This window comes from Streptomyces sp. NPDC001502, assembly GCF_042894785.1.
Lineage (GTDB): Bacteria > Actinomycetota > Actinomycetes > Streptomycetales > Streptomycetaceae > Streptomyces > Streptomyces kutzneri.
Window position 1 is genome coordinate 147,182 of the sequence record NZ_JBIAVW010000011.1, and the last position, 112,660, is coordinate 259,841.

Below are 112,660 nucleotides of genomic sequence, written 5' to 3' on the forward strand. Positions count from 1 at the left end.
GGGGCTGGCCATCTTCCCGATCTCGCTGATCGGCAACGCGGTGCTCGGGCCGTACCTGGTGGATCTGCACTTCGTGCTGCGCACGGCCGCCTTCGCCGTCGTGTTCAGCACCCTGATGACCTACGTGGCCATGCCCGCGGTCAGCAGACTGCTGCGGCCGTGGCTCACCCGGGGTTAGACCCCCGGTCGTCAGTCGAGCCTGGTGACGGCCAGCGCTCCGTCCGCGTACTGCTTGCGGATCACCTTCTTGTCGAACTTGCCGACACTGGTCTTCGGCACCGCGTCGATGAACGTCCAGCGCTCCGGCAGCTGCCACTTGGCGACGGTCTGGGCGAGGAACTCGCGCAGACCCGTGTAGTTCACGCTCGCGCCCTCCTTCAGGACGACCGTGGCCAGCGGGCGCTCGCCCCACTTCTCGTCGGGGACGGCGACGACCGCGGCCTCGGCGACTTCGGGATGCGCCATCAGCGCGTTCTCCAGGTCCACGCTGGAGATCCACTCGCCGCCGGACTTGATGACGTCCTTGGCGCGGTCGGTGAGGGTGAGGAAGCCGTCGGCGCTGATCACGCCGACATCGCCGGTCTTGAGCCAGCCGTCGGCGCTGAACTTGTCCTCGGGCCGGAAGGGTTCGCCGGACGCACCGCCGTAGTAGGAGCCTGCGATCCAGTTGCCGCGTACCTCCAGCTCGCCCGCCGACTGTCCGTCCCAGGGCAGGAGGTCGCCGGCGGGGCCGATCAGGCGGGCCTCGACGCCCGCCGGGAAGCGGCCCTGGGTGATCCGGTAGGGCCACTCCTCTTCGGCGCTCAAGCCGGCCGGCGGGTGCGCCATCGTGCCCAGCGGCGAGGTCTCGGTCATGCCCCAGGCGTGGCAGACGCGGACGCCGAGCTTGTCGTACGCCTCCATCAGGGAGGGCGGACAGGCCGCGCCGCCGATGGTGACCTGCTTCATCGAGGTCAGGTCGCGCGGATTGGCGGTGACCTCGGCCAGCAGTCCCTGCCAGATGGTGGGGACCGCCGCGGCGTGCGTGGGCTTCTCCCGCTCGATCATCTCGGCGAGCGGGGCGGGCTGCAGGAACCGGTCCGGCATCAGCATGTTGATACCGGTCATGAAGGTGGCGTGCGGCAGCCCCCAGGCGTTCACGTGGAACTGCGGGACCACGACGAGGGTGGTGTCCCTGTCGGTCAGCCCCATCGACTCGGTCATGTTGACCTGCATCGAGTGCAGGTAGAGCGAGCGGTGGGAGTAGACGACGCCCTTGGGGTCCCCGGTGGTGCCGGAGGTGTAGCACATCGCGGCCGCCTGGCGCTCGTCCAGCTCGGGCCATGCGTAGCTGTCGGAACTGCCCGCGAGGAGCTCCTCGTACTCGTGCACCCGCACGTTCAGGCCTTCGAGCACGGAACGGTCGCCGATGCCGCTGACCACCACGTGTTCGATGGTCGGCAGGTGCGGCAGCAGCGGCGCGAGGAGGGGCAGCAGCGTGCCGTTGACCAGCACCACCCGGTCGGCGGCGTGGTTGACGATGAAGACCAGCTGCTCAGGGGGGAGCCGCAGGTTGAGGGTGTGCAGGACCGCGCCCATGGAGGGAATCGCGAAGTACGCCTCGACGTGCTCGGCGTTGTTCCACATGAGGGTGGCGACCCGCTCGTCCTGCTGCACCCCGAGCTCGTCGCGCAGGGCGCCGGCGAGACGAGTGGCGCGGTTGCCGATCTCGGCGAAGCTGCGGCGGTGCGGCTCGGCCTCCCCGGTCCAGGTCGTGACCTGGGACTTCCCGTGGATCGTCATCCCGTGTCGGAGTATGCGGGTGACGAGGAGCGGTACGTCCTGCATGGTGCTGAGCAAAGCGTCCTCCCGGTGAGCGCTGCGGCGCTGCGGCGGCTACGGATGCTGCCGATTCTGCGCACGTACCGGTCGGCATGTCACTACCCGGGGGTAGAAACCAGGCCCTGTTTCACGTGAAACATCCCCGGACGTCCTCACGTTTCACGTGAAACACCCTCCGTCTCAGCGGGCCGGCAGGAGCTCCGGGTCCTCGCGGAGCTTGCCCAGCGCGCGGGAGACCGCGCTCTTGACCGTGCCGACCGAGACCCCTAGCAGCTCCGCCGTCTGCGCCTCGCTCAGATCCTCGTAGTACCGCAGGACGACCATGGCCCGCTGCCGGTCGGGCAGCCGGGTCACGGCGCGCCACATCGCATCGCGCAGCGCCTGGGCCTCGGCGGGGTCGCAGGCCGAAACCGCCTCGGTCTCCGGAAGCTCGTCGCACGCGAACTCGTCGACCTTGCGCTTGCGCCACTGGGAGGTACGGGTGTTGACGAGGGTCCGACGGACGTAGCCGTCCAGGGCGCGGTGGTCCTCGATCCGGTCCCAGGCCACGTACGTCTTCGCGAGGGCCGTCTGGAGCAGGTCCTCAGCATCGCACGGGTTGGCGGTGAGGGAGCGCGCGGTGCGCATCAGGACCGTGCCGCGGGTCCGGACGTACGCCGAGAACGACGGGTACGGCGTCGGATTCGAGGCGAGCGTGCACACAGGCGTGGTCATGTCTCCACGCTAGGAGCGCTCACCCTCCCTGGGATCGGCCGCAGGTGCCGATGGTGGATCCACCTCAGGTTGTAGGAACAGGGCGGTCCCTACCCCCTGAAGGTGGAGGGGGCGGGGGCCGCGGGTCCCGGATCTCAGCCGTCGGCGCCGAGGATCAGACCGGAGGTCGGGACCCCGGTACCGGCCGTGACGAGAGCGTGCGCCGCCCCCGTGACCTGGTTGACGGAGGTGCCGCGCAGCTGGCGGACGGCCTCGGCTATGCCGTTCATCCCGTGCAGGTACGCCTCGCCGAGCTGGCCGCCGTGGGTGTTGAGCGGCAGCGCGTCCGCGGCTACGAAATCCGCCGCCTCCCCCGGCGCGCAGAAGCCGAACTCCTCCAGCTGCATCAGGACGAAGGGGGTGAAGTGGTCGTAGAGGATGCCGACGTCGATGTCCGAGGGCCGCAGCCCACTGGTCCGCCACAGCTGGCGGGCGACCACGTCCATCTCCGGCAGCCCGGTGAGGTCGTCACGGTAGAAGGAGGTCATGCCCTCCTGGCGGCGCCCTGCGCCCTGCGCGGCCGCGGTGATCACGGCGGGCGCCTGTCTCAGGTCCCGGGCGCGCTCGGTCGTGGTGACGACGACGGCCTGGCCGCCGTCCGTCTCCTGGCAGCAGTCCAGCAGCCGCAGCGGCTCCACGATCCAGCGCGAGGCGGCGTGGTCGGCGAGGGTGATGGGCTTGCCGTGGAAGTAGGCGGCGGGGTTGTTCGCGGCGTGCCGGCGGCCGGTGACCGCGACGTGCCCGAATGCCTCGGGGGTGAGGTGGTAGGTGTGCAGGTAGCGCTGGGCGGTCATGGCGACCCAGGAGGCGGGGGTCAGCAGCCCCCAGGGCAGCGACCAGCCGAGCGCCGCCCCCTCCGCCGAGGGCTCCCGCTGCTGGACGCCGGACCCGAAGCGGCGCCCGGAGCGCTCGTTGAAGGCGCGGTAGCAGACGACGACCTCCGCGACCCCGGTGGCGACGGCGAGGGCGGCCTGCTGGACGGTGGCGCAGGCGGCGCCGCCGCCGTAGTGGATACGGGAGAAGAAGGACAGGTCCCCGATGCCGGCCGCCTGGGCGACGGTGATCTCGGGACTGGTGTCCATGGTGAAGGTGACCATGCCGTCGACATCGGCGGGGGTGAGTCCGGCGTCGTCGAGGGCGGCGTGGACGGCCTCGACGGCGAGCTTGAGCTCGCTGCGGCCGGAGTCCTTGGAGAACTCGGTCGCCCCGATGCCGACGATGGCGGCGCGGCCGCCGAGCTCGTCGCGTGTGCGGACGCTCATGCCGGCACCTCCGCGGTGACCGTTCCCGTGACGTGGTGGCCGATGCCGTTGGCGCCGACGACCCGGATCTCGATGGTGGTCCCGGAGACGGCGGTGACGGAGATGGCGGTGACGGTGCCGGTGAGGGTCATCGTGTCGCCCGGGTAGTTGGGGGCGCCGAGTCGGATGGCCACCTTGCGCAGGACGGCGCGCGGGCCGAGATGGTCGGTGATGTACCTGCCGACCAGGCCGTTCGTGGTCAGGATGTTCATGAAGATGTCCGGGGAGCCCTTCTCCTGCGCGAGCGCCGCGTCATGATGCACGTCCTGGTAGTCGCGGGAGGCGATGGCGCCCGCGACGATCAGCGTGCGGGTGACCGGTACCTCCAGCGGCGGCAGCGTGTCGCCGACGTTCATGCCTGCTCTCCCTCGGCGCTCGAAGCGAATGCGTGGGACGCCGCGATCGAGGCCCCCAGCTCGGCCAGCAGCTCGCTGCCGCAGCCCAGGTAGGCGTCCAGTTGGCGTCCCCACAGGAAGTGCCGGTGGACGGGGTGGTCCAGGTCGGCGCCCATGCCGCCGTGCAGGTGCTGGCCCGCGTGCACGACCCGCTTGCCCGCCTCCGAGGCCCACCAGGCGGCCGTCAGCGCGTGCTCGTGTGCCGCAAGACCCTGGTCGATGCGCCAGGCCGCCTCGTACGTGGTGACCCGGATCGCCTCGGTGTCCATGTACGCGTCGGCCGCGCGCAGCATGACTCCCTGGTTGGTGGAGAGCGGCCTGCCGAACTGCTCCCGGGTGGAGGTGTATTCCACCGCGCGGGCGAGAGAGCCCGCGCAGACGCCCGCCTGGAGCCCGGCGAAGGCGGTGCGGGCGGCGGCGAGTGTGTCCTCGTACGCGCCTTCGGAGCCAAGGCGTTCGCCCTCGGCCGCGGTCAGCGTCAGCCGGCCCGCCGACCAGGGGGCGGTGGTCTCCACCGGGGAGGTCCGCACACCGGGCGCGTCGGTCCGTACGAGCCACAGCGCCCGGTCCGCGTCCGGGACCAGTACGTGCGTGGCATCGCGCAGCCACGGCACGACGGGGGCGGTCCCGGTGAGCCGGCCGCCCTCGGCGGTGATCCGGCCGCGCGCCGGGAACGCCCCGGTGGCCACCGCCTCGCCCGTGCCGAGGGCGGGCAGCAGGCGGGCGCGCTGCTCGGGGCTGCCGTGGGCGGCCACGGGGAGGATCCCGTACACGCAGGTGGCGGCGTACGGGACCTGCGCGGTGGTGCGGCCCTGTTCCTCCAGCAGCAGGACCAGCCCGAGCAGGCCGACCTCCTCGACCGCGGCGGTCAGTCCGGCCGTCGTGAGGGCCTTCCACAGCTCGGCGTCGCTGCCGCTGCCGGCTTCGGCGAGCCGCTCGTGGGTGGCGAGATCGGAGAGGATCCGGGAGGCGAGTCCGGCCGCGGCGGCCTGCTCCTCGGTGGGGTGGAAGTCCATCAGCCCTCGCTCCCGCGGAAGACGGGGAGTTCGAGGCCGGCGTCGACGCGCAGGAACTCCAGCTGGACGGGGAGGCCGATGCGCACCTTGTCGTAGGGCACGCCGGTGATGTTGCTGATCATCCGGACTCCTTCGGCGAGCTCGACGAGTGCGACGGCGTAGGGCGGGTCGAAGGCCGGGAAGGGTGGGTGGTGCATGACGACGTAGCTGAACACCGTGCCGGCGCCGGAGGCCTCGACCGTGTCCCAGTCGGGGCTCGCGCAGGCGTTGCAGCCGGGGAGCCACGGGAAGCGGAGGGCAGTGCAGGAGGTGCAGCGCTGGATCAGCAGCTTGTGGTCGCGCACCCCGTCCCAGAATCCCTGGTTGTCGCGGTTGATCACCGGGCGGGGGCGCTGCGACGGGGGCCGCTGTGCCGGGGGCCGCTTCACCGGAGCGGCGGCGGGAGCGTACTTGAGGATGCGGAAGCGGTGGGTGCCGGCGAGCTCCCCGTCCGCCTGGACGTCCATGCGGGTGGTCACGAAGTGGCCGGTGCCCAGCTTGGTCGTCTTGCGGGGCGACACGGTCTCGATCACGGCGTCGAAGGTGATCGCGGCACCGGGGCGCAGGGGGCGGTGGTACTCCTGCTCGCAGTCGGTGGCGACCACGGAGGTGAAGCCGGCGCCGTCGAGGAGCGTGAGGAGCTCGTCGTAGGCGGAGGAGCGGTCCGCGTGGCCGGAGAGGCCGCCCATGGTCCAGGCCTGGAGCATGGTGGGCGGCGCGATGGCGTCCGGGCCGGTGTAGCCGGGGTTGGCGTCGCCCATCGCCTCGCACCAGTGGCGGATCATCGGCTCGTTGACCACGTCCTTGCCCCGGCCCGCGGTGGCGGCGGGCTGTCCCTCGAAGGCCGCCAGCAGCGTGTGGAACCGGGCTGCCTCCTCGGCCTGGGTCTCGGCCGCGACCCCGGCCGCATCCACGTCCACGTCGTCCACGTCCGCGTCGGCGTCCGCCGTCATCGCTTCCTCCCCTTCATGCCGAGCCGCATCATGGCGACGATCTCCCGCTGGACCTCGCTGACCCCGCCGCCGAACGTGTTGATCTGGGCGGCCCGGTTCATCCGTTCGAGCTCGCCGCCCGCGAAGGCCGCGGGCCCGCGGATCAGGGCCTCCTCGCCCACCACTTCCTGGCACATCCGGTACACCTCGACGGTGGACTCGGTGCCGAGGAACTTCACCCCGCTGGCGTCACCGGGGGCCAGGGCGCCGCTGCCCACGTCCTGGACGAGACGCCAGTTGAGGAGGCGTACGGCGGCCAGGCGTGCGTGCGCCTCGGCGAGCCGGGACTGCACCCAGGGGAGGTCGGCGGGCCGATCGCCGGTGACCGGGTCGGGGGCGCGGGCGTGGTCGAGCGCGTACGTGTAGAAGTCCTCGGCCTGCATGCCGATGGCTGCGAGGGCGACGCGCTCGTGGTTGAGCTGGTTGGTGATCAGACCCCAGCCACCGTGCTCGGGGCCGACGAGATGGCCGGCGGGAACGCGGACGCGATCGTAGTACGTGGCCGTGGTCGTGAGACCGCCGACGGTGTCGATCGGGGTCCAGGAGAAGCCCGGGGTGTCGGTGGGCACCAGGATGATCGAGATGCCCTTGTGCTTGGGGGCCGCGGGGTCCGTGCGGCAGGCGAGCCAGATCCAGTCCGCGTTCTGGGCGTTGGAGGTGAAGATCTTCTGGCCGTCGATCAGCCAGTCGGATCCGTCGCGGACCGCACGCGTGCGCAGGGCGGCGAGGTCGGTGCCGGCCTCGGGTTCGGAGTAGCCGATGGCGAAGACGATGTCGCCCGCGAGGATCCGGGGGAGGAAATAGTCCTTCTGCTCGTCGGTCCCGTACTTCATCAGGGTCGGTCCCACGGTGTTCAGCGTGACCATGGAGACAGGGGCACCAGCCCGGTAGGCCTCGTCGAAGAAGACGAACTGCTCGTCGGCGCCGCGGCCCTGGCCGCCGTACTCGACGGGCCAGCCGAGGCCGAGGAGCCCGTCGGCGCCTATGCGGCGCAGGAGTTCGCGCTGGCGGGCCGGGTCATCGGGGAGGCCGTCCGGCAGCAGGTCCTTGAAGTACGCGCGCAGTTCGGCGCGGAGCCGCAACTGGCCTTCGGTCGGAGCGAGGTGCACGGCGCTGGCCTCCCGGCATCACATCATCGAGGGAACCTGACTGTCCGTCAGATTCACCCGCGATGTCAAGGTCGGGGGACATGCGCGAGGGCGCCCGCGCTACCGGACCCCAGCCGGTCCGGTCGCACGGGCGCCCTCAAGAATCGGAGCGGCTCAGGCCGCGGCTACCACCAGGGGTAGAAGTTGACCGCGACGGTCGAATTGGACTGGTCGATCGCGGTGAAGGCCGAGCCGTTCACCTGAGCGGTGTTGTTCTGGTTGGACGCGCCGGAACCGGTGGCCACCTGCTGCGACGTGGACGAGTTGCCGTTGTTGTCGCCGCCCACGCCGCTGCCGATGATGCTGGCGACGCTCGCATTCGATCCGTCGTTCGCGAAAGAGCCGTTGTCGGCCGACGCAACCCCGCCGAAGAGAGCGACGGCGAGGGGGAGCGCGGCGACGGCGGCGATGACGCGGGCGGTACGGATGCTTGCCATGTCTTTATCCTCCAGAAACCGAAGTGGGACTTGCTCCAAGGCAGTTGGCCGACCGCCTCGGTCGTTCGTTCCGTGTGGTGACGACGTCGCGAGACCAGAGTTGCCCACCGAATCCCCGGCGAACCACCCCGGAGTCCCCGATTCCCCCGCAAGTATGACCAACATCGGATAAACCTCATTCACGCCCCCGAAGCCCCAGGTCAGCACGCTGGGCGCAGCGGAACCCCACGCCACACAAGGGACGAAGCGTTCCGCCAAACCGCCTGTCCCGGACATGCCGAAAAGGGCCGCGCCGTCCGGGAACCCCACCGTCTCCCGGGCCTGCGGCCCTGCAATGCCAAGCTTCACGCCCCCTGCGCGCCCCGGCGCAAGCCGGGGTGATCCATCCGTACCCCGCCCTGGGGGCACCCTCGTAGCGCGATCCACGGTCACGACCGACCGGGCTCCAGCGCCTGTTACCGGGCCTGCTACTGCGCTCGTTCCTGCTGGTCCTCGTACTGCCGCTCTTACGACTGTCCTGACGACTGCCCTGACGACTGCTTTCGCCGCTGCTCTCGTCCTTGCTCCTGCCCGACGGCGGCGTGTACGCCTGCGAGCCGGACCCTGCGGCTGCCCTGCGCTCTCGTGGACTGCATGTACGGGACTTACGGTCTGCGGCTTACGGGGCTACGCGGCGAGCGCGAGAGCGTCCCGGGCGGCACCGGTGGCGACCGCGGGTACTGCGGATCCCGCGGCGGGCGCCGCGACGGCGGCGGCAGGTACCGCGGTGTGTGCTGCGGCGGGTGCTGCGGCCGAGGTCAGCGTCCGGGGGGCGGTTCCGGCACCGGCACCCATGGCCGCGGCGGTGGTGGAACGTCGTACGGAAGGGGTCTTGCCGTGCGCCTCGGCGTGGATCCGCTGCTTGATGGTCGGCGGCAGCGAACCTCCCCGCATCATCGCCCGCCAGGTCCGCCGGGCCGCGACGGCCGGCCGGCGCACGGCGGTGGCCGCGGTGGCCGCAGCGGCGGGGGCGGGGACGGAGGCGACGGCCGAGGCCGACTTCGCCGCGAGGCCGAAGCCGGAGAGGATGGCCACCAGGGCGGCGAGGACGGAGGTCCAGATCGACGTGATGATGCTGCGGTGAGTCATGACGGGGTGCCTCGATTCACGATGTTCGGACGGGCGGATCTGAATACATTCGTCATGATGTGGCCGCAACCGCACCGTCCCCACGACCCGCGCCGATCTTCCGACAAACACCACTCGGACGGCCCAAGAAGGTGCCCCAAGCCCCCGGCCGCCCTCCCCGGAGCCACCGGAAAACCTGCATCCAAATCCATCCTGAACTGCATATTTGCTTCAGCACGGCGCCGACCGACCGGCAAGCCGGAAATGCCGTCGCCCGCCATGCCCCGACGGAGAACAATCCCGGTATGGGGACAGACATACACGGCTTCATCGAGTGCCGCTGGGACCGCCGGCCGGACGAGGACGACCGCGGCTGGGATGGTGCCATCGACCTCGGTCACCTCTACAACGGGCGCTCGTACGTCGCCTTCGGGGCCCTGTTCGGCGTCCGCGACACCACGTCCTTCCGCCCGCTCGCCGACTACCGCGGCCTACCCCCTGACGTATCGCCGGAGACCCTGGCCGGTTCCGAGGCCTGGAGCTCGGACGCGACCGGTGCGTCGTGGATCACCTGGGCGGAGCTGGCGGCAACGGACTGGGACGAGACCGCGAACGCGGTCGACGAGTGCGTCCATGAGTACCGCCGCAGCCTGGACGGGACCTGGGTGCTGCACGGCCGGAACACCGGCCTCGACCGCTTTGCCGTGCTCGCCGGCGTCACCGATCCCCACGCTCTCTACCGCGCGGGCCGCGCCTACCCCGAGGGCACCGAGTGGCCCGACGGCGCTCGCCTCTTCCGCATCGGGCGCCTCCGACGCAAGCACGCCGTGCCTGACAGCGACTGGGGTGCTGTGTGGTCGGTCATGAGGACCCTGGCGGGCCTGCACGGCGACGAGGGGGTCCGCCTGGTCGTCTGGTTCGACGGCTGACCCCGCCAGAGCCGGGCCGATGCCCGGCCTCACATGCAGAAAGGGTGCCACCGGATGGTTGGCACCCCTTCTGAGCTGGGCCTCGGCCCGCTTGGCGGTGGGTGTGGGATTTGAACCCACGGTGACTCGCGCCACGACGGTTTTCAAGACCGTTCCCTTAGGCCGCTCGGGCAACCCACCTGGCCGGTACAGAGTACCGGCCAGGTGGGGGTGGCGGGAGCGGCAATGGAGGTCAGGAGGTCTGAGCCTTGTCGTAGGCCGCCTTCGCCTCGTTGCCGAAGTACGGGCCGTACATCCGGTTCGGCAGGAAGGTGTAGCCGAAGCTGTTCACCGAGACCTGGGTGCCCAGGCCCGTGGCCTCGTTGAAGTCCTGGAACCAGGGGCCGCCGCTGGAGCCGCCGGTCATGTTGCAGCCCAGGCCGTGGTCCTTGGTCAGCAGGAAGTCCTTGCCGCTGTTGCCGCTGCAGTAGACCAGCTTGGTGCCGTCGTACGGAGCCGCCGCGGGAAAGCCGAAGGAGTACATCTTCTTGTTGTAGCCGCCGTTGAAGGCGATGCCCTGGGCCCCGACCGTCTGGCTGAGGGTCTGTCCGTTCAGCGGGGCGACGACGGCGAGGCCGACGTCCATGTTCATGTCCTCGCTCGCGGCCCACTGGTCGGTGGCGAAGGTCTTGGTGGCCGACCACTGGCCGTATGGGGCGGAGCCGTTGTTGTAGGCGGGGACGAAGACCCAGTTCGTGTGCCAGGCCCCCTGGTACTTCACGCAGTGGCCGGCCGTGATGACGGTGCTGCCGTTGGCGCTGGTGACCGAGTCGCCGGAGCAGGATGCGGTCCGGTCGCCCATCGTGAAGAAGACGCGCCCCGAGGTCTTCACCACGGCGCCGCCGCCCGTCCAGGCGCCGCCCGCCTGCGGGAACGCCGTGGGGGACGCCGCCGCCGTCGGGGCGATGGTCGTGGGGGCCGACGACGTGGCGACCGGGGTGCGGGCCACGCCGGGCACCGCCGTCACGTCGAGCGGCGTGGCGCCGCGCATCCGCTCGGCGGTCCAGAAGCCGTGGGTGTGCTGTTGCCGGAAGGATGCCGGGGCATCCGCGGCGATCGAGGGGGTGGCCGCCGTCAGGGCGCCCGCGACCAGGGCGCCGGCCGCGAGCAGGACGGACAAGGCCGTGCGATGACGATTCACGCATGACTCCTTCTGCCGTGCCCGGGCCGGTTGGCGAAGCCGGGCAGGGTGGGGGTGAAGAGCGGTCGGTGCGGATCGGCTGTGCGCGGTTCGTGGTGCGTGGTGCGTTCGTGCGTCGTGCGGATTACCGGGCAGAGTGGCACGGGCGCGTCGCAATGTCAGCGGGCAGTCAGAACGTTCGGTCGGTTCCGGCCAGGAAATGGCCAACTCCCCGCCGTTGCGCCGCCATACGGCGCTGAACGGCGTCATACGGTGAGCATCACGCCCGCGTACGAAACTCCCGCCACGACCACCCACGCCCCCAGTCCCAGTGCCGCGGCCCGCCCGCCGGTTCGGGCCAGCGTCGGCAGGTGCACCGCGCTCCCCAGGCCGAACAGGGCAGCCGCCAGCAGGGCCTCCTGGGCGCTGTGCGCCCACTCCAGCGCCACGTCGGGCAGTACCCCGGTGGCGCGCAGCGCGGCCGCGGCCAGGAACCCGAGGACGAACAGCGGCACCGGCGCAGGCCTGCGGCCCGCGGCGGTGCGCACCCCGCGGCGCCGGGCCCGTACCGAGAAGGCCACGGCCGCCACCAGCGGGGCGAGCAGCGCCACGCGCATCAGCTTGACCAGGACCGCCTCGCCCAGGGCAGCGGGGCCCGCGGTCTGGGCGGTGGCCACGACCTGGCCGACGTCGTGGACCCCCGCGCCGACCCACCGCCCGAAGGCGGGGTCAGAGAGCCCCAACGGCCCCTGGAGCAGAGGGAGTATGGCTATGGCGAGTGTCCCGCAGAGGGTGACCAGTGCCACCGAGGCGGCCACGTCCTCCTCGTCACTGCCGGACACCTCGCTCACGGCTCCGATCGCCGAGGCGCCGCAGATCGAGTACCCGGTGGCGATCAACAGAGGCTGATCACCCGGGAGTCCCAGCCGGCGGCCCAGCCAGAGGGTGCCGAGGAAGGTGGCCGCCACCACGCCGACCACCATGGCCACGGTGGCCCATCCCAGCCGCAGCACCTGGTCCAGGCCCAGGCCGAGGCCCAGCAGGACGATGCCCATCCGCATGAGCCGGCGGCCGGCCAGGGAGAGTCCCGGGCGCGCGGCCGCGCGTACGAACGTCCGCAGGCCCGGCAGGTGCGCCACTGCGATGCCCAGCACCACCGATGCGGTCAGCATCGGCACGGCGGGCACGAGACGGTGGACGCACCAGGCCGTCAGCGCACCACCCGCAGCCATCGCCAACCCGGGCCACGGAGTCGGTGTTTCACGTGAAACATGCCTGACCGCCGTGCTCTGGGGACGGTGGAGGAGGGCCATCAGTCGACGGGAAGCGTGTAGACGCGACGGATGCTGGTGCCGAGCCGGGAGACGTCGGCGCCGTACACGTGCACCGATATCGCCTTGGTCGTACAGGAGTTGCGCACCTTGTGGATGTCGCCGGGCGGGGCGAACCCGCAGACGTCGCCCTGGGCGTTGACCACGTCCTCGGTGGCCACCAGCCGGGCGGGACCGGTGCCCGGCGCGAGACGGAAGCGGCGTTCGCTCTCCTCACCCTGGTGCACCCCGGCCACGCACCAGGACACGTGGTCGTGGATGCAGGTCTCCTGCCCGGGCAGCCACACCAGTGCCACCACGGAGAAGCTGCCGTCGGACTCGGCGTGCAGGATGTGCTGCCGGTACCGCTCCGGGTCACCTTCGCGCTGCGCCGGGGTGAGCAGGTCGGGCGCGCCCAGGTGCGGGGCGAGCCGCTCGCCCACCAGGTATGCGGTGAGGTCGGGAGCCAGCCCCCGCTCCACGACCGTACGGATCTCACTGACGAGGGCGGCCATCCTCGTGGTGGTACGGGCCGGCGTGGTGGTGGTCATATCGGCAGCGTGCTGCCGACTCTCCATCACGTCCAACGACAGTTATGACCTGAAATCCCAAGCAACGCTTATGGGTTGGTCAGCAGCCGACCCGGTTCGCCGCCACCTGTTTCAGCGCGTCGAGCACCACAGACGTTGCCGGGATCCGCAGATGGTCGCGGTAGACGTACGCGGCGATGTGCCGGCGCGCGGCGGGCTGGAGGGCCCGCCCGCAGACCCGGCTCAGCGAGAGGGAGGGCAGCACCAGCGCGGGCATCATCGCCACACCCAGCCCCTGTGCGACCAGGCTCTGCACGACCAGGTTGTCGTCGGTGGCGAAGCGGATGTCGGGCACGAAGCCCAGCTCCGCGCACTCGTGCAGCAGGTTCGCCCGGCAGCGCGGGCAGCCCGCGATCCACCGTTCCTCGGCGAGGTCGGCCAGGTGCACGGCACGGCGGCGGGCCAGCGGATGCCCGGTCGGGAGCAGCACCGTCAGCTGGTCCTCCAGCAGCCTGACCTCGGCGACCTCCTCCGGGATCTCCTCGTGCAGGCCGGGATAGGTGAAGGCCAGGGTGATGTCGCACTCCCCGCGCTCCAGCCGGCGCAGCGACTCGGGGGGCTCGCCTTCCAGCAGTTCCACCTGTATGCCTGGATGGTCCTTGGCCAGGCCGCTCAGGGCCTCGGGGACCAGGGTGACATTGGCGCTGGGGAAGCCGCACAGCCTGACCCGGCCGGTGCGCAGCCGGGCGTACGCCCTCAGCTGGGCCTCGGCGGCGGAGAGGTTGCCGAGGATGGTCTCGGCGTGCCGTGACAGGGACTCCCCGGCCTCGGTGAGCTGCATCTTGCGGCCCACGCGGGTGAACAGCGGGGTCCCGACGGCGCGTTCGAGCGCCTTCATCTGCTGGGTGATGGCGGGCTGGGTGTACCCCAGCACGCGGGCGGCGGCCGAGTACGACCCGGAGGCGACCACCGCGTGAAAGGTCCGTATGTGCCGAGAATCGAACACCACCGAAGCATAAGCGGACGTTGGAGGGGCCGTAGGCGGAATCCCGCCTACGGCCCCTCCTCTTCGGGCCGCCGCCGCGACCGGTGGTGCTCGGGTACTGCTACTTGTCGCCGACCCGCGAGCCGAGCGTGATGTCGACCGTGGTCGGCTTGCCGCCGCGCAGGTAGGTCAGCTTCACGGTGTCGCCGGGCTTGTACGTCCAGATCATGCTGATCAGGGTCGGGCCGCTGTCGACCGGCTTGCCACCGAACTCGGTGATGACGTCACCGGGCTTGAGGCCCGCCTTGCCGGCCGGACCGTTCGGGTCGACCAGTTCGTTGGCGGCCCCGCCCTGCTCGGAGATCTTGGCGCCCTCGGACTTGGCCTGGAGGTCGACCGAGACCGAGATCACCGGGTAGACCGGCTTGCCCGTCTTGATCAGCGATTCGGCGACGTTCTTCGCCTGGTTGACCGGGATGGCGAAGCCGAGGCCGATGGAGCCGGCCTGGCCGCCGCCGAAGCCGCCGTTGCCCGCCGACTGGATCGCGGAGTTGATGCCGATGACCGCGCCGCGTCCGTCGAGCAGCGGACCGCCCGAGTTGCCCGGGTTGATCGAGGCGTCCGTCTGGAGGGCGCTCATGTACGAGTTCTTGCTGCCGCTGCCGTCTCCGGAGGCGACCGGGCGGTTCTTGGCGCTCACGATGCCGGTGGTGACCGTGTTGGACAGGCCGAAGGGGGCGCCGATCGCGATGGTCGAGTCGCCGACCGCGACCTTGTCGGAGTCACCGAGGGGCAGCGGCTTGAGGCCGGCCGGCGGGCTCTTCAGCTTGAGGACGGCGACGTCGTAGCCCTGGGCACGGCCCACGACCTCGGCGTCGTACCGCTTGCCGTCGGAGAACGTCGCGAAGAGCTTGCCGCCGTTCGCGGCGGAGGCCACGACGTGGTTGTTGGTGAGGATGTGGCCCTGCTGGTCGTAGACGAACCCGGTGCCGGTGCCGCCCTCGCCGTCGCCGGCCGAGGCCTCGATGGTGACCACGCTGGGCAGGGCGCCCGCAGCCAGACCGGCGATGGAGCCGGCCTCGCGCTTGAGGTCCTTGGGGGTGTTCGCGGCGCTGATCGTGGTGGAGCCGGTGCCGTCGTTGCTGCGCTGGGCGGCCCAGTAGCCGACGCCGCCGCCGATGCCGCCCGCGAGGAGGGCCGCCACGAGCACGCCCGCGATCAGGCCGCCCCTGCCCTTCGGCTTGGGCGCGGGGGCACCGTCGGTGGTCAGGGGAGCGCCCCAGGCTCCGCCGCCGTGGCCGCCCGCTCCGTACGTCGGCACCGTGGGCGGCGGGGGCGGCCAGCCCTCGGCTCCGTGCGCGGCCGGGGCGGGAGGCTGGCCGTAGGCGGGGGGCGTCTGTGCGGGAGCCTGACCGTAGGCCGGGGGCGCCTGTGCGGGCGGGATCTGCTGGGTGGGCTCGGTGCCGGGCGCCGGGGTCGGCGGCAGCTGCTGGGTCGCCTGCTCGCCGACGGCGGGCGCGGGGGCCGCATCCTGCGTCTCGGAGGCCGGAGCAGGGGGTACGGACGGGGCCGCGGGGGGTGTCGGGGCCGCGGTGCCCTCGTTCTCGGTGCTCACAGCGCTCTCTCCTCGTCACACACGGCTTCGGAAAATTCTCTGGCGATATCGGTCCGACTGAACGTTCGACGTGCCGCACAAGTTCCTGGGCAAAGCCTTTCCCATGACCCGTCAGAGCACTGTAAGCCGGACCTGTGCATCTCTCCCCATTCTTTATATCCGACATTTCGGATGCACTCTCGGGGCCGACCCCGACGCCCGGGCACCTCTCGGTGGCACCATGACCCGGTGACCCACGCAATGCCGCGCACCATCCAGGTCGTCGCCCACCGCGGCGCCTCGGAGGATGCCCCCGAGCACACCCTGGCCGCCTACCGCAAGGCCATCGAGGACGGCGCCGACGGCCTCGAATGCGATGTCCGGCTGACCGCGGACGGCCATCTGGTCCTGGTCCACGACCGCCGCGTGAACCGCACCTCGAACGGCCGCGGGGCCGTCTCCGCCCTGGAACTGGCCGATCTCGCCGCCCTCGACTTCGGTTCCTGGAAGGACCGCGAGGAGTCCCCGGACTGGGACGCGGACCCCGAGCGCACCTCCGTCCTCACCCTGGAGCGCCTGCTGGAGCTGGTCTCCGACGCCGGACGGCCCGTGCAGCTCGCGATCGAGACGAAGCATCCGACCCGCTGGGCCGGACAGGTGGAGGAGCGCCTCCTCGTCCTCCTCAAGCGCTTCGGCCTGGACGCCCCGCCCGCCGAGGGTCCGCACCCGGTGCGGGTCATGAGCTTCTCCGCGCGCTCCCTGCACCGGATCCGGGCATCCGCGCCGACGATCCCGACCGTGTACCTGATGCAGTTCATCTCACCCCGGATGCGGGACGGGCGGCTGCCGGCCGGCGTGACGATCGCCGGCCCCGGGATGCGGATCGTGCGCAACCACCCCGGCTTCATCCAGAAGCTCCAGGGCGCGGGCCACTCCGTGCACGTATGGACAGTGAACGAACCGGAAGACGTTCAGCTCTGCGCTGATCTGGGCGTGGAAGCAATCATCACGAACAGACCCCGCCAAGTTCTGTCCCAACTCGGGCGCTGAAGTCCCTTTTTGCACACCCGCCACCCCCAACTCGTTCGTTACAGGGTGTGCTCCGGCGCATTCGCTCCGCATTCGTCCGGCATGAATGCGTCAGAGGGGCCCGCTTCGGGCTCCTTCGGCGGTTTCCGGTCCAGGCCATTGGGGCATCCAGACCATGCGTGGGGCTAAGGAGGTTCCGGGGGTGGCGTTGGTGGTGGCACAAGAAGTGCCCACGTCGTCGTGCATGGACGTACGCCATGGTCCTGCGGGCGTGGGCGAGGCGCGACACCGGATGCGCGAGCAACTGCGTATCAGCGGGGTGCCCGAATCGGTCGTGGACGATGCCGTACTGATCCTTTCCGAACTGCTCAGCAACGCCTGCCGACATGGCAGGCCGCTCGGCGCTCGGGAAGTCGGGGACGGGGAGATACGCGCCGCATGGCGCGTCGACAGAGCGGGACGGCTGACGGTCGAGGTCACGGACGGAGGCGGGCCCACCCGCCCGGTTCCTGCCACACCCTCGGTCACCGCACGGGGCGGCCGGGGGCTGAACATCATCAGCGCCCTGGCCCAGGACTGGGGTGTCCGGGACGGAGCGGCGGGTGAGGTCACCGTGTGGGTGATCGTTGCCTGTGGGCCCCGGCACGAGGATTTCGCTACGCGCGTTGCGCCCCCGGCGATCGACTTCAGTACGGCATTCGACGACCTCGATCCCTGAACCCGGGATCCCGACCGCACGACAGCACGACAGCAGTACCGGTCATCCGCACAGGCGGCCGTCCGGGAGCGCACGCCGACCGTGCTCCCGGCCGCACCCAACCGGTTCCGGCGGTACGAACGGCTAGGCTCGCGCCCAGACACGACGCCGTACCGCCGCAACCGGGAGACACGCACGATGGCCAAGAAGCGCCCCGCAGCCAAGACTGCAAAGCCGCAGCTCAACAACGGTGAGATCCCCGTCGTGGGCGCCCGCGAGCCCTGTCCCTGCGGATCCGGCCGCCGCTACAAGGCCTGCCACGGCGCAGCCGCCGCGCACGCCGTCACCGAGCACGTGCGGCGCCCGTTCGAGGGACTGCCGGGCGAGTGCGACTGGGTCGCGCTGCGCGAACTGGTGCCCGCCGCCACCGTCCCGCTGTCCCTCAAGGGCGGCCTGCCCGAGGGCGTTCCCTCCGTCACGCTGGTGACCGTACTGCCCATGGCGTGGCCGGCGCTGCGCCGTGAGGACGGGTCCGTCCTCCTCGGCCTGCAGAACGACTCGTCCTCCGGAGACCTCGGCCGCGACATGGCCGACACCCTGGAACGCGCCCTCGTGGCGGAGCCCGGTACGCCGGTCGCCGCCCGCCGGGTTCCCGCCGAGGGTCCCCGACTTCAGGATCTCCTGGACGCCGACGGCGGTTTCGAGCCGGTTGTGCACACCGGGTTCGAATTCTGGATTCCGGAATCCGAGAGCGCCCAGAACGCCTCGCCGGAGATCGCCGCCTCGCTGGAGCGCGCCAACGCGGCCGCCATTCCCACCGTCAAGCTGACCGGCGTGGACGCCGCCTACTGGTGCGAGACGCCGGACAAGAACCACCTGCGCTGGGTCATGCCGCACCCCGAGGAGAAGCTGCTCGACGCCCTCGCGCGGCTGCACGCGGCCGGCACGTCCTCGCTCGGCGAGGGCACGAAGCTCGTCGGCTCCTTCCGCGCCCACGGCCTGATGGTCCCCGTCTGGGACCTGCCCACCGGGGTCACGGCCGACGACGTGGAGAAGCCCGCGGCGGAGTTCGCGGAGCGGCTGGCCGGGGCTCTGGCCACGGACGCCCCGCTGACCACGGAGGAGCGCCGGGCACGCGGCGGACTCACCAACCGCCAGGTGACGCTCAGCTGACGGAGCGCCCGCGCGGAGACGGTGACCGGAGTCACAACTCCCGCTAATCGTCTGCAAATCGGTGTCTGAATATCGGAGATCGAATTTGCGAACAGGCGATCTCTTGTTACCGTTCTTGTAGCCCGGTCGCTGGTGCATCCCCCGTCGCCAGCGACCGGGCCCTTGATTTCCAGGGTGCGATCAACCGTCACCCGGTGCCGGTGAGTTGCTCCCGGACCTCAAGAGCAGTTCCCCTTCATCATCCGGAACTGCAAACTCCGCTACGGCCGAGTAACTCTCCGGATCGCCTGCCGAGGCCTCCTTCGGCGTCTCGCACAGGCCAGGTTCGTCGCCCGCGCCCACCGCACACCGGATCTGGACCGTGCGCCCGGCCGGACCCATCACCGTCAGCACGGCATCCAGTGCGCGACCACTTGTGTTCCGGTAGTAACTCCGGCCCCACGTCTGGCCCTCACCGACCAGCACGCAGGTCTGTGCCTCCACCCCGTGCGGCGAGGACAGTTCGGGCCCGCAGCGGGAATCCGTACGGGGCTGCTCGGCCGGGCCGGGCTGCTGCGGGCCGGCCGTCGGCGCCGAGCGCGCGGGCGCTGCGGGGGATGTGCGGGAGGAGTCCGAAAGCCCGAGCGCCGAGAACAGGCCGCCGCCCTTTCCGTCGTCCTGACCGGCAAAATCCGGCCCGGCGATCGCCCCGGCGAGCGGGAGCGACAAGATGATCAGCACACCGGCGCCGATACCGATCAGGCGGAGATTCATTCGCCGAAGATAGCGAGGAGGGAATGGGGCACGGAGATCCCCGCGCCCAATTCCCTTGGAAACTCGTCCTGCCGACACCCGTACGAGTGATCCCGGCATGCCCGGCAGGTCAGTACGCGAGCCTGCTGCCACCGCCGGGCGCACCGCTGCTGGCCTCGACCAGCGCGTCCACGACCGCCTCGATCTCGGGCAGCCAGAGGTTTCCCGCCTGCGCCTGCGCCTGCGCCGACCGTGCCTGCGGGGGCCGCGCCTGCGCAGACCGTGCCCGCGGCCGCTGCGCCGCCGACTGCGCCCGCGGCTCCCGTTCCCAGCGCACCTGGCCACCGCTGGATGCGGCGGAGGGCGGCAGCAACAGGTAGCCGCCCTCCCCGTGGAAGCGCAGGGAGGAGGGCACGTGGTCCTTCGCGTACAGGAGTTCGCCGAGCCGCTCCAGCGAGTAGGGCGCCACCAGCAACGCCCAACGGGTGGGCGTTGCCACGACCGGACCGAGCCGCATGCCTTGCGCGTCCAGTCGTACGAGGGCGCGCGCGGCCGCGCCGGCCGGCAGGCTCACCGCGCACGGGGCGGTCCCGCCGGTGGCCATCAGAACCGGGGCGGCGGGCCGGTTGGTCCACCACCAGGCCACCATCCGGGGGTCGGTGGTGGCGGCGAGCAGTCCGGGGTCGAAGGGATGCGCGCCGGGGACGGCGCAGTCGGGGTCGGGGCAGGCGCATCGCTTGCCGTCGGTGCCGGACCGGCCGGCGCCGGGCAGGACGGGCCACTGCCAGGTAGTGGCGCAGACGAGCGCCGCGTCGAGGAGAGCGGACGTGCTGCCGCTCTGTCCCGGGTCGGGGCGCAGGGATTGAAAGCGATCGCGGAGCCGCTGGAGACGCCTTCCGAGGATCTCGCGCATGTGCGCTCGTTCCTTTCCGTTGAACGCCGAGGGCCACATCACACCATGTAACCGGTGTCTCACCACACGTACAGGTTTCGCGTCACTGTCCGCCAGAAGCAGGTTCACACGGTTCGTGCAGTTTTCTTACAGGTCCATCAAACGTCCCGCGGGGGTGGAGCGCGACCCGCGCCGGCCACCGAGACCGGCGGCCGCCGCTAAGGACGACGGCCCGTGCCGGGTGGTTCCCGGCAGCGCCAACTGGCCGCGCACATCACCGAGTACGTACCCGAGGCCCCTGCGGAGCCCGCTCAGTCGATCGCAAAAACCGACTGCTTCCAGCTTTTTCCGGCCAAGTTCTAGCCTTGGCTCGACAGTGAGTTGCCGTCCCACGGACACCAGGATTCCCACCTGGGCAATGCTGGACATGCATCCACGTGTGCGTGTAGATGTGGATTCCTTGATGGCGGCGCAGCACGATCTGGGGGTTTGCGATGCTATTTGGCGAATCGCACCAGGTGGAAAGGCGGACGCCATGAGCGCCCCGCATCTGCCGAAAGTGGCTGGAATCGATCCAGCAGCAACCGCGTCGCCGCACACTGCGGCGCCCGCGCCCGTCCGAAGCGCCCCCGTACCGGCCCCGCCGCCCGGCGGCCCGGGCAGTGTCATCCAGGACCGGCTGGCGGGCATGGTCTCGGACCTCACCACCCTGCACGAGCTCACCGAGCGCCTCGCCCGCGCCAGTGACCTCGACACCTCGCTGCGCGAATTCCTGCGTGCCGGAGCCGCGCTCGTCGGCGCCCGCCGCGGCCTGATCGTCCTGGAGCCCTCCGACGGACTCGGCCCGACCAGCACGATCGGCCTCGGGCTCGGCCACGCGGAGCTCGGCCACATCGAGACCGTGCCGCGCAGCGCCACCTCCTACGGGCGGATCCTCGAAGGCCTGCCCGACGCCCAGGGCGGCTCCGAGTTCCTCCCCGAACCAGGTGCGCCCCCCGGAGCCGGAGGTTTCGCCGCCCCCGTGGACCCCCGCCACCGTGAGGTCGCCGCCCGTCTCGGCTACGCCGCGAGCTACTCTCTCCCCCTCACCGCCGAGGCCACCGGCCGACTCGGTGCGGCCGTCTGGCTCTACGACGAGCAGGCCGAGCCGAGCGACCGCCAGCGCGACCTCGCCGGGCTGTACGTGCGGCACGCCGCCGAGCACCTGGCCCGGATGCTGGAGGTGGAACGCTCCCGCACGCACCTGGCCACCGTCTCCGAGGAACTGCTGCCGAGCCGGCTCCCCCGGATCCCCGGGGTACAGCTCGCGGCCCGCCACCACACGGGGCCGCTCGGCGGGGGCGACTGGTACGACGCCCTGCCGCTGCCCGAGGGCGCCCTGGGGCTGGCCGTCGGCTCGGTCACCGGATCCGGGCCGAGCGCCGTCGCCGCGATGGGGCGGCTGCGCGCATCGCTGCGCGCCTACGCCGTCATGGAGGGCGAGGACCCCGTAGCGGTCCTGTCCGACCTGGAGCTGCTGCTGCGCCTCACCGAGCCTGCCCGCGCCGCCACCGCGCTCTTCGCCTACTGCGAACCCGCCGGGGGGCCGAATGCGGAGGGCCAGGGCAGCAAGATCATTCTGGCCGGTGCCGGGCACACCCCGCCGCTGCTGATCGGCGAGCACCGCACCGAGTACGTGGAGACCTCGCTCTCCGCGCCCCTGGGCATGCTGTCCTGCTGGGAGGCGCCGAGCGTGGAGATCGAACCCGCACCCGGAGAAACGGTGCTTCTCTACACCGACGGGCTGCTGCACCACACGGGCGACCCGATGGACCGGGCCTACGCCCGGCTGCACGCCGCGGCCGCGGGGGTCCCCCGCAGCGTCCGCGAGGACCCGGCGGCCCTGTGCGAGCACATCCTGCGGACCGTACTACCCGGCGGGAAGCCGACCGACGCCCCCGAGGACATCGTGCTGCTCGCGGCCCGGTTCGAATGACGCCCGGAGCATGTTCCGAATCGTGACGGACGGCACGATTCGGAACACGCTCTCTCCGCACACGCATACGATGGATGCGGTCCACACCCAGGTCCGTACCGTCGTAGCTGAGGAGAAGACGTGGCTGACGAGCTCACCCCGGAGACCCCGGAAGAAGAGCAGCCCAAGAAGACGCACAAGCAGCGCAAGAACGGTCTGTACCCGGGCGTCAGCGACGAACTCGCGGAGAACATGCGCAGCGGCTGGGCCGACACCGAGCTGCACGGACTGGAGCCCATCGCCCAGGCCGCGCACACCCTCGCCCGCCGCGACGCGCTGTCCCGGCGCTTCCCGGGCGAGCGCCTCGTCATCCCCGCCGGCCGCCTGAAGACCCGCTCGAACGACACCGAGTACCCCTTCCGGGCCTCGACCGAGTACGCCTACCTCACCGGCGACCAGACCGAGAACGGCGTCCTGGTCCTGGAGCCCACCGGGCCGACCGGTCACACCGCGACCGTCTACCTGCTGCCGCGCTCCGACCGGGAGAACGGCGAGTTCTGGCTGTCCGGCCAGGGCGAGCTGTGGGTCGGCCGCCGGCACTCCCTCACCGAGGCCGAGCAGCTCCTGGGCATCCCCGCGCAGGACGTCCGCAAGCTCGCCGAGGCCCTCACCGAGGCCGAGGGCCCGGTCCGCGCCGTGCGCGGCCACGACTCGGTGATCGAGTCCGCCCTCACCGACAAGGTGACCAAGGAGCGCGACGAGGAACTGCGCGTCTACCTCTCCGAGGCCCGCGCCGTGAAGGACGCGTTCGAGATCGGCGAGCTGCAGAAGGCCGTCGACTCCACCGTCCGCGGCTTCGAGGACGTCGTGAAGGTCCTGGACAAGGCCGAGGCCACGTCCGAGCGCTACATCGAGGGCACCTTCTTCCTGCGCGCCCGGGTCGAGGGCAACGACGTCGGCTACGGCTCCATCTGCGCCGCCGGCCCGCACGCCTGCACCCTGCACTGGGTCCGCAACGACGGCGACGTCCGCTCCGGTGACCTGCTGCTGCTCGACGCCGGTGTGGAGACCCACTCCCTCTACACCGCCGACGTCACGCGCACGCTGCCGATCAACGGCACGTACACCGACATCCAGCGCAAGATCTACGACGCGGTCTACGAGTCCCAGGAAGCCGGCATCGCCGCGGTGAAGCCGGGCGCGAAGTTCCGCGACTTCCACGACGCCTCGCAGCACGTGCTGGCCGAGAAGCTCGTCGAGTGGGGCCTGTTGGAGGGCCCGGTCGAGCGGGTCCTGGAGCTGGGCCTGCAGCGCCGCTGGACCCTGCACGGCACCGGCCACATGCTCGGCATGGACGTCCACGACTGCGCGGCCGCGCGCACCGAGGCGTACGTCGACGGCACGCTGGAGCCGGGCGTGTGCCTGACCGTGGAGCCGGGTCTCTACTTCCAGGCGGACGACCTGACGGTGCCCGAGGAGTACCGCGGCATCGGCGTCCGGATCGAGGACGACATCCTCGTCACCGAGGACGGCAACCGGAACCTGTCCGCCGGGCTGCCCCGCACCTCGACCGAGGTCGAGGCCTGGATGGCGCGCCTGAAGGGCTGACGCCTGCGCCTTGCGTACCGGTGGGCGGGATTCCCGTAAGGGGTCCCGCCCATCGGCGTTCCCAGGACACCCACGACGCCCACACCTACGACACCTATGAGGCCGACAACGCCTACGACACCTTCAGCAGCGCGTCGTCGCGCCACTTCAGCATCTTGTCGAAGCTCACCACCGCGCCGCGGCCCGGCCGGTTGCGGAAGCGGACGTGGTCGGCGAGTTCGGCGATCAGGTGCAGGCCCCGGCCGTGTTCGGCCAGGGAGGGTCTGCGGCGGGCCACCGTCGCGGGCGGGAACCCCGGACCGGAGTCGGTCACCTCGATACGGCAGCAATCCCCGTCCAGATAGGCCGTGACGTGGTACGCCTCGGTATCGTCCGGGATTTCGCCACCCCCGCCGTGCTCCACGGCGTTCGCACACGCCTCGCTCAGCGCCACCGAGAGATCGAAGGAGATGTCCGGGTCCACCCCCGCGGTCTCCATCGTCCCCAGCAGCAGTCGCCTGGCGAGCGGCACGCTCGCGGCTTCGCGCCTCAAGTGGAGAGACCACCAGATGCTCATACGGTTACGTATTGCCGCCCGCGAGGGGGCGTAAGCGCCCTGCGGCCGTCCGAGACCTCAATACGCCCGTCCGGCCGACGCGGCCCTCCCAAGGAGCGGTGTATGCGGTTGCCCTCGGCGGACTCGGACGGTCCTCGCACAGAGGACTCATGCGGACCTTCCGGACCTGCCGTATGAAGGGCATGAACGCAGTGCGATGATGGCCCGGCCATGTCTGACCCCCACGCGACGCACGCCGGAGCCGGCCTCCGGCTGATCCGGGCCGCGGTGTTCACCGCGGTCTGTGTCGTGCTGTCCGCGACCGGTCACGCCCTGGCGTCCTGCACCACCGTGCCCTGGTGGTCGCTCTGTCTCGGCTTCCTCGCCGTCTTCACGGTTGCCGCTCCGCTCGCGGGCCGTCGGCGGTCGCTGCCCGGCATCGCCGCCGGGCTCGCCGCCGGACAACTCGGCCTGCATGCGATGTTCGGTCTCGGCCAGCACAGCGCCGCGGCCGCGCAGGCACCGGCCGGCTCCGCCGACGCCTCGCTCGCCGAGCTCGCCGCGCGGCTGGTGTGCGGGGGGAACTCCGTACCGCTCAGCCCGGCCGACGCCCGGCAGATCCTGGAGGCCGCCGGCCTGGACCCGGCCGCCCTCGCCGGGCAGACGGCACAGGCCGGGCAGGTCGTGGCGCAGGGGCACGGCGCGCACGTGGCCCGGGCCGTCACCGAGGCGCCCGCGACCGGCCTGTTCAGCCCGGCCATGCTGGCCGGCCACCTGCTGGCGGCACTCGCCGCGGGCTGGCTGCTCGGCCGCGGCGACGCCGCGCTCTTCCGGCTGGTCGAGTTGTCCCGCCGCTCCGCCGAAGCCGCCCCGATGCGCCCGCTGCGCGCCGCACTGGCCTTCGTACGCGCCCTCGGCGCCGGGCTCCCGGGCTCGGCCACCCGTACCCCGCAGGACCCGCGGACCGGGTCCGACCCCGCCCTCTGCACGGGGCGGGAAGCACTCCAGCACACGGTGATCCGGCGCGGCCCACCCGTGGCACTCGCCCTCGCAGCCTGACGCGGCACCCTCCTTCCCGGACACAGAGCGGGATACCGGTGCCGCGAACTCCGCGCGCGCCCGTGCGCGGAGCCATCGCCACCACTGCTTCCGTGGAGTGTTCCTGCCATGAAGACCTCTCGCGTCTCCCTCGCCGCCGCCATCGCCGCCGGTTCCGTCCTCGTCCTCTCCGGCCCTGCCTTCGCGCACGTCGGCGTGCAGCCCGCGGGCGAGGCGGCCAAGGGCGGCTACGCGACGATCAACTTCAAGGTCCCCAACGAGCGGGACAACGCGTCGACCACCCAGCTGGAGGTCAACTTCCCGATCGACCAGCCGCTCAGCTCCGTGATGCCGCAGGACGTTCCCGGCTGGACCGTGAAGGTCGAGACGAGCGACCTCGCCACGCCGCTCACCGTGCACGGCAAGCAGATCACCAAGGCCGTCACCAAGGTGACCTGGTCCGGCGGCAAGATCGAGCCCGGGAAGTTCCAGCAGTTCCCGCTCTCCGTGGGCAAGCTGCCCGAGAGCGCCGACCAGATGGTCTTCAAGTCCATCCAGACGTACGACAACGGCGAGGTCGTCCGCTGGATCGAGGAGGCCAAGGAAGGCGCCGCGGAGCCGCAGAACCCCGCGCCCGTCCTGAAGCTGACCGCCCCCAAGGGCGACGACCACCACGGCAGCGGTGCGAAGGCCGACGAGCCGAAGAACGCCGACAAGGACGCCGAGCACGGCCACGACAAGGCCGCCGCCGATCACGGCTCCGACACCACCGCGCGCGTCCTCGGCATCGCCGGCATCGTCGTCGGACTCGGCGGTGTCGCCTTCGGCATCGCCTCGCGCCGCCGCTCCGCCTGACCTGCCGCGCCCATCGGCGCTGCCGTTCCGAAACGTCCGTAGCATCCCCGATCCCAGGGACATTTCTTCATGCGCACCACACGTGTGACGGTCGCCGCGCTGCTCGCGGCGGCCGCACTCACCCTCACCGCCTGCGGCGGTGAGCCCGCCAAGACCGGCGGAGTCACCCAGATCTCCGGCGGTCAGAGCACCGCCAAGGCCGCGACCCTCCTGGACCGCCCCTTCACCAAGCCGGAGCTCGTCCTCACGGACACCACCGGCAACCCGTGGAACCTGCGCGAGCAGACCAAGGGCAAGCCGACCCTCATCTACTTCGGCTACACCAGCTGCCCCGACGTGTGCCCGCTGACGATGAGCAACATCGCCGTCGCCAGGAAGGCACTCCCCAAGGCCGACCAGGACAACCTCCAGGTCGTCTTCGTCACCACCGACCCCGAGAGGGACACTCCCGAGTCCCTCGGCGCGTGGCTCAAGTCGCAGGACCCGTCCTTCATCGGACTCACCGGGAACTTCGCGACCATCCAGGCCGCCGCACGCACGCTCGGCATCGGCATCGAGGCCGCCACGACGGGGCCCGACGGCAAGCCCGTCTCCATGCACGGCGCCCAGGTCATCGCGTTCTCACCCAAGACCGACGAGGGGTACGTCCTCTACGGCGAGAGCACCACCGTCGACGACTACACCAAGGACCTGCCGAAGCTCATCAAGGGGGAGAACCCGTGAACGCCCGCACCACCCGCACTCTCGCCGCCGCCCTCTCCCTGACGGCAGTGCTCGCCATATCCGGCTGCTCCGGCGAGGCCGAGCCGAAGATGGCCGTCAGCGGTGCCTTCATGCCCCAGCCCGTGAACGACAAGATGGCCGGCGCGTTCATGGTCATCAAGAACGGCTCCGAGACCGCCGACAAGCTCACCGGCGTCACCTCCTCGCTCTCCGACGATCTCCAGATCCACGAGACCAAGGACCAGAAGATGCAGCAGGTCCAGTCGATGGACGTGCCGGCGAACGGCGAGCTCCGGCTGGAGCGCGGCGGCAACCACATCATGTTCATGGGGCTCAAGAGCACTCCCAAGGTCGGCGAGAAGGTCACCGTCGAGCTCCGCTTCGAGAAGGCCGCTCCGGTCAAGGTCGAGCTGGACGTGAAGGACCGGACGTACAACCCGTCCGGCAACGCCCACTGACGCACCGAGGAGCTGACACGCCATGACGGCCACCGCCCCCGCCCCATCCACGGCCCGCGCCCGTGCCACGGCAGTCCTGCCGCGGCTCGCGCTGGTCCTCGCAGCTCTGCTGGCGACCCTGTTCACCGCGGCCTCACCGGCCACGGCGCACGCCGCACTCACCGCGAGCGACCCCAAGGACGGGGCGGTGGTCGCCACGGCGCCCGCCCAGGTCACGCTCTCCTTCTCGGAGCAGGTCGCCCTGGGCGACGACTCCATCCGCGTGCTCGATCCCCAGGGCAAACGCGTGGACACCGGTGAACTGCGCGACATGTGCAGCGGGAACACCGTCCGCTACGGCACCGCGCTGCACACGGGGCTGCCGGACGGCACCTACACCGTCGCCTGGCAGGCCGTCTCGGCCGACAGCCACCCGATCTCCGGCGCCTTCACCTTCTCCATCGGCGCGCCCTCGGCCACCGATGTCACCCTGCCCGCCACGCAGGCGGGCGGCGGGCCCGTCGGGATCGCGTACGGGATCGCCCGCTACGCCGCCTACGCCGGGTTCACCGTCCTCGTGGGCGGCGCCGCCTTCATCCTGTTGTGCTGGCGCAGGGGCGCCGCCGAACGACCGCTCCAGAAGCTCGTCGTGCGCGCCTGGGTCACCCTGACCGCCGCCACCCTCGCCATGCTGGTGCTGCGGACCCCGTACACGGGGTCCGGCAACTTCTCCGATGTCTTCGATCTCGACGGGCTCCGGGCCGTCCTGCAGACCAAGACCGGGGCCTCGCTCGTTTCCAGGCTGCTCCTGCTGGGCGCGGCCGCCCTCTTCGTCGCGGTCCTCTTCGGCGTCTACGCGCGCCGCGTGGCGGGCCTCGGACCCGATGAAGCCGACCGGGCCGAGGGGGAGAACGACGGGTCCGACGAGACCGAGGGGGCCGAGGGGGCCGAGAGGCCGGACGACACCAGCGATCTCACCTTCGGGCTGGCCATAGGCGGCGCCGTCGTGTCCGGCGGTATCGCCGCCACCTGGGCCCTTTCGGAGCACGCCTCCACCGGGATCCAGCCCGGTATCGCCATGCCGGCCGACATCCTGCACCTGATGGCCGTCGCCACGTGGCTCGGTGGTCTCGCCGCGCTGCTCGTCACCCTCCACAAGGTCCCCGGGATCGAGCGCGCGGCCGTCCGGCGCTTCTCACGGGTCGCCTTCGTCAGTGTCCTGGTGCTCGCCGTCACCGGCGTCTACCAGTCCTGGCGCCAGCTCGGCAGCTGGTCCGCCCTCACGGGCACCGAGTACGGGCAGCTGCTGCTCCTGAAGATCGGCCTGGTCGCCGTCCTCCTCGGCATCGCCTTCGTCTCCCGCAGGTGGACAGCGCGGCTCGCCGATGCCCCGGCGGACGCCTCGGACGCCACGACCGCCGCCGCCGGGCGGACCTCGGACGATGTTTCACGTGAAACGGCCTCCGGCGCCGGCTCGGAAGGCTCCGGTGTTTCACGTGAAACAGAGCCCGTGCCCGTGCCCGTCCCTGCGGACCCGGAGCGCGCCGCCCAGCTCGCCCGGCAGCGAGCCGCACGCGAGAGCGCGCTGGAAAAGCGGGTGCGGGACGCCGACCCGGACCGCGCCGGCCTGCGCCGCTCGGTCCTCGCCGAGGCGGCCATCGCCGTGATCCTGCTCGCCGTCACCACCGTGCTCACCAGCACCGAGCCCGGGCGGACCGTGGAACAGGAGACGGGCCGTGGCTCCACCGCCACCGCCGTCCCCGACCGGGCCGTCAAGATCACCCTGCCCTTCGACACCGGCGGTGCGAACGGCAAGGGCTCCGTCCGGCTCGAACTCGACCCGGGACGGGTCGGCGCGAACACCCTGCACCTCTGGTCCGACTCCGCCGACGGCACCCCCTTGGACCTCCCCGAGATCAAGGTCGCCTTCACCCTTCCCGCCAAGGACATCGGCCCCCTGCCGCTCGTCCCCGAGCAGGCGGCCCCCGGGCACTGGACCGCATCCGGTGTCCAGCTGCCGCTCGCCGGTGAGTGGCGTATCGACGTGACCGTCCGTACCTCCGACATCGACCAAACCACCGTCCAGAAGACCGTGAAGATCGGCTGACCAGCGTGACCGAGAGCAACCCCGACATCGAGATCTCCCGGCGCAGGCTGCTGGGTACCGTCGGCGCCGCAGGCGCCGTCGGAATCGCCCTCGGAGCGACGGGCGGCGCCCTGGCGCACTCCGCACTGGAGGACTCCGGGAGCGGCTCCGCCCCCGGCGCGACCGGCAGTCCGGCCTCCCTGGGCGCCACCCAGGTGGCGTTCCACGGAGACCACCAGGCCGGCATCACCACCCCGCTGCAGGCCAAGGGACACCTGGTCGCCTTCGACCTCACCGCCGGGGCGGGCCGTACGGAGGCCGCCGCGCTGCTGCGGCGCTGGTCCGACACCGCCCGGCGGCTGATGGCGGGCGAGCCTGCCTCGACCTCCGACAGCGGGATCGCCCTGGACGCCGGCCCGTCCTCCCTCACCGTCACCTTCGGCTTCGGTCACTCCTTCTTCGAGCGCACCGGCCTCACCGCCCGCCGTCCCGCCGCCCTCGACCCGCTGCCGGACTTCTCCTCGGACCGGCTGGACGCCCAGCGCAGCAACGGCGACCTGTGGGTCCAGATCGGTGCCGACGACGGTCTCGTCGCCTTCCATGCCCTGCGTGCCCTGCAGAAGGACGCCGGGGAGGCCGCCCGCGTCCGCTGGCAGATGAACGGCTTCAACCGGTCTCCCGGCGCCACCGGCACCCCGATGACCGCCCGCAACCTGATGGGCCAGGTCGACGGCACCGGCAACCCGAAGCCCTCGGAGCCCGACTTCGACAAGCGGATCTTCGTTCCCGGCGCGGGCCCCGGGCCGGCCGAACACGCCTGGATGGCCGGGGGCTCGTACGCCGTCGTCCGGCGCATCCGCATGCTCCTCGACGACTGGGACAAGCAGTCCCTCGCCCAGCAGGAGCAGGTCATCGGCCGCACGAAGGCCACCGGCGCCCCCCTGACCGGCGGCGGCGAGACCACCGAGATGGCGCTCGACAAGCTCGGCGCCGACGGGAAGCCCGTCATCCCGTCCAATGCCCATGCCCGGATCTCCGCCCCCGAGCAGAACGGCGGGGCCGCCATGCTGCGGCGGCCCTTCTCCTTCCACGACGGGATCGGCCCGGACGGCGCCCCCGACGCGGGGCTCCTCTTCGTCTGCTGGCAGGCCGATCCGCTGCGCGGATTCGTACCCGTACAGCGCAAGCTCGACCGCGGCGACGCGCTGTCGGCGTTCATCCGGCACGAGTCCAGCGGGCTGTACGCGGTTCCGCCCGGCCCCCGCAGCGGCGAGTACGTGGGGCAGCGGCTGCTCGAAGGATGAACAGCGATCCGGCGGGCGGCACCCCGGCATTAGGCTGATCGCATGTCAGCCACCCGCTTCACGTATCTCGGTCCCGAGGGCACCTTCACCGAGGCCGCCCTGCGCACCCTGCCGGAAGCCGCGACCCGGGAACTGGTCCCGATGGTGTCGGTCCCGGCCGCTCTGGACGCCGTGCGCAACGGCGAGGCGGCCGCTGCCCTCGTCCCGATCGAGAACTCGGTGGAGGGCGGGGTCACCGCCACCCTCGACGAGCTGGCCTCGGGCGAACCGCTGATGATCTACCGCGAGGTGCTGCTGCCCATCACCTTCGCGCTGCTCGTGCGGCCCGGGACCGCCCTGTCGGACGTCAAGACCGTCACCGGGCACCCGGTCGCCCAGCCGCAGGTGCGCAACTGGCTGCGGGCGAACCTGCCCGACGCGGTGTGGGAGTCGGCCGCCTCGAACGCCGACGGCGCCCGGCTGGTCCAGGAGGGACGCTTCGACGCCGCCTTCGCGGGCGAGTTCGCCGCCGCCACCTACGGGCTCGTCCCGCTGGTGACCGAGATCCATGACGCGGAGAACGCCGAGACCCGGTTCGTGCTGGTGGGACGCCCGGCCCGGCCGGCCGCGCCGACCGGTGCGGACAAGACCTCCGTCGTGCTGTGGCTCGGCGACGACCACCCCGGTGCGCTGCTGGAGCTCCTTCAGGAGTTCGCGGTCCGCGGGGTGAACCTGATGCTGATCCAGTCCCGTCCGACCGGGCAGGGCATCGGCAACTACTGCTTCGCCGTCGACGCCGAGGGCCACATCTCCGACCGGCGGGTCAGCGAGGCGCTCATGGGCCTCAAGCGGACCTGCCCCCAGGTCCGCTTCCTCGGGTCCTACCCGCGGGCCGGTGTCGCTCAGAGTGATGTCCGGGCTCCTCGGCCCGGGACCTCCGACGGTGACTTCACGGCCGCCTCCGACTGGCTGGGGCGTTGCCTCGACGGGCGGGCGTAGGACGTCGTCCACTGTCCACAGAGTTATCCACAGGCGGAGATGGGGACCTGGGGACAAGTCGACAGAACGGCACGACAAGGTCGACAAATCGCCCGGGTGGCTCAGGTTTCGCTCTGGGGAGCGGGAGGTGAACGGTGTCACCCCCGTATCGCCGATCAACTCTTTGGGGCGAGTCATTCCCACCCGAATGAGTGTGTGAGGGTGGTTTGAACCCTGATTCGTCCCGGCCATCCACCGATCAGGAATGATCTATTCCTGTGTCCACAGAGACGGCACACAGCCTGTGGATAAGATCCGGCCCGCGGCAATTCCTGTGGACAAGAAGCCCCTCCGGGCCTGCTCAGGGCCCGCTCGACCGCCGGCATTCTGCCCCTTTTCGGGGAATGGGACCGCTTTTATTGACGCTCCGAGAAGGGCCACTTCCGGTCAGCCGTCAAGACTTATCCATTCGTTGCAATTGGGACATAGCGACACGCAGCGTGATATCGGTGTGATCCCAGGAAGCGTAGCCCGGTAGCCTGGAGGGGTGATTGACCTCCGGCTGCTCCGTGAAGACCCTGACCGTGTCCGCGCCTCGCAGCGCGCCCGTGGAGAGGACGTCGAACTCGTCGACGCACTGCTCTCCGCCGACGAGCGCCGCAGGTCCTCCGGCATGCGCTTCGACGAACTGCGCAATGAGCAGAAGTCGCTCGGCAAGCTCATCCCCAAGGCCTCTCCCGAGGAGCGGGCCGAGCTGCTGAAGAAGGCCGAACAGCTCAAGCAGGACGTCAAGGCCGCCGAGGCCGAGCAGAACGAGGCCGACGAAGCCGCCAAGCAGCTTCTCCTCCAGCTCGGCAACATCGTGCACGAGGACGTCCCGGTCGGCGGCGAAGAGGACTTCACCGTCCTGGAGACGCACGGCACCATCCGGGACTTCGCCACCGAGGGCTTCGAGCCCAAGGACCACCTGGAGCTCGGCGAGCTGCTGGGCGCCATCGACGTCGAGCGCGGTGCCAAGGTCTCCGGCTCGCGCTTCTACTACCTGACCGGTGTGGGCGCCCTGCTGGAGCTGGCGCTGGTGAACGCGGCCATCGCCCAGGCCACCGAGGCCGGCTTCATCCCGATGCTGACCCCGGCGCTGGTCCGCCCGCGCGCCATGGAGGGCACCGGCTTCCTCGGCCAGGCCGCCGAGAACGTGTATCACCTGGAGAAGGACGACTTCTACCTGGTCGGCACCTCCGAGGTCCCCCTCGCCGCGTACCACATGGACGAGATCATCGACGCCGAGAAGCTGCCGCTGCGGTACGCGGGCTTCTCCCCGTGCTTCCGCCGCGAAGCCGGTACATACGGCAAGGACACCCGCGGCATCTTCCGCGTCCACCAGTTCGACAAGGTCGAGATGTTCTCGTACGTCGCGCCGGAGGAGGCCGAGGCCGAGCACCAGCGGCTCCTGGAATGGGAGAAGCAGTGGCTGACCAGCCTGGAGCTGCCGTTCCAGGTGATCGACGTCGCCACCGGTGACCTGGGCTCCTCCGCCTCGCGCAAGTTCGACTGCGAGGCGTGGATCCCCACCCAGGGCAAGTACCGCGAGCTGACCTCCGCCTCGAACTGCGACAGCTTCCAGGCCCGCCGCCTGTCGATCCGCTACCGCGACGGCAAGAAGACCCAGCCGCTGTCCACGCTGAACGGCACGCTGTGCGCCGTACCGCGCACGATCGTCGCGATCCTCGAGAACCACCAGCAGGCCGATGGTTCGGTACGGGTGCCCCCGGTGCTCCGTCCCTACCTCGGCGGCCGCGAGGTCCTGGAGCCGATCACCAAGTGAGCCCGGCCCCGTTCCCGTACAAGCTCGTCGCGACCGATCTCGACGGCACGCTGCTGCGCGGCGACGACACCGTCTCGGAACGCACCCGTGAAGCGCTCGTCGCGGCCACCGCGGCGGGCGCGGCGCACATCATCGTCACCGGTCGGGCCGTTCCCTGGACACGGCACGTACTGGACGATCTCAACTACAAGGGGATCGCCGTCTGCGGGCAGGGCGCACAGGTCTACGACGCGGGTGCGCACCGGCTGCTGACCTCGGTGACGCTGGACCGGCAGCTGGCCGGTCTGGCGCTGTCGAAGCTGGAGGCCGAGATCGGTCCGCTGGCCCTGGCGGCCAGCCGGGACGGGGTGGACGGCGAGGTCCTGTTCGGGCCCGGGTACCAGGTGCAGGAAGGCCTTCCGGCCATCTACCTGGACGACACCAAGGCGCTCTGGACGGCTCCGCTGAACAAGCTCTACATCCAGCACCCCGAGCTGGACGACGACGCGCTCGTCAAGGTGGCCCGGGAGACCGTGGGCAGCCTGGTCGACATCGTCATGGCGGGTCCCGGCATAGTCGAGATCCTGCCGCTGGGGCTGACCAAGGCCACGGGCCTGTCGCTGGCCGCGCGCCGGCTGGGAGTGAAGGCGGCGCAGACGATCGCCTTCGGTGACATGCCCAACGACATCCCGATGTTCGGCTGGGCCGCGCACGGGGTGGCGATGGCCAATGCCCATGCCGAGCTCAAGGCCGTGGCCGACGAGGTGACGACCTCCAACGAGGAGGACGGCATCGCGGTGGTGCTGGAGCGTCTGCTGGGCGCCGCGTAGCGCGCACGGCGAAGGAGAGGTCCGGGACAGCCCGCGCCGCGAGGCGCGCTCGAAGTGGCTGCCCCGGACCTTTTGTTGCTCCCCGCACGACTCACTCTGCACCCGGCGCAGGTCCCTTACCAGCGAATTTCCGCGCATCAGCCGTGGACCCGGCGGCGGCGCCAGTAGGCGACGGTGAGGATGCCCAGGAGCGGGCCCCAGAGCAACAGCGGCGCGTAGGACAGGTCGAAGATCCGCAGGGCGAGCCCGGTGGGGGCATCGGGATTCGCGGCGTTGGTCTCGCTCCAGGTCCAGGCGCCCAGGACCGTGATGCCGGTGAGCGCGATTGCGCCCAGCGCCGCGGGAACCACCGCCACCAGGGGGTGGATCCGGCGTCCGCCCAGTACGGGGATCCAGGCGGGCACCTGCTCGCCCCAGCGCTGGACCAGACCGAGGCTCAACAGGCCCAGGCACTCCTGCAGGACGCAGACGAAGATGAGGACCAGGGACCCGGGACCCGGGTAGTACGAGTGGTGCATATCGCTGCCCGGGCCCCAGCCCATGGGAATGCCGACCGCGATCGCGAGCCGCCACACGCAGCTGGGAAGCACGGTCAGCGAGGTGAGCCGGGCGAGCCGGCGAAGCCGCGGGGAGACTCCGGGCACGGCTTGCGAGGCGCGAACGACGGTGTTGGAGGTCATCTGCCAAGTCCTTTGCAGGGGCTGCCGGTTGATGACTCAAGCCTGGTCGGGCGAGGCTTTCGAAACCATCCGCCGATCAGCAGGCCGGCGGGTCCCATGACGTCGGCGCTGCTCTGCCGATCGGCAGATGGCCGGTCTCCGGGGTTCGCTCGTAGGGTCGGGTCATGACCGTCAACCTCCGTGCCGTCTATGCCCCGTTACTGGCCCTTGCCGGCGCCGTCGGCCTCCTCGCGGTGTTCCTGGGTGCACCCCCGGCGTGGTTGCTGATCTGGGTGGGTCTGCTGCTGCCGCTGCTGGCCCTGGTGGCCCGCTGGTCCCCGGTGCGTTCGGGGTCCGTCGCGGCCTCGCTGGGCGTGACGGCCGTCGCGGTGTGGCCGGTACCGCTGATGTGGGGGACGGCGTCGTGGCTGGAGGTCTGCGGGGCGGCGGCGTTCTGGGCGGTGCCCGCGCTCGGGGCCCTGGCGGCCGGGGGATATCTGCGCCGTCAGGCGAGCCGGATGCGCCAGGCCGTCCGGGACGGCCGGCGCGACCAGCAGCTGGAACTGGCCCGGGATCTGCACGACTTCGTGGCGCACGACGTGAGCGCCATCGTGGTGCAGGCCCAGGCGGCCAGGTTCGTGGCGGACAAGGACCCCGAGCAGGCGGTCCGCGCGCTGGAGCGGATCGAGGCGGCGGGGCTCGGGGCGCTCGCCTCGATGGACCGGACGGTGCACGCGCTGCGGGAGGCGGCTGGTGCGCGGTCCGCCTCGGTCCCCGGGACCTCGGAGCTGCCGGAGCTGGTGGAGCGGTTCGAGGGCGGGGTGCTGGAGGCCGATCCGGCGGCGGTCAGGGAGTTGTCACGGGAGGCGGACACCACGGCCTACCGGGTGGCTGTCGAGGCCCTGACGAACGTACGCCGGCACGCGCCCGGGGCGGCGGTCGTACGGGTGCGCCTGCTCCGGGCCGCAGAGGGGATCGAACTGAGCGTGGCCAACTCCGCGCCGGCCCGTGGCGCGGGCGGGCTGAGGGGACTGGGGCTGCGGCGGCGGAGCGGAACCGGGCTGGCCGGGCTGCACGGCAGGGTGGAGGCGGCGGGCGGGACGCTGCAGGCCGGGGCGAGCGCCGACGGCGGGTGGCGGGTTTGCGCCGTCTTCCCGGCGCAGGAGCACACCCTCGGGTGATCATGGCGGCGTGACCACACGCATCCTGATAGCCGACGACCAAGAGGACATTCGCAGCGGTTTCCGGCTGATCCTCGATTCACAGCCGGACATGACCGTGGTGGGGGAGGCCGCGGACGGGGAGAGCGCGGTGGCGCTGGCCCGGGAACTGCGGCCCGATGTGGTGCTGGCGGACATCCGGATGCCGCGGCTCGACGGGCTGGAGGTGACCCGGCTGCTGGCGCCGCAGACGCGGGTGATGGTGGTGACCACCTTCGACCTGGACGAGTACGTGCACACCGCGCTGCGCAACGGCGCCTGCGGCTTTCTGCTGAAGCGGTCCGGGCCTGCGCTGCTCATCGAGGGGGTGCGGGCGGCGATGGCGGGGGACACGCTGATCAGTCCGCAGATCACGGTGCGGCTGCTGAGCCGGCTGACGCAGGCGGGTCCGGTCTCCCGTCCGGTGGCGCATCCGCTGACGGAGCGGGAGGTGGAGATCGTGCGCCTGGTGGCGCGGGGGCTCACCAACGCCGAGATCGGCGCGGAACTGTTCATCAGCGCGGGGACGGCCAAGACCCACATCGCGAACGTCCAGGCCAAGCTGGGGGCCCGCAACCGGGTCGGAATCGCCGCCTGGGCCTGGGAGCACGGTGTCGCCACAGCGGAACCGGAGGCCGAGGCGGGCTAGTGCTGTGACCGGAAAGGTTCACCGGGTCACAGCACTGGACACCCCCTGGATCCTCGTCATGTTTCACGTGAAACAACGTTGCGGGTGAGCGGCCAGGCGAGCAGGCCGACGGAGAGTGCGATGGCGTGGCCGAGGTCCGTGAAGGTGCCGCCGGTGACCAGGGGCATCCCGAAGAAGGCGACCGCTCCGGCCAGGTAGAACCATCTCCAGGGACCGGGGAGCCGGTAGGTGAGGACGCCGATGGAGGCCGCGAGCCCGTAGCTGACACCGATGTCGACGACGTGGGTCATGCTGTGCGGGGCCCGGTGGTCCTGGATGGCCGTCAGGAGGATCTTCTGGCTGACCAGGGTGGCGACGACGTGGGCGGTCGCGACGATCAGGAGCCAGCGCAGGGTGCCGAGCCAGCGTTCGACGGGGGCGTGGAACAGCTCGAAGAGCACGGCGTAGAGGGCGAGAGAGGCCGGGTTCGCGATCCAGAAGGCACTGCTGACGAGTGCCCGGACGGGGTATTTGACGAGCTGGTTGATGTTGCTGCTGTTGCGGTGGAGCAGGACGCTGTCGACCTGGTCGGGTGCGATCGCGACGATGATGCTGGTGACCGCGATGATCAGCAGCCAGATGTGCGTTCCGGGCGAGGAGCGTATCCAGGACCGCAGTGGCCTGGACGGCTCCGGCTCGGTGTGCGCGACCATGCACCGATGATGCCGCGCGAACCTGTGCCCCGCCTGGCCGGTGGGCCGGGCGGGGCACAGGTTCGCGTGTGCTGCGGCGGGACTTACTCCTCGCCCGCCAGGGTGAGGCGGCGGAGCTTCTGGCCCGCGTAGACGGTGGCGCCGACGGTGACCGCGCAGAGCAGGATCACGGCGGCGGGAAGGCCGACGGTGGCGTCGACGTACCCGTTCCCGGCGACCTTCTCTGCGACGGACAGGGCCCACTGCTGGACGCTGAGGGTCTTGGCTCCGGAGACCAGGCTGCCGAAGAGCGACTCCCAGATCAGGGCGTAGACCAGGCCGAAGACGACCGCGTGCCGGCTGACGGTGCCGAGCAGCAGGAACAGCGCGCTGTAGGCGATCGAGGCCACGAGGGCGGCGATCGTGTACGCGACGGCGATCTGCTGGCCGTTGCCGTTGAGGATGAATCCGGCGATCAGGGTGGGAATCGCCGAGAAGACCATCGTGACGGCGATCGCCACGGTCAGCTTGGTCATGATGATCGTCGGACGCTTCACCGGCTTGGCGAGCAGGTAGACGATGGAGCCGTCGTCGATCTCGGGTCCGATGGCTCCGGTGCCGGCGATGACACCGATCAGCGGAACCATGGTGGCGAGGGCGAAGCCCCCGAGGAGGTCGGCCGCCACCTTGTCGTCCACGCCGACGAAGGCACGGACGACGAGGGCGATGACGATCAGCAGGGCGGGCAGCGCGAGGAGGATCAGCGCGCGGCGCCGGCCGAGCAGGGCCCGGTAGGTGAGCCGGGCGACGGTGGGTTCGTACATGGGTGCCAGCTCCTTTCAGGCCGCGACGAGGTAGGAGAAGACCGACTCAAGGGACTCGTCGGAGGGCGAGACCGTCAGCAGCCGGATGCCGTGTTCCCGGGCCACGCGGGGCAGCAGCTCGGTGAAGCGGCCGAAGTCGACGGCCTGGATGCGCAGCGCGCCTTCCTTGAGGTCGACCTCGATGCCGGCGGTGGAGGGGTCGGCGATCAGGGCCGCGGCGAGGGCCCGGTCGTCGGAGGAGCGGATGAGGTAGCGGTGCGGGCGGTCCGTCATCAGTCGGCGGATCTTGCGGAAATCGCCGGAGGCGGCGTGCCGGCCGGCCACGACCACCTCGATGTGCGAGGCGAGCTGCTCGACCTCCTCCAGGATGTGGGAGGAGAACAGGACGGTGCGTCCTTCGTCGCCCATGCGCCGCAGCAGGTCCATGAGCTGCATGCGCTGGCGCGGGTCCATGCCGTTGAACGGCTCGTCGAGGAGCAGTACGGACGGATCGTGGACGAGGGCCGAGGCCATCTTCACGCGCTGGCGCATGCCCTTGGAGTACGTGGAGATCTTGCGGTCCTGGGCGTACTCCATCTCGACGGTGGCGAGCGCCCGGTGGGCGGCCGCGTCGTCGAGGCCGTGGAGTTCGGCGTTGGCGACGACGAACTCCCGGCCCGTGAGGAAGTCGTACATGGCCTCGCGCTCGGGCACGACGCCGATCTGCTTGTAGACCTGCTCGTTCTGCCAGATCGGTGCGCCGTCGAGGGTGACGGTGCCCGTGGAGGGGGCGAGGAAGCCGCCCATCATGTTGATGAGGGTGGACTTCCCGGCGCCGTTGGGACCGAGCAGCCCGGTGACGCCGGGGCCGATGCTCATGGTCACGTCGTTGACGGCGACGACGTTCCCGAACCAGCGGGAGGTGTGGTCGATGTCGATGGTGGTCACAGCCCGGCCTTCCGGTAGCGGGCCATCAGGGCGGCGTAGGAGCCGGCGATGAGGCCGAGGGCGACGAGCAGGTAGACGACGCCGGTGCCGGCCGAGGGGCCCTCACCGCCGGGGAAGGCGGAGGTCGCGCCGAGGAACGCGGTCTGTACGCCGTCGATGAGGGTGATCGGGGAGAACAGGCCCATCCACTCGATGGCTCCGGTGTTCCCGGTGCTGGAGGCGATGCCCTGGATCGCGGTCACCGCGCCGAACGGGATCAGGAGCACCGCGATGATCGCGGCGACGCCGAACCCGCGGCGCGGGGTGAGCGCGGCCATGACCAGGCCGAGGCCCGCGAAGAGCAGCGACAGCAGCAGAACCGACACGAGTCCCTGCCCGAATCCCTTGGTCTGGTCGGCGAAGTCGAACTTCGCGAGGAGCGAGCCGATCCACATGATCAGAAGCGGGGTCGCGGTGAGGATGAACAGGGCCGAGGCCATGGCGGCGTACTTGGCCACGACGTAGTCGACCCGTTCGATGGGCCGCGAGAAATAGAGCGGCACCGTCTTGAAGCGCAGGTCCCGCGAGACCGACTGCGGCGCCTGGGACGCGAGGAAGAGACCGATGATCACCTGCGTGGTCAGGGCGTACGTCGTGTACTTGATCGGCAGGTCGGTGGAGCCGGGCACCGCGATGGCGACCGCGACGATGATCAGTGCGGGTACGCACATCACCGCGAAGAGGATCATCGGGAGGACCTTGGACTTGGCGGAGCGGCCGAGTCCGTAGGTGCCGCGCAGGGACTGCGAGAACAGCGACTTGCGGGCGTAGGCGCGGCCGAGCCGGGGTCCGTCGTAGGACCGGTAGCCGATGTTGTGGATCTGGGTCGAGGTGTCAGGCGCCATCGGAACCGGCTCCCTTCTGCTGGACGGTGGGCGAGGGCTGGTCGTTGTCGCGGAAGACCTCCGCGATGTGGTGACGGCGCTGCTCCATGCGGACCAGGCCGATGCCCAGGTCGGCGACGGTGTCGCGGACGGTGTCGTACGTCTGCTCGCCGGTGGCCTCGACGAGGAGGATGTGACCGGCTCCGGGCAGGCCCTGCTCCTCTCCGACGTGCAGGGTGACGCCGGCCTCGGTGAGCGCCTTGCGCAGGGCGGCGGTGCCGTCCGGGTGGGTGTCGGAGTCGGTGACCTCGACCGCGAGGGTCGTGGTGATCTGGGTGAAGTCGCTGGTGGAGCTGGAGCGCAGCAGCTTGCCGCCGTCGACGACGACCACGTGGTCGCAGGTCCGCTCCAGCTCTCCGAGGAGGTGGGAGGTGACCAGGACGGAGATGCCGAAGTCGGTGTAGATCCGGCGGATCAGGCCGAGCATCTCGTCTCGGCCGACCGGGTCCAGGCCGTTGGTCGGCTCGTCGAGGAGGACCAGCTGGGGGTCGTGGACGAGGGCCTGGGCGAGCTTGACGCGCTGCTTCATGCCGGTGGAGTAGCCGCCGATGGGACGGTAGCGCTCCTCGTACAGTCCGACGTGGCGCAGGGTGTCGGCGGTGCGCTCGCGGGCCGCGGTCGGCGGCAGCCCGGACATGCGCGCCATGTGGACGACGAACTCGGTGGCCGAGACGTCGGGTGGCAGGCAGTCGTGCTCGGGCATGTAGCCGACGCGTTCACGGATGGCGCTGCCATGCGTGTGGACGTCGAGGCCGAGCACGGCGGCGCTGCCCTCGGTGGCGGGGGACAGTCCCAGCAGGATCTTGATCAGCGTGGACTTGCCGGCTCCATTGGCACCAACGAGGCCGGTCACACCAGGCCCGATGTCCAGGGAGAGCCGGTCGAGGGCGGTCACTCGGGGGTACCGCTTGCTCAGGCTTTCGGTCGCGATGACAGTCACGGGTTCGACGTTAGTGGCGCGGCTCCCGTGAAACGTCAGACCTGGAGCTGGATCCCGTCTCAGCCTTCAGGCGTACATGCCCGTACTGGAGGCTGATGTGGACCCGACAACTTTGTCCACAGGTCCGTGCACGACCCTTGACGTGATCTCCGGTCATTGTCACATTCATCAGTGTCAACTTACGTGCGCGTACGGCTACACGGATGGACGGGCTGACATGGCTGGGGACACCAAGCAACGCACCGCGCGACTCTCCGGACGACGCTCCGCCGACCTGAGCGGCTTCAGAGAGGTGCAGCGTCTGTCCTACGAGTGCGCCGAGGCCGTCGCGGCCCAGTTGCGGCCCGGGGTGACCGAGCGCGAGGCCGCGCGGATGCAGCGCGACTGGCTGCGGGAGCGCGGGGTACGGGACTGGTTCCACCTGCCCTTCGCCTGGTTCGGGGACCGCACTGCCTTCGCGAACTTCAGGATCCCGCTGCAGTTCTTCCCGACCAACCGGAAGCTGGAGCCGGGGATGCCGTTCATCCTCGACATGGCACCGGTCTACAAGGGGTACTCGGCGGACATCGGCTATTCGGGCAGCCTCGGGCTCAACCCGGTGCAGGACCGGCTCATGTCCGATCTCCAGGCGCACCGCGTGCTGATCCTGGAGCAGGTGCGCGAGCGCCGCTCCCTGCGCGAGATCTACGAGAACGTCGAACGGCTGATGACCCGGCAGGGGTACGCCAACCGGCACCGGGCCTATCCCTTCGGCGTGATCGCGCACAAGATCGACCGGGTCAAGGAGCGGCGCTGGTCGCCGACCGCCTTCGGCTTCGGCACCCAGTCCCTCAAGGGACTGGCCAGTGATGCCCTGCACGGGCACCGCGAGGGCTGGTCCCCGCTGTGGAGCCCGTACCACTTCTCCGACCATCCGCCGCAGCCCGGCCTGTGGGCGGTGGAACCGCACCTCGGGTTCCGGGGCACCGGCGCGAAGTTCGAGGAGATCCTGGTCGTCACCGACTCCCGGGACCCCGAGGAGAGCGCGTTCTGGCTGGACGACGATCTGCCGCACGTGCGGCGCTGGGCCGAGGAGAAGGCAGCATGAGCGACATGGCGGGAGTGGGAGTGGTGGGTCTGGCGGGTGCGCGCGAGCGCACGGTGAGCACCGGTGGGATCGAGCTGTGCGTCGTCGAGCTCGGTGAGACGGACCGGCCGACCGTGGTGCTGGTGCACGGCTACCCGGACAGCAAGGAGGTCTGGTCGGAGGTCGCCGAGCGGCTCGCGACCCGCTTCCACGTGGTGCTCTACGACGTACGCGGCCACGGGCACTCCACCGCGCCGCAGCCGCTGCGCGGCGGCTTCACCCTGGAGAAGCTGACCGACGACTTCCTGGCGGTGGCGGACGCGGTCAGCCCGGACCGGCCCGTGCACCTGGTCGGCCACGACTGGGGCTCCGTACAGGGCTGGGAGTTCGCCACGGTCGCCCGCACCGAGGGCAGGATCGCCTCCTTCACCTCGATGTCGGGGCCCTCCCTCGACCACTTCGGGCACTGGATCAAGAAGCGGATGACGCGGCCCACCCCGCGGGCGGCGGCGCAGCTCCTCGGCCAGGGCGCCAAGTCCTGGTACGTCTACATGCTGCACACCCCCGTGCTGCCGGAACTCGCCTGGCGCGGGCCGCTCGGCAAGCGGTGGCCCGCGATGCTCCAGCGCATCGAGAAGGTGCCGGCCGGCTCCTATCCGACGGCCTCGCTGCCTTCGGACGCGGCGCACGGAGCCTGGCTCTACCGCGACAACGTGCGGCCGCGGCTGCGCCGGCCGCGCGCCGACGCGTACGCCCACGCGCCGGTGCAGCTGATCACCCCGACCGGGGACGCCTTCCTGTCCGAGCGGCTCTACGACGGTCTGGAGCGGTGGGCCCCGGACCTGCTGCGGCGGACCCTGCCCGCCAAGCACTGGGTGCCCCGGACCCGGCCGGACCAGCTGGCCGCCTGGATCACCGAATTCGTCACCGACCGGGAAGAGCCCGCGACGCGGGCACCGGAGCAGAAGGCCCCGGGCAAGTACGCCGACCGCTTCGCGGGCCAGCTGGTCCTGGTGACCGGCGCGGCCAGCGGCATCGGCCGGGCGACCGCCTTCGCCTTCGCCGAGGCCGGGGCCCGGGTGGTCGCCGTCGACCGCGATGCGGAAGGCGCGGCGCGGACGGCCGACATGGCACGGCTCGTCGGCGCCGCCGAGGCCTGGGCCGAGTGCGTGGACGTCAGCGACGAGCAGGCGATGGAGAAGCTCGCGGCGAAGGTCGCCGCCGAGTACGGAATCGTCGACGTCCTGGTCAACAACGCCGGGATCGGCCTGTCCGGCGCCTTCCTCGACACCACGGCTGAGGACTGGAAGAAGGTCCTGGACGTCAATCTGTGGGGCGTCATCCACGGCTGCCGGATCTTCGGGAAGCAGATGGCTGAGCGCGGCCAGGGCGGGCACATCGTCAACACCGCCTCGGCCGCCGCATACCTGCCGTCCAGGACCCTGCCCGCCTACAGCACCTCGAAGGCCGCGGTGCTGATGCTGTCGGAGTGCCTGCGCGCGGAACTGGCCTCGAAGTCGATCGGCGTCTCCGCGATCTGCCCGGGCATCGTCAACACCAACATCACCGCCACCTCGCGCTTCGCCGGGGTGGACGAGGCCGAGGAAAAGCGCCGCCAGGAGCGCTCCTCGCGGCTGTACGGGCTGCGCAACTTCCCGCCGGAGAAGGTCGCCGACGCGATCCTGCGGGCGGTGGTGCGCAACGAGGCCGTCGTGCCCGTGACTCCGGAGTCCAAGGGCGCCCTGTGGATGTCCCGTTTCGCCCCGCGCACCCTGCGGCGCATCGCGAGGCTGGAGCCAAAGCTGTGAGCGGGGCCGCGGACCGGATCGGCCGGCACCCGATCGGTCCGCGCCGGGTGGCCTTCGAATGGAAGACCACCCCCCTGCACTGGATACCGGACGAGCCCACCGCCACCCACGTCATCAACGTGCTGCACCTGCTGCTGCCCGCCGGGGAGCGGTGGTTCGTCAGGGTCCTCAAGGAGGGCCTGCCCCTGGTCACCGACCCCGAGCTGCGCAGTGACGTCAAGGGGTTCATGGGCCAGGAGGTCACGCACAGCGTGCAGCACTCCTACGTTCTGGACCACCTCGCCGAGCAGCGGCTGCCGACGGAGGCGTACACGCGGCACGTGGACTTCCTCTTCGAGAAACTGCTCGGTGAGACCCCGCCGTACGGGGCGCCGGTCACGGCACGGGAGTGGCTGCGCTTCCGGCTGGCCGTGGTCGCCGCGATCGAGCAGTTCACGGCGGTCCTCGGGGACTGGGTGCTGCGGGCCGACGGGCTCGACCGGGCCGGGGCGGACGAGATCATGCTGGACCTGCTGCGCTGGCACGGGGCGGAGGAGGTGGAGCACCGCTCCGTCGCCTTCGACATGTACCAGCACTGCGGGGGATCCGGTCTGCCCCGCTACGCGCGCCGCGTCGAGGGGATGGTCGTGGTCGCGCCCGTGCTGGCGTGGCTGTGGGTGTGGGGGGCCTCGTACCTCATACGCAACGACCCGGAACTGGGCGGCCGGCTGCGCTACTCGCTCGGCGCGCACAACCGCGCGGTGGCCAAGGGGCTGCTGCCTCCGTGGAGAGAGCTCGGCATGGCCATACCCCGCTACTTCCGGCGGTCGTACCATCCCTCGCAGGAGGGCTCGCTGCGCAGGGCGGTCGAGTACCTTGCGGCTTCACCTGCCGCCCGGGCCGCGGCGGGCGCGGTCGGCCGAGCCGCGATGTCGTAGGGAGCCGGGATTGTCCGATCAGGCGGTAGCCGAGTACCGGATCGAGGATCTGGCGCACCACAGCGGGGCGACGGTGCGCACGATCCGGGCGTACCAGGACCGTGGCCTGCTGCCGAAACCGGAGCGGCGGGGCCGTTCCAACGTCTACCGGGACACGCATCTGGCGCGGCTGCGCCAGATCGCCGACCTGCTGGACCGCGGCTACACCCTGGCCTCCATCAAGGAACTGCTGGAGGCCTGGGACGCGGGGCGCGGTCTGGGCGGCGTACTCGGGCTGGTCGCCGAGGTGCACGGGCCGTGGACCGACGAGGAGGCGGCCCGGATCAGCCGGGAGGAGCTGAACGAGCGGTTCGGCGGCCGTCCGGACGACGACGCCGTGGACGAGGCGTGCGAGCTCGGGGTGCTGGAGCGGATCCCGGGGCGCCCGGACCAGTTCCTGGTGCCCTCCCCGCAGGAGCTGGCGGTGGCCGCCGAGCTGTACGCGGCCGGGGTACCGCTGCCGGCGATCACCGGACACCTGCGGGAACTGCGGGGACAAGTGGAGCACATCGCCTCGCGGTTCCTGGAGTTCACCACCGAGCACGTCTTCGCGCGCTACCTCGGGCAGGTGCCGCCCACGGACGCGGACGCGGCGGAGGCGGCGACGATGGTGCGGCGGCTGCGGCCGCTGGCCCAGCAGACCGTGGACGCGGAGCTGGCGCGGGCGATGCGGCTCTTCGCGACCCGGCACCTCCAGCGGCACCTGGGGTCGGCCGGCGCGCCGGGGCCGACGGGGCCCTCGCCGGTGGCACTGCCGGCCGGAACGGTACGGGCGGTGCAGGAACTGGTGGGTGCCGACCATGTGGCGGAGTTCGTCCGGGCCGCGACGGAGCGGGAGCTCCAGGCCCGGACGATGAACGATCTGGCGCGCCGCGGCGATCGGTGACACCCGGGCGGGTGGTCAGGGCGGAGGGCCGGGCACGCACGGTCGGGTCCGGCCCGGTCCCGGCCCGGTCCCGGTCCGGTCCACAGGTTCCACAGGGCGGATCACGTGTTTGCCGTCAAAACCCACCCAAACGGCTGTGGACAAGTCCCCTTTTCCTGTGGGCAACTGAGCCTCCGTCTCACCCGACGGTCTCGTACGCCGCCTTGGCGGGGCTCGCTCCGTCCACCGGCGCCGGCTTCGCGCCCCGGCCGAACCGGGACCTGGTCCGGGTCCTGCTCCCGGTCCCTGTTCCGGTCCCGTAGAGGAGGGCGGCCAGGGCCAGACCGAGGATCCCGCCGACCAGCTGGGCGCCGACGAATCCGGGCAGCGACTCGGGGGCTATGCCGGTGAAGGAGTCACTGAAGCTGCGCCCGATGGTGCCCGCCGGATTGGCGAAGGAACCGGAGGAGGTGAACCAGATCGCGGCCGCGATGTACGCGGCGACCGCCGCCGGAATGAGCCTGGAGCGTCCGATCCGGCCGAGGCCCTGGATCAGGAGGACGAGGCCGGCGGTGGCGACGACCTCGCCGATGAGCAGGTGACCGCCGTCGCGCACCTGGGTGGCGAAGGTGCCCGGGGTCCGGCCGAACATGACTTCCGCGATGAGGGCGCCGCCGATGGCGCCGGCGCTCTGGGCCACGGTGTAGACGAGCGCCTCGCGGCCGCCCAGGCCCTCGCCGCCGGTCCGTCGGGACCACCAGGAGGTGAGGGTGACCACCGGGTTGAGGTGGGCGCCGGACAGCGGCCCGAAGATCGTGATGATCAGCCCGAGGCCGATGGCCGAGGCGAACGAGTTGGCGATGAGGGCGACACCGGTGTCGCGGCTGAGCTCGGCGGCCTTGAGCCCCGAGCCGATCACGACCACGAGCAGGCCGGCGGTACCGACCAGCTCAGCAGCGGCGCGGCGTGACAGTGAGGGTTGGGCTGTCATGTTTTCTCCCTCTGAACAGAAGTGGCAGCGGAAAATATATTCCGCATCTTGGAAGAGCGATAGGGGGTGTCCACCACCTGTCACCACCGGCCGCCCCCGGAAAATCCGTGCCGCGAGGCCGCCCGACCGGGCACGCTGGAGCCATGGATGAAAGACGCACCGTGAAGGTGTCGAAGTACGTCTCGAAACACCTGCGACACCAGCCGGAACGGATCGGACTGGTGCTCGATCCCCACGGCTGGGTGGAGATCGACGACCTGCTGCGCGCGGCCGCCGCGCACGGCTTCCACTTCAGCCGGGCCGAGCTCGACCACGTCGTCGCCGCCAACGACAAGCAGCGGTTCGCCGTCGACGGCACCCGGATCCGGGCCAGCCAGGGGCACACCGTCGCCGTGGATCTGGGCCTGCCGGAGGCCGAACCGCCCGCGTACCTCTACCACGGCACCGTCGCCGCCGCCCTGGAGCCGATCCGCGTCGAGGGCCTGCGCCCGATGGCCCGCCACCATGTGCACCTGTCCCCCGACCGGGAGACCGCCACCCGGGTCGGCGCGCGCCGCGGCCGACCCGTGGTGCTCAGCGTGGACGCCGGGGCGATGCGAGCGGCCGGACACGTCTTCCGGATCAGCGCCAACGGGGTGTGGCTGGTGGACGCCGTACCGCCGCAGTTCCTGCGCTTCCAGTAGTTCCGGGGCGGCCGTCATGGCCAGGCATCCGGGGCGCCGGAATTCACGCAGAGATTGTCCGACCATCCCCCTAATCTGTGAACCACTCCGGGATCTGTGAGGGGGGGACCTCGCGATCACCGAACCATCCCTGTATGCACGCGAGGTGACGCCCTATGACGTCCACGTCCACATCCCCGTCCACGCCCCCGTCGACGCCCCACAGTTTCCAGGTCGATCTGCGCGGCCTGGTGGACCTCCTCTCCCACCACCTCTACTCCAGCCCGCGCGTCTACGTCCGCGAGCTCCTGCAGAACGCGGTGGACGCGATCACCGCGCGCCACTCCCTCGACCCGGCGGCGGAGGTCCGCATCCGGCTCTCGGCGTCCGGCGGCCGCGTGACCATCGAGGACAGCGGCATCGGCCTGACCGCCGCCGAGGCCCACTCCCTGCTCGCCACCATCGGCCGCAGCTCCAAGCGCGGTGGCGAAGGCACCGATCTCAACGAGCAGGGCCTGGAAGCGACCCGCCAGGAGTTCCTCGGCCAGTTCGGCATCGGCCTGCTCGCGTGCTTCGTCGTGGCCCGTCAGATCCGCGTCGTCACCCGCTCCGCCCGCGACCCCCAGGCCGCGCCCGTCGAATGGCTGGCCACGGACGACGGTTCGTACACCGTCCGCGAACTGCCCCACGAGGCACGGCCGGAGCCCGGCACCACCGTCGTACTGGAGGCCCGCCCGGGCGCCGCGGAATGGGCCGTCGCGGCCAAGGTCGAGGAACTGGCCCGCGACTACGGCTCCCTGCTGCCGTACGACATCACCTTCGACGACGGCGAGGGCGGCGAGCCGCGCCCCGTGACCGACCGGCCCGCCGTATGGGACCGCCCGTTCCCCACCCCGGCCGCCCGTCGCGTCGCGCTCGCCGGGCACTGCGCGCAGCTCTTCGGGTTCACCCCGCTCGACAGCATCGACCTCGACCTGCCGGTCGCCGGCGTACGCGGAGTGGCATACGTCCTGCCCGAACCGACCAGCCCCGCCCACCGGGCCGGACACCGCGTCCACCTCAAGGGCATGCTGCTGACCGACCGGGCCGACAACCTGCTGCCCGACTGGGCGTTCTTCGTCCGCGCCGTCCTCGACACGGACACTCTGCGCCCCACCGCCTCCCGCGAGAACCTGTACGACGACGAGACCCTCGCCGCCGTACGGGAAGCCCTCGGCGCCCGGGTCCGCGGCTGGCTCGCCGAGCTCGCGGCGAGCGATCCGGAGCGCCTGGCCGCCTTCCTGCAGGTCCACCACCTCGGCGTGAAGTCCATGGCCCGGCACGATTCCGAGCTGCTCGGGCTGATGCTGCCGTGGCTGCCGTTCGAGACCAGCGACGGCTCGATGAGCCTCCAGGAGTTCGCGGCCGCCCACACGGACATCCACTTCACCCGCACCGTCGAGGAGTTCCGGCAGATCGCGCCCATCGCCGCGGCCCACGGGCTTGGCGTCATCAACGCCGGATACACCTACGACGCGGACCTGCTGGCCCTGCTGCCCGCCGTACGGCCGGAGCTCAAGGTCACCGAACTCGACGCCGGGGCCGTCACCGAGCGGCTGGACCCGGTGCCGACCGCGGCCGAACTCGCGCTCGCCCCCTTCCTGGCCACTGCGCGCACCCGGCTGGAAGCCCAGGGCTGCGACGTGGTGCTGCGCGCCTTCCAGCCCGTCGCCGTGCCCGCGCTGTACCTCGACGACCGGCAGGCCCGCCAGGAGCGCGACCGCACCGCCGCGCTGGAGAGCGCCGACTCCCTGTGGAGCGGCATCCTCGGCGCGCTGCGCGGCTCCGCGCCGCGCGCCCGGCTGGTCCTCAACCACAACAACCCGCTCATCCGCCGGATCGCCGCGCTGCCCGACGAGGCCCTGACCGGTACCGCCGTCGAATCGCTCTACGGGCAGGCCCTGCTGATGTCCCAGCGGCCGCTGCGCCCCGCCGACTCCACCCTGCTCAACCGGGCCTTCCTCGGACTCCTGGAATGGGCGACCCACTCCACCGATTCCCGCGACGCCCAGGAGGACCAGAAGTGACGACGCTGACGCGCGAGGAGATCGTGCGGGGTCTGGCGGAGAACCGCGAATCGCCGAACGGCGCCGTGCGCAACGCGCACGCCGAGGCCCTGGCCGGCGCGGCGGAGACGAGCGGTGACCGGGCCCTGTTCCGCGAGGCCCTGGACAACCTGATCAACGCCTACCTCTACAGCTCCGAGTCGTCCAGGATGCTGGTCCCCTTCGCCCGGCTGCTCCAGGAGTACGACAAGGACCCGGGCGCCTTCTCGCACTGGGACGCCCATTCGCTGTTCTGGCAGTTCAAGTGGGTGGCCACGGCCATCTCCGACTCTCCCGGGATCCCGCTGGCGTCGGCCACCGGCTGGCTGGACGAGATGGAACGCCGCTACCGGATCGCCGGCTACAGCGAGCGGCCCGTTCGCGAGGCCGAGCTGTGGCTCGCCGACGCGATCGGCGAGGACGAGCGCGCCGAGCGGGCCTTCCGGCGCTGGCTGGCCGCCGAGCGCGACGACATGAGCGACTGCCGGGCCTGCGAACTCAACGGTCAGGGCCAGTACGCCGTCCTGCACGGCGACGACGCCGAGGCCCTGGAGCTGTGGAAGCCGGTCCTCGACGGTGATCTGACCTGCGCCGAGGAGCCCCACCGGCTGCTCGCCACCTCGCTGCTGCCGTTGCTGCGGCTCGGCCGGGCCGACGAAGCGCGCGCTCACCACCTGCGCGGCTACCGCATGGCCCGCGGCAACGAGAGCCTGCTGCCCTCGGTCGGCAAGCACATCGAGTTCTGCGCGCTCACCGGCAACGAATCGCGCGGCCTGGAGATCCTGGCCGAACACGCCGCCCACGTGGCTCCGCTCGCCAACCTCGACGACCGGCTGGCCTTCCACGGCGGCATCCTCGTGTTGCTGCGCCGCCTGCGGGAGCTGGGGCACGGGCGGACCCCGGCCGTGCCCTACGAAGGAAGCCCGCGGTCCGTCGACGAGCTGTACGAGGTGCTGTACGCGGGCTGCCTGGACATCGCCCGGCAGTTCGACGCGCGCAACGGCACGACCCGGGTCTCGGACCGGTTCCTCGCCCAGGTGGGACGGGAACCGCTGCTGGCCGAGCTGCCGCTGGGGGTCCGCAGTGCGGCGCTGCCGCAGACCGCCTCAGCCCCCGTTCCCCTTCCCGCTCCCCCTGGGCCGGCCCTGACGGCCGCCGCCCTCACCGAGCTGGTGGAGCGGGCCCGCCGTGCCCGGGACCTGGGCCATCCGGGCACGGACGCACTGTGGGCGGAGGTGGCGGTACGGCTGGACGCGCTGCCGGAGGCCGATCCGCTGGTCCGCGCCGACCTCGCGGACCAGCAGGCCCTGGCCGCCGCGCGGAGTGGAGCCAAGGAGGCGCCGGAGCTGCTGCGCGCGGTCCGGGACGACTACCGGGCGCTCGGCGTCGCCGAGCGCGCGGTACTCGCGGAGCTGCGGCTGGCCGGTGTGGCAGCGCAGTCCGGAACCGCGCCGGCGGAGGTCCGGGCGCTGCTGCGCGTCGCCCTGCGGTCCGCCGAGGCACTGGACGCCGCGGAGCCGCTGCGAGCCCGGCGCATCGCGCTCGTGGAACTGTCGGCGATCCGGATGGAGTCCTACCTGCGCTCTGTGGAGACGTCCGACGGTGACGACCACCACGACCACCACGGGGAGCTGACCGCCGAGCTGGCCGACTTCGTCGCCGCCCATGAGGGCACCCTGGCGGACCTGGTGTCGGAGGCCGAGGAGATGCTGGGCCGGGTGGCCCTGACCCAGGGCGACCCGGAACGGGCCGTGCCGCTGCTCGCGGCGTCCGCCTCGCGGGCTGCCCTGGCAGGCCGGTCGTGGCAGGCCGTGGACCCGCTGGTGCTGCGGGCCGGGGTGCTGATGACGCTGGAGCGGCCCGAGGAGGCGGAGGCCGCGGCGCGCTCCGCGCTGGAACACGCCGCCGAGGTGACCGACGCCGAGACACAGGGCGTCGTACGGCTGACCCTCGCGGACATCCTGCTGCAGCGGGGTGACGCGGCCGCGGAGAGCGCGGAGCACGCGCTGGCCGCATCCCACTGGTTCGACCAGGCCGGGCTCACGGCCGACGGCGGTGCGCAGGCCCGGCTGCTGCTGGCCCGGGCCTACGCGGGGGACGGCCGGAGCGCCGAGGCGGCGGAGGTTCTGCAGTCCGCGCTGGCGGACCTGCTGGAGCACGGGGACCAGCAGGCGGTTTCCGCACGGGAGTTCCTGGGTGATCTGCTGCGCCGGCTGAACGACCCCCGGCCGGCGGCGGAGCAGTACCTGCTGGCGGCGGAGGTCGCCAAGGGCTGGGAGGATCCGCGTCCGCAGGCGGGCCTCGCGCATTCGGCCGCGGACACCCTGAGCGACGCGGGACTGGCCGTGGAGGCGGCCGCCGCGTACGAGCGGGCCCTGGAACTGCACCGGCTGACCGGCGAGGTCCCGGTCGCCGAGGTGCGGATCCTGCGCTCCCTGGCCTGGCTGGGGCTGCGTGAGGAGATCACCGCCACGGCGGTGTCGGGGGCCCGGAAGCGGATGGAGGAGGCGGCCGAGGTGCTGGAGGCGGCCCTGGCCGCGGATCCCGCGGCTCCTGAGCTGCGGTCCGAACTCGCCCAGACCTGGCACCAGCTGGCGCAGGTGCTCGACCGGCACGTCAACACGAACGAGCAGTCCTACGACGCCGCCGACGAGGACGACGTGGAGCAAGACCTCACCGGTCTTGGCGCGGAGTCGGCGTCCCGGCTGAGCCCTGCGGACGTCGACGGGCTGCGCCTGGAGGAGATCGGGCTTTGGGACCGGGCCGCCCGGGTCTACGCCGAGCTCGGCCCCGACCATCTGCGGGACCGGTTCCAGTGCCTGAACAACGCCGCCTGGACCGAGCAGGAGCGGGGCGACGCGGGCGCGGGGGCCGCGCGGGTCACCGCGCTGATCGACGAGGCCCGGGCGCTGCCCGCGGACGACGTGCCGGACTGGCTCCTGCCGTCCGCGGAGCGCCTGCTCGCGCAGCTGACCGACACGGAGTAGCCGTCGCCGTCCCGGTCGTAGCCGTCGCCGTCCCGGTCGTCGTCGCCGTTCGTGCGAGCGGCGGCGACGACCGGTGGGTCAGCTGTCGAGCTGGGCCAGGGCCTCGGTGGCGATCTTCTCGAACACGGCCTCGTCGGCGGCGAACTCGGAGTCCGGGATCGGGGCGTGGATCACCAGCTCGGTGAACCCCAGATCGCGGTGCCGGCCGGCGAAGTCGACGAACGCGTCCACGGACTGCAGCACGGTGTTGGCCTCCGGCGTGAAGCCGGTCAGGAGGATCTTCTCCACGGGCTCCAGGTCCCGCCCGATCTCCAGGAAGGCCGCGCCGAGCCGTGCGAGCTGCCCGCGCAGGGCCTCCCGCGACTGCTCGGGCGTGCCCTCCTCGAACAGCTTCGGGTCGCCCGTGGTCACCCAGGCCTGGCCGTGCCGGGCGGCGAGCCGCATGCCGCGCGGTCCGTTCGCGGCAACCGCGAACGGCAGCCGGGGCCACTGGACACAGCCGGGGATGTTGCGGGCCTCCTCGGCGGAGTAGAAGGTCCCCTCGTGGCTCACCGAGCCCTCGGTCAGCAACCGGTCCAGCAGCGGCACGAACTCGGCGAGGCGGTCGGCGCGCTCACGCGGGGACCAGGCCTCCTGACCCAGCGCGGTCGCGTCGAAGCCGTTGCCGCCCGCACCGATGCCAAGGGTGATGCGCCCGCCGGAGATGTCGTCCAGGCTCATGAGGTCCTTGGCGAGGGTCACCGGGTGACGGAAGTTCGGCGAGGTGACGAGCGTGCCCAGGCGCAGCCGCTCGGTGGCGGTGGCCGCCGCGGTCAGGGTGGGCACCGCGCCGAACCACGGGCCGTCGCGGAACGTCCGCCAGGACAGGTGGTCGTAGGTGTAGGCGGTGTGGAACCCGAGCTGCTCGGCCCGGAGCCACTGATCGCGTCCTCCCTCGTGCCATCGACGTACCGGAAGGATCACCGTGCTCAGACGCAGACTCATGCTTCGAGCCTACGGCGAGCCGATGTTTCACGTGAAACGCCGCCGTTTCACGTGAAACATCGCCCGAGGTGACAGCCTCCCGCCCGTGGTCAGGACCTCCTCGGCCATGGGCGAAGATGGAGCCGTGACCTCGGCTCCCCAGTGCCCGGACGGGCCAACCCCCACGCCCCGGCTGATCGCCACCGACCTCGACGGCACCCTGCTGCGCGACGACAAGTCCGTCTCGCCGCGCACGGTCGCCGCGCTCGCCGCCGCCGAGGAGGCCGGGATCGAGGTCTTCTTCGTCACCGGCCGCCCGGCCCGCTGGATGGATGTGGTCAGCGACCACGTGCACGGCCACGGCCTGGCGATCTGCGCCAATGGCGCGGCGGTGGTCGACCTGCATGCCGGACGAGAGTTCGTGCAGGTCCGAGCCCTTCCACGGGTGGCCGCGCTCACTGTCGTCGATGCCCTGCGGGCTGCGGCACCCGGCACGTCCTTCGCGGTCGAGCTGACCACCGGCATCAATTACGAGCCGACGTACCCTCCCTTCTTCAAGGACCCGGGTGCCCGGGTCGCCACCGCCGAGAAGCTGCTGCACGAGGAAACGGACGAGAGCTCCGCGCCCGTGCTCAAGCTGCTGGCGCACCACGGCGAACTGGCCCCGGACGAGTTCCTGGCGCTGGCGCGGTCCGCCGCCGGCGAGTACGCGTCGATCACCCGGTCCAGTCCCACCGCGTTGCTGGAGGTCAGCGGGCCGGGCGTGTCCAAGGCGAGCACCCTGGCACTGTGCTGCGCCGAGCGGGGCATTTCCCCCGCCGAGGTCGTTGCCTTCGGGGACATGCCGAACGACGTGGAGATGCTCAGCTGGGCGGGCACCTCGTACGCCATGGGCAACGCCCACCCCGATGTGATCGAGGCCGCGTCCGGCCGTACGGTCGCCAACAACGAGGACGGGGTCGCCCTCGTCATCGAGCGCATCCTTGCCGAACGGACCGCACAGCAGCAGGCCTAGGGCGAGTCGAGCGGGGCCTCCCACACCACGGTGGTCCCGCCGCCGTCCTCGCCGATGCCCGGACCGTACGAGCTCGCGCCGCCCAGTGACTCGGCCCGTCGGCGCAGGTTCCGCAGCCCGCTGCGGCGGCCGCCCTCCGGGATGCCCACCCCGTCGTCGGCGACCTCCAGCCGGACCCCGGGCCGGCCGTCGGCAAGCGTGATGGTGGAGTCGATGACCACGTCGATCCGGGTCGCCTCGGCATGACGGAAGGCGTTCGACAGGGCCTCACGCAGCGCGGCGATCAGGTTCTTGCCCACCAGCTCACCGACGACCGTGTCGACCGGGCCGAGGACACGGTGCGCGGGCTTGAAGCCCAGGGGCACCGCGGCCATGTTGATCTCCCGCAGCACCCGGGTACGCAACCCGGAGGGAGCCTCCGCCGGCCCTTGTTGGAGGGCGAAGATCGCGGTGCGGATCTCCTGGATCGTCACGTCCAGTTCGTCCACGGCCTTGCCCACGCCGTCGCGCACCTCGGGGACGACGGTCCGGCGCTGGGCGCCCTCCAGCATCAGCCCGGTGGCGAAGAGCCGCTGGATGACCAGGTCGTGCAGGTCGCGGGCGATCCGGTCACGGTCCTCGAACACCGCCAGCCGCTCGCGGTCGCGCTGTGCCTCGGCCATCATCAGGGCGAGCGCCGCCTGTGAGGCGAACTGGGTGGCCAGGGTCCGCTCGGCCTCGGTGAAGGGACGCCCGTCGCGGCCCCGGGGGGTCACCAGCGCGCCCAGCACCCGCCCGCCGCTCTGCAGCGGAAGCAGCATGCACGGGCCGTACCTGCTGGTGAGCCGGCTGGTCATGCGGGGGTCGGCCGCGGCGTCGTCCACGAAGACCGGCTCACCCGCCAGCAGCCTGTCCACCACCGGGCTCTCGGCCGGGATCACCACACCGAGCGAGGTGGCCGGGTTCTCGGAGGAGACCGCGACGATCTCCATCCCGCCCTCCTCGGCCGGCAGCATGACGATCCCGGCGGCGGAGTCGGCCAGCCGGCGCGCCTGTTCGGCGACCACCGCGAGCGCGTCGTCCGCGTCCCCGCCGGACAGGAGAGCGGTGGTGACGGCCACCGAGCCGTCGATCCAGCGCTCGCGCTGGGTGGCGGCCTCGTAGAGCCGGGCGTTGCCGATGGCGATGCCCGCCTCGGTGGCCAGGACCCGGACCATGTGGAGGTCGTAGTCGCTGAACTCGCCGCCGCCGTTCTTCTCGGCGAGGTAGAGATTGCCGAAGATCTCCCCCTGCACCCGGATCGGTACTCCGAGGAAGCTCTTCATGGGCGGGTGGTGCGGCGGGAACCCCGCCGAGCGCGGGTCCTTCGTCAGATCGGCGAGCCGCACCGTGTCGGAGTGCGAGATCAGCGCTCCGAGCAAGCCCCGTTTCCCGTCGGGGCGGTGTCCGATCTTCCGGGCCTGTGCGGAGCCGATCCCGTGGGTGACGAAGTCCGAGAGCCCGCGGCCCTCCGTGTCGACGACGCCGATCGCCGCGTAGCGGGCGTCCGCGAGCTCGGCCGCGGTCTCGCAGATGCGGTCCAGCGTGGAGTGCAGTTCGAGCCCGGTCCCGACCGACCTCATGGCCTCCAGCAGTTGCGGTACGCGGGCCGTGAGCTCGGTGGACAGGCCGTGCAGACTCCTGGTGGCCTGGGTGGTGGCCACCAGCGGGTCCGAAGCTCCCGCAGTTCCCGACGCTCCCGGCGCTCCCGGCGCTCCCGGCAACGGATTCGGCAAGGGGTCCGGTGAGGGGTCCGGCGATTCCTGCGACTGCTGCGCTGACATGACCCTGAGCGTAGTTAGTCCCTATTGGCGGGGAAAGTTGGCCAAAGTCCCGTCCGTTGCCCTTTCGTGCTCCAGCAGCCGCCGCAGCGGTCCTTCGACGGCGGCCAGCTCCGTGTACGGGCCCCGCTGCACGACCTCTCCGCGGTCCAGCACGAGCACCTCGTCGACCGCCTCCAGACCGGCCAGCCGGTGTGTGATCAGCACGGTGGTCCGGCCCTCGGTCACGGCCAGCAGATCCGCCGTCAGGGCGTCCGCCGTGGCCAGGTCCAGATGCTCGGCCGGCTCGTCCAGGACCAGTACGGGGAAGTCCGCGAGCAGCGCCCGGGCCAGGGCCAGCCGCTGGCGCTGACCACCAGAGATCCGCTCGCCGTGCTCGCCGACCAGCGTGTCCAGTCCGTCCGGAAGGCCATCGGCCCACTCCAGCAGCCGGGCCGCGGCCAGCGCTTGCCGCAGTTGCTCCTCGCTCGCCCCGGTCCGGGCCAGACGCAGGTTCTCCCGGACCGAGCTGTCGAAGATGTGCGCGTCCTGGGCACACAGGCCCACGAGCGCCCGTACGTCGTCGCCGTCGAGCGTGCGCGCGTCGCTCCCGCCCAGGCTGTACGCGCCTTCGGCCGGGTCCAGGAACCGGAGGAGGACCTGGGCCAGGGTGGTCTTGCCGGACCCCGAGGGGCCGACGACCGCGATACGGCGGCCGGCCTCCAGGGTCAGGTCCACGTCCCTCAGCGCGGCACGCTCCTGGCCGGGGTGGCGGGCGGTGAGCCCCGTCAGCCGCAGCGGGAACGGCGAAGCGGGGGCCGCGGCGGGCTGCTCCGGCTCGGCGACCGGGACCGGCGCGTCGATGACCTCGTAGACCCGCTCGGCGCTACGGCGCACCCGCTGGCGGTACTGGACGGCGAGCGGAAGTCCGTTCACGGCCTCGAAGGCGGCCAGCGGCGTCAGGACCGCGACGGCCATGGCCACCCCGGACAGCCGTCCGTCGTGGACGGCGTTGGCCGCAACGGCCGCGGCGGCCACGACGGTGAGTCCGCAGACCAGGGCCGACAGGCCGCCGCCCAGGCCGGCCGCGGCCGAGCCCCGTGCGGCGATGCCCGTCAGCAGGCCGTCGCTCTCGCGCGCCCGGGCCTTGCGGTCCTCCAGCGCACCGGCCACGGTCAGCTCCGCGGTCCCGGTGAGCAGATCGGCCACCCGGGTGGCGAGTTCGCCCCGGGCGGGCGCGAGCCTGCGCTCCGCACGGCGGGCGCAGGCACCGCTGACCAGCGGTACCACGACACCGGCGGCGAGCAGTCCGACGGCGAGTACGGCTCCGGCCCCGGGCAGCAGCCATGCGGTGAAGGCGACCGAGCCCGTTCCGACGAGCACGGCCGTACCGACAGGCAGCAGCCAGCGCAGCCAGTAGTCCTGCAGTGCGTCGGCGTCGGCCACCAGCCGGGCCAGCAGGTCCCCACGCCGGTGTTCGCGCAGCCCGGCGGGCGCGATGCGCTCCAGTCGGCGGTAGACGGAGACCCGCAGGTCGGCGAGCATCCGCAGCACGGCGTCGTGCGAGACGAGCCGCTCGGCGTAGCGGAAGACGGCGCGGCCCATTCCGAAGGCCCGGGTGGCCGTGACGGCCACCATCAGGTAGAGCACGGGCGGCTGTTCCGAGGCCCGCGAGATCAGCCAGCCCGACACCGCCATCAGGCCGACGCTGCAGCCGACGGCCAGCGCCCCGAGCAACAGCCCGAGCCTGAACCGTCCCTGCCACGCCCTGGCGACCGCCCGCACCCGGCGCAGCGGATCCCGGGCCACGCCCGAACCAGCCACGCCCGAACGGGCCGGGCCCGAACCGGCCGGGCCCGAACCGGCCGGGCCCGAACCGGCCGGGCCCGAGCCTCCGCCGGTTCCCGCCCGCTCGCGGGCCGCACCGAGGATCCACTCCCCGGAATCCGGGACGTGTTCGCCGCGGTCACCGGCCGTGCCGGAGGACAGCAGCCCGGCGCCGACCGGGGAGGCGGCGCGGCGGGGGAGCGTCCCATCGGCGAGAACCCCCTCGGGGCCGTCACCCGCCGCCATGGCCACCACCCGGTCGGCGACGGCGAGCAGTGCCGGCCGGTGCACGACCAGCAGCACGGTCCGCCCCGCGGAGAGCCGCCGGACCGCGTCCACGATCCCCGCCTCGGTCTCGCCGTCCAGCGCCGCCGTGGGCTCGTCCAGCAGCAGCACGGGCCGGTCCGCCAGGAACGCGCGCGCCAGAGCCAGACGCTGCCGCTGACCGGCGGACAGTCCCACACCGCCCTCGCCCAGCAGGGTCTCCACCCCGCGCGGCAGCGCGGTCACGAACTCCCAGGCCCCGGCGTCCTTCAGCGCCTGGGCCACATCGGCGTCGGAGGCCCCCGCGCGGGCCAGCCGCACGTTCTCGGCGATCGTTCCTGCGAACAGGTGCGGCCGCTGCGGCACCCAGGCGATCTGCTGCCGCCACTGCGCCGGCGACAGGTCGGCCAGGTCCACGCCCGCGACCCGGACCCGCCCGGCGGTCGGCGTCACGAATCCCAGCAGCACCTGGAGCAGCGTGGACTTGCCGGCTCCGCTCGGACCGGTGAGGGCCACGCACTCCCCCGGCCCGACCGTGAGCGAGACCGGCCGGGGCGAGTCCTCGCCGCGGCCCTCGTAGCGGACGGCGATCCCCTCGATCTCGATCCGCAGGGGAGCACAGCCCGGCAGCCCGGCCTTCCCGGCCGTACCGGTGGTGGGGGTCTCCAGGACCTCGAAGATCTCCTCGGCGGCCGCCAGCCCTTCGGCGGCCGCGTGGTACTGGGCCCCCACCTGCCGCAGCGGCAGGTACGCCTCGGGCGCCAGGATCAGGATGACCAGCCCGGTGTAGAGGTCCAGTTCGCCGTGGACCAGCCGCATGCCGATGGTCACGGCCACCAGGGCCACCGACAGGGTCGCCAGCAGTTCCAGTGCGAGGGAGGAGAGGAAGGCGATGCGCAGGGTCCGCATCGTCGCGCGCCGGTAGTCATCGGTGATCTTGCGGATCGACTCGGCCTGCGCCTTGGCCCGGCCGAAGACCTTCAGGGTGGGAAGCCCGGCCACCACGTCGAGGAAGTGTCCGGAGAGCCGGGACAGCAGCCGCCACTGGCGGTCCATCCGGGACTGGGTGGCCATGCCGATGAGGATCATGAACACGGGGATCAGGGGCAGCGTCACCACGATGATGGCCGCCGACACCCAGTCTTCGGTGACGATGCGGGCCAGCACGGCCGCCGGCACGACCACCGCGAGCCCCAGCTGGGGCAGGTAGCGGGAGAAGTAGTCGTCGAGCGCGTCCACGCCCCGGGTGGCCAGTGAGACCAGCGATCCGGTCCGCTGCCCGGCCAGCCAGGCGGGCCCGAGCTCCGCGGCCCGGTCCAGCAGCCTGCCCCGCAGCTCCGACTTGACCGCCGCACCCGCACGGTGCGCGGCCAGCTCCGTGAGCCAGGCGGTCAGCCCGCGTCCGAGCGCCACCGCCGCGAGCAGCAGCAGTGGCGTCCGGAGCGCCTGGCCGTCGAGCCCCCGCTCGAATGCTCCGACCACGATCTCGGCGATCAGCATCGCCTGACCGACGACCAGCCCCGCCCCGGCAAGGCCCAGAGCCACCACCGCCCCCAGGAAGAGGCGGGTGGATCGGGCGTACCGGAGCAGGCGCGGGTCGATCGGTTTCACGTGAAACATCCCCTCGGGGAGGTCGTCAGCCGGACGGGCGGGTCATACGTCGCGGGGACTCGGTGCAGGGCTGCAGGGCTCGTAACAGAGCCCCGTGCAGGGCTCAGTGCACATCGACGATGTGCTGCGTCCCGATCCGCTTGCGGAACACCCAGTACGTCCAGCCCTGGTAGAGCAGGACGAGCGGGGTGGCCACGGCCGCACACCAGGTCATGATCTTCAGGGTGTACGCGCTGGAGGAGGAGTTGGTGACCGTGAGGTTCCAGGCCTCGTTCAGCGAGGACGGCATGACGTTCGGGAAGAGCGTGAGGAAGAGCATCGCGACGGCCGCCGCGATGGTGACCCCGGACAGTGCGAACGACCAGCCCTCGCGGCCGGCCAGGTTGAAGCCGAGGGCCCCGACCAGCGCCAGCACCGCGACGATCATCGCGATCAGGCTCGTACCGTCGCCACGCGAGACCTGGGTCCAGATCAGGAAGACCAGGGCCAGCACGGCGGTGACCACGCCCAGCCGGGTCGCCAGTTTCCGTGAGCGGTCCCGGATTTCACCGACGGTCTTGAGCGAGGTGAAGACCGTGCCGTGGAACGTGAACAGGGTGAGGGTCACCAGTCCGCCGAGGATCGAGTAGACGTTCAGCAGGTCCAGGAAGCTGCCGACGTACTCCTTGTTCTCGTCGATCTTGACGCCGCGCACGATGTTGGCGAAGGCGACGCCCCACAGGAACGCGGGGATCAGCGAAGTCCAGAAGATCGCGTGTTCCCAGTTGGTCTGCCACCTGTCCTCAGGGCGCTTGTGCCGGTACTCGAAGGCGACGCCACGGATGATGAGGCAGATCAGGATGAGCAGCAGTGGCAGGTAGAAGCCCGAGAAGAGGGTGGCGTACCAGTCGGGGAAGGCGGCGAAGGTGGCACCGCCGGCGGTGAGCAGCCAGACCTCGTTCCCGTCCCACACGGGCCCGATCGTGTTGATCAGAACCCTCTTCTCCGTGCGGTCACGGGCGAGCAGCTTGGTCAGTACGCCGACTCCGAAGTCGAAGCCCTCCAGGAAGAAGTAGCCGGTCCACAGGACGGCGATGAGTACGAACCAGACATCGTGGAGTTGCATGGTGTGCGCTCCTCGGCCTCAGTACGAGAAGGCCATCGGCCGGTCGGGGTTCTTGTCGTCCCCACCGATCTTGGTGGGTGGGTTGAGGTCTGCCTCGGTGAGTTCCGGGGGGCCGGCCTTGACGTACTTGACGAGGAGCCTGACCTCGATCACGGCCAGCACCGCGTACAGGAGCGTGAACCCGATCATCGAGGTGAGCACCTCGCCCTGGGACACGTTCGGCGAGACCGCGTCCCTGGTGCGCAGGACTCCGTAGACGACCCAGGGCTGGCGGCCCATCTCGGTGAAGATCCAGCCCCAGGAGTTGGCGATGAGCGGGAAGCCCATCGTCCAGAGCGCGACGATCCAGTACAGGTTGGCGAACTTCGGGCTCAGTGGCTTCTTGAAGAGCACCAGGTGGGGGACCTCGTCCTCCCCGGTCCGCAGCTCCGCCGGCAGCATGAACCGCTTGCGGGTCAGCCACAGGCCCAGCACACCGATGCCGAGGGAGGCCATGCCGAAGCCGATCATCCAGCGGAAGCCCCAGTAGGCGACCGGGATGTTGGGCCGGTAGTCGCCGGGGCCGTACTTCTCCTGCTCGGCCTTGTTGACGTCGTTGATGCCCGGGACGAAGGAGGTGAAGTCGTCGTTGGCCAGGAAGGACAGCAGGCCGGGGATCTCTATCGCCACCTTGTTGTGGCCCTTGTCGACGTCTCCGTAGGCGAAGACCGAGAAGGGCGCGGGCGCCTCGCCGTCCCAGAGCGCTTCCGCGGCGGCCATCTTCATGGGCTGCTGCTTGTACATCACCTTGCCGAGCAGGTCACCGCTGATCGCCGTGCCCATACCGGCGATGATCATGACGATCAGGCCGAGGCGCAACGAGCTCCGCATCACGGGGACGTGCCTCTTGCGCGCCAGGTGGAAGGCGGATATTCCGGCCATGAAGGCGCCGCCGACCAGGAAGGCGGCCGTGATGGTGTGGAAGAACTGGGTGAGCGCGGTGTTCTGGGTCAGCACGAGCCAGAAGTCGGTGAGCTCGGCCCGGCCCCGCTCCTCGTTGATGCGGTACCCGACCGGGTGCTGCATCCAGGAATTCGCCGCCAGGATGAAATAGGCGGACAGGACGGTGCCCATGGACACCATCCAGATGCACGCCAAGTGGATCTTCTTCGGCAGCTTGTCCCAGCCGAAGATCCACAGACCGATGAAGGTCGACTCGAAGAAGAAGGCGATCAGCGCCTCGAAGGCCAGGGGGGCCCCGAAGATGTCGCCGACGAATCGCGAGTAGTCGGACCAGTTCATGCCGAACTGGAACTCCTGGACGATGCCGGTGACGACACCCATCGCGATATTGATCAAGAAGAGCTTTCCCCAGAACTTCGTGGCTCTGAGGTACTTCTCCTTCTCGGTGCGCACCCACGCCGTCTGCAAGCCCGCCGTAAGGGCGGCGAGCGAGATCGTCAGGGGTACGAAGAGGAAGTGGTAGACGGTCGTAATGCCGAACTGCCATCGCGCCAATGTCTCCGGCGCCAAAGCTAGGTCCACGTCGTCTTCTCCTTGTCGTCGCCGTGGTCACAGCCGCAGTCTGCCTGGCGGGTTCCCTCCATACCGGGAGGAAGCAGGACACGCTTGTGAACGCGTTCACATTCACAAGCATTATGTCGCACCACTCTCGGCCACCTTCGAGCGGGGTACCCCTCTAGCCAATCGATTCAACAGATTGTTGAATGCGGCTCATGCAGATACGGATCTCCTGGCCCGCGGGCCAGCTCACCGCAACCCTCGACGAGACCCCGACCAGCAAGGCGCTGGCCGAGGCCCTTCCGATTTCCGCCTCCGCCAACACCTGGGGCGAGGAGGTCTACTTCGACACCGGAGTCTCCGTCGCCCTGGAGGACGACGCCCGGCAGGTGGTCGACCCCGGCACGGTCGCGTTCTGGACCGAGGGCGACGCTCTCGCGCTGCCCTACGGCCCCACGCCCATCTCACGCGGAGGCGAGAGCCGCCTCGCGAGCCCGTGCAACGTGCTCGGCTCCTTCGACGGCGACCCCCGCCTGCTGTCCACCGTCCGCGACGGCGATCCCGTCCGCGTGGAACTCGCCTGAGCCACCCCGGGACGGCCCTCGGCCCCTCGGCCCCTCAGCCGCTTGGCCCCTTGGCCCCTTGCCGCACAGGGCTCCGTACCGCCTAGAGCTCCTTGAAGAACGCCTCGGCCGTGTGCAGGAAGAGGTCGTTCGCCTCGGTCTCACCGATCGTGACCCGCAGGCCCTCGCCCGCGAAGGGCCGGACCACCACACCGGCCTTCTCGCAGACCTCCGCGAACTCGGCGGTCCGCTCCCCCAGCCGCATCCACACGAAGTTCGCCTGCGTGTCCGGAACGGTCCAGCCCTGGGCGAGCAGCGTCTCGTGCACCCGCGTGCGCTCGCTCACCAGCGCCCCGACGCGGCCCATCAGCTCGTCCTCGGCGCGCAGCGAGGCCACCGCCGCGTCCTGCGCGAGCTGGCTCACGCCGAAGGGCACGGCCGTCTTGCGCAGCGCCGCCGCCACCGGCTCGTGCGCCACCGCGAAGCCGACCCGCAGACCGGCCAGCCCGTACGCCTTGGAGAACGTACGCAGCACGGCGACGTTCGGGCGGTCGCGGTAGAGCTCGATGCCGTCCGGTACGTCCGCGTCGCGCACGAACTCGCGGTACGCCTCGTCCAGGACCACCAGGATGTCCGAGGGCACCTGGTCCAGGAAGCGCTCCAGCTCGGCGCGGCGCACGGCCGTACCGGTGGGGTTGTTCGGGTTGCAGACGAAGATCAGCCGGGTCCGGTCGGTGATCGCCGCGGCCATCGCGTCCAGGTCGTGCACGTCGCCGTCGGTCAGCGGGACCCGCACCGAGGTCGCGCCCGAGATCTGCGTGATGATCGGGTAGGCCTCGAAGGAGCGCCAGGCGTAGATCACCTCGTCGCCCGGGCCGGCGGTCGACTGGATCAGCGACTGGGCCACACCGACCGAGCCGGTGCCCGTGGCGATGTGCTCGACCGGCACGCCGAAGCGCTCGGCGAGCTCGTTCACGAGGCCGGTGCAGGCCATGTCGGGGTACCGGTTGAAGTTCCCGGCCGCGGCGACCGCGGTCTCCAGCACGCCCGACAGCGGCGGGTACGGGTTCTCGTTCGAGGACAGCTTGTACGCGACAGGCCCTCCCGCGGCAGCCGGCTTGCCGGGCTTGTATGTCGGAATGCCGTCCAGCTCGGCGCGCAGCTTCGGGCTCTTCTCGCTCACCGCAGGTCCTCCTCGACCGTCCCGTACGACGTCGCCGTCGACTCAATACTGCTCACCTTATGAGGATTCCGCCGTTCCGAGAATGGGGGCGCCAGGAATGCGGGGGAGCGCACGCATATATGCGCGCGCCGGTGGCCTGCGCCGTGGCGCGCATCCCTCGTGCAGGTGAGTTGAGAACGGCCCGAGATCGCATCGTTTTGGCATGCTCGGACCCGACGACAAGCTCCACGCTCACCCTCAGCGATCAAACACCTTCATTTCCAAGGTCATTGGGGGTGGCGAACCATGCAGAAACGTGCCTGTCAATGCCTGCATATGCACCCAGACCACCCTCCCCGCCGAGCCCTACTATCGGCTCGCCATGACAGCAGCAGGGAAGCATCAGGTGAGCCGGACCGAGACCACCCGGCGGGCCGCCGGCCGACAGGGCCGGGCCGGCATCAGGGACGTGGCCGCAGCGGCGGGCGTCTCCATCACAACCGTCTCCGACGCGCTCAATGGCAAGGGACGGCTGCCCGACGCCACCCGCCGCCACGTTCGCGAAGTGGCCGACCGGCTGGGCTACCGCCCGTCGGCCGCCGCCCGCACCCTCCGTACCGGCAAATCCGGCCTCATCGGCCTGACCGTGACGACGTACGGGGATGAACCTTTCACCTTCACCGAATTCGCCTACTTCGCCGAGATGGCCAGGGCCGCCACCTCCGCCGCGCTCGCCCGCGGCTACGCCCTGGTCATCCTCCCCGCCACCTCCCGCCACGACGTGTGGTCCAACGTCGCCCTCGACGGCACCGTCGTCATCGACCCCTCCGACCACGATCCCGTCGTCACCGAACTGGTCCGCCAGGGTCTGCCCGTGGTCTCCGACGGCCGCCCCGCAGGCTCCCTCCCCGTCACCGCCTGGGTCGACAACGACCACGAGGCCGCCGTACTCGGCCTGCTCGACCACCTCGCCGCCGCCGGCGCCCGCCGGATCGGACTGCTGACCGGGACCACCACCGACACCTACACCCGGCTCTCCACCACCGCCTACCTCAGCTGGTGCGAGCGCGTCGGCCAGGACCCCGTCTACGAGTCCTACCCCGCCCACGACCCGTGCGCGGGCGCCGTCGCCGCCGACCGGCTCCTCGCCCGCCCCGACCGGCCCGACGCGGTCTACGGGCTCTTCGACCCCAACGGCACCGATCTGCTCGCCGCCGCCCGCCGCTACGGCCTGCGCGTCCCCGAGGACCTGCTGCTCGTGTGCTGCAGCGAGTCCACCGTCTACGCCAACACCGAACCGCCCATCACCACCCTGTCCCTCAAACCCCGCCGCATCGGCACCGCCGTCGTGCAGCTCCTCATCGACGCGATCGAGGGAGTGAACACCGGACGCCCCGTCGAGCAGGTCGTCCCGACCGAGCTCATCATCCGTACCTCGTCACAGCGCAGGCAGCCCCGCACGACCGTCAGCCCGCCCCGCTCGCCGGCCCAGGACTGACCGACAGACCGTCCGGTCGGCCTGCCGAAGGACCGACCGAGGACCGTCCGAGGACCATCCGACGACCGACCGAGCACCGACCAAGGACCGGCCGAGGATTTCAGCAACGCCGATATCGGGAGAAAGCGGTAGGAACGATCGGCTCCGCAAAGGATTCACCACCCCTGGTGCGTCACAGAGCGCGAGCCGCATTCCTATGATGGGCGCACGACATCACGGACCCTCCTCCCTGGAGGTCAGGAGGGTCCGCAGGTGTACGGCAGCGCGACGGTGGTGGAGGGGTCGATGACTCAGGGGGCCGGTCAGGGACCCGCGATGCGGACGGACACGCTGCGGGACTTCCGGGTTCCCGTCACCGAACCCGCCCTGTACGCCGTATCCACGTCCACCGGGCTGCCCGGCGAGCCTCCGGTGTACGGCGAGTACCCGGCGTACTACGAGGACGGCGCGCCGAACGTGCCCCCGCAGCCGGGCTACCCGCCGCAGGCGCCCGCGCACCAGCCGGCCGCACCGCAGCCGCCCGCGCAGCAGCCTCCGTACCCCGACACGCGCCTCCACGTACACCCCGACGCCGAACCGGCCCAGGCGGAGCCCCAGGGCCCCGACGAGGACGACCTGGAGGGCTACACCCCGACCTACCGGGACCTGCCCGTCATCGGCCGCGGCGCGCTCGGCGGCCCCGGCGACACCGTCCAGGTCCAGTACGTGCCCCAGGACCACACCGCGGGCCCCGGCCCGCTCTACGTCGTCGGCGACGTCCACGGCTACCTCGACGAGCTCGTCACCGAACTCCACGCCCAGGGACTGATCGACGCGGAGCGCCGCTGGTCCGCCGGCAACGCCCGGCTCTGGTTCCTCGGCGACTTCACCGACCGCGGCCCCGACGGCATCGGCGTCATCGACCTCGTCATGCGGCTGTCCGCCGAGGCCGCTGCCGCCGGCGGCTACTGCAAGGCCCTGATGGGCAATCACGAACTCCTGCTCATCGGCGCCAAGCGGTTCGGCGACACCCCGGTCGTCTCCGGCGCCGGCACCGCCACCTTCCAGGCCGCCTGGCTCCTCAACGGCGGCCAGCGCACCGACATGGAGCGCCTCCAGGACGTCCACCTGCAGTGGATGTCCCGCCTGGACGCGGCCGTACTGGAAGAGGGCCACCTCCTGCTGCACTCCGACACCACGGCCTACCTCGACTACGGCGACTCCATCGAGGACGTCAACGACACCATCCACGAGCTCCTCAACCGCGGTGACGCCGATATCACCTGGGACCTCTTCCGCAAGTTCACCAAGCGGTTCGCCTTCCGCGACGAGGGAACCGGCCCGGCGGCCGTACGCGAACTCCTCGACACCTACGGCGGCAGCCGCGTCGTCCACGGGCACAGCCCCATCCCGTACCTGCTCGGCGAAGTGGGCACCGAGGACGGCGACGAGTCGCGCGGCCCCGAGGCCGTGGACGGCCCGCACGTGTACGCGGAGGGGCTCGCCATCGCGATGGACGGCGGGGTGACGATGGCGGGCAAACTGCTTGTCGTACAACTCCCCCTGAGCGACTGAGAGCTTACGGAGAGGGGTATTTCCGGAAAGCCCCTGTCACGGCGTGGCGTGGGCGCTCTACCATCGCTCTATCCGTAGCAGGCTCTCCTCCGTTTGTGCCGGCGCCCGGGTCTACGCGGGCATACCGGCTTCTACGGAGCATCGGGGGATGCACATGACCAGCGCTCCGCACCTGCTGACCGAAGACCGACCGGAGTTCGATCGGCTCGTCGACGAGGCGCTGCGCGCCGCGCGCGAGCGGCCCGAACTCGCCACCCTCGGCGAACGGCTGAATGCCGAACAGCTGCGCACCATGGCCCAGGGGGCCAGCGCCCTGCTCGCGGCCGCGGCCGCCGCCGAGTACGGCCACTACGTGAAGGTCCGCGAGGAACGACGCGACGAGCTACTGAACGCGCCCGGCACGACGGGGGACGAGGACGGCGCCCAGGGCAGCGGTGGCGGCGCGGGCATCAGCGCCGTCGTCGCGGTCCTCGCGCCCGTCCTGGCGGGCACCGCCATGCTGATCTTCCTGCTCGTGGGCTACATCCTGAAGATGATCGAGCCCGAACCCGCCTTCGCCGAAACCATGCTGACGGCAGGTTGGCTCTTCGGCGGGCTCACCGCGGCCGCCCTGCTCTTCGCCGTGATCGGGCTGCTGGTGACGGCCGTCCGCAACAGCGCGACCGAGGTGGCGGCGGACGAGACGGAGGCGATACCCGACGAGGTCGCACGGGCCCGCGAGGCCTGGCGGCACGCCTTGCTGGAGCGCGGCATCGTGCCCTTCCTGCGCGACGCGCTGGCTGATCCGAGCGCAGGTCCCGGCTTTCCCACCCCCCGCACACCGGCGGCGGGCCGCATCCCCAACCTGGGGTACAGCCGTCCCGACTTCACCAGCCCGGGATCACCGTCGGAGAGCCCCCGGCCCGGCTACACGCCTCCGGACTTCACGAGCCCGGACTTCGGTGGCCCGGAACACGAACCGGAGTGACCCCCGGCGCGGGGCGTCCGGGGCGGGGCGTCCGGCGCGGGGCGTCCGGGGCGGGGCGTCCGGGGCGGGGCGTCCGGCCGTTTCCGGCACGTCATCGAATCCGCACGTTCCTCGGCCGCCGCCGGGGTGCCCTTCGCCGGGGTGCACGACGCCTTGTACCGCTGGGACGTGCGGGCTGCGGCGTACCTCGTCGGCGGCGGTTGCTCCGGCCCTGGCACGCACGACGGGACGGGCCCGCGGCTCCCCCCATGGGTCGCGGGTCCGTCCCGTGCCGTTCCTGTACTTCCTGTACTTCCTGTACTTCCTGCGCTCAGTCGGCCAGCGGCAGGTAGACGCGGCTGCCCGAGGCCGCGAACTCGGCGGACTTCTCCGCCATGCCCGCCTGGATCTCCTCCGCCTTCAGGTCGCCGCCGTGCTCACGGCGGATGTCCTGCGAGATCTTCATCGAGCAGAACTTCGGACCGCACATGGAGCAGAAGTGCGCGGTCTTGGCCGGCTCCGCCGGGAGGGTCTCGTCGTGGAACTCGCGGGCCGTGTCCGGGTCGAGGGCCAGGTTGAACTGGTCCTCCCAGCGGAACTCGAACCGCGCGTCGGACAGGGCGTCGTCCCACTCCTGCGCGCCCGGGTGCCCCTTGGCCAGGTCCGCGGCGTGCGCCGCGATCTTGTACGTGATGACGCCGGTCTTGACGTCGTCGCGGTTGGGCAGGCCCAGGTGCTCCTTGGGCGTGACGTAGCAGAGCATCGCAGTGCCCCACCAGGCGATCATCGCGGCGCCGATGCCCGAGGTGATGTGGTCGTACGCGGGCGCGACGTCCGTGGTCAGCGGGCCGAGCGTGTAGAACGGCGCCTCCTCGCAGATCTCCTGCTGGAGGTCGATGTTCTCCTTGATCTTGTGCATCGGGACGTGGCCCGGGCCCTCGATCATCGTCTGGACGTTGTGCCGCTTGGCGATCGTGTTCAGCTCACCCAGCGTCTTCAGCTCGGCGAACTGGGCCGCGTCGTTGGCGTCCGCGATCGAGCCGGGGCGCAGACCGTCGCCGAGGGAGTACGTGACGTCGTACGTCGCGAGGATCTCGCAGAGCTCCTCGAAGTTCGTGTAGAGGAAGTTCTCCTTGTGGTGCGCCAGGCACCACGCGGCCATGATCGAGCCACCGCGCGAGACGATGCCGGTCTTGCGGCGGGCGGTCAGCGGCACGTAGGGCAGCAGCACGCCGGCGTGGACCGTCATGTAGTCGACGCCCTGCTCGGCCTGCTCGATGACCGTGTCCTTGTAGATCTCCCAGGTCAGGTCCTCGGCGCGGCCGTCGACCTTCTCCAGCGCCTGGTAGAGCGGAACGGTGCCGATCGGGACGGGGGAGTTGCGCAGCACCCACTCGCGGGTGGTGTGGATGTTGCGGCCGGTCGAGAGGTCCATGACCGTGTCGGCGCCCCACTTGGTCGCCCAGGTCATCTTGTCGACCTCCTCCTCGATGGAGGAGGTGACCGCGGAGTTGCCGATGTTGGCGTTGACCTTCACCAGGAACCGCTTACCGATGATCATCGGCTCGATCTCGGGGTGGTTCACGTTCGCCGGAAGTACGGCGCGACCTGCGGCGATCTCCTCGCGGACGACCTCGGGGGAGACGTTCTCGCGGATCGCGACGTACTCCATCTCCGGGGTGATCTCGCCACGGCGGGCGTACGCGAGCTGCGTGACCGCGGCGCCGCCCCGGCCGCGGCGGGGCTGGCGGGGCCGGCCCGGGAAGACCGCGTCGAGGTTCTTGAGGCCGCCGCGCGGCGAGGTGTGCTTGATGCCGTCGTCCTCGGGGCGCACGGGGCGGCCCGCGTACTCCTCGGTGTCCCCGCGGCTGATGATCCAGTTCTCACGGAGCGGCGCGAGGCCGCGGCGGACGTCGGTCTCGATCTGCGGGTCGGTGTACGGGCCGGACGTGTCGTAGAGCGTCACGTCCTTGCCGTTGGTGAGGTGGACCTGGCGGACCGGCACCCGGAGGTCGGGGCGGGAGCCCGCCAGGTATCCCTTGTGCCAGCCGGGCTGGCGCTCGGTCTGGCCGTCGGCGTCCTGGCTGACGGCAGGCGTGCGTGCGTCCTGAATGGTCATGAGACCTGATCTCCCTACGCCGGCATTACCCGGTAACAGGTTCGGCGGTCGACGCAGCCTCTTCCCGTACGCATCTGTGATGCCCGTACGGTGATCAGCGTCCTCTCAGCCCGGTGCTCCGAGCTCCCGCGTTGTGCAAAGGTGCCCCCACGCTAGCGTCATCCATGGCGTGCTGAACAGTGGGCCCCCTCATCTCTTGCGATGATCTGCTGGTGACGCCCTCGCCGCAGCCCCCCATCGAGCACACAGAGCCCCATGGCCACAACGGCCACGCGCATGGGAGCCCCGGACCGTCCGACGGGCACTCCGACGGCCACGCCGACAGGCCAGCCGACGGTCACTCCGGCGGCGGCTCGGACGGCCACCCCCCGGGGCAGTCCCACGGCCACGGCCACGGCCACGGCCATGGCCACAGTCATGGCCACGGCCCGGCAGCCCCCGTCTCGAAGCACCTGCGCAAGGTCATCGCCGCCGTGCTGATCCCCTTCGCCGTGGCCGTCTTCGTGGGCATGGTGGTGCTCTGGCCGGGCGGCGCCCCGGGCCACGAGCGCACGGGGGTGGGATTCGACCGGCAGACCCAGCAGGGCGTGGTCACCTCGCTCGAACAGGTCGACTGCAAATCCGTGAACGCCGCCCAGGTGCCGACGACCGCGGCTCCCTCCACTCCCGAGGGCCGCCAGGCGCAGGCCGAGCAGACCGGCGAGTGCAAGAAGGCCACCGTCGAGGTCACCAGCGGCCCGGACAAGGGCCGCACCTTCGTGGAGGTCGTCCAGCCGGGCGCGCCACGGCAGTTGGAGGACGGCCAGGAGGTGGTGGTGGCGTACGCGCCGGACGCCCCCCGTGACCTCCAGTACTCGGTGATCGACGTGAACCGCAAGCTCCCGATGGCGCTGCTGGCCGGCATCTTCGCGGTCGCGGTCGTCGTCGTCGGGCGGATGCGCGGGCTGTTCGCGCTGGTCGCGCTGGTGGTCAGCTTCGGCGTGCTGACCCTCTTCATCCTCCCGGCCATCCTGCAGGGGTCGAACCCGCTGGTCGTCGCGGTGGTCGGGGCGAGCGCCATCATGCTGATCGCCCTCTACATGTGCCACGGGCTGACCGCCCGTACCTCGGTGGCCGTCCTGGGCACACTCGTCTCGCTGTTGCTGATCGGGCTGCTCGGCTCGGGGTTCATCGACTGGGCGTTCCTCAGCGGCAACACCGACGACAACACGGGCCTGATCCACGGGCTGTACCCGGACATCGACATGAGCGGTTTGCTGCTCGCAGGCGTGATCATCGGATCGCTGGGCGTACTCGACGACGTGACGGTCACCCAGACGTCGGCGGTGTGGGAACTGCACCACGCGGACCCCTCGATGGGGCCGCGCGCCCTCTACCGGGCGGCCATCAGGATCGGCCGCGACCACATCGCATCGGTGGTCAACACTCTGGTGCTGGCCTACGCGGGTGCCGCGCTGCCGCTGCTCCTGCTGTTCTCGATCGCGAACAGCAGCATGGGTTCGGTGGCCAACAGCGAGCTGGTGGCCGAGGAGATCGTACGGACCCTCGTGGGCTCGATCGGTCTGGTGGCCTCGGTCCCCGTGACCACGGCGCTGGCCGCACTGGTGGTTTCTGCCGACCGATCGGGATCCCCGGCAGGTGCCCCGGCCACAGGGCCGGTCCGCGGCCGGGGCCGGCGGCGCAAGCGCTGAGGAGTTGACGGTCCGGCCGGTCGATCGGCCGGACCATCAGCGGGTCGGTAGCCGGTCAGCCGGTCAGCCGGCGTTCTGTTCGTTCTGCTGCGATTCGGCGAGGATCTTGCCGAGGGCCTCGTCGAGGTTCTCCTCGAAGTCGCCCAGATTGCGCTCCTGTCCGAGCGGAACGATCCGGTCGGTGCGGTCGAGGAACGCGACGAGCGGCGCCGCGCTGGCCCGGAACAGGGCCCGGTCACCGCCGACCTGAAGGCGGATGTGGACGTCGGACAGGTCCTCCGGGTGGGTGGGTGCGATGTGCACATCGCCGTCACCGCATGGCTTGTTGATGCCGTCGAGGAGGAGCTCCCGGCCGAACGCCCAGGTCACGGGCGCGTCTCCGGGAAGGTGGAAGGTCAGGCGGACTGCGTAGGGGTCGCGTGCGTCGTACCGGAGTTCCACCGGAATCCGGAACGAGAGCTCCTCGGAAACGAGGAAGCTCATCATGACCTCTGCCTGTACCGACTCGCGCATGGACTACCCCGCTGTAGTTGAAGTGGCCAGGAATGATCCCCCAGGACCCACTTGACAAGAGTGGTGGAAGTGGTAGCAGATCACAAGGAGTGAGTTTTCAGATACTGATAGAGAACGAGAGGGTGCTCAACAGCGCGCCTACTTCACTCCGTAGCCGATTGACTACATAGAGCAATCGCTCTTCTTGGTGGAGAGGTAGAGAAATGGCCATCGTCGCGACCGTATCGCCGGCCGTAATGGGGATGGCGGCGCAGATCGTGCCGAGGGCATATTCCTGGCGTTCGATCACCGGCTGCATTCGCCCGAGCGCCCCGATCCGGTTTTCCAGGGACCGTAGATCGCGGACGGTATAGGGGGTGATGGCCTCGACCGGATGACGGTCGTAGTACTCCCTGCGCGTCTTCTCGTCGAGTTGCCCGAGCAGGCACTGCCCGATGGCGTGCGCATGGCCGGTCTCACGGAAGTCGGCCCATTCCTCGCAGGCCGGGCTGGTCGGAGTGTCCGAGACACCCACGACCTCGATCTCACCCTCGCGGTAGACCGCGAAGTAGACGGGGGCCCCGACCGTGTCGCGGAAGTACGCGAGCGAGTCGAGGATCATGCTGCGACGTTTCTGCTGGAGTCCCCCACGGGCGAGCCGCTCCGCGGCCTCGCCCAGTACGAACACTCCGCGCACTCTGCGCAGGTAGCCCTCGTGCGTCAGTGTGCGCAGCAGGTGGTACGCGGTGGGAAGCGGGAGCCCGGCCTCGCGCGCCAGCTGTTTTGCCGGGGCTCCCCCGCTATGGGACCCCGCCGCTTCGAGCAGCCTCAGCGCGCGCTGCACCGAACCGATCAGAGTCGGCACACCGGCATTGTGAACCGGAGACAAAGCTCACCCCCAGGCGTGGCGGCGGGCCTTTGGGGAGGCCCGCCCTGCGGGGGCCGCCCCCGCGCGTGCCGTCGCTCCTGGGGGTCGTACTCGGCGGCTCGTTTTGCGTCGCCGCAGGTCAGGGCGGCAGGTCGGAGCGGCGGTACCGGCTTTCGGTGCCCAGGGAACGGCATAGATTGCCACTCTATCCACCGATTCCGGGGATGTGAGCCGTTCAGCGGGTCATGTTCCCTCACCTGGCGCAATCCCGGACCCGCCCGGACCGCTCCTGGCTACCACTCGCCGGAGGAGGACTTCGACCCACTGCCGCTGAACTTCTTCACGACGAAGATCAGGCCGCCGACGAGGCCGACGAAGAGGAGCAGCTTGAAGACGAACCCGATCAGCGCGCCCAGGATGCTGGTGATCACACCGCCGAAGACGAAGAGCGCCAGCAGTGGAACCGCGACCCACTTAACCCACCAGGGCATGCCTGCGAATATCTCTCGGATGCCGTCCATGTCCTCGACCTCTTCTTCGTCCGTGACTTCGTCCGCTACTTCCTGCTCTCGATGCTAGAAGTCCCGGGCCCCGTAGCGGGGCCCGCGAGCCCTCGGAGTCCCCTGATCCGCCCCTTAGGGGGATCAGGGCCGCGACCCTCATCCGGGCGGGCCGCTCAGCCCTCCGGCGGGGAGAACACCACCATCACCTTCAGGTCCTCGGTGATGTGGTGGAACTTGTGGGCCACACCCGCCGGGACGTAGACGACGCTGCCGCGCGCCACGGTCGTCGTCTCCTCCCCGACCGTGATCGAGGCCCGGCCGCTGACGACGAAGTACACCTCGTCCTGCCGGTGCGGCAGCTGCGGATCGATCTGTCCGGCGTCGAGCGCGTACAGCCCGACCGACATGTTCCGCTCGCGCAGGAACTGCAGATAAGCGCCGTCGTTCGCGGCCCGCTCCGCTTCGAGCTCGTCAAGCCGGAAGGCTTTCATCGTCGTTGTGCCCCTTGTACTCGATCGTTCCCTTGCATCCGCTGATCTGCGGATGTCCCACCGGGATCTTCTCTGCCACGATCAGACACATGACGAATTTCGTAGTCAAGACGCTCGCCAACGCGGCGGCCCTGGCCGTCGCCATCTGGCTGCTTTCCGGCATCACCCTCGACGACGGCAGCAGCACGGGCCGACGGGCGCTCACCCTGATCCTGGTCGCGCTGGTCTTCGGCCTGGTCAACTTGCTCGTCAAGCCGTTGGTGAAGCTGCTCTCGCTGCCGCTGTTCATCCTCACCCTCGGCCTGTTCACCCTTGTCGTGAATGCCCTGATGCTGCTGCTGACCTCATGGCTGGCCACGCAGCTCGATCTCAGCTTCCATGTCGACGGCTTCTGGACCGCGCTCCTCGGCGGCCTGATCATCTCCATCGTCTCCTGGGCCATGAACATGGTCCTGCCCGACAAGAACTGAGCGGGCCTGCCATGTACCGCGTCTGCTTCGTCTGCACGGGCAACATATGCCGCTCCCCCATGGCCGAGTCGGTCTTCCGTGCCCATGTGGCGGCCGACGGCCTCTCCACCGTGGTCGAGGTGGACAGCGCCGGGACCGGCGGCTGGCACGAGGGGGACGGCGCAGATCCGCGCACCATCGCCGTCCTGGAGGCGGCCGGCTACAGGCAGGACCACCGGGCCCGCCGGTTCCGCGCCTCCTGGTTCGCCCGCCTCGACCTCGTCATCGCGCTCGACGCCGGGCATCTGCGGGACCTCCGGGCCCTCGCGCCCACTCCGCAGGACGCCGCCAAGGTGCGGCTGCTGCGGTCCTACGATCCGGCGGCCTCGGCCGCGGAGACCGACGTACCGGATCCCTACTACGGGCCGCTCGACGGGTTCGAGGAGTGCCTGGAGCTGGTCGAGGCCGCGAGCCCCGGCCTGCTGGACACCGTACGCGCCGCCGTGAAGGAGCACACCGCGTGACCGAATACGCCCCGCAGGAGACGCAGGAGACACCGGAGACCGGAGCTGCCGCGCTCGGCGACGGCACCCGGGCCGTGCGGGCCGGACTGCCCGAGGCCGTCAAGAACGAACCGCCGCTGCCCGGACCGGTCTTCGCCGCCCACTTCCACCTCCCCGGCGACGTCGAAGGCCCGTACGCCTACGGCCGCGACACCAACCCCACCTGGACGCTGCTGGAACGGGCGATCGGGGAACTGGAGGCCCCGGGCGAGGACGTGCACACGATCGTCTTCGCCTCCGGCATGGCGGCGGTCTCCGCCGTCCTCCTCTCCCAGGCTCATACCGGTGACAGCGTGGTCCTGCCCGACGACGGCTACCAGGCTCTGCCCCTGCTGCGCGAGCAGCTGGAGGCGTACGGGATCCACGTGCGCACCGCTCCAACCGGGGACGACGCCCAGCTCGCGGTCCTCGACGGGGCCCGGCTGCTGTGGATCGAGACCCCTTCCAACCCCGGGCTCGACGTGTGTGACGTGCGCCGCCTCGTGGACGCCGCGCACGCCGGCCGGACCCTGGTCGCCGTCGACAACACTCTGGCCACCCCACTCGGGCAGCGGCCCCTGGAGCTGGGGGCGGACTTCTCGGTGGCGAGCGGCACCAAGGGCCTCACCGGCCACGGCGACGTACTGCTCGGATACGTCGTCTGCCGCGATCCGGAGCTCGCCGCGCGCGTCCGGCGGTGGCGCAAGATCGTCGGTGCGATCCCGGGTCCCATGGAAGCCTGGCTCGCCCACCGCTCCCTCGCCACGATCCAGCTGCGCGCGCAGCGCCAGTGGGCCAACGCACTGGCCGTCGCCGAGGCTCTGACGCACCGGACGGACGTGAGCGGACTGCGCTACCCGGGGCTTCCCACGGACCGCTCCCACAAGACGGCCGCCCGGCAGATGCGGGGCTTCGGGTCGGTGGTCTCCTTCACCCTGCCCCACCGCGCGCACGCGGAGCGGTTCATGGCCGCCCTGCGCCTGGTCGAGGACGCCACGAGTTTCGGCGGGGTACGGTCCACCGCCGAGCGGCGCGGACGCTGGGGCGGCGACGCCGTGCCGGAGGGCTTCATCCGCTTCTCCGCCGGCGCCGAGGACACCGAGGACCTGGTCGCGGACGTGCTGCGGGCCCTCGACCACGCGGGCGCCTAGGGGGTGTCTTGTCGGTCAGGCCGGACCCCGCGAGCCCGGCATGATCGGCAAGACACCCCCCAGGGCTGAACCGGGCACGGCCGTCGCCGTGCGAAGCGGTCCGAGCCTCCCCCCTGGTGGCTCGGACCGCCCCGGGTTCCGCGCGCGAAGAACCACGCGACAAGGCTAGTTGACTCTGCGTCAGAGTCCAATCACGGTAACGACAGGGAGCTATCTGCATATTTATAGTTGAAGGCCCCCACCGAGAGGTGCAGCGATGGACCTGACCCTGCTGCGCACCTTCGTCGCCGTCCACCGGGCCGGCTCGTTCACGCGCGCGGCCGCCCTCCTCGGACTGTCCCAGCCTGCCGTGACCTCGCAGATCCGCACCCTGGAGCGCCAGTTGGGGCGTCCGCTCTTCCACCGCCGGGCTCGTGGCGTCACCCCCACCGCCGTCGGCGACGAACTGGCTCACAAGGCCGCCCCGCACCTCGACGCCCTGCTGCGGATCACCGAGGCCGAGCGGGAGGCCGCCGGCGCGTTACGCACCCTCCACGTCGCCGGCCCTCCCGAGTTCCTGTGCCTGCGCGTGCTCCCCGCCCTCGCTCTCCTGGTCGGCCAGGGCCATACCCTGCGCGCCGCCCCGCAGACCGATGCCGAGGCGACCCTCGACGGGCTTGCCGCCGGCCACCACGACCTCGTCGTCACCACCGCCCACCCCCGGGGCGGGCTCTTCACGGCCACCGCGCTGTGCGACGAGGAGCACGTCCTGGTCGCCGCGCCCTACTGGGCGGCCCTCGTCGACATGGACCGGCTGCGCGAGGAGGGTTCCGCCGCGCTGGACGGCATCCCGCTGGTCGAGGTCCACGAGAGCCTGCCGCTCGTCACCCGCTACTGGGCCGCCGTCTTCGACACCCTGCCCGATGCCAGGTGCCTGGCCGCCACCGTGGTCGTGCCCGACCTGCGGGCCGTACTGGAGTGCGTCCGGGCCGGCGCCGGGCTCGCCGTCCTGCCCCGCTACCTGTGCCAGGACGCCCTCGACAGCGGTCGGATCGTGGCGCTGGCGGAGCCTGCGGTGCCACCGCTGCGCACCTGGTTCCTGGTCGTGCGGACCGGGAGCCTGGCCCTCGCCCACCTCGCCAGGGCGCACGACCGGCTGCTGGATGCCTCAGTGGACTGGTGAGTCCGCCCTTTTCCGGCCCGTGGCGCGTTTCAGAAGCGGAGTGGCGGGCCACTCTTCTCCCATGACCGAACGTCCCGTGGTCAAACGCACCGCCCGCGCGATCCTGCTCGACGGTGACGACCTGATCCTCATCAAACGCACCAGGCCCGGCGTCGATCCGTACTGGCTCACCCCCGGCGGGGGAGTGGAGCCCTCGGACTCCACCGTCGTCGACGCCCTCCACCGGGAGGTCCACGAAGAACTCGGTGCGAAGATCACCGATGTGGTGCCCTGCTTCGTCGACACCGTCGAGCACATCGCCGACGGGGGGGTGACCGGCGTGAAGGTGCAGCACTTCTTCGTCTGCCGCCTCGAATCGATGGACCCGAACCTGCGGCACGGCCCCGAGGTCGACGAGCCCGAGGGCGAGTACGAGATCGTCCGCGTGCCCTTCAGCCGGGTGGGCATCGCCGCCGTCCATCTCGTCCCGCTGTCCCTGCGGCACTATCTCGACGGCAACATCGAGGGTGTCCGCGCCATGCACGCTCCCGACCTGGGCTGAAGCCGGGCTGAGACCGGCGGGCTGCCTCCGGTCTCAACCGGCGATGCCGGCCAGCTCCTCCACCGCGTCGTGCCGGATCCGCTCGCAGGGGATCCCGATCCGCAGGAGTTCGTCCACGCCGTTGCGGATCATCGCGGGCGGGCCGGAGATGAACGCGTCGTACGAGCTCCACGGCCCGTGTTCACCCACCGCGTGCGGCAGCTGTCCGGCCAGCCCGTCACCGACCACCGGGCGCACCGACAGCCACGGGTGCGAGCGCTGGAGCCCCAGCAGCGTGTCCTTGTCGTAGAGGTCGCTGTCACTGCGGGCCCCGAAGAACACCTCCACCGGTCGCCGCTCGCCGTGTTCGGCCACGTCCTCGATCAGCGCCTTGATCGGAGCGATCCCGGTGCCTCCGCCCAGGCACAGCATGCCGTTGTCCGTGGTGTGGTCCACCACCATCGACCCGGCCGGCGGTCCCAGGCGCAGTACGTCTCCCGGGCGGGCGTGGCGCACCAGCGCGTTGGAGACCCAGCCCGCGGGGACGGCCTTGACGTGGAAGGACAGCAGTCCGTCAGCACGCGGCGCCGAGGCGAAGGAGTAGTGCCGCCACACCCGTGGCCACCACGGGGTCTCCAGGCTCGCGTACTGGCCGGCGAGGAAGGCGTAGGGCTGGTCGGGGCGGACCGTCAGTACCGCGATGTCCGGGGTACGCAGATCGTGGGAGACCACCTCGGCGTGCCACCACGCGGGGGCCTTCACCTCTTCCTCCGCCGCCGCGTCGATCATGATCTGGGAAATCGCGGTGTACGCCCGCACCCAGGCCGCTTGTGTCTCGGGCCCCCAGCTGTAATGCGCGTACCGGGCCAGTGCCCCGACGAGGGCCTCGCCGACCGCCGGGTAATGGCCGGCCATCGTGCCGTACTTGCGATGCCCAGCGCCCAGTCGGCGCAGGTAGGGGACGAGGACGGCGGGATTGTCGATGTGCTCGGCGGCGGTCAGCAGTGCCTTCAGCAGCCGGTCCCGCTGCACGTCCATGGCGGCGGGGAACATGCCGCGTACTTCCGGGTGCCCGGTGAACACCAGAGCGTAGAAATACGAGGTCACCTTGTCGGCGACGGGGGCGATCTCCGCGAGGGTCCGGCGGATGAGTACGGCATCCGGTGAGGGCTCGATCGCACCGCCCTCGCCGGATATCCGGGCCGATTCGCGTCTGGCCGATCTGGTGGGCGGAGCGTCCATGCGGTGCCTCGCTTCGAGCATCTCGGTCGGTCTGCACACGCCACGGCCTGTGAATCCGTGGTTCCGGGTTTCACAGCGTGCCAGCCGACTCAGAGGCCTGCGGGAAAACGCGGAAAATCCGCGTTTCGAACCCACTTTCCTCCTAAGATGCGTCAACTCCCGGGCGCGTCAGCCCAACAAGCTGGTATGCGTCCCGCAGATCCCGGCCCTCGTAGACATGGGTCGCACGCTCGGCGAGATAGGGCCTCGCATTCACCGCCACCGAGACCGGCACCGCCTCGAAGAGCATCGCGTCGGTCACCGAATCCCCGTACGCGACGCAGTCGGCCCGGCTCACACCGAACTGCGCGCAGAGCCGGTCCGCCACCCTGACCTTGCCCTCGGGCGTCAGGATCCCGGACTCCTCCACTGGACGGGTGAACGGCACCTCCGGGAACACCGAGCCGTGCGCGGCGTGCGCGCCCCACTCCAGCAGCAGCTCCACGAAGAACGACGGTGACAGGGAGATCACCGCGCAGTAGTCCCCGCGGTCCCTGATCTCCTGCCACACGTCCCGGATCCCCGCGAGCCAGGGAGCCCCGTCGAACGCCGCCCGGACGTGCGCGGGTGTCAGATCGGCCCAGAGGGCGTGGGCGGCCACGGAGAACTGGTGCGGCCCCATCTCCTGCGCACCGAAGGCCCGTTCCAGCGCGGCGATCTCGGCGCTCAGCCCGAGCTGGCGGGAAATCTCGACCGGCGCCGCCGAGCCGTACATCAGCGTCCCGTCGAGGTCGAAGAGGTGCAGGAGGGTCATGGCCAACGAGATTAGCCGGTCCGTTTCACGTGAAACACCGTGTTTCACGTGAAACACCGTCCGGCGGCTCCTGTGCCGGGCACCTGGTGTTTCACGTGAAACATCCGACCCCAAACCCTCTGGACGACTCCCAGTCCATGATCCAGTCTGGGTCAGGTGACACCACCACACATCACCGATCTACCGATCCGGGCGCTGACCGTGGACGATCTCCGCCGCTGCGCCGACCTGTCCGAAGATCGCGGATGGCTCCGCGAGGACCACAAGTGGCGTCTGCTCCTCACCGCCGGAAACGGCTACGGCGTCGACGCTCCGGACGGCCGGGGACTCGCGGCCGCCTGCGTCGTCACGCGCTACGGCGACACCCATGCCGGACCGGATCTCGCCGCCATCGGGATGGTTCTCGTGGCCGACCGCTTCGCCCGCCAGGGCCTGGGCCGCCGTCTGATGACCCACGTCTGCGACGGCGTGCTCAAGGGCGTCCCCCTCACCTTGCACGCCACTCCCTACGGGCGGCCCCTCTACGAGGAACTGGGCTTCGAGACCACCGGCCGCACCGAGATGCTGACGGGCCCCTTCCGGCACGAGGGCACCCCCGGCACGTACGGCACCTCCCGGGTCCGGCCGGCGACCGCCGAGGACCTTCCCCGCATTCTGCGCCTGGACGCCGAGGTCTTCGGCACCGACCGCACGCACATGATCACCCGGCTGCCCGCCTTCGCCGACCGGCTGGTCGTCGCCGAGGACCACTCCCAGGGCGGCGCACTCACCGGCTACGCCGCGGCCTGGCCCAATATGAACACCCAGGTCATCGGCCCGCTGATCGCCCATGACACCGCGACCGCCCAGTCACTGGTCACCGCGCTCGCACTCGGCACCGACCGGGCGCTGCGCACCGATGTCGACGTACGACACGAGGAATTCCTCGCCTGGCTCAAGGACCGGGGCCTGGCCTCCGTGGCCTTCAATGCCGTCATGACCCGGGACATCCCCGGCCTGCCCGGCGACTGGACCCGTCGGTGGGCGCCGCTCACCGTGGCCGCGGGCTGAGAGGAGAACGCATCATGACCGACACTCCCGAGCTGATGATCCGGCCGGCCACCGAGGCCGATGTCCCCGCCATCGTCGCCATGCTGGCCGACGACCCGCTCGGCGCCACCCGCGAGTCCCCCGACGACCTCACCCCGTACCTCGCAGCCCTGAAGCGGCTGACCAACGACCCGAACCAGCACCTGGTCGTCGCCGTCCGCGCCGACCGGGTGGTGGGCACCCTCCAGCTGACGATCGTCCCGGGACTCTCCCGGAAGGGAGCCACCCGTTCCATCATCGAGGGCGTCCGCGTCCACGCCGACGAACGCGGTGGCGGCCTGGGCACCCGGTTCATCGAATGGGCCGTCGAGAAGTCCCGTGCCGAGAACTGCGCGCTGGTGCAGCTGACTTCGGACGTGACCCGGACCGATGCCCACCGTTTCTACGAACGGCTCGGGTTCACCGCCTCGCACGTCGGGTTCAAGCTCCAGCTCTGACCGGACGTTCCGGCAAGCCGGGCCGCCGTGTCGGCGGCCCGGCCTACGATCGGGAGGATGAGCCTCCCTCTCGTCACCACCGCCGAGCGACGCCACCGGCTCGGCCGGCGCCACCGTCTGGCTCCGTCGGCCCGCGCCGCGACCGTCGTGGAGACAGCTGATTCCGTCGTGGCCCTGCACGCCACCGACGCCGCGACCGTCTTCCTCTCGGCCCGGGCCCGGCTCGCCGAGGGCGGCCCGGACGCGATCGAGCGAGCGCTCTACGAGGACGTAAGCCTCGTGCGCCTGCTCAGCATGCGCAACACGCTCTTCGCGGTCTCCGCCGAACTCGCCCCGCACGTCGACGCCTCCACCGCCCGCGCGATCGCTGCGAAGGAGCGCCGCACCCTCCTCAAGCACCTCGACGAGGACGGACAGGGACTCGACGCCGCCTGGCTCGCCGGCGTGGAGGCCGCCGCGCTCGACGCCCTCGACGCCCACGGCCCCTCCACCGGCAGCCAGCTGTCCGCGGCCCTACCAGCGCTGCGCCAGAAGATCACCATCAGCCGCGGCAAGAAGTACGAGGCCGAGCAGGGGGTCGCCACCCGGGTCATCCGGCTGCTCGCGGCCGACGGCCGGATCCGCCGTGACCGGCCGCGTGGCTCATGGACCTCCAGCCAGTACCGCTGGGTCCACACCGAGCCCTGGCCCGCCGTACCCGCCGCAGAGGCCCGCACCGAGATCGCCCGCAGATGGCTGCGCGCGTACGGTCCCGCCACCGAGGCGGACCTCAAGTGGTGGACCGGCTGGACCCTCACGGACGTCCGCAAGGCCCTCGCCGCCGTGGGCCCCGACCAGGTCCGCCTCGAAGACGGCACCACCGCGCTGGTCAGCCCCGGGGACGCCGGGCCCGAACCGGCGCCGGAGCCCTGGGCGGCGCTGCTGCCCGGCCTCGACCCCACCGGCATGGGCTGGGCCGACCGCGGTTTCCACCTCGACCCCGCCCACAGGAGCGCCCTGTTCGACTACGCCGGCAACATCGGCCCCACCGTGTGGTGGAACGGCGAGATCGTCGGCGGCTGGGCGCAGCGCTCCGACGGCGAGATCGTCTGGCGGCTGCTGGGCAGCCCCGGCCGGGCCGCCGAGCAGGCGATCACCGCCGAGGCCGCGCGGCTCGCCGCATGGGTGGGAGAGGCCCGGATCACCCCGCGTTTCCGTACTCCGCTGGAGCGTGAACTCGTCGCCTGATCCGGCCCGGGGCCGGGGCTGTCAGCCGATGCCCCGCCAGCCCTGCGGGTCCACCCCGCCGGGCACCGGAGCGTCGGCGTCGTAGGGCTCCCGGGTGAACACGAAGGACGCCAGGTCGAGATGGCTCACCGAGCCGTCCGCACGGCGCACCGCCCGCAGCGTCTCACCGGCGTAGTAGCCGAAGAGTCCGGTCCAGCTGCCGTCCGGCTCCGCCCGGAAGCGGGACGTGCGCCCGCTTCCGCCCACCGGCCCCAGCTCCAGCAGCCCGTCCGCGGTCAGGCGCACCACCTGGGCCGAAGTCCCCCAGTACCAGGGGCCGCACAGTTCGAGCGGCACGTGGTCCGACTCCAGGAACGGCCGCCACGGCTGCGGGAAGCGCGGTTCGGCGTCCGCCACGATGCCCACGAGATCCGCGGCCACCGTCGAGGCCGGAAGTCCCGAGGTGCAGTTCGCCAGCACCACCGCCGCCACGTCGTCCACCTCGCTCAGCCACAGCCCCGCGACGAAGCCGGGCAGCGAACCGCTGTGCCCCGCGAGCTTGCGCCCGCCGACGGCCGCCAGCTGCATGCCGAGCCCGTAGCCCAGCTCGGCGAGGCCGGGCTCCGGGGGAGAGGCCGCAGTGCGCATCTCCCGTACGGACCCGGCGCACAGGACGCGCTCGTCACCGCGCAGCAGGAAATCGGCGAACCGGGCCAGGTCCCGGGTCGTGGACCACAGCCGGCCGGCCGCGGCCATCAGGCCCAGGTCCTCCAGCGGTTCGGGCATCATCACGTCCGCCCAGGGATGCACCGCCCAGCCGCCCGCGTGCGGGGCCTGCGGCTGTCCGCTCGTGCGCACCAGCCCCAGCGGCTCCAGCACCTCGGTCCGCAGCGCCTCTTCCCAGGGCATTGCGCGCACCGCCTCCACCAGCGAACCCAGCAGGGTGTAACCCGGGTTGGAGTAGTGGTGCCTGGTTCCCGGTGCCAGCTTGAACGGCTCCTCCCCCAGCACGTCGCCGAGCTCGGGCCGCTGCTCACCAGGGGTGCGCTCCCACCACTCACCGGGCGTCTCCGCCGCCAAGCCGCCCGAATGGGACAGCAGTTGGCCGACGGTCACCTGACCGGCGCCGGTCCCCGGCAGATGCTTCTCCAGCGGATCGGCGAGCGAGATCAGGCCCTCGTCCCGCAGCCGCATCACGAGAACCGCCGTGAACGTCTTGGTGATCGAACCGATCCGGTACTGCACGTCACCGTCCGGACCGTGTCCCTCGACCGAGGTCCGGGAGCCTTCCCAGACCACCTCCCCGCCCCGCAGGACGGCCGCCACCACGGAAGGCGCCCGCCCTTCGCTCTGCGCGACGGCGATCCGGTGCCTCAGCGCGCGCCGGGTGGCAGGGAGAAGTTCCAGGTCCTCAGCAAGCTCATCCATGATCGGATGCTACGTGTTGGCCATGTCCACGAAGCGGGAGTAGTGGCCCTGGAAGGCCACCGTGATCGTGGCCGTGGGGCCGTTACGGTGCTTCGCCACGATCAGGTCCGCCTCACCCGCACGGGGGGACTCCTTCTCGTACGCGTCCTCGCGGTGCAGCAGGATCACCATGTCCGCGTCCTGCTCGATGGAACCCGACTCACGCAGGTCGGAGACCATCGGCTTCTTGTCGGTGCGCTGTTCCGGACCACGGTTCAGCTGGGAGAGGGCGATCACGGGGACCTCCAGCTCCTTCGCCAGCAGCTTGAGGTTTCGGGACATGTCCGAGACCTCCTGCTGGCGGCTCTCGGGACGGCGCGAGCCGCCCGACTGCATCAGCTGGAGGTAGTCGATGACCACGAGCGAGAGGTCGTTGCGCTGCTTGAGCCGGCGGCACTTGGCCCGGATCTCCATCATCGACAGGTTGGGGGAGTCGTCGATGTAGAGCGGGGCGGCGGAGACGTCCGGCATCCGGCGGGCGAGCCGGGTCCAGTCGTCGTCCGTCATCGTGCCCGAGCGCATGTGGTGGAGCGCGACCCTGGCCTCCGCCGAGAGCAGGCGCATGGCGATCTCGTTGCGCCCCATTTCCAGGGAGAAGATCACGCTCGGCAGGTTGCTCTTGATGGAGCAGGCCCGGGCGAAGTCCAGGGCGAGCGTGGACTTGCCCATGGCGGGACGGGCCGCGATGACGATCATCTGCCCCGGGTGCAGGCCGTTCGTCAGCGAGTCCAGGTCCGTGAAGCCGGTGGGAACGCCCGACATCTGGCCGCTGCGGGAGCCGATCGCCTCGATCTCGTCGAGGGCGCCCTCCATGATGTCGCCGAGCGGCAGGTAGTCCTCGGAGGTCCGCTGCTCGGTGACGGCGTAGATCTCGGCCTGGGCGCTGTTGACGATCTCGTCGACGTCGCCGTCTGCCGCGTAGCCCATCTGCGTGATCTTCGTACCGGCGGCGACCAGGCGGCGCAGGACGGCCCGCTCGTGGACGATCTCCGCGTAGTACTCGGCGTTCGCCGCGGTCGGCACGGACTGGACCAGGGTGTGCAGGTACGAGGCCCCGCCCACCTTGCTGATCTCGCCGCGCCGGGTCAGCTCGGCGCCGACGGTGATCGGGTCGGCCGGCTCGCCCTTGGCGTACAGGTCGAGGATCGCCTGGTAGATCGTCTCGTGCGAGGGCCGGTAGAAGTCGTGGCCCTTGAGGACCTCGACGACGTCCGCGATGGCGTCCTTGGAGAGCAGCATGCCGCCGAGCACCGACTGCTCGGCGTCGAGGTCCTGGGGAGGGACGCGCTCGAAGCCGCCGCCACCGCCGCCGGAGTCCCAGGAGCCGCCCTCGCGGCCCCGGTCGTGCTGTTCGTCCCCGCGGCCGCGGCCTTCGCTGTTACGGCGCGGACGGGCGGGCAGACGGTCACCCGGACCGCTGTCGGCCCAAGGGTCGTCCATGGGCTCGGGCATGCTCACCGGGCCGCCTCCTCCCGTCCGCAACGCGGACCTCGCCGTGTCACTCTTTCTACGACACGGCTCTGACATTTGGGGCACCCGAATCCGCCGTCGGCGAGTCGGGCAACGAACCACGGTAGGCCCGAGAGCGGCGTCAGCCAATCTTGTTATCCACAGGCTGTGTGGATGACATGTGGATGACGGCGCCAATGCTGTGGGTAACTCGCCGGAAGCTGTGTACGGACCGGGGGACGACGCTGTGGACAAAATCACCCGCGCCACCCTGTTACCCCATCTGACCTGGCCTTTCCTCATCCAGAGGCGGCGGTGGAGAAAATTCTTGGACACTGTCTCAAGATCGCCTCCAACGAGGTGCAAAGAACGCTCAGGTCAACGCGTCAGTAAGGATCCAAAGGCCCTTGCATCCATTACCTGTGGAAGATTAGATTGAGCGCATGACACAGGCTCTCGCAGCACCCAAGGCAGGGCCGGGACGGCACGACCGAGAGATCTTCGCACTCGCTCTCCCTGCCTTCGGCGCACTCGTCGCCGAGCCCCTCTTCGTGATGGCCGACAGCGCCATCGTGGGGCACCTCGGAACCCCCCAGCTGGCCGGCCTCGGCATCGCCGCGGCGGTGCTCACCACCGCTGTGAGCGTCTTCGTCTTCCTCGCGTACGCCACCACCGCCGCCGTCTCCCGCCGCGTCGGCGCAGGAGACCTCCAGGCAGCCATCCGGCAGGGGATCGACGGCATCTGGCTCGCCCTTCTGCTGGGCGCGGCCGTCGTCGCCGTGGTGCTTCCCGCGACTCCTTCACTGGTCTCGCTCTTCGGGGCCTCCGACACCGTCGCTCCGTACGCGATCACCTATCTGAGGATCTCCGCCCTCGGCATCCCGGCCATGCTCATGGTCCTGGCCGCCACCGGGGTCATCCGCGGCCTCCAGGACACCCGTACGCCGCTCTACGTCGCCCTCGGCGGCTTCGCCCTCAACGGGGGCCTGAACGTCGCCCTGGTCTACGGTGCGGGGCTCGGCATCGCGGGCTCCGCCTGGGGCACGGTCATCGCCCAGTGCGCCATGGCCGCCGCCTACCTCGTCGTGGTCGTCCGCGGAGCCCGGCGCCACGGTGCCTCGCTGCGCCCCGACCCCGCGGGCATCCGGGCCTGCGCCCAGGCGGGCGCTCCGCTGCTGGTCCGCACCCTGTCACTGCGCGCGATCCTGATGATCGCCACCGCCGTGGCCGCCCGGCTCGGCGACGCCGACATCGCCGCCCACCAGATCCTGCTCTCCCTGTGGAGCCTGCTCGCCTTCGCCCTGGACGCCCTGGCGATCGCCGGGCAGGCGATCATCGGCCGCTACCTGGGCGCGGGCGACACCGACGGCGCCAGGGCCGTGTGCCGCCGCATGGTGCAGTGGGGGATCGCCTCGGGCGTCGTACTCGGCCTGCTGGTCGTCCTGGCCCGCCCGGTGTTCATCCCGCTGTTCACCAGTGATCCGGCCGTCGAGGCGGCCCTGCTCCCGGCCCTGCTGGTCGTGGCCCTCTCCCAGCCCGTCTCCGGCATCGTCTTCGTGCTCGACGGGGTGCTGATGGGCGCCGGCGACGGCCGCTACCTGGCCCGGGCCATGCTCCTGACGCTGGCCGCCTTCGCCCCGGCCGCACTGCTCGTGCCGATCCTCGGCGGCGGCCTCACGGCGCTCTGGTGGGCCATGACGCTGATGATGGTGGTCCGGATGATCACTCTCCGGCTGCGCGCCGGCTCGGGCCGGTGGCTGATCGCGGGAGCCACCCGCTCGTAGCGGGCGGCCGGGCCTCGGCCGTGTTTCACGTGAAACACGCGGGCCGGCGCCGCATGTTTCACGTGAAACACCGCCCGACAACGACGAAGGGCCGCACCCCGGTGGGGTGCGGCCCTTCGAGCGCAGCCCTTAGGCGGCGACGACCTCGATGCCCACGTTCGCGGCCACGTCGGCGTGCAGACGCACGGAGACCTGGTACGAACCGAGGGTCTTGATCGGGGAGCCGAGCTCGACGCGGCGCTTGTCGACCTTCGGGCCGCCCGAGGACTCGATCGCCGTGGCGATGTCGGCCGGGGTCACGGAACCGAAGAGACGACCGGCGTCACCCGCGCGGGTGGCCAGACGGACCTTCACACCCTCGAGCTTGGCCTTGACCTCGTTGGCCTGCTCGATGGTCGCGATCTCGTGGATCTTGCGGGCGCGGCGGATCTGCGCCACGTCCTTCTCGCCACCCTTGGTCCAGCGGATCGCGAAACCACGCGGGACCAGGTAGTTGCGAGCGTAACCGTCCTTGACGTCGACGACATCGCCGGCGGCACCGAGGCCAGAAACCTCGTGGGTCAGGATGATCTTCATTAGTCGGTCACCCTTTCCTTATCGCGCGGTGGACGTGTAGGGCAGCAGCGCCATCTCACGGCTGTTCTTGACGGCCGTGGCGACGTCACGCTGGTGCTGCGTGCAGTTGCCGGTAACGCGGCGGGCACGGATCTTGCCGCGGTCGGAAATGAACTTCCGCAGCATGTTCGTGTCCTTGTAGTCCACGTACGCGGTCTTGTCCTTGCAGAATGCGCAGACCTTCTTCTTAGGCTTGCGCACAGGCGGCTTCGCCATTGTGTCTCTCCTGTGTGATCAAGAAGTGGGGATGCGAGCTGCCCTAGAAGGGCGGCTCGTCCGAGTAGCCACCGCCGGAGCCGCCGGAGCTTCCGCCCCAACCGCCCCCGCCGCCGCCCTGCTGCTGGCCACCGGCCGGCGCGCTGGACGCCCACGGGTCGTCGGAGGGAGCTCCGCCGCCCTGCTGCGGCTGGCCACCGGGGGCTCCGCCCCAGTTGCCACCGCCGCCGCCCTGCTGCTGACCGCCGCCGCCGTATCCACCCTGGCCACCGCGACCGGTGGTCTTGGTGACCTTGGCCGTGGCGTTCTTCAGGCTGGGGCCGACTTCCTCGACGTCCAGCTCGTAGACCGTGCGCTTGACACCCTCACGGTCCTCGTACGACCGCTGCCTCAGCCGGCCCTGCACGATGACGCGCATGCCTCGCTGGAGGGACTCGGCGACGTTCTCCGCCGCCTGCCGCCACACCGAGCAGGTCAGGAACAGGCTCTCGCCGTCCTTCCACTCATTGGTCTGACGGTCGAAGGTGCGGGGGGTGGACGCGACACGGAACTTCGCGACCGCCGCACCCGAGGGGGTGAAGCGCAGCTCGGGGTCGTCGACGAGATTGCCGACGACCGTGATGACGGTCTCGCCTGCCATGGATGAACCTCTCGGCGGGGATTGCTGCTGGGCTGCTGTGCTACTCGATCCCGATTACCGCTGAACCGAAGTTCAGTGGGTCTCGGGGCGAAGGACCTTGGTCCGGAGAACCGACTCGTTCAGGTTCATCTGTCGGTCAAGCTCCTTGACGACCGCAGGCTCGGCCTGAAGGTCGATGACCGAGTAGATGCCCTCGGGCTTCTTCTTGATCTCGTAAGCGAGACGACGACGGCCCCAGGTGTCGACCTTCTCGACCTTTCCGTTGCCCTCACGGACGACGGAGAGGAAGTTCTCGATCAGCGGGGAGACAGCGCGCTCCTCGAGATCGGGGTCGAGGATGACCATCACTTCGTAGTGACGCATGTGGAACCCACCTCCTTTGGACTCAGCGGCCACGGTCGTTCCGTGGCAGGAGGGTCGTGATGCGTAAGCACGGCGTCCGCAGAGCAGACACCGCGCAGCTGTACAGACTACCTGCTCACGTCCTTCCGGTTGAAATCCGCCGGGAGAGGGCCACAATCTGTATCCATCGGGTGTGCTCGGTGCTATGCCCCCGGCCCCTTGCCGGAGGCAGCCCGCAGCACCGCCAGCTTCAGCCAGGAGGTGCCCTTCCGATGGCACAGGCAATGCGGCCCCCTCAGATCTCCCTGCTCTCCACCGACGGCAAGCCCCACCCGCTGCAGGACACCCTGATGGCGGTCACTCTGACCCTCGGCGCCGTGGCGTTCGTCACGGCCTTCTTCCACAACCTGCACCTGATCAGCTCGTGGGCCGGGCTGATCGGAATCCTGACCGGCGCGTACGGACAGTTCGTCTCCGTCACGACACGCGAGCGCTTCGCGCTGATCATCGGCCTTGGCGCGTCTGCCATCGGCTTCTACCTCGGCATGTTCCACGGCGGTCTCTTCGGGGGCTGACGGGGCCGACCGGGACACCTCCGCGGCAGGGCGCCGGCCACGCACCGGCCCGGGCCCCCGGCCCGTCCCCCAGAAGGGTGGCGCCCCTGTCGCAGTAGGCTTCGCGCCATAGCCAGCGAAGCCGCCGGAGGAGACGCCCCGCATGAGCCTGTCCCTGAGGACCATCAGCCGAGAGCAGCATCTGGGTTACCTCCAGAGCCTGCCCTCGGCTAGCCACTGCCAGGTCCCGGCGTGGGCCGACGTGAAGAACGAGTGGCGTTCCGAGAACCTCGGATGGTTCAACGAGTCCGACGAACTCGTCGGAGCGGCCCTCGTGTTGTACCGGCAGCTGCCCAAGGTGAAGCGGTACCTCGCGTACCTGCCCGAGGGCCCGGTCATCAACTGGTATGCCCCGAATCTGGAGGAATGGCTCCAGCCGATGCTGGCCCACCTCAAGCAGCAGGGCGCCTTCACGGTGAAGATGGGCCCGCCCGTCGTCATCCGCCGCTGGAACTCGACCGCCATCAAGGCCGGTATCCAGGACCCGAACGTGAAGCGCCTGCGCGACGTGGAGGCCTCGGTCATCGAGCCCCGCGCCTTCGAGGTGTCGGACAAGCTGCGCCGCATGGGCTGGCAGCAGGCCGAGGACGGCGGCGCCGGCTTCGGCGACGTCCAGCCGCGCTACGTGTTCCAGGTACCGCTGGCCAACCGCTCGCTGGACGACGTCCTCAAGGGCTTCAACCAGCTGTGGCGCCGCAACATCAAGAAGGCCGAGAAGGCCGGCGTCGAGGTCGTCCAGGGCGGCTACGACGACCTGCCGACCTGGCAGCACCTGTACGAGATCACGGCCGAGCGCGACAAGTTCCGCCCGCGTCCGCTCAGCTACTTCCAGCGCCAGTGGACGGCCCTCAACTCCGAGGACCCCAACCGGATGCGCCTCTACATCGCCACGCACGAAGGAGAGCCGCTGGCCGCCGCCACGATGCTCACCGTCGGCCAGCACGTCTGGTACTCGTACGGCGCCTCCGCCAACCACAAGCGCGAGGTCCGCCCCTCGAACGCGATGCAGTGGCGCATGCTGCGCGACTCGTACGCGCTCGGCGCAAGCGTCTACGACCTGCGCGGCATCTCTGACACCCTGGACGAGAACGATCACTTGTTCGGTCTGATCCAGTTCAAGGTCGGTACGGGCGGCGAGGCCGTGGAGTACGTCGGCGAGTGGGACTTCCCGCTCAACAAGGTGCTGCACAAGGCCCTCGACATCTACATGTCGCGCCGCTGACCGGCCCCGCCCCACACGCACACACAGCACCGCTGCACCAGGCAGCTTCTCAGGAGAGGTTCCGGACGGGCATGGCGCTCACGCTCTACGTCGACACCGCGCGCTGGCGTGCGCACCAGAAGCAGATCCAGGACCAGTTCCCCGGTCTGATCCCGGTCTGCAAGGGCAACGGCTACGGCTTCGGCCACGAGCGGCTCTGCGAGGAGGCGACCCGCATGGGCGCCGACATCCTGGCCGTGGGAACGACGTACGAGGCCGCCAGCATCAAGGACTGGTTCGGCGGCGACCTGCTCGTCCTCACCCCGTTCCGGCGGGGCGAGGACCCGGTGCCGCTCCCCGACCGGGTCATCCGTTCGGTCGCGTCGCTGGACGGGGTGCGCGGTCTGGTGGGGGCCCGGGTGGTGATCGAGTGCATGAGCTCGATGCGCCGCCACGGCATCTCCGAGCAGGACCTCGGCCAGCTGCACGCCGCCATCGAGGACGTCCGGCTGGAGGGCTTCGCCCTGCACCTGCCCCTGGACCGCCCGGACGGCTCGGACGCCGTCGAGGAGGTCATCGGCTGGATGGACCGGCTGCGCGCGGCCCGGCTGCCGCTGCACACCATGTTCGTCAGCCACCTGCGGGCCACGGAGCTCGCGCGGCTGCAGCAGCAGTTCCCGCAGACCCGCTTCCGGGCCCGTATCGGCACCCGGCTGTGGCTGGGCGACCACGAGGCCACCGAGTACCGCGGCGCGGTCCTCGACGTCACGCGCGTGGCCAAGGGCGACCGGTTCGGCTACCGGCAGCAGAAGGCCGCCTCCGACGGCTGGCTGGTCGTGGTCGCCGGCGGTACCTCCCACGGGGTGGGCCTGGAGGCCCCCAAGGCGCTCCACGGTGTGATGCCGCGCGCCAAGGGCGTCGCCCGGGCGGGTCTGGCGACGGTCAACCGGAACCTTTCGCCCTTCGTGTGGGCGGGCAAGCAGCGCTGGTTCGCGGAGCCGCCGCACATGCAGGTGTCGATCCTGTTCGTGCCCTCGGACGCGACCGAGCCGAAGGTCGGCGACGAGCTGGTGGCGCACCTGCGCCACACCACCACGCAGTTCGACCGGGTGCTCGACGCCTGAGTCCGACCGGTCAGTCCTGGGAGCTCGCGCCCCAGGCGACCCGCTGTCCATCCGAGGGCGTCGCGTACTGCGGCGCCCTCGCCGCGTCCGACAGCACGAACACGTCCTCCGCGCCGTCCAGGACGCCGCCGGAGGGGTCGTCCGAGCCGTCCCGCCGGACGACGTCCCGCTCGGGCATCAGGATGTCCCGGACGATGACCGCGCACAGGTACAGGGTGGTCAGCAGGTGGGCGGTGATCGCCAGCTGGTAGCCCTCCACGGGCAGGCCCTGGTGCTTGTCGGCGCTGGCCGTGTAGGCGAGGTAGAACCAGATCCCGAGGAAGTAGACGACCTCGCCGGCCTGCCAGATCAGGAAGTCCCGCCAGCGCGGCCGGGCCAGTGCGGCGAGCGGGATGAGCCACAGCACGTACTGCGGCGAGTAGACCTTGTTGCACAGGATGAAGGCGGCGACGACGAGGAAGGCCAGCTGTGCGAAGCGGGGTCGGCGCGGGGCGGTCAGGGTGAGCAGTCCGACGGCCCCGCACAGCAGGAGCGTCAGCCCCGTCGCGTACGTGTTGGCGCCTTCCAGCGAGTTGCCCGAGCGCTGGGAGATCAGCAGCCACACCGAGCCGTAGTCGATGGGCCGTTCCTGGCTGAAGGTGTAGAACTTCTTCCAGCCGTCCCATGCGAAGAGCATGACCGGCAGGTTGACCACGAGCCAGGCTCCGGCCGCGCCGAGTACGGCGGCGCCGAAGGCGCGCCACTTCCCGGCCCGCCAGCAGAGCACGAACAGCGCCCCGAGCAGCAGGACGGGGTAGAGCTTGGCCGCGGTGGCCAGGCCGACGAGGATGCCGAAGAGCACCGTCCGGCCGCGGGACCACATGAGCATCGCGGCGGCGGTCAGGGCGATGGCCAGCAGGTCCCAGTTGATCGTCGCCGTCAGGGCGAAGGCAGGCGCCAGGGCGAAGAGCAGGGCGTCCCAGGGGCGGCGGCGGTGGGTGCGGGCGACGCACACGGCGATGACGGCCGCGCAGGCCATCAGCATGCCCGCGTTGACCATCCAGTACATCTGTTCGCGGTGCTGCATGGAGCCGCTGCCGGGGGTCAGCCAGGAGGCGATCTCCATGAAGAGCCCGGTGAGCACCGGGTACTCCAGGTACTCCATGTCGCCCGGGAGCCGGTCGAAGTACGGCGTCAGGTTGTCGGCGAAGCCGCGTACCGCGTACAGGTGCGGGATGTCGGAGTAGCAGGCGTGGGTGTACTGCGAGCCCGCCCCCCGGAACCACGCCCAGTCGTAGCAGGGCAGCTTCTGGACCATGCCGAGCGCGAACATGCCGATGGCGATCAGCGCCACGACACGGACCGGCCCCAGCCAGTGCCCGCCGAGCCGGGCATAGCGGCCGAGCGGGCCGCCGATGAGCTCACTGCCGGCTGCGGCGACCTCGTCCTGCTGCGTCGGCAGTACGGGGCTGTCCTCGTGCACCTTGGTCATGGGCTCATCCTGCCGTACCGGACCGGACATGCGGGAAGGCCGTCGCACACAGGGTGCGACGGCCTTCCTCGGCTCATGGAGCGGCGGTACGGGTCACTCGGAGACGGAGTCGTCGACCCCGCCGGTGATGCCGCCCGGGCGGCCCGGTCTGCCGGTCTGCGTCGGGGACGGCGATCCGCTGGAGCCGCCGATCACCCCGGAGCTGGTACCGGCGGTGTTACCCGAGTTGGCGCCGGAGCTGGTGCCGGTGTTCGCGCCTCCGTTGGTGGTCCCGCGCGTGGTGTCCGGGTCGCAGTACAGCTTCCACGGCGGGCAGGACGGCCGGCCGCCCTTGGACGGGGAGGGCGACGGCGGCGGGGAGCTCGGCGGGAGCGTCGACGGGGAGGGGGACGGCGGGACGACGGCCGAGGGCGTGGGGGAGGGGGCGCCGGCGGAGTCGGCGGTCACGCCGATGTCCTCGGCTTCCGGGAACTGCTTGACCGGGAGACCCTTGAGCGCTTCGCCCATGTACTCGGTCCAGATCTCGGCCGGGATGTCACCACCGTGGAGGGAGGGGATGTTGCCCACACCCTTCATGGAGATCAGCTTCTTGTCCGGCGAGTTGGGGTCGGTGCGGAAGAGGACCACCGAGGTGGACAGCTCCGGGGTGTAGCCGACGAACCACGCCGACTTGTTCTCGTCCGTGGTACCGGTCTTGCCCGCGGCGGGCCGGCCCAGCTTCTGGACCTTCTTGCCGGTGCCGTTCTCGACGACGTTCTCCAGCACCTTGGTGATGTTGTCCGCCACGGCGCTGTCCATGGCCCGCTGGGCCTTGGGGGCCTCGAAGCCCGCCAGCTTCTCGCCGTTCTTCTCGACCTCGGTCACGGAGTACGGCTCGCGGTGCGTGCCGGAGGCGGCGAAGGTCGCGTACGAGTCGGCCATGCGGATGGCGCTCGGGGTGGAGGTACCGAGGGCGAAGGAGGCGTCGTTGTTCGGGTTGACCGACTCCTCCAGGATGCCCGTGGACTTGGCCACGGCCCTGACCTTGTCGTGGCCGACGTCGAAGACGAGCTGGGCGAACGGGACGTTGATGGACTTCTCCATCGCCTCGTTGAGGGTCACGTACCCGAAGGCGGTGGGGCTCTCGTTCTTCTGCTTGAACGGCGCGCCCGACGCGTCGCGCAGGGGCCTGCCCTCACGGTTGTTGATCACGGTGAGGTCGTTGGCCATGTACTTGCTGTCGGCCGAGATGCCCCTGCCCTTGGAGTTCTGGGTGCCGTACTCCATCGCCGCCGCCAGCACGTACGGCTTCCAGGTCGAGCCGACCGGGACACCGCTGGAGTTGGCGTTGTTGCTGAAGTACTTGTGGTCCCAGCCCGGGCCGCCGTACAGGGCGACGAGGGCACCGGTCTTCACGTCCACCGAGGCCGCGCCGAACTGCACGAAGGTGTCCGTCTCGGGGCGGCCCTTCTCGTCGATGAACCCGTTACGGGTGTCCTCGACCGCCTTGACCAGGGCGTCCACCTTCGGCTTCTGGAAGGTGGTCTTGATCCGGTAGCCGCCCATGGCCATCTGCTCAGGGGTGATCCCCTTGGTCTTCATCACGTAGGCCTTGGCCGTGTCGACCAGGTAGCCGATCTGGCCGGTCATGCCGCGGGCCTGCTCCGACTCGACCCGCGGGGGGAAGTCCGCGTCCGTGAACTTCGCCCGCTCGGCCTTGTCCATCCGGCCGACCTCGACCTCGCGGTCCAGCACCCAGCTCCAGCGCTCCCGGGCCCGCTTCTCGTTGAGGGCGGGGGTGGCCGCGGCGCCGATGCCGCCGTCCGGGTTGTAGAGGTTGGGACCCTTCAGCACGGCGGCCAGGAAGGCGCACTCGGAGGGGTTCAGGTCCTGGCTGTCCTTGCCGAAGTAGGCGCGGGCCGCGGCCTGGATCCCGTAGGCGTCCCGGCCGTAGTAGGCGGTGTTCAGGTAGCCCGCCATGACCTTGTCCTTCTCCTCCGAGACACCCAGCCTTATCGCGATGAAGAGCTCGGTGGCCTTCCGCTTGAGTGTCTGGTCGGAGTCCAGGTAGGTGTTCTTCACGTACTGCTGGGTGATGGTCGAGCCGCCCTGGGTGGAGCCGCCCGTGGCCATGTTCCACACGGCGCGGCCGACACCCATCGGGTCCACGCCCCTGTCCGTCTCGAAGGACTCGTTCTCCGCCGAGATCACGGCGTCCCTCATCGACCGGGGGATGCTGGAGATGGGCACGATCTGGCGGTTCATCGAACCGCCCGTCGCGACCATCTGGCTGCCGTCGGCCCAGTAGAAGACGTTGTTCTGCGCCTGCGCCGCCTTGTTCGGGTCCGGCGTGCTCACCATGGCGATACCGATGCCGGTGCCGGCCGTGATGACCGCGAAGAAGCCGAGGGCCGTGCCGGCGACGAACTTCCAGGACGGCACGAAACGCTTCCAGCCGTCCCTGTCGGACCGCGGGTAGTTGATGAGCCGCTTGTCGCGCGTGGCGGCGCCGGCTCCTCTCCCGCGGCCGCTGCCTCTCTGGGCAGCCCGGCGGGCATCGGCACGGCTGCCCCGGGCGGGCTGCGGTGCGTACGGGCCGCTGTGCGACGCCGTGGGGACGTCACGTCCGGCCGCGCCCCTTCCGGGGCGCGGCTGGGCGGCGCGGCGGGCTGAGGCGCGCCCACCGCCCTCGGGCTGCGGCAGTTTGCGACGGTGCTCGCTCATCGAACGACTACTCCTCGGGCAGGCGAGTGGCCTGGAAGCGGCAGATTAGTTCCGGTACCCCCCGGTGTCATGGCGCACAGACTACGCACGCTCAAAACGCGCCCAGTGCCGAAGTTCACCCCAAATCAGGCAACGTGCCTGGTGCGAATTGGTGATGTGACACCGGTCACCACGCCTCCCCTTGTCGATCAGAGCGGCCCGTTCTATCGTCTGGATGTATCGAGTCGATACATCAGCTCGGTATAAAGACTCAGGGGCGGAGGAGAGGCAGGCGGATGAGCAGACGCTCAGGCATCCTCGAGTTCGCCGTCCTCGGCCTGCTTCGCGAATCCCCCATGCACGGCTACGAGCTGCGCAAGCGGCTCAACACCTCGCTGGGGGTGTTCAGAGCCTTCAGCTACGGGACGCTCTACCCCTGCCTCAAGACGCTGGTCGCCAACGGCTGGTTGATCGAAGAGCCGGGGAACGCCCCGGAGGACGCTCTCGCCGCTTCACTCGCAGGGCGCCGCGCCAAGATCGTCTACCGGTTGACGGCCGCGGGTAAGGAGCACTTCGAGGAGTTGCTCTCCCACACGGGCCCCGACACCTGGGAGGACGAGTCCTTCGCCGCCCGGTTCGCCTTCTTCGGCCAGACCGAACGAGACGTCCGCATGCGGGTGCTGGAGGGCCGCCGCAGCCGGCTGGAGGAGCGTCTGGAGAAGATGCGCGCCTCGATCGCCCGGACGCGGGAGCGCCTCGACGACTACACGCTGGAGCTGCAGCGGCACGGCATGGAGTCCGTGGAGCGCGAAGTGCGCTGGCTGAACGAGCTCATCGAGAGTGAGCGGGCGGGACGGGATCGGAGACGATCCGGTCCGTCCGACGAAACTGAAAAATGAGGCCTGCATCTCGCAGACCTCGTCCGAGAACAAACAGGGAGCAACCGGAATGGGTTCGGTTCGCGTAGCCATCGTCGGCGTAGGCAACTGCGCCGCCTCGCTGGTGCAGGGCGTCGAGTACTACAAGGACGCCGACCCGGCGGCCAAGGTCCCCGGTCTGATGCACGTCCAGTTCGGCGACTACCACGTGCGTGACATCGAGTTCGTCGCCGCGTTCGACGTCGACGCGAAGAAGGTCGGCCTCGACCTTTCGGACGCCATCGGCGCCAGCGAGAACAACACCATCAAGATCTGCGACGTCCCGAACGCCGGTGTGACCGTTCAGCGCGGCCACACCTACGACGGCCTGGGCAAGTACTACCGCCTGACGATCGAGGAGTCCGCCGAGGCTCCGGTCGACGTGGTCCAGGTCCTCAAGGACCGCGAGGTCGACGTCCTGATCTGCTACCTGCCGGTCGGTTCCGAGAACGCGGCGAAGTTCTACGCCCAGTGCGCCATCGACGCCAAGGTCGCCTTCGTCAACGCCCTCCCGGTCTTCATCGCCGGCACCAAGGAGTGGGCGGACAAGTTCACCGAGGCCGGTGTCCCGATCGTCGGCGACGACATCAAGTCGCAGGTCGGCGCCACCATCACGCACCGCGTGATGGCGAAGCTGTTCGAGGACCGCGGTGTCCGTCTTGAGCGCACCATGCAGCTCAACGTGGGCGGCAACATGGACTTCAAGAACATGCTGGAGCGCGACCGCCTCGAGTCGAAGAAGATCTCGAAGACGCAGGCCGTCACCTCGCAGATCCCCGACCGTGAGATGGGCGAGAAGAACGTCCACATCGGTCCGTCCGACTACGTCGCGTGGCTCGACGACCGCAAGTGGGCCTACGTCCGCCTGGAGGGTCGCGCCTTCGGTGACGTCCCGCTGAACCTCGAGTACAAGCTTGAGGTGTGGGACTCCCCGAACTCGGCCGGTGTCATCATCGACGCCCTGCGCGCCGCGAAGATCGCCAAGGACCGCGGTATCGGCGGCCCGATCCTCTCGGCGTCCAGCTACTTCATGAAGTCCCCGCCGGTGCAGTACTTCGACGACGAGGCCCTGGCCAACGTCGAGAAGTTCATCAAGGGCGAGGTCGAGCGCTAACCGAACCCAAGGGTCTTCACGACACCTGGACTTCGGCTGTTCTTCCGCGGAGGGTCCCCGGGCAATGTGCCCGGGGACCCTCCGCGTATGTGACCCTTGCCCTCATGCCTGTCGTACGTGATCTGCGCGTACTCCTGCGCCTGAGGGATTTCCGCAACCTGCTCGCCGTCCGGCTGCTCTCCCAGGCCGCGGACGGCGTCTACCAGGTCGCACTCGCCACCTACGTCGTCTTCTCCCCGGAGAAGCAGACCTCCCCGGCGGCCATCGCCTCCGCCATGGCGGTGCTACTGCTGCCGTATTCGGCGATCGGCCCCTTCGCCGGGGTACTGCTCGACCGCTGGCGACGCCGCCAGGTGTTCCTCTACGGCAATCTCCTGCGGGCCTTCCTCGCCTGCGTCACCGGGATGCTGATCGTCGCGCAGGTGCCCGACTGGCTGTTCTACGCCTCGGCCCTGTCGGTGACCGCCGTCAACCGCTTCGTGCTGTCCGGGCTCGCCGCCTCGCTGCCCCACGTCGTCGGACCCGATCAGCTGGTCACCGCGAACGCTCTCTCCCCCACCGCCGGAACCCTCGCGGCGGTGGCCGGTGGAGGGCTGGCCTTCCTCGTCCGGCTGCTGGCCTCCGACTCCAACGCCCTCGTCGTGCTCCTCGGCGCCGGGCTCTACCTGTGCGCGGCCCTCGTCTCCCTGCAACTGGCCATCGGCCTCCTCGGGCCGGACCACCCCGCCGGCCGGGCCCATCCCTCGGTCACCGAGGGGGTCGCCCTCACGGTGCGGGGGATGGCCGAGGGCCTGCGCCACCTCGCCTCCCGGCGCGAGGCGGCCCGGGCACTCACCGCGATGACCCTGATGCGGTTCTGCTACGGGGCCCTGTTCGTGATGCTGCTGATGCTCTGCCGCTATTCCTGGTCGGACAACGAGTCCGACGGGCTGGCGCTGCTGGGAATCGCCGTCGGCGTCTCCGGGGCCGGATTCTTCGCCGCCGCCGTGGTGACCCCCTGGCTGGTGGGCCGGCTGGGCCCGCTCGGCTGGATCACCGCGTGCTCCGCGGGTGCCGCCGTCCTGGTACCGGCCCTCGGCCTGTTCTTCGCCCCGGAACCGATGCTGGCCGCCGCGTTCGTACTCGGCCTCGCCACCCAGGGCGCCAAGATCGCCACCGACACCGAAGTGCAGTCCCGGGTGGACGACGACTACCGCGGCCGTGTCTTCTCCGTCTACGACGTGCTGTTCAACGTCGCGTTCGTCGGCGCGGCGGCGGTGGCCTCCCTGATGCTCCCCGCCGACGGGCGATCCGTGATCCTGATCCTCATCGTGTCCGCGATCTACGCCGCGACCGCGGTGTTCCTGGCTCGCGGGGAGCGACGTTTCACGTGAAACATCAGCTCTGACGAACGCCGGGGGCCGATGTTTCACGTGAAACATCGGCCCCCGGCGTTCGCGCGTCAGGCCTGCGCGGCCCACCACTCCTTCAGCGCGACGACAGCGGCGTCACGGCCCATCGGACCGTGCTCCAGCCGGAGCTCCAGCAGGAAGGCGTAGGCCTTGCCGATCACCGGGCCGGGAGCCACGTCGAGCACCTGCATGATCTCGTTGCCGTCCAGGTCGGGCCGGATCGCGTCCAGCTCCTCCTGCTCCTGCAGCTGCCCGATGCGCTCCTCCAGCCCGTCGTAGGTCCGGGAGAGGGCATTGGCCTTGCGCTTGTTGCGCGTGGTGCAGTCGGACCGGGTCAGCTTGTGCAGACGCTCCAGCAGCGGGCCGGCGTCGCGGACGTAGCGCCGGACCGCGGAGTCGGTCCACTCCCCGTCGCCGTAGCCGTGGAAGCGCAGGTGCAGCTCCACCAGCCGGGACACGTCCTTGATCATGTCGTTGGAGTACTTCAGAGCGGTGAGCCGCTTCTTGGTCATCTTCGCTCCCACCACCTCGTGGTGGTGGAAGGAGACGCGGCCGTCGCTCTCGAACCGGCGGGTGCGGGGCTTGCCGATGTCGTGCAGCAGGGCCGCGAGCCGCAGGACCAGGTCCGGGCCGTCCTCCTCCAGCGCGATCGCCTGCTCCAGCACGATCAGCGAGTGGTCGTAGACGTCCTTGTGCCGGTGGTGCTCATCACGTTCCAGCCGCAGCGCAGGCAGCTCGGGCAGCACACGGTCGGCCAGCCCCGTGTCCACCAGCAGTCCCAGACCCTTACGCGGGTGGGCGGACAGGATGAGCTTGTTCAGCTCGCCCTGGACCCGCTCCGCGGAAACGATCTCGATCCGCTCGGACATCGCCTTCATGGCCGCGACGACCTCCGGGGCGACCTCGAAGTCCAGCTGCGCGGCGAAACGCGCCGCCCGCAGCATGCGCAGCGGGTCGTCGGAGAAGGACCCCTCCGGCGTTCCGGGCGTGCGCAGCACACCGGCGGCCAGGTCCTCCAGGCCGCCGTGCGGGTCGATGAACTCCTGCTCGGGCAGGGCCAGGGCCATGGCGTTGACCGTGAAGTCACGCCGGACCAGGTCGTCGTCGATCGAGTCGCCGTAGGAGACCTCCGGCTTGCGCGACGTACGGTCGTAGGCCTCCGAGCGGTACGTCGTCACCTCGATCTGGAAATTCCGTACGGCGTCCCCGACGCGGGCGCTCTTCTGCGCCCCGACGGTGCCGAAGGCGATACCGACGTCCCACACCGAGTCCGCCCACGGCCGGACGATCTTCAGAACGTCCTCGGGACGGGCGTCGGTGGTGAAGTCGAGATCGTTGCCGAGACGCCCCAGCAGCGCGTCGCGGACGGACCCACCGACCAGGGCGAGGCGGAAGCCCGCCTCCTGGAAACGGCGGCCGAGCTCGTCGGCGACAGGAGCGACCCGCAGCAGTTCACTGACCGCGCGGCGCTGCACCTGACTCAGGGCACTGGGGTTGTCTTCGTTGGCGTTCGGCACAACAGAAAAGGGTACGTGCCCGGCCCCCCAGGGACCGCCCCGTTTTGCCGCCACCCCGGTACACGGTCGCCGGGGCCCTGAGCCGATCATGTGGAGCAAGGCGCGGCACTCGCACACAGCGGGCCTCGTTACCATGCGTGGACGCACAAAAGACGACCACTGACACTTCGAGGGACGGGCTAGCGCGTGGCCGAGGCGGCAGACAACCAGGGGGCGTCCCCCGCTCCTGCCCGGCGCCGGTGGCTGCGGCGGGCGATCGTCCTGCTCGCCGGGACGCCCGTACTGGCCGCGCTGATCTACTCTCCCGCCCCGCGGGCCGAGGCCGCGCAGGCCGCGTCCGTGGACGTCCAGCTGACCTCCATGGCCCCCACGGCACCGGTCAAGGGCGACACGCTCACCATCCGGGGCACCGTGCTCAACACCGGTGGCGAGACGATCACCGACGCACATGTCGGTCTGCGGGTGGGGCCCGCGCTCGCGGACCGCACGTCCGTCGACGAGGCGGCGGAGCGCACCGGCTTCCGGGCCGGCGCCGACCCGGGCGAGATCGACCCGGCCTACGCGGTGAAGATCGCCTCCCTGCCGTCCAAGATCAGCCAGGAGTTCACGCTCACCATCCCGGTGAACAAGCTGGAGCTGGACAAGGACGGCGTCTACCAGCTCGGCGTCTCCCTGTCCGGGGTGACCGAGAGCCGGCCGTCCGAGCAGGTCATGGGCATCAAGCGGACCTTCCTGCCCTGGCAGCCGGAGGCCGCCGCCAAGCGCTCCCAGCTCACCTACGCCTGGCCGCTGATCTCCACCACCCGCGTGACGGCGGAAACCGGCTCCGACGAGCTGCAGACCCCCGTCTTCCTCGACGACTCCCTCGCCGACGAGCTCAGGCCGGGCGGGCGCCTGGAGCAGATGGTCACCCTGGGCAAGGACCTGCCGATCACCTGGGTCATCGACCCCGACCTGCTCTACACGGTCGACGCGATGACCAAGGGCTACCGGGTCCGCAGCCCGGGCGGCAAGCCCGTCCAGGGCAAGAGCAAGGCCGTCGCCGAGCAGTGGCTGAGCTCCCTGGAGGCGGCCGTCCAGGGCAAGAAGGTCGTCGCCCTGCCGTTCGCCGACCCCGACCTCGCCTCCCTCGCCCATCACGGCAAGGACGTCTCGGGCACCCTGGGCCAGCTGCGCCCCGCCACCGACAAGGCGAAGCAGGCCGTCGAGACGGTCCTGCACGTCCCCGCGTCCACGGACTTCTCCTGGCCCGTGGACGGCGCCATCGATCCCTCGATCGTCAACGTCGCCACCTCGGCGGGCGCCCACAACGTCCTCACCCGCAGCGACAGCCTCGTGGAGAGCGGCGCCCTCGGCTACACGCCCTCGGCCGCCCGTCCCATCGGCGCCGGCACGACCGCGGTCGTGGCCGACGCCGACCTGTCCACCGCCTTCGACGGCGACATGCTGAACGCCGGGACCTCCACGCTCGCCGTGCAGCGGTTCCTCGCCCACAGCCTCGCCCTGAACCTGCAGAAGACCGACGAGCCGCGCAGCTTCGTCGTGGCCCCGCAGCGGACGCCCAGCGTCAGCCAGGTCCAGTCGATGGCCGAGGCCGTACGCGGCCTCCAGGCGGGCCGCTGGACCCAGCCCGCGGACCTCGAGGCCGCGGCCGCCGCCAAGCCCGATCCCGGAGCCACCACCCAGGTGCCGGGCGCCGGCCAGTACCCCGAGGCCCTGCGCAAGCAGGAGCTGCCGGTGTCGGCCTTCGAGAAGATCCGCACCACGCAGAACACCCTCAACCGCTTCAAGATGATCCTCGCCGCGCCCGATCGCGTGGAGATCCCCTTCGGCAACACCACCAACCGGGAGATGTCCACCTCCTGGCGCGGGCGCCCCGAGGAGGCCCGCCTCTACCGGGACCAGGTGCAGGACTACCTGATCGGTCTGACCGAGAAGGTCAAGGTCGTCCCGAAGTCCGACGCCACCCTGTCCGGACACAGCGCCACCATCCCGGTCAGCGTCCAGAACAGCCTGGTCCAGGATGTCCACGACCTCGTTCTGCGGGTGAAGTCCGCCAACCGGACCCGCTTGATGTTCAGCCAGGACGAGCAGCAGGTCACCGTCCAGGGCGACCACACCCAGACGGTCAAGTTCACCGCCAACGCCACGGCGAGCGGCCCCGTCGAGGTCACGGCGCAGCTGTTCACCAAGGACGGCGTCCCCTATGGCAAGGAACGCAAGTTCACCGTCGAGGCCACCGAGATCACGCCCACCGTGATGCTCGTCATCGCCGGCGGTGTGCTCCTCCTGGTCCTGGCAGGCATCAAGATGTACGCCAGTCGCAAGCGCGTCGCAGCACGCGCGGCCGCCGAGGAGAGCACGCAGCCGAGTGACGAGTCCCCGGACACCGGAGCGCAAAGCACCGAGGGGTCCGGCACGAGTGAGACAGTGGACCGTTGATTGACGCCGTGGCCGGTCGGCCTGGGGACGATGAGGTGGGGTTTCGATGAACGCGCCGTACGACGGTGACCGCGCGCAGGGCACTGGTGGGCCTGCGCCCTCCCAGGGCACTGCCCCGGGCACCCCGGTGCCCGGGCAGGTTCCCGCGCCTGCGCCCGCGCCGGAGCGTGACCCGTATGTCCAGGATGCCTACGACCACGACCCGTACCGGTCCCAGGACCTGTCGGCCCAGGATCCCGTCGCCGAGGTGCTCTACGACCGGGCCTCGCACCCGCCGCCGCCGCCCGGCACCTACCAGGAGCCCGGCCCGCTCTACGCCGCGCCGACCGCGCCCTCGTACTCCCCCGACCCGCGCGTCTGGGCCCAGACCCCGCCGCCCGAGCCGGACGGCCCCTCGCGCCACCTGCCGTACGGCGACCACGCCACCACCACCCAGTTCGTCGGCGTGGACTCCCTCGTCACCGGTGCCTCGGACGAGCAGCCCGAACCCGACGCCTTCGCGCACCTGTACCGGGACCAGGAGGCGGCGCCCCGCACGGCCGCCGAGGAGGCGCCCGTCGCCGCACCGGCGCCGAGCAAGCCAGCCGGACGGGCGTCGAGCCTGCTGAAGTCCAGCGCGCTGATGGCCGCGGGCACCATCGTCTCCCGCATCACCGGCTTCCTGCGGACCCTGGTCATCGCCGGTGCCATCGGTGTCGGCACCTTCAACGACACGTACCAGATCGCCAACACCCTGCCCACGATGATCTACGTGCTGGTCGGCGGCGGCGCCCTGAACGCCGTCTTCATCCCGCAGCTGGTCCGGGCCATGAAGAACGACAGCGACGGCGGACAGGCGTACGCCAACCGGCTGCTCACCCTCGTCGTGGTGCTGCTGGCTGGCATCACCACCATCTGCGTCCTGGCCGCACCGGTGTTCATCACGATGATGTCGCCGAAGATCGCCTCCGATCCCCAGCAGATGGACGTCGCGGTCGCCTTCGCCCGCTACTGCCTGCCCACCATGTTCTTCATGGGCATCCACGTGGTCCTGGGTCAGATCCTCAACGCCCGCGGCCGCTTCGGCGCGATGATGTGGACCCCGGTCCTCAACAACATCGTGGTCATCGCCACCTTCGGCGCCTTCATCTGGGCCTTCGGCGGCTTCACCACCTCCGGCGTCAACGCCACCACCGTCACGCCCGAGGGCGTGCGCCTGCTGGGCCTGGGCACCCTGCTCGGCCTCACCGTCCAGGCCCTCGCGATGCTCCCGTACCTGCGCGACGCGGGCTTCAAGCCGCGCCTGCGCTTCGACTGGCGGGGCCACGGCCTCGGCAAGGCCGCCCGCCTGGCCAAGTGGACGTTCTTCTTCGTCCTCGCCAACCAGGTCGGCCTCGTGGTCGTCACCCAGCTCGCCACCTGGGCCGGGTCCGTCGCCGAGAAGCAGGGCCACCCCGGTACCGGCATCACCGCATACAACTACGCGCTGCTGCTGTGGCAGATGCCGCAGGCGATCATCACCGTCTCCGTCATGACGGCCGTCCTGCCCCGCATCTCCCGCTCCGCGCACGACGGCGACGCCGCCGCGGTCCGCGACGACATCTCCTACGGGCTGCGCACCTCGGCCGTCGCGATCGTGCCCTGCGCCTTCGCGTTCCTCGCGCTCGGTGTCCCGATGGCCACCCTGCTCTACGCCGGCTCGGGCGCGGGCGCCCAGAACATCGGCTACATCCTGATGGCGTTCGGCCTCGGCCTGATCCCGTACTCCATCCAGTACGTGGTCCTGCGCGGCTTCTACGCCTACGAGGACACCCGCACGCCCTTCTACAACACCGTCATCGTCGCCGCCGTCAACGCGGCGGTCTCCGCGCTCTCGTTCTTCGTGCTGCCCGCCCGCTGGGCGGTGGTCGGCATGGCCGCCGCCTACGGCCTCGGCTACGCCGTCGGCGTCGGCGTCGCCTGGCGCCGCCTGCGCACCCGGCTCGGTGGCGACCTCGACGGGGCGCACGTCATGCGCACCTACGCCCGTCTCACCGGCGCCTGCGTCCCGGCCGCCGCCGTGGCCGGCGCGGCCGCTTTCGGGGTCACCCAGTGGCTGGGCAGCGGAGTCACCGGCTCCGCCACCGCCCTCCTCGCCGGCGGTATCGCCCTGGCCGCGGTGTTCCTCATCGCCGCCAAGCGGATGCGAATCGAAGAGCTCAACGCGATGGTCGGAATGGTCCGCGGACGTTTGGGGCGCTGATGCGCACAACCGTCGCCCCCTTTCGTGTGTCGTGCTTAGCGTCGGACTGTGGGCACAATTGGCATGGCTTCGCAGACTGGCCTAACAGCGCGCAACGGATGGGGAGGCGGGAACGACGGTGGCGGAACGTAGCACGGCTGCCGTCGACGTGGCCGACAACAGCGGCAATGAGCCGCTGACCGCTCAGGCGGCACAGGCCACGTCCGACGGGGTGGACACCCAGAACGGACGAGCCGCGGACGGACCCATGCCCGACAAGGACGGCGAACGCACCAACCCGGCCCCTGCGGCCGCACCCGAACTGCACAGCGGACACAAGCTCGCCAGACGCTATCGGCTGGAAGAGTGCGTCACCCGTGTGGACGGATTCAGCAGTTGGCGCGCGATGGACGAGAAACTCCGCCGGGCCGTGGGCGTGCATCTGATGCCCGCCGACCACGCGCGCGCCCGCTCCGTCCTGGCCGCCGCCCGGTCCTCCGCCCTGCTCGGCGACCCGCGGTTCGTGCAGGTCCTGGACGCCGTGGAGGAGAACGACCTCGTCTACGTCGTCCACGAGTGGCTGCCCGACGCCACCGAGCTCACCGCCCTCCTCGCCGCCGGCCCCCTGGAAGCCCACGAGGCCTACCAGCTCGTCAGCCAGGTCTCCCAGGCGATGGCCGCCGCGCACCGTGAGGGTCTCGCCCATCTGCGGCTGACGCCCAGCGCGATACTGCGCACCTCCACGGGCCAGTACCGCATCCGCGGCCTCGCCGTGAACGCCGCCCTGCGCGGGATCACCAGCGAGACCCCGCAGCGGGCCGACACCGAGGCCATCGGCGCGCTCCTGTACGCCGCCCTCACCCAGCGCTGGCCGTACGAGAGCGACGCGTACGGCCTCACCGGCCTGCCCAAGGGCGTCGGCCTGATCGCCCCCGACCAGGTACGCGCCGGTGTCCACCGGGGCCTGGGCGAACTCACCATGCGCGCGCTCGCCAACGACGGGGCCACCGCCTCCCGTCAGGAACCCGCCTGCACCACCCCGGACGAGCTGGCCAAGGCCGTGGCCGCGATGCCCCGCATCCGGCCGCCGGAGCCCGCCTTCACCGCCCCGCCCGAGTACCAGCACACCACCTACCAGCAGGGGAACTACGGCCGTCCCACGCCTCCTGGCGTGAACACCGCGCAGATCCGGCCCGTCGCGCCCCCGCCGCCCCCGCTGCAGAGCCGTACCGGCCGGGCGCTGAAGTGGGGCGTCGCCGCCCTGCTCATCGCCGCCCTCGGCCTGGGCAGCTGGCAGCTGGCCGACACCCTCCTGGACCACAACACCCAGAAGGGCAACAGCGGCACCAACAACAACCCCAAGACCGGCACCGACGACAACCCGAAGCAGCCCGAACCCGGGAAGCAGCTGCCGATCACGGACACGTCCGAGTTCTCCCCGCACGACGAGGCCACCAAGCCGAAGGACGTCGGCAAGACCGTGGACGGCAACCCGGGCACCGCCTGGATCACCCCCCAGTACAAGGGCTGGCCCAAGTTCGGCAATCTGGACGAACGCAAGGACGGCAGCGGCATCATCGTCGACCTCGGCAGTCTCCAGAACGTGTCCGGGCTCGACATCGCTCTGCACGTTGCCGACCAGGAGATCGAGGTCCGTGCCGCGCCGCCGGCGGCCTCCCACCCCACTTCGCTGTCGGACTTCAGCCAGACGATCAGCCAGCTGGACCGCGCCGGCAAGAAGCTCCAGGTCACGCTCCAAGATCCGGTGCTCACCCGCTACGTGCTGGTCCACATCACCGAGCTGCCCCCCGACGGGGAGGGCACCTTCCGGGGCGGAATCAGCGAGATCAAGGTGCTCGGCCCGTCGTCCTGAGCGCACCCGCCCGGCCGTGCGCGGCCTCTCGGTGGCCGGGCCGCGTGATTCTTCACGCGCCCGGCCGACGCCCCTAGGGGGTGTCCTGTCGGCCACCGCGAGCCCGGCCTGACCGGCAAGACACCCCCTGGGCTCCATCCGGGGAGGAAGCAGGGTGTGATGCGAGAAGGAACCACGGAGGGCAGCAGCGACCAGGAACTCCTGGCGCTGCACACCGCGGGGGATCCCGACGCCTTCGGTGAGCTCGTGCGGCGCCACCGCGACCGGCTGTGGGCCGTGGCGTTGCGGACCCTCGGCGATCGGGAGGAGGCCGCGGACGCCGTACAGGACGCCCTGGTCTCCGCCTACCGGGCCGCCCACACCTTCCGCGGGGAATCCGCCGTCACCACGTGGCTGCACCGCATCACCGTCAACGCCTGCCTGGACCGCGCCCGCAAGGCCGCCTCGCGCCGGACCGCGCCCCTCGACGACACGGACCGACTGGAGCACCTCCTGGAGCCCCACGAGTCCGCGGAGGCCCCTGCGGAGCGCCAGGACCTCCATCGCCAGCTCTTGGCCGCTCTGAGCACCCTCCCGGCCGATCAGCGCGCCGCGCTGGTCCTCGTCGACATGCAGGGATACCCCGTCGCCGAGGCCGCCCGGATCCTCGACGTCCCCACCGGCACCGTGAAGAGCCGGTGCGCACGCGGCCGGGCGAAACTCGTGCCGCTCCTCACTCATCTGCGCACGAATGCCGGGGATAACACCGCCACCGAGCGGGGAAGGAACCGGACGCCGGGCCCACCCGTCCCACCAGCGGCAGAACCCAGGCATCCAGACCCAGACACTGTGAAGGGCGGAGGTGGACGACCGTGACCCCGCCCACTGGCACGACCGGCACGATCCGGCACCCGGACGTCTCGGAGATCTCCGACCTGACCGAAGGTCTTCTCTCCCCGTCCCGTACCGCCGAAATCCGCCGCCATCTCGGCGACTGCGCCCTGTGCGCCGATGTCCGCGCCTCCCTGGAGGAGATCCGCTCCCTCCTCGGCACCCTTCCGGGCCCGGCCCGGATGCCGGCCGACATCGCCGGGCGCATCGACGCGGCCCTCGCCGCAGAGGCCCTTCTCGACGCCACCCAGCCGCGGGTCCAGGCCGCACCGGCCGACCGGCCCCGCACCCTGGACCGCGATGTTTCACGTGGAACGCCCCCAGCTACCGCTGGGAGGTACCCCCGGCCCGCCGGCCACCCGACCGGCCCAACCGGCCCCGGGCGACGCCGCGCGCGCCGCCGGATCGCCGTCCTCGCCGGTCTGACCGGAGCCGCCGCCTGTGCCCTGGGCATCTTCCTGTTCGGCGACTTCTCGGGCGCGCCCACCCATGGGACCGCCGCATCCGACTCCGCGGCGCAGCCGTCCGCCGCTGCTGTGGGCGAGGGCGAGGGCAACTACACGGCTCAGGGACTCCAGGACAGCGTCAGACAGCTCATCGCGGGTGGCCAGGGCGCCAAGAACGTTCCCGAGGAGCAGAACAACACCCTCGGACTGGAGAACACCGTTCCCGGCGACAAGCGGGCAGCTCCTTCCGTCCCCGCCTGTGTCCAGCAGGCCACCGGCCGGCCCGACACCCCGCTCGCCACCGAACGCGGCACCTACCAGGGCACCCCCGTCTACCTCCTCGTCCTGCCGCACCCGGCCGACTCGGCCCGCGTGGACGCCTACCTCGTCGACACGGCGTGCGAGCGGACCGGTCCGGCAGACCCCGGAAAGGTCCTTCTGAAGAGCACCTATCCGCGGTAGCCGAGGTGTTCGGGGCCCTTGTGGAGCGGGTGGGGAATGCATGCGCCGTAGGATCCGTTGGGTGGGGTGAGAGTCCGCACCGGCCCCCGGTAGGCAGTACGCAGTCCGCAGAAACGAGGAAGAAACCCGTGAGCGACGTCCGAAACGTGATCATCATCGGCTCCGGGCCGGCCGGTTACACCGCCGCCCTGTACACCGCACGCGCTTCGCTCAAGCCGCTGGTCTTCGAAGGTGCCGTCACCGCGGGTGGCGCCCTGATGAACACCACCGAGGTGGAGAACTTCCCGGGCTTCCAGGACGGCATCATGGGCCCCGACCTCATGGACAACATGCGTGCTCAGGCCGAGCGCTTCGGCGCCGAGCTGATTTCGGACGACGTGGTGGCCGTGGACCTCACCGGTGAGATCAAGACCGTCACCGACACCGCCGGCACCGTGCACCGCGCCAAGGCCGTCATCGTCACCACCGGATCCCAGCACCGCAAGCTCGGTCTGCCCAACGAGGACGCCCTCTCCGGCCGCGGTGTCTCCTGGTGCGCCACCTGCGACGGGTTCTTCTTCAAGGACCACGACATCGCCGTCGTCGGCGGCGGCGACACCGCGATCGAGGAGGCCACCTTCCTCTCGCGCTTCGCCAAGTCCGTCACGATCGTCCACCGCCGTGACAGCCTGCGCGCCTCGAAGGCCATGCAGGACCGCGCCTTCGCCGACCCGAAGATCAAGTTCGCCTGGGACAGCGAGGTCGCCGAGATCCACGGTGACCAGAAGCTCTCCAACCTCACCCTGCGCAACACCAAGACCGGTGAGACCTCCGACCTGCCCGTGACCGGCCTCTTCATCGCCGTCGGCCACGACCCGCGCACCGAGCTCTTCAAGGGCCAGCTCGACCTCGACGAGGAGGGCTACCTCAAGGTCGAGGCCCCCTCCACCCGGACCAGCGCCACCGGCGTGTTCGGCGCCGGCGACGTCGTGGACCACACCTACCGTCAGGCCATCACCGCCGCGGGCACCGGCTGCTCCGCCGCCCTCGACGCCGAGCGCTTCCTCGCCGCGCTCGCGGACGCCGAGAAGCTCCACGCAGCGGTCTGACCGTCCTGACCCTCGCACCTCCCCATCCCACACCCCGCAGGAAAGAAGAAGGAGGCCGCTGTGGCCGGCACCCTCAAGAACGTGACCGACGCTGACTTCGACGAGCAGGTCCTCAGGAGCGACAAGCCCGTACTGGTGGACTTCTGGGCCGCCTGGTGCGGACCGTGCCGCCAGATCGCGCCGTCCCTCGAGGCGATCGCCGCCGAGCACCCCGAGATCGAGATCGTCAAGCTCAACATCGACGAGAACCCGGCCACGGCCGCCAAGTACGGCGTCATGTCCATCCCGACGCTGAACGTCTACCAGGGCGGCGAGGTCGCCAAGACCATCGTCGGCGCGAAGCCGAAGGCCGCCATCCTGCGCGACCTCTCCGAGTTCGTCGAGGTCAAGACCGCCTGACGCGAGCGATGTTTCACGTGAAACGGGGCCGCCCCTCCCTGGGGCGGCCCCGTTCCGCGTCTCGTGCTCACAGCGGCCGCAGCGCCGGCTCCTTGCGCGCCGCGCCCAGCAGCCGGTCCAGCGCCAGCTCCACGTCTTCCTTCCAGGACAGCGTGGACCGCAGCTCCAGCCGCAACCGCGGATGCACCGGATGCGGCCGTACCGTCTTGAAGCCCACCGCCAGGAGATGGTCCGCGGGCAGCAGACACGCCGGACCCTCCCAGTGCGCGTCCCCGAACGCCTCGATCGCCCGGAACCCCCGCCGCAGGAGGTCCTTGGCCACCGTCTGGACCATGACCCGCCCCAGCCCCTGCCCCTGGTACCCCGGCATGATCCACGCGGTGATCAGCTGCACGGCATCGGGCGAGACCGGGCTGGTCGGAAAGGCAGTGGCCCGCGGCACGTACGCCGGCGGCGCGTAGAGGACGAAGCCCACCGGAATCTCGTCCACATAGACCACTCGGCCGCAGGATCCCCACTCCAGCAGGACGGCGGAGATCCACGCTTCCTTCTCCTGCGCCGGAGTACCCGCCTTCACCGCGGCCTCACCACTGACCGGGTCCAGCTCCCAGAACACACAGGACCGGCAACGACGGGGCAGATCCTGGAGGTTGTCCAGCGTGAGCGGTACCAGCCGACGACCCATGACCGCATCGTATCCACTGGTCGATCGTTCTTCGACAGCAAAGCGAAGGGGCGGATCGCGTCGGTGTGCACCGTCGCGATCCGCCCCTCGGCGGCCCGGGGATCACTCCCCGGCAACACCCTGATCCAGCACCCGGCCCTCGCCCGGCGCCAGCGTCCCCAGAATCCGCTCCAGGTCCTCCATCGAGGCGAACTCGACAGTGATCTTGCCCTTCTTCTGGCCCAGATCCACCTTCACCCGCGTCTCGAACCGGTCCGACAGCCGCGTCGCCAGCTCGCTGAGCGCGGGAGCCACCCGGGCACCCGCACGCGGACCCTTCGGCTTCACCGTGCTCGACGGCTCCGAAGCCATCAGCGTCACGATCTCCTCGACCGCACGCACCGACAGACCCTCGGCCACGATCCGGTGCGCCAGCTTGTCCTGCTGCTCGGAGTCCTCCACCGAGAGCAGCGCACGCGCGTGCCCGGCCGACAGCACACCCGCGGCCACCCGGCGCTGCACCGGAGGGGAGAGCTTGAGCAGCCGCAGCGTGTTCGACACCTGAGGACGCGAGCGCCCGATCCGGTCGGCCAGCTGGTCGTGGGTGCAGTTGAAGTCCTTGAGCAGCTGGTCGTAGGCCGCGGCCTCTTCCAGCGGGTTCAGCTGAGCCCGGTGCAGGTTCTCCAGCAGCGCGTCCAGCAGCAGCTTCTCGTCGTCCGTCGCCCGGATGATCGCCGGAATGGCGTCCAG

The 112,660-nt window shown here is 70.7% G+C and carries 100 protein-coding genes, 1 tRNA gene, 1 pseudogene and 1 riboswitch (2 of these 103 cut by a window edge); of the genes and pseudogenes, 53 read left to right on the forward strand and 49 right to left on the reverse strand.

What is annotated here, in order from left to right; all coding sequences use genetic code 11:
- Nucleotides 1-178: the 3' end of an antibiotic biosynthesis monooxygenase gene (locus tag ACFY0D_RS21270; protein WP_301369199.1), read on the forward strand. Its footprint begins 398 nt before the window's first position; 178 of the gene's 576 nt are visible here — the last part of the coding sequence; its start codon lies off the left edge, out of view; the stop codon is at nucleotides 176-178.
- An 11-nt stretch (nucleotides 179-189) separates the two neighbouring features.
- Here the strand turns inward: ACFY0D_RS21270 and ACFY0D_RS21275 are convergent, their stop codons facing one another.
- The 9 genes from ACFY0D_RS21275 to ACFY0D_RS21315 all read right to left on the reverse strand — a co-directional run bounded on the left by ACFY0D_RS21275 (nucleotide 190) and on the right by ACFY0D_RS21315 (nucleotide 9,030).
- Entirely contained in the window at nucleotides 190-1,839 is a 1,650-nt protein-coding gene (locus ACFY0D_RS21275; protein WP_390799682.1) for a long-chain fatty acid--CoA ligase, read from the reverse strand.
- Between the two features lie 162 nt (nucleotides 1,840-2,001).
- Nucleotides 2,002-2,535 (reverse strand): SigE family RNA polymerase sigma factor, encoded by a 534-nt coding sequence (locus ACFY0D_RS21280; RefSeq protein ID WP_390799683.1) that lies wholly within the window; start codon nucleotides 2,533-2,535, stop codon nucleotides 2,002-2,004.
- 134 nt (nucleotides 2,536-2,669) lie between these two features.
- Complete coding sequence (locus ACFY0D_RS21285) at nucleotides 2,670-3,836, reverse strand: lipid-transfer protein (RefSeq protein ID WP_390799684.1); 1,167 nt, start codon at nucleotides 3,834-3,836, stop codon at nucleotides 2,670-2,672.
- Nucleotides 3,833-4,231, reverse strand: coding sequence for a MaoC family dehydratase (locus tag ACFY0D_RS21290; protein WP_390799685.1), 399 nt, complete (start codon nucleotides 4,229-4,231; stop codon nucleotides 3,833-3,835). Before ACFY0D_RS21290 ends, ACFY0D_RS21285 begins: the two co-directional genes overlap by 4 nt.
- Complete coding sequence (locus tag ACFY0D_RS21295) at nucleotides 4,228-5,286, reverse strand: acyl-CoA dehydrogenase family protein (protein WP_390799686.1); 1,059 nt, start codon at nucleotides 5,284-5,286, stop codon at nucleotides 4,228-4,230. The genes ACFY0D_RS21290 and ACFY0D_RS21295 overlap by 4 nt, the downstream gene beginning before the upstream one ends.
- Complete coding sequence (locus tag ACFY0D_RS21300) at nucleotides 5,286-6,278, reverse strand: bifunctional MaoC family dehydratase N-terminal/OB-fold nucleic acid binding domain-containing protein (protein WP_390799687.1); 993 nt, start codon at nucleotides 6,276-6,278, stop codon at nucleotides 5,286-5,288. The genes ACFY0D_RS21295 and ACFY0D_RS21300 overlap by 1 nt, the downstream gene beginning before the upstream one ends.
- Nucleotides 6,275-7,426 (reverse strand): acyl-CoA dehydrogenase family protein, encoded by a 1,152-nt coding sequence (locus ACFY0D_RS21305; RefSeq protein WP_390799688.1) that lies wholly within the window; start codon nucleotides 7,424-7,426, stop codon nucleotides 6,275-6,277. Before ACFY0D_RS21305 ends, ACFY0D_RS21300 begins: the two co-directional genes overlap by 4 nt.
- Nucleotides 7,427-7,590: 164 nt before the next feature.
- Nucleotides 7,591-7,902 (reverse strand): hypothetical protein, encoded by a 312-nt coding sequence (locus tag ACFY0D_RS21310; protein ID WP_351150595.1) that lies wholly within the window; start codon nucleotides 7,900-7,902, stop codon nucleotides 7,591-7,593.
- Between the two features lie 666 nt (nucleotides 7,903-8,568).
- Entirely contained in the window at nucleotides 8,569-9,030 is a 462-nt protein-coding gene (locus ACFY0D_RS21315; RefSeq protein ID WP_390799689.1) for a DUF6344 domain-containing protein, read from the reverse strand.
- 284 nt (nucleotides 9,031-9,314) lie between these two features.
- Between ACFY0D_RS21315 and ACFY0D_RS21320 the strand changes: the two genes are divergently transcribed.
- Entirely contained in the window at nucleotides 9,315-9,938 is a 624-nt protein-coding gene (locus ACFY0D_RS21320; protein WP_390799690.1) for a hypothetical protein, read from the forward strand.
- Between the two features lie 92 nt (nucleotides 9,939-10,030).
- Here the strand turns inward: ACFY0D_RS21320 and ACFY0D_RS21325 are convergent.
- The 6 genes from ACFY0D_RS21325 to ACFY0D_RS21350 form a co-directional block, all read right to left on the reverse strand.
- Nucleotides 10,031-10,118 (reverse strand) — tRNA-Ser (locus ACFY0D_RS21325).
- A gap of 52 nt (nucleotides 10,119-10,170) precedes the next feature.
- Complete coding sequence (locus ACFY0D_RS21330) at nucleotides 10,171-11,118, reverse strand: trypsin-like serine peptidase (RefSeq protein ID WP_390799691.1); 948 nt, start codon at nucleotides 11,116-11,118, stop codon at nucleotides 10,171-10,173.
- Nucleotides 11,119-11,363: 245 nt separating this feature from the next.
- The gene (locus ACFY0D_RS21335; protein WP_390799692.1) at nucleotides 11,364-12,410 is read right to left on the reverse strand and encodes a YeiH family protein; all 1,047 of its coding nucleotides are present in this window, start codon (nucleotides 12,408-12,410) and stop codon (nucleotides 11,364-11,366) included.
- Nucleotides 12,410-12,958, reverse strand: a complete 549-nt coding sequence (locus ACFY0D_RS21340; RefSeq protein ID WP_390799693.1) for a cysteine dioxygenase — start codon at nucleotides 12,956-12,958, stop codon at nucleotides 12,410-12,412. Before ACFY0D_RS21340 ends, ACFY0D_RS21335 begins: the two co-directional genes overlap by 1 nt.
- Before the next feature lie 79 nt (nucleotides 12,959-13,037).
- Nucleotides 13,038-13,943, reverse strand: a complete 906-nt coding sequence (locus ACFY0D_RS21345; protein WP_390799694.1) for a LysR family transcriptional regulator — start codon at nucleotides 13,941-13,943, stop codon at nucleotides 13,038-13,040.
- Nucleotides 13,944-14,043: 100 nt separating this feature from the next.
- Complete coding sequence (locus ACFY0D_RS21350; protein WP_390799695.1) at nucleotides 14,044-15,537, reverse strand: trypsin-like peptidase domain-containing protein; 1,494 nt, start codon at nucleotides 15,535-15,537, stop codon at nucleotides 14,044-14,046.
- Nucleotides 15,538-15,777: 240 nt separating this feature from the next.
- Between ACFY0D_RS21350 and ACFY0D_RS21355 the strand changes: the two genes are divergently transcribed.
- The 3 genes and pseudogenes from ACFY0D_RS21355 to ACFY0D_RS21365 all read left to right on the forward strand — a co-directional run bounded on the left by ACFY0D_RS21355 (nucleotide 15,778) and on the right by ACFY0D_RS21365 (nucleotide 18,415).
- Nucleotides 15,778-16,566 carry a glycerophosphodiester phosphodiesterase gene (locus ACFY0D_RS21355; protein ID WP_390799766.1) on the forward strand — a complete coding sequence of 263 codons (789 nt, stop codon included), beginning with the start codon at nucleotides 15,778-15,780 and terminating at the stop codon, nucleotides 16,564-16,566.
- Nucleotides 16,567-16,625: 59 nt separating this feature from the next.
- A pseudogene (locus tag ACFY0D_RS21360) lies at nucleotides 16,626-17,263 on the forward strand (ATP-binding protein).
- A gap of 177 nt (nucleotides 17,264-17,440) precedes the next feature.
- Nucleotides 17,441-18,415: a DUF5926 family protein gene (locus ACFY0D_RS21365; protein WP_301369169.1), complete on the forward strand. Its 975-nt coding sequence runs from the start codon at nucleotides 17,441-17,443 to the stop codon at nucleotides 18,413-18,415.
- A 180-nt stretch (nucleotides 18,416-18,595) separates the two neighbouring features.
- Here ACFY0D_RS21365 and ACFY0D_RS21370 read toward each other — a convergent pair whose 3' ends face one another.
- Nucleotides 18,596-19,168, reverse strand: coding sequence for a hypothetical protein (locus ACFY0D_RS21370; RefSeq protein WP_351150579.1), 573 nt, complete (start codon nucleotides 19,166-19,168; stop codon nucleotides 18,596-18,598).
- 109 nt (nucleotides 19,169-19,277) lie between these two features.
- The gene (locus ACFY0D_RS21375; RefSeq protein WP_390799696.1) at nucleotides 19,278-20,060 is read right to left on the reverse strand and encodes a bifunctional DNA primase/polymerase; all 783 of its coding nucleotides are present in this window, start codon (nucleotides 20,058-20,060) and stop codon (nucleotides 19,278-19,280) included.
- Between the two features lie 397 nt (nucleotides 20,061-20,457).
- Between ACFY0D_RS21375 and ACFY0D_RS21380 the strand changes: the two genes are divergently transcribed.
- Nucleotides 20,458-22,014, forward strand: a complete 1,557-nt coding sequence (locus ACFY0D_RS21380; protein WP_390799697.1) for a PP2C family protein-serine/threonine phosphatase — start codon at nucleotides 20,458-20,460, stop codon at nucleotides 22,012-22,014.
- Nucleotides 22,015-22,134: 120 nt separating this feature from the next.
- Nucleotides 22,135-23,601, forward strand: a complete 1,467-nt coding sequence (locus ACFY0D_RS21385) for an aminopeptidase P family protein (RefSeq protein WP_390799698.1) — start codon at nucleotides 22,135-22,137, stop codon at nucleotides 23,599-23,601.
- A gap of 112 nt (nucleotides 23,602-23,713) precedes the next feature.
- On the opposite strand, the gene ACFY0D_RS21390 is transcribed toward ACFY0D_RS21385, so the two are convergent.
- Nucleotides 23,714-24,157 carry an ATP-binding protein gene (locus ACFY0D_RS21390; RefSeq protein ID WP_109779343.1) on the reverse strand — a complete coding sequence of 148 codons (444 nt, stop codon included), beginning with the start codon at nucleotides 24,155-24,157 and terminating at the stop codon, nucleotides 23,714-23,716.
- Between the two features lie 210 nt (nucleotides 24,158-24,367).
- Between ACFY0D_RS21390 and ACFY0D_RS21395 the strand changes: the two genes are divergently transcribed.
- From ACFY0D_RS21395 to ACFY0D_RS21435, 9 genes are all read left to right on the forward strand, one after another.
- A complete protein-coding gene (locus ACFY0D_RS21395; RefSeq protein ID WP_390799699.1) occupies nucleotides 24,368-25,195 on the forward strand; it encodes a hypothetical protein in 828 nt (275 codons plus the stop codon).
- Nucleotides 25,196-25,303: 108 nt separating this feature from the next.
- Nucleotides 25,304-26,029: a YcnI family protein gene (locus tag ACFY0D_RS21400; RefSeq protein ID WP_390799700.1), complete on the forward strand. Its 726-nt coding sequence runs from the start codon at nucleotides 25,304-25,306 to the stop codon at nucleotides 26,027-26,029.
- A 69-nt stretch (nucleotides 26,030-26,098) separates the two neighbouring features.
- Nucleotides 26,099-26,752: an SCO family protein gene (locus ACFY0D_RS21405; protein ID WP_390799701.1), complete on the forward strand. Its 654-nt coding sequence runs from the start codon at nucleotides 26,099-26,101 to the stop codon at nucleotides 26,750-26,752.
- Nucleotides 26,749-27,210, forward strand: a complete 462-nt coding sequence (locus ACFY0D_RS21410; RefSeq protein ID WP_390799702.1) for a copper chaperone PCu(A)C — start codon at nucleotides 26,749-26,751, stop codon at nucleotides 27,208-27,210. Before ACFY0D_RS21405 ends, ACFY0D_RS21410 begins: the two co-directional genes overlap by 4 nt.
- A gap of 22 nt (nucleotides 27,211-27,232) precedes the next feature.
- Nucleotides 27,233-29,296 (forward strand): copper resistance CopC/CopD family protein, encoded by a 2,064-nt coding sequence (locus ACFY0D_RS21415; RefSeq protein WP_390799703.1) that lies wholly within the window; start codon nucleotides 27,233-27,235, stop codon nucleotides 29,294-29,296.
- The gene (gene efeB, locus ACFY0D_RS21420) at nucleotides 29,293-30,579 is read left to right on the forward strand and encodes an iron uptake transporter deferrochelatase/peroxidase subunit (RefSeq protein WP_390799767.1); all 1,287 of its coding nucleotides are present in this window, start codon (nucleotides 29,293-29,295) and stop codon (nucleotides 30,577-30,579) included. Before ACFY0D_RS21415 ends, efeB begins: the two co-directional genes overlap by 4 nt.
- A gap of 42 nt (nucleotides 30,580-30,621) precedes the next feature.
- On the forward strand, nucleotides 30,622-31,557 hold the full coding sequence (gene pheA / locus ACFY0D_RS21425; protein WP_030713748.1) for a prephenate dehydratase: 936 nt from the start codon (nucleotides 30,622-30,624) through the stop codon (nucleotides 31,555-31,557).
- 526 nt (nucleotides 31,558-32,083) lie between these two features.
- Nucleotides 32,084-33,361, forward strand: coding sequence for a serine--tRNA ligase (gene serS / locus ACFY0D_RS21430; protein WP_390799704.1), 1,278 nt, complete (start codon nucleotides 32,084-32,086; stop codon nucleotides 33,359-33,361).
- Entirely contained in the window at nucleotides 33,358-34,170 is an 813-nt protein-coding gene (locus ACFY0D_RS21435) for an HAD family hydrolase (protein WP_390799705.1), read from the forward strand. Before serS ends, ACFY0D_RS21435 begins: the two co-directional genes overlap by 4 nt.
- A 137-nt stretch (nucleotides 34,171-34,307) precedes the next feature.
- On the opposite strand, the gene ACFY0D_RS21440 is transcribed toward ACFY0D_RS21435, so the two are convergent.
- Complete coding sequence (locus ACFY0D_RS21440) at nucleotides 34,308-34,850, reverse strand: hypothetical protein (protein WP_390799706.1); 543 nt, start codon at nucleotides 34,848-34,850, stop codon at nucleotides 34,308-34,310.
- Nucleotides 34,851-35,014: 164 nt separating this feature from the next.
- On the opposite strand from ACFY0D_RS21440, the gene ACFY0D_RS21445 reads away from it, so the two are divergent.
- Nucleotides 35,015-36,010: a sensor histidine kinase gene (locus ACFY0D_RS21445; protein ID WP_390799707.1), complete on the forward strand. Its 996-nt coding sequence runs from the start codon at nucleotides 35,015-35,017 to the stop codon at nucleotides 36,008-36,010.
- A 10-nt stretch (nucleotides 36,011-36,020) separates the two neighbouring features.
- Entirely contained in the window at nucleotides 36,021-36,677 is a 657-nt protein-coding gene (locus tag ACFY0D_RS21450) for a response regulator (RefSeq protein WP_390799708.1), read from the forward strand.
- Between the two features lie 56 nt (nucleotides 36,678-36,733).
- Here the strand turns inward: ACFY0D_RS21450 and ACFY0D_RS21455 are convergent, their stop codons facing one another.
- From ACFY0D_RS21455 to ACFY0D_RS21475, 5 genes are all read right to left on the reverse strand, one after another.
- Nucleotides 36,734-37,369 carry a rhomboid-like protein gene (locus ACFY0D_RS21455; protein WP_390799709.1) on the reverse strand — a complete coding sequence of 212 codons (636 nt, stop codon included), beginning with the start codon at nucleotides 37,367-37,369 and terminating at the stop codon, nucleotides 36,734-36,736.
- Between the two features lie 83 nt (nucleotides 37,370-37,452).
- Nucleotides 37,453-38,172, reverse strand: a complete 720-nt coding sequence (locus ACFY0D_RS21460) for an ABC transporter permease subunit (protein ID WP_390799710.1) — start codon at nucleotides 38,170-38,172, stop codon at nucleotides 37,453-37,455.
- A 15-nt stretch (nucleotides 38,173-38,187) separates the two neighbouring features.
- Nucleotides 38,188-39,099 carry an ABC transporter ATP-binding protein gene (locus tag ACFY0D_RS21465; RefSeq protein ID WP_390799711.1) on the reverse strand — a complete coding sequence of 304 codons (912 nt, stop codon included), beginning with the start codon at nucleotides 39,097-39,099 and terminating at the stop codon, nucleotides 38,188-38,190.
- Complete coding sequence (locus ACFY0D_RS21470; RefSeq protein ID WP_390799712.1) at nucleotides 39,096-39,983, reverse strand: ABC transporter permease; 888 nt, start codon at nucleotides 39,981-39,983, stop codon at nucleotides 39,096-39,098. Before ACFY0D_RS21470 ends, ACFY0D_RS21465 begins: the two co-directional genes overlap by 4 nt.
- Nucleotides 39,973-40,962: an ABC transporter ATP-binding protein gene (locus ACFY0D_RS21475; RefSeq protein WP_351150528.1), complete on the reverse strand. Its 990-nt coding sequence runs from the start codon at nucleotides 40,960-40,962 to the stop codon at nucleotides 39,973-39,975. The genes ACFY0D_RS21470 and ACFY0D_RS21475 overlap by 11 nt, the downstream gene beginning before the upstream one ends.
- Before the next feature lie 217 nt (nucleotides 40,963-41,179).
- Here ACFY0D_RS21475 and ACFY0D_RS21480 point away from each other — a divergent pair, with 217 nt between their 5' ends.
- The 4 genes from ACFY0D_RS21480 to ACFY0D_RS21495 are packed head-to-tail and all read left to right on the forward strand — an operon-like array spanning nucleotide 41,180 to nucleotide 45,678.
- On the forward strand, nucleotides 41,180-42,049 hold the full coding sequence (locus ACFY0D_RS21480) for a M24 family metallopeptidase (protein WP_390799713.1): 870 nt from the start codon (nucleotides 41,180-41,182) through the stop codon (nucleotides 42,047-42,049).
- 5 nt (nucleotides 42,050-42,054) lie between these two features.
- The gene (locus ACFY0D_RS21485; RefSeq protein ID WP_390799768.1) at nucleotides 42,055-43,836 is read left to right on the forward strand and encodes an SDR family oxidoreductase; all 1,782 of its coding nucleotides are present in this window, start codon (nucleotides 42,055-42,057) and stop codon (nucleotides 43,834-43,836) included.
- Nucleotides 43,833-44,753 carry a metal-dependent hydrolase gene (locus ACFY0D_RS21490; protein ID WP_390799714.1) on the forward strand — a complete coding sequence of 307 codons (921 nt, stop codon included), beginning with the start codon at nucleotides 43,833-43,835 and terminating at the stop codon, nucleotides 44,751-44,753. The genes ACFY0D_RS21485 and ACFY0D_RS21490 overlap by 4 nt, the downstream gene beginning before the upstream one ends.
- A gap of 10 nt (nucleotides 44,754-44,763) precedes the next feature.
- Nucleotides 44,764-45,678, forward strand: a complete 915-nt coding sequence (locus ACFY0D_RS21495) for a MerR family transcriptional regulator (RefSeq protein ID WP_390799715.1) — start codon at nucleotides 44,764-44,766, stop codon at nucleotides 45,676-45,678.
- 178 nt (nucleotides 45,679-45,856) lie between these two features.
- Here ACFY0D_RS21495 and ACFY0D_RS21500 read toward each other — a convergent pair whose 3' ends face one another.
- Nucleotides 45,857-46,648, reverse strand: a complete 792-nt coding sequence (locus ACFY0D_RS21500; protein WP_390799716.1) for an aquaporin — start codon at nucleotides 46,646-46,648, stop codon at nucleotides 45,857-45,859.
- A 143-nt stretch (nucleotides 46,649-46,791) separates the two neighbouring features.
- Here ACFY0D_RS21500 and ACFY0D_RS21505 point away from each other — a divergent pair, with 143 nt between their 5' ends.
- The 3 genes from ACFY0D_RS21505 (at nucleotide 46,792) to ACFY0D_RS21515 (ending at nucleotide 52,381) form a co-directional block, all read left to right on the forward strand.
- Entirely contained in the window at nucleotides 46,792-47,331 is a 540-nt protein-coding gene (locus ACFY0D_RS21505; protein WP_390799717.1) for an RNA 2'-phosphotransferase, read from the forward strand.
- 155 nt (nucleotides 47,332-47,486) lie between these two features.
- The gene (locus ACFY0D_RS21510; RefSeq protein ID WP_390799718.1) at nucleotides 47,487-49,376 is read left to right on the forward strand and encodes an HSP90 family protein; all 1,890 of its coding nucleotides are present in this window, start codon (nucleotides 47,487-47,489) and stop codon (nucleotides 49,374-49,376) included.
- Nucleotides 49,373-52,381, forward strand: coding sequence for a tetratricopeptide repeat protein (locus ACFY0D_RS21515; RefSeq protein WP_390799719.1), 3,009 nt, complete (start codon nucleotides 49,373-49,375; stop codon nucleotides 52,379-52,381). Before ACFY0D_RS21510 ends, ACFY0D_RS21515 begins: the two co-directional genes overlap by 4 nt.
- Before the next feature lie 78 nt (nucleotides 52,382-52,459).
- Here the strand turns inward: ACFY0D_RS21515 and ACFY0D_RS21520 are convergent, their stop codons facing one another.
- Entirely contained in the window at nucleotides 52,460-53,365 is a 906-nt protein-coding gene (locus ACFY0D_RS21520; protein ID WP_390799720.1) for an LLM class flavin-dependent oxidoreductase, read from the reverse strand.
- Between the two features lie 106 nt (nucleotides 53,366-53,471).
- Between ACFY0D_RS21520 and ACFY0D_RS21525 the strand changes: the two genes are divergently transcribed.
- Nucleotides 53,472-54,359, forward strand: coding sequence for a Cof-type HAD-IIB family hydrolase (locus ACFY0D_RS21525; protein WP_390799721.1), 888 nt, complete (start codon nucleotides 53,472-53,474; stop codon nucleotides 54,357-54,359).
- Here the strand turns inward: ACFY0D_RS21525 and ACFY0D_RS21530 are convergent.
- The 4 genes from ACFY0D_RS21530 to ACFY0D_RS21545 form a co-directional block, all read right to left on the reverse strand.
- The gene (locus tag ACFY0D_RS21530; RefSeq protein WP_390799722.1) at nucleotides 54,356-56,161 is read right to left on the reverse strand and encodes a GAF domain-containing sensor histidine kinase; all 1,806 of its coding nucleotides are present in this window, start codon (nucleotides 56,159-56,161) and stop codon (nucleotides 54,356-54,358) included. The genes ACFY0D_RS21525 and ACFY0D_RS21530 overlap by 4 nt on opposite strands.
- 21 nt (nucleotides 56,162-56,182) lie before the next feature.
- Complete coding sequence (gene cydD / locus ACFY0D_RS21535; RefSeq protein WP_390799723.1) at nucleotides 56,183-59,839, reverse strand: thiol reductant ABC exporter subunit CydD; 3,657 nt, start codon at nucleotides 59,837-59,839, stop codon at nucleotides 56,183-56,185.
- Between the two features lie 103 nt (nucleotides 59,840-59,942).
- A complete protein-coding gene (cydB, locus tag ACFY0D_RS21540; protein WP_390799724.1) occupies nucleotides 59,943-60,944 on the reverse strand; it encodes a cytochrome d ubiquinol oxidase subunit II in 1,002 nt (333 codons plus the stop codon).
- Between the two features lie 18 nt (nucleotides 60,945-60,962).
- Entirely contained in the window at nucleotides 60,963-62,468 is a 1,506-nt protein-coding gene (locus tag ACFY0D_RS21545) for a cytochrome ubiquinol oxidase subunit I (RefSeq protein WP_390799725.1), read from the reverse strand.
- A gap of 191 nt (nucleotides 62,469-62,659) precedes the next feature.
- Here ACFY0D_RS21545 and ACFY0D_RS21550 point away from each other — a divergent pair, with 191 nt between their 5' ends.
- Nucleotides 62,660-63,028 (forward strand): cyclophilin-like fold protein, encoded by a 369-nt coding sequence (locus ACFY0D_RS21550; RefSeq protein ID WP_390799726.1) that lies wholly within the window; start codon nucleotides 62,660-62,662, stop codon nucleotides 63,026-63,028.
- Nucleotides 63,029-63,110: 82 nt separating this feature from the next.
- Here ACFY0D_RS21550 and hisC read toward each other — a convergent pair whose 3' ends face one another.
- A complete protein-coding gene (gene hisC, locus ACFY0D_RS21555; protein WP_390799727.1) occupies nucleotides 63,111-64,190 on the reverse strand; it encodes a histidinol-phosphate transaminase in 1,080 nt (359 codons plus the stop codon).
- A gap of 361 nt (nucleotides 64,191-64,551) precedes the next feature.
- Here hisC and ACFY0D_RS21560 point away from each other — a divergent pair, with 361 nt between their 5' ends.
- The 3 genes from ACFY0D_RS21560 to ACFY0D_RS21570 all read left to right on the forward strand — a co-directional run bounded on the left by ACFY0D_RS21560 (nucleotide 64,552) and on the right by ACFY0D_RS21570 (nucleotide 68,188).
- Nucleotides 64,552-65,667 carry a LacI family DNA-binding transcriptional regulator gene (locus tag ACFY0D_RS21560; protein ID WP_030010171.1) on the forward strand — a complete coding sequence of 372 codons (1,116 nt, stop codon included), beginning with the start codon at nucleotides 64,552-64,554 and terminating at the stop codon, nucleotides 65,665-65,667.
- A 270-nt stretch (nucleotides 65,668-65,937) separates the two neighbouring features.
- The gene (locus tag ACFY0D_RS21565; RefSeq protein ID WP_390799769.1) at nucleotides 65,938-67,221 is read left to right on the forward strand and encodes a metallophosphoesterase; all 1,284 of its coding nucleotides are present in this window, start codon (nucleotides 65,938-65,940) and stop codon (nucleotides 67,219-67,221) included.
- Between the two features lie 148 nt (nucleotides 67,222-67,369).
- The gene (locus tag ACFY0D_RS21570; RefSeq protein ID WP_390799728.1) at nucleotides 67,370-68,188 is read left to right on the forward strand and encodes a hypothetical protein; all 819 of its coding nucleotides are present in this window, start codon (nucleotides 67,370-67,372) and stop codon (nucleotides 68,186-68,188) included.
- A gap of 310 nt (nucleotides 68,189-68,498) precedes the next feature.
- Here the strand turns inward: ACFY0D_RS21570 and thiC are convergent, their stop codons facing one another.
- On the reverse strand, nucleotides 68,499-70,286 hold the full coding sequence (gene thiC / locus ACFY0D_RS21575) for a phosphomethylpyrimidine synthase ThiC (RefSeq protein WP_266594783.1): 1,788 nt from the start codon (nucleotides 70,284-70,286) through the stop codon (nucleotides 68,499-68,501).
- A riboswitch (TPP riboswitch) is annotated at nucleotides 70,281-70,426 on the reverse strand. (Overlaps the previous gene by 6 nt.)
- Nucleotides 70,427-70,498: 72 nt before the next feature.
- On the opposite strand from thiC, the gene ACFY0D_RS21580 reads away from it, so the two are divergent.
- Nucleotides 70,499-71,977 carry a YibE/F family protein gene (locus ACFY0D_RS21580; RefSeq protein WP_390799729.1) on the forward strand — a complete coding sequence of 493 codons (1,479 nt, stop codon included), beginning with the start codon at nucleotides 70,499-70,501 and terminating at the stop codon, nucleotides 71,975-71,977.
- 63 nt (nucleotides 71,978-72,040) lie between these two features.
- Here the strand turns inward: ACFY0D_RS21580 and ACFY0D_RS21585 are convergent, their stop codons facing one another.
- From ACFY0D_RS21585 to ACFY0D_RS21600, 4 genes are all read right to left on the reverse strand, one after another.
- Nucleotides 72,041-72,490 (reverse strand): SsgA family sporulation/cell division regulator, encoded by a 450-nt coding sequence (locus ACFY0D_RS21585; protein WP_030008369.1) that lies wholly within the window; start codon nucleotides 72,488-72,490, stop codon nucleotides 72,041-72,043.
- Nucleotides 72,491-72,587: 97 nt separating this feature from the next.
- Nucleotides 72,588-73,334 carry an IclR family transcriptional regulator gene (locus ACFY0D_RS21590; protein ID WP_390799730.1) on the reverse strand — a complete coding sequence of 249 codons (747 nt, stop codon included), beginning with the start codon at nucleotides 73,332-73,334 and terminating at the stop codon, nucleotides 72,588-72,590.
- Nucleotides 73,335-73,630: 296 nt separating this feature from the next.
- A complete protein-coding gene (locus tag ACFY0D_RS21595; RefSeq protein ID WP_314243241.1) occupies nucleotides 73,631-73,858 on the reverse strand; it encodes a DUF5326 family protein in 228 nt (75 codons plus the stop codon).
- Between the two features lie 155 nt (nucleotides 73,859-74,013).
- Nucleotides 74,014-74,331: a cupin domain-containing protein gene (locus ACFY0D_RS21600; protein WP_030008372.1), complete on the reverse strand. Its 318-nt coding sequence runs from the start codon at nucleotides 74,329-74,331 to the stop codon at nucleotides 74,014-74,016.
- A gap of 89 nt (nucleotides 74,332-74,420) precedes the next feature.
- Between ACFY0D_RS21600 and ACFY0D_RS21605 the strand changes: the two genes are divergently transcribed.
- The 5 genes from ACFY0D_RS21605 to ACFY0D_RS21625 all read left to right on the forward strand — a co-directional run bounded on the left by ACFY0D_RS21605 (nucleotide 74,421) and on the right by ACFY0D_RS21625 (nucleotide 78,176).
- The gene (locus ACFY0D_RS21605; RefSeq protein ID WP_301369091.1) at nucleotides 74,421-74,801 is read left to right on the forward strand and encodes a phage holin family protein; all 381 of its coding nucleotides are present in this window, start codon (nucleotides 74,421-74,423) and stop codon (nucleotides 74,799-74,801) included.
- An 11-nt stretch (nucleotides 74,802-74,812) separates the two neighbouring features.
- Nucleotides 74,813-75,304 (forward strand): low molecular weight protein-tyrosine-phosphatase, encoded by a 492-nt coding sequence (locus ACFY0D_RS21610; RefSeq protein ID WP_390799731.1) that lies wholly within the window; start codon nucleotides 74,813-74,815, stop codon nucleotides 75,302-75,304.
- Nucleotides 75,301-76,473 (forward strand): cystathionine gamma-lyase, encoded by a 1,173-nt coding sequence (locus ACFY0D_RS21615; RefSeq protein ID WP_390799732.1) that lies wholly within the window; start codon nucleotides 75,301-75,303, stop codon nucleotides 76,471-76,473. The genes ACFY0D_RS21610 and ACFY0D_RS21615 overlap by 4 nt, the downstream gene beginning before the upstream one ends.
- Before the next feature lie 256 nt (nucleotides 76,474-76,729).
- Complete coding sequence (locus tag ACFY0D_RS21620) at nucleotides 76,730-77,635, forward strand: LysR family transcriptional regulator (RefSeq protein ID WP_390799733.1); 906 nt, start codon at nucleotides 76,730-76,732, stop codon at nucleotides 77,633-77,635.
- A 61-nt stretch (nucleotides 77,636-77,696) separates the two neighbouring features.
- Nucleotides 77,697-78,176: an NUDIX domain-containing protein gene (locus ACFY0D_RS21625; protein WP_390799734.1), complete on the forward strand. Its 480-nt coding sequence runs from the start codon at nucleotides 77,697-77,699 to the stop codon at nucleotides 78,174-78,176.
- A 33-nt stretch (nucleotides 78,177-78,209) separates the two neighbouring features.
- Here ACFY0D_RS21625 and ACFY0D_RS21630 read toward each other — a convergent pair whose 3' ends face one another.
- Together ACFY0D_RS21630 and ACFY0D_RS21635 are read right to left on the reverse strand one after the other, a co-directional pair.
- Nucleotides 78,210-79,418, reverse strand: a complete 1,209-nt coding sequence (locus ACFY0D_RS21630; protein WP_390799735.1) for a globin domain-containing protein — start codon at nucleotides 79,416-79,418, stop codon at nucleotides 78,210-78,212.
- Between the two features lie 121 nt (nucleotides 79,419-79,539).
- Entirely contained in the window at nucleotides 79,540-80,190 is a 651-nt protein-coding gene (locus ACFY0D_RS21635; RefSeq protein WP_390799736.1) for an HAD family hydrolase, read from the reverse strand.
- Nucleotides 80,191-80,346: 156 nt separating this feature from the next.
- On the opposite strand from ACFY0D_RS21635, the gene ACFY0D_RS21640 reads away from it, so the two are divergent.
- Genes ACFY0D_RS21640 through ACFY0D_RS21650 form a run of 3 tightly spaced genes read left to right on the forward strand, consistent with a single transcriptional unit; the run spans nucleotide 80,347 to nucleotide 82,943 of the window.
- A complete protein-coding gene (locus ACFY0D_RS21640) occupies nucleotides 80,347-81,240 on the forward strand; it encodes a GNAT family N-acetyltransferase (RefSeq protein ID WP_390799737.1) in 894 nt (297 codons plus the stop codon).
- Between the two features lie 14 nt (nucleotides 81,241-81,254).
- Nucleotides 81,255-81,716, forward strand: a complete 462-nt coding sequence (locus ACFY0D_RS21645; protein WP_390799738.1) for a GNAT family N-acetyltransferase — start codon at nucleotides 81,255-81,257, stop codon at nucleotides 81,714-81,716.
- Nucleotides 81,717-81,773: 57 nt separating this feature from the next.
- Nucleotides 81,774-82,943 carry a winged helix DNA-binding domain-containing protein gene (locus ACFY0D_RS21650; RefSeq protein WP_390799739.1) on the forward strand — a complete coding sequence of 390 codons (1,170 nt, stop codon included), beginning with the start codon at nucleotides 81,774-81,776 and terminating at the stop codon, nucleotides 82,941-82,943.
- 21 nt (nucleotides 82,944-82,964) lie between these two features.
- Here ACFY0D_RS21650 and ACFY0D_RS21655 read toward each other — a convergent pair whose 3' ends face one another.
- A complete protein-coding gene (locus ACFY0D_RS21655) occupies nucleotides 82,965-84,350 on the reverse strand; it encodes a serine hydrolase domain-containing protein (protein ID WP_390799740.1) in 1,386 nt (461 codons plus the stop codon).
- 9 nt (nucleotides 84,351-84,359) lie between these two features.
- Nucleotides 84,360-85,829, reverse strand: a complete 1,470-nt coding sequence (gene dnaB, locus ACFY0D_RS21660; RefSeq protein WP_390799770.1) for a replicative DNA helicase — start codon at nucleotides 85,827-85,829, stop codon at nucleotides 84,360-84,362.
- A gap of 452 nt (nucleotides 85,830-86,281) precedes the next feature.
- Here dnaB and ACFY0D_RS21665 point away from each other — a divergent pair, with 452 nt between their 5' ends.
- Complete coding sequence (locus tag ACFY0D_RS21665; protein ID WP_390799741.1) at nucleotides 86,282-87,622, forward strand: MATE family efflux transporter; 1,341 nt, start codon at nucleotides 86,282-86,284, stop codon at nucleotides 87,620-87,622.
- Nucleotides 87,623-87,751: 129 nt separating this feature from the next.
- Here ACFY0D_RS21665 and rplI read toward each other — a convergent pair whose 3' ends face one another.
- The 4 genes from rplI to rpsF form a co-directional block, all read right to left on the reverse strand.
- Nucleotides 87,752-88,198: a 50S ribosomal protein L9 gene (gene rplI, locus ACFY0D_RS21670; protein WP_030008386.1), complete on the reverse strand. Its 447-nt coding sequence runs from the start codon at nucleotides 88,196-88,198 to the stop codon at nucleotides 87,752-87,754.
- 18 nt (nucleotides 88,199-88,216) lie between these two features.
- Nucleotides 88,217-88,453 (reverse strand): 30S ribosomal protein S18, encoded by a 237-nt coding sequence (gene rpsR / locus ACFY0D_RS21675; RefSeq protein ID WP_005315025.1) that lies wholly within the window; start codon nucleotides 88,451-88,453, stop codon nucleotides 88,217-88,219.
- A gap of 43 nt (nucleotides 88,454-88,496) precedes the next feature.
- Nucleotides 88,497-89,093, reverse strand: a complete 597-nt coding sequence (locus tag ACFY0D_RS21680; RefSeq protein ID WP_053167464.1) for a single-stranded DNA-binding protein — start codon at nucleotides 89,091-89,093, stop codon at nucleotides 88,497-88,499.
- 72 nt (nucleotides 89,094-89,165) lie between these two features.
- Nucleotides 89,166-89,456, reverse strand: coding sequence for a 30S ribosomal protein S6 (rpsF, locus tag ACFY0D_RS21685; protein WP_004950685.1), 291 nt, complete (start codon nucleotides 89,454-89,456; stop codon nucleotides 89,166-89,168).
- A gap of 251 nt (nucleotides 89,457-89,707) precedes the next feature.
- On the opposite strand from rpsF, the gene ACFY0D_RS21690 reads away from it, so the two are divergent.
- From ACFY0D_RS21690 to ACFY0D_RS21700, 3 genes are all read left to right on the forward strand, one after another.
- Nucleotides 89,708-90,010 (forward strand): hypothetical protein, encoded by a 303-nt coding sequence (locus ACFY0D_RS21690; protein ID WP_030008388.1) that lies wholly within the window; start codon nucleotides 89,708-89,710, stop codon nucleotides 90,008-90,010.
- Between the two features lie 142 nt (nucleotides 90,011-90,152).
- A complete protein-coding gene (locus ACFY0D_RS21695; protein WP_030383942.1) occupies nucleotides 90,153-91,271 on the forward strand; it encodes a peptidoglycan bridge formation glycyltransferase FemA/FemB family protein in 1,119 nt (372 codons plus the stop codon).
- A 71-nt stretch (nucleotides 91,272-91,342) separates the two neighbouring features.
- Nucleotides 91,343-92,374: an alanine racemase gene (locus tag ACFY0D_RS21700; protein ID WP_150258236.1), complete on the forward strand. Its 1,032-nt coding sequence runs from the start codon at nucleotides 91,343-91,345 to the stop codon at nucleotides 92,372-92,374.
- Nucleotides 92,375-92,384: 10 nt separating this feature from the next.
- On the opposite strand, the gene ACFY0D_RS21705 is transcribed toward ACFY0D_RS21700, so the two are convergent.
- Together ACFY0D_RS21705 and ACFY0D_RS21710 are read right to left on the reverse strand one after the other, a co-directional pair.
- A complete protein-coding gene (locus ACFY0D_RS21705) occupies nucleotides 92,385-93,845 on the reverse strand; it encodes a glycosyltransferase family 87 protein (RefSeq protein WP_390799742.1) in 1,461 nt (486 codons plus the stop codon).
- Nucleotides 93,846-93,938: 93 nt separating this feature from the next.
- On the reverse strand, nucleotides 93,939-96,548 hold the full coding sequence (locus tag ACFY0D_RS21710; RefSeq protein ID WP_390799743.1) for a transglycosylase domain-containing protein: 2,610 nt from the start codon (nucleotides 96,546-96,548) through the stop codon (nucleotides 93,939-93,941).
- 275 nt (nucleotides 96,549-96,823) lie between these two features.
- On the opposite strand from ACFY0D_RS21710, the gene ACFY0D_RS21715 reads away from it, so the two are divergent.
- The 3 genes from ACFY0D_RS21715 to ACFY0D_RS21725 all read left to right on the forward strand — a co-directional run bounded on the left by ACFY0D_RS21715 (nucleotide 96,824) and on the right by ACFY0D_RS21725 (nucleotide 99,931).
- Nucleotides 96,824-97,426, forward strand: coding sequence for a PadR family transcriptional regulator (locus ACFY0D_RS21715; protein ID WP_030008393.1), 603 nt, complete (start codon nucleotides 96,824-96,826; stop codon nucleotides 97,424-97,426).
- 49 nt (nucleotides 97,427-97,475) lie between these two features.
- Entirely contained in the window at nucleotides 97,476-98,558 is a 1,083-nt protein-coding gene (locus ACFY0D_RS21720; protein WP_390799744.1) for an inositol-3-phosphate synthase, read from the forward strand.
- Nucleotides 98,559-98,662: 104 nt separating this feature from the next.
- A complete protein-coding gene (locus ACFY0D_RS21725) occupies nucleotides 98,663-99,931 on the forward strand; it encodes an MFS transporter (RefSeq protein WP_351150444.1) in 1,269 nt (422 codons plus the stop codon).
- Between the two features lie 68 nt (nucleotides 99,932-99,999).
- Here ACFY0D_RS21725 and ACFY0D_RS21730 read toward each other — a convergent pair whose 3' ends face one another.
- Nucleotides 100,000-101,466: a CCA tRNA nucleotidyltransferase gene (locus tag ACFY0D_RS21730; RefSeq protein ID WP_390799745.1), complete on the reverse strand. Its 1,467-nt coding sequence runs from the start codon at nucleotides 101,464-101,466 to the stop codon at nucleotides 100,000-100,002.
- A 186-nt stretch (nucleotides 101,467-101,652) separates the two neighbouring features.
- On the opposite strand from ACFY0D_RS21730, the gene ACFY0D_RS21735 reads away from it, so the two are divergent.
- The 7 genes from ACFY0D_RS21735 to trxA all read left to right on the forward strand — a co-directional run bounded on the left by ACFY0D_RS21735 (nucleotide 101,653) and on the right by trxA (nucleotide 111,246).
- On the forward strand, nucleotides 101,653-103,908 hold the full coding sequence (locus ACFY0D_RS21735; RefSeq protein ID WP_390799746.1) for a DUF6049 family protein: 2,256 nt from the start codon (nucleotides 101,653-101,655) through the stop codon (nucleotides 103,906-103,908).
- Between the two features lie 46 nt (nucleotides 103,909-103,954).
- Nucleotides 103,955-106,129 carry a murein biosynthesis integral membrane protein MurJ gene (gene murJ, locus ACFY0D_RS21740; protein ID WP_390799747.1) on the forward strand — a complete coding sequence of 725 codons (2,175 nt, stop codon included), beginning with the start codon at nucleotides 103,955-103,957 and terminating at the stop codon, nucleotides 106,127-106,129.
- 118 nt (nucleotides 106,130-106,247) lie between these two features.
- Nucleotides 106,248-107,981 carry a protein kinase family protein gene (locus ACFY0D_RS21745; RefSeq protein ID WP_390799748.1) on the forward strand — a complete coding sequence of 578 codons (1,734 nt, stop codon included), beginning with the start codon at nucleotides 106,248-106,250 and terminating at the stop codon, nucleotides 107,979-107,981.
- A gap of 159 nt (nucleotides 107,982-108,140) precedes the next feature.
- Nucleotides 108,141-108,836, forward strand: coding sequence for an RNA polymerase sigma factor SigM (gene sigM, locus ACFY0D_RS21750; RefSeq protein ID WP_390799749.1), 696 nt, complete (start codon nucleotides 108,141-108,143; stop codon nucleotides 108,834-108,836).
- Nucleotides 108,833-109,759, forward strand: coding sequence for a hypothetical protein (locus ACFY0D_RS21755; RefSeq protein WP_390799750.1), 927 nt, complete (start codon nucleotides 108,833-108,835; stop codon nucleotides 109,757-109,759). Before sigM ends, ACFY0D_RS21755 begins: the two co-directional genes overlap by 4 nt.
- A 128-nt stretch (nucleotides 109,760-109,887) precedes the next feature.
- A complete protein-coding gene (gene trxB / locus ACFY0D_RS21760; RefSeq protein WP_390799751.1) occupies nucleotides 109,888-110,847 on the forward strand; it encodes a thioredoxin-disulfide reductase in 960 nt (319 codons plus the stop codon).
- A gap of 60 nt (nucleotides 110,848-110,907) precedes the next feature.
- Nucleotides 110,908-111,246, forward strand: a complete 339-nt coding sequence (trxA, locus tag ACFY0D_RS21765) for a thioredoxin (protein WP_301368988.1) — start codon at nucleotides 110,908-110,910, stop codon at nucleotides 111,244-111,246.
- Between the two features lie 67 nt (nucleotides 111,247-111,313).
- Here trxA and ACFY0D_RS21770 read toward each other — a convergent pair whose 3' ends face one another.
- Nucleotides 111,314-111,931, reverse strand: coding sequence for a GNAT family N-acetyltransferase (locus tag ACFY0D_RS21770; protein ID WP_150258246.1), 618 nt, complete (start codon nucleotides 111,929-111,931; stop codon nucleotides 111,314-111,316).
- Nucleotides 111,932-112,033: 102 nt separating this feature from the next.
- A protein-coding gene (locus ACFY0D_RS21775) for a ParB/RepB/Spo0J family partition protein (RefSeq protein ID WP_390799752.1) crosses the window boundary here: on the reverse strand, nucleotides 112,034-112,660 show its 3' portion. The gene runs 474 nt beyond the window's last position; the window shows 627 of its 1,101 coding nt (coding positions 475-1,101); its start codon lies off the right edge, out of view — the gene reads right to left on this strand; it ends in the stop codon at nucleotides 112,034-112,036.

What these genes read in the sequence shown, in the direction of transcription:
- ACFY0D_RS21295 (WP_390799686.1), bottom strand. Translation starts at nt 5,286, where the DNA reads ATGGACTTCCACCCCACCGAGGAGCAGGCCGCCGCGGCCGGACTCGCC.
- ACFY0D_RS21470 (WP_390799712.1), bottom strand. Translation starts at nt 39,983, where the DNA reads ATGGCGCCTGACACCTCGACCCAGATCCACAACATCGGCTACCGGTCC.
- ACFY0D_RS21705 (WP_390799742.1), bottom strand. Translation starts at nt 93,845, where the DNA reads ATGACCAAGGTGCACGAGGACAGCCCCGTACTGCCGACGCAGCAGGAC.
- ACFY0D_RS21300 (WP_390799687.1), bottom strand. Translation starts at nt 6,278, where the DNA reads ATGACGGCGGACGCCGACGCGGACGTGGACGACGTGGACGTGGATGCG.
- ACFY0D_RS21520 (WP_390799720.1), bottom strand. Translation starts at nt 53,365, where the DNA reads ATGAGTCTGCGTCTGAGCACGGTGATCCTTCCGGTACGTCGATGGCAC.
- cydB (WP_390799724.1), bottom strand. Translation starts at nt 60,944, where the DNA reads ATGCAACTCCACGATGTCTGGTTCGTACTCATCGCCGTCCTGTGGACC.
- ACFY0D_RS21645 (WP_390799738.1), top strand. Translation starts at nt 81,255, where the DNA reads ATGACCGACACTCCCGAGCTGATGATCCGGCCGGCCACCGAGGCCGAT.
- ACFY0D_RS21510 (WP_390799718.1), top strand. Translation starts at nt 47,487, where the DNA reads ATGACGTCCACGTCCACATCCCCGTCCACGCCCCCGTCGACGCCCCAC.
- ACFY0D_RS21610 (WP_390799731.1), top strand. Translation starts at nt 74,813, where the DNA reads ATGTACCGCGTCTGCTTCGTCTGCACGGGCAACATATGCCGCTCCCCC.
- pheA (WP_030713748.1), top strand. Translation starts at nt 30,622, where the DNA reads ATGTCAGCCACCCGCTTCACGTATCTCGGTCCCGAGGGCACCTTCACC.
- ACFY0D_RS21530 (WP_390799722.1), bottom strand. Translation starts at nt 56,161, where the DNA reads ATGTCAGCGCAGCAGTCGCAGGAATCGCCGGACCCCTCACCGGACCCC.
- ACFY0D_RS21720 (WP_390799744.1), top strand. Translation starts at nt 97,476, where the DNA reads ATGGGTTCGGTTCGCGTAGCCATCGTCGGCGTAGGCAACTGCGCCGCC.
- ACFY0D_RS21485 (WP_390799768.1), top strand. Translation starts at nt 42,055, where the DNA reads ATGGCGGGAGTGGGAGTGGTGGGTCTGGCGGGTGCGCGCGAGCGCACG.
- ACFY0D_RS21725 (WP_351150444.1), top strand. Translation starts at nt 98,663, where the DNA reads ATGCCTGTCGTACGTGATCTGCGCGTACTCCTGCGCCTGAGGGATTTC.
- ACFY0D_RS21310 (WP_351150595.1), bottom strand. Translation starts at nt 7,902, where the DNA reads ATGGCAAGCATCCGTACCGCCCGCGTCATCGCCGCCGTCGCCGCGCTC.
- thiC (WP_266594783.1), bottom strand. Translation starts at nt 70,286, where the DNA reads ATGACCATTCAGGACGCACGCACGCCTGCCGTCAGCCAGGACGCCGAC.
- ACFY0D_RS21400 (WP_390799700.1), top strand. Translation starts at nt 25,304, where the DNA reads ATGAAGACCTCTCGCGTCTCCCTCGCCGCCGCCATCGCCGCCGGTTCC.
- rpsR (WP_005315025.1), bottom strand. Translation starts at nt 88,453, where the DNA reads ATGGCGAAGCCGCCTGTGCGCAAGCCTAAGAAGAAGGTCTGCGCATTC.
- rplI (WP_030008386.1), bottom strand. Translation starts at nt 88,198, where the DNA reads ATGAAGATCATCCTGACCCACGAGGTTTCTGGCCTCGGTGCCGCCGGC.
- ACFY0D_RS21445 (WP_390799707.1), top strand. Translation starts at nt 35,015, where the DNA reads ATGACCGTCAACCTCCGTGCCGTCTATGCCCCGTTACTGGCCCTTGCC.
- ACFY0D_RS21505 (WP_390799717.1), top strand. Translation starts at nt 46,792, where the DNA reads ATGGATGAAAGACGCACCGTGAAGGTGTCGAAGTACGTCTCGAAACAC.
- ACFY0D_RS21395 (WP_390799699.1), top strand. Translation starts at nt 24,368, where the DNA reads ATGTCTGACCCCCACGCGACGCACGCCGGAGCCGGCCTCCGGCTGATC.
- ACFY0D_RS21560 (WP_030010171.1), top strand. Translation starts at nt 64,552, where the DNA reads ATGACAGCAGCAGGGAAGCATCAGGTGAGCCGGACCGAGACCACCCGG.
- ACFY0D_RS21380 (WP_390799697.1), top strand. Translation starts at nt 20,458, where the DNA reads ATGCTGGACATGCATCCACGTGTGCGTGTAGATGTGGATTCCTTGATG.
- ACFY0D_RS21700 (WP_150258236.1), top strand. Translation starts at nt 91,343, where the DNA reads ATGGCGCTCACGCTCTACGTCGACACCGCGCGCTGGCGTGCGCACCAG.
- ACFY0D_RS21665 (WP_390799741.1), top strand. Translation starts at nt 86,282, where the DNA reads ATGACACAGGCTCTCGCAGCACCCAAGGCAGGGCCGGGACGGCACGAC.
- ACFY0D_RS21455 (WP_390799709.1), bottom strand. Translation starts at nt 37,369, where the DNA reads ATGGTCGCGCACACCGAGCCGGAGCCGTCCAGGCCACTGCGGTCCTGG.
- ACFY0D_RS21635 (WP_390799736.1), bottom strand. Translation starts at nt 80,190, where the DNA reads ATGACCCTCCTGCACCTCTTCGACCTCGACGGGACGCTGATGTACGGC.
- ACFY0D_RS21365 (WP_301369169.1), top strand. Translation starts at nt 17,441, where the DNA reads ATGGCCAAGAAGCGCCCCGCAGCCAAGACTGCAAAGCCGCAGCTCAAC.
- ACFY0D_RS21655 (WP_390799740.1), bottom strand. Translation starts at nt 84,350, where the DNA reads ATGGATGAGCTTGCTGAGGACCTGGAACTTCTCCCTGCCACCCGGCGC.
- ACFY0D_RS21315 (WP_390799689.1), bottom strand. Translation starts at nt 9,030, where the DNA reads ATGACTCACCGCAGCATCATCACGTCGATCTGGACCTCCGTCCTCGCC.
- sigM (WP_390799749.1), top strand. Translation starts at nt 108,141, where the DNA reads ATGCGAGAAGGAACCACGGAGGGCAGCAGCGACCAGGAACTCCTGGCG.
- ACFY0D_RS21650 (WP_390799739.1), top strand. Translation starts at nt 81,774, where the DNA reads ATGAGCCTCCCTCTCGTCACCACCGCCGAGCGACGCCACCGGCTCGGC.
- ACFY0D_RS21620 (WP_390799733.1), top strand. Translation starts at nt 76,730, where the DNA reads ATGGACCTGACCCTGCTGCGCACCTTCGTCGCCGTCCACCGGGCCGGC.
- ACFY0D_RS21285 (WP_390799684.1), bottom strand. Translation starts at nt 3,836, where the DNA reads ATGAGCGTCCGCACACGCGACGAGCTCGGCGGCCGCGCCGCCATCGTC.
- ACFY0D_RS21550 (WP_390799726.1), top strand. Translation starts at nt 62,660, where the DNA reads ATGCAGATACGGATCTCCTGGCCCGCGGGCCAGCTCACCGCAACCCTC.
- murJ (WP_390799747.1), top strand. Translation starts at nt 103,955, where the DNA reads ATGAACGCGCCGTACGACGGTGACCGCGCGCAGGGCACTGGTGGGCCT.
- ACFY0D_RS21715 (WP_030008393.1), top strand. Translation starts at nt 96,824, where the DNA reads ATGAGCAGACGCTCAGGCATCCTCGAGTTCGCCGTCCTCGGCCTGCTT.
- ACFY0D_RS21605 (WP_301369091.1), top strand. Translation starts at nt 74,421, where the DNA reads ATGACGAATTTCGTAGTCAAGACGCTCGCCAACGCGGCGGCCCTGGCC.
- ACFY0D_RS21710 (WP_390799743.1), bottom strand. Translation starts at nt 96,548, where the DNA reads ATGAGCGAGCACCGTCGCAAACTGCCGCAGCCCGAGGGCGGTGGGCGC.
- ACFY0D_RS21695 (WP_030383942.1), top strand. Translation starts at nt 90,153, where the DNA reads ATGAGCCTGTCCCTGAGGACCATCAGCCGAGAGCAGCATCTGGGTTAC.
- ACFY0D_RS21595 (WP_314243241.1), bottom strand. Translation starts at nt 73,858, where the DNA reads ATGGACGGCATCCGAGAGATATTCGCAGGCATGCCCTGGTGGGTTAAG.
- ACFY0D_RS21370 (WP_351150579.1), bottom strand. Translation starts at nt 19,168, where the DNA reads ATGAATCTCCGCCTGATCGGTATCGGCGCCGGTGTGCTGATCATCTTG.
- ACFY0D_RS21625 (WP_390799734.1), top strand. Translation starts at nt 77,697, where the DNA reads ATGACCGAACGTCCCGTGGTCAAACGCACCGCCCGCGCGATCCTGCTC.
- ACFY0D_RS21585 (WP_030008369.1), bottom strand. Translation starts at nt 72,490, where the DNA reads ATGCGCGAGTCGGTACAGGCAGAGGTCATGATGAGCTTCCTCGTTTCC.
- ACFY0D_RS21355 (WP_390799766.1), top strand. Translation starts at nt 15,778, where the DNA reads ATGCCGCGCACCATCCAGGTCGTCGCCCACCGCGGCGCCTCGGAGGAT.
- ACFY0D_RS21480 (WP_390799713.1), top strand. Translation starts at nt 41,180, where the DNA reads ATGGCTGGGGACACCAAGCAACGCACCGCGCGACTCTCCGGACGACGC.
- ACFY0D_RS21460 (WP_390799710.1), bottom strand. Translation starts at nt 38,172, where the DNA reads ATGTACGAACCCACCGTCGCCCGGCTCACCTACCGGGCCCTGCTCGGC.
- ACFY0D_RS21415 (WP_390799703.1), top strand. Translation starts at nt 27,233, where the DNA reads ATGACGGCCACCGCCCCCGCCCCATCCACGGCCCGCGCCCGTGCCACG.
- ACFY0D_RS21320 (WP_390799690.1), top strand. Translation starts at nt 9,315, where the DNA reads ATGGGGACAGACATACACGGCTTCATCGAGTGCCGCTGGGACCGCCGG.
- ACFY0D_RS21680 (WP_053167464.1), bottom strand. Translation starts at nt 89,093, where the DNA reads ATGGCAGGCGAGACCGTCATCACGGTCGTCGGCAATCTCGTCGACGAC.
- ACFY0D_RS21525 (WP_390799721.1), top strand. Translation starts at nt 53,472, where the DNA reads ATGGGCGAAGATGGAGCCGTGACCTCGGCTCCCCAGTGCCCGGACGGG.
- ACFY0D_RS21335 (WP_390799692.1), bottom strand. Translation starts at nt 12,410, where the DNA reads ATGGCCCTCCTCCACCGTCCCCAGAGCACGGCGGTCAGGCATGTTTCA.
- ACFY0D_RS21290 (WP_390799685.1), bottom strand. Translation starts at nt 4,231, where the DNA reads ATGAACGTCGGCGACACGCTGCCGCCGCTGGAGGTACCGGTCACCCGC.
- ACFY0D_RS21440 (WP_390799706.1), bottom strand. Translation starts at nt 34,850, where the DNA reads ATGACCTCCAACACCGTCGTTCGCGCCTCGCAAGCCGTGCCCGGAGTC.
- ACFY0D_RS21405 (WP_390799701.1), top strand. Translation starts at nt 26,099, where the DNA reads ATGCGCACCACACGTGTGACGGTCGCCGCGCTGCTCGCGGCGGCCGCA.
- ACFY0D_RS21390 (WP_109779343.1), bottom strand. Translation starts at nt 24,157, where the DNA reads ATGAGCATCTGGTGGTCTCTCCACTTGAGGCGCGAAGCCGCGAGCGTG.
- ACFY0D_RS21630 (WP_390799735.1), bottom strand. Translation starts at nt 79,418, where the DNA reads ATGCTCGAAGCGAGGCACCGCATGGACGCTCCGCCCACCAGATCGGCC.
- ACFY0D_RS21770 (WP_150258246.1), bottom strand. Translation starts at nt 111,931, where the DNA reads ATGGGTCGTCGGCTGGTACCGCTCACGCTGGACAACCTCCAGGATCTG.
- ACFY0D_RS21570 (WP_390799728.1), top strand. Translation starts at nt 67,370, where the DNA reads ATGCACATGACCAGCGCTCCGCACCTGCTGACCGAAGACCGACCGGAG.
- ACFY0D_RS21500 (WP_390799716.1), bottom strand. Translation starts at nt 46,648, where the DNA reads ATGACAGCCCAACCCTCACTGTCACGCCGCGCCGCTGCTGAGCTGGTC.
- ACFY0D_RS21600 (WP_030008372.1), bottom strand. Translation starts at nt 74,331, where the DNA reads ATGAAAGCCTTCCGGCTTGACGAGCTCGAAGCGGAGCGGGCCGCGAAC.
- ACFY0D_RS21340 (WP_390799693.1), bottom strand. Translation starts at nt 12,958, where the DNA reads ATGACCACCACCACGCCGGCCCGTACCACCACGAGGATGGCCGCCCTC.
- dnaB (WP_390799770.1), bottom strand. Translation starts at nt 85,829, where the DNA reads ATGGACGACCCTTGGGCCGACAGCGGTCCGGGTGACCGTCTGCCCGCC.
- ACFY0D_RS21280 (WP_390799683.1), bottom strand. Translation starts at nt 2,535, where the DNA reads ATGACCACGCCTGTGTGCACGCTCGCCTCGAATCCGACGCCGTACCCG.
- rpsF (WP_004950685.1), bottom strand. Translation starts at nt 89,456, where the DNA reads ATGCGTCACTACGAAGTGATGGTCATCCTCGACCCCGATCTCGAGGAG.
- ACFY0D_RS21375 (WP_390799696.1), bottom strand. Translation starts at nt 20,060, where the DNA reads ATGCGCGAGATCCTCGGAAGGCGTCTCCAGCGGCTCCGCGATCGCTTT.
- ACFY0D_RS21690 (WP_030008388.1), top strand. Translation starts at nt 89,708, where the DNA reads ATGGCACAGGCAATGCGGCCCCCTCAGATCTCCCTGCTCTCCACCGAC.